106 protein-coding genes and 2 tRNA genes (1 of these 108 running past the window's edge) are annotated in these 114,022 nt (G+C 62.4%); 41 read left to right on the forward strand and 67 right to left on the reverse strand.

Features of this window, described 5'->3' with window-relative positions; translation table 11 throughout:
• The 6 genes from J8I29_RS06450 to J8I29_RS06475 form a co-directional block, all read left to right on the forward strand.
• A protein-coding gene (locus J8I29_RS06450; protein ID WP_209431015.1) for a helix-turn-helix transcriptional regulator crosses the window boundary here: on the forward strand, positions 1-480 show its 3' portion. The gene continues 228 nt to the left of window position 1, outside the view; 480 of the gene's 708 nt are visible here — the last part of the coding sequence; its start codon lies off the left edge, out of view; its stop codon occupies positions 478-480.
• Between the two features lie 119 nt (positions 481-599).
• Complete coding sequence (locus J8I29_RS06455) at positions 600-1,343, forward strand: FadR/GntR family transcriptional regulator (protein WP_209431016.1); 744 nt, start codon at positions 600-602, stop codon at positions 1,341-1,343.
• Positions 1,344-1,365: 22 nt separating this feature from the next.
• Positions 1,366-2,550 (forward strand): extracellular solute-binding protein, encoded by a 1,185-nt coding sequence (locus tag J8I29_RS06460; protein WP_209431017.1) that lies wholly within the window; start codon positions 1,366-1,368, stop codon positions 2,548-2,550.
• Between the two features lie 115 nt (positions 2,551-2,665).
• Complete coding sequence (locus J8I29_RS06465) at positions 2,666-3,727, forward strand: ABC transporter ATP-binding protein (RefSeq protein WP_209431018.1); 1,062 nt, start codon at positions 2,666-2,668, stop codon at positions 3,725-3,727.
• A complete protein-coding gene (locus tag J8I29_RS06470) occupies positions 3,724-4,605 on the forward strand; it encodes a sugar ABC transporter permease (protein WP_105864647.1) in 882 nt (293 codons plus the stop codon). Before J8I29_RS06465 ends, J8I29_RS06470 begins: the two co-directional genes overlap by 4 nt.
• A 5-nt stretch (positions 4,606-4,610) precedes the next feature.
• Positions 4,611-5,459, forward strand: coding sequence for an ABC transporter permease subunit (locus tag J8I29_RS06475; protein ID WP_209431019.1), 849 nt, complete (start codon positions 4,611-4,613; stop codon positions 5,457-5,459).
• Positions 5,460-5,469: 10 nt separating this feature from the next.
• Here the strand turns inward: J8I29_RS06475 and J8I29_RS06480 are convergent, their stop codons facing one another.
• Both J8I29_RS06480 and tpiA read right to left on the reverse strand, forming a co-directional pair.
• Positions 5,470-5,937: a GNAT family N-acetyltransferase gene (locus J8I29_RS06480; RefSeq protein WP_209431020.1), complete on the reverse strand. Its 468-nt coding sequence runs from the start codon at positions 5,935-5,937 to the stop codon at positions 5,470-5,472.
• Positions 5,937-6,698 carry a triose-phosphate isomerase gene (gene tpiA, locus J8I29_RS06485; RefSeq protein ID WP_209431021.1) on the reverse strand — a complete coding sequence of 254 codons (762 nt, stop codon included), beginning with the start codon at positions 6,696-6,698 and terminating at the stop codon, positions 5,937-5,939. Before tpiA ends, J8I29_RS06480 begins: the two co-directional genes overlap by 1 nt.
• Positions 6,699-7,061: 363 nt before the next feature.
• Here tpiA and J8I29_RS06490 point away from each other — a divergent pair, with 363 nt between their 5' ends.
• The 3 genes from J8I29_RS06490 to J8I29_RS06500 are packed head-to-tail and all read left to right on the forward strand — an operon-like array spanning position 7,062 to position 11,009.
• Positions 7,062-8,957 (forward strand): peptidylprolyl isomerase, encoded by a 1,896-nt coding sequence (locus tag J8I29_RS06490; protein WP_280869957.1) that lies wholly within the window; start codon positions 7,062-7,064, stop codon positions 8,955-8,957.
• 9 nt (positions 8,958-8,966) lie between these two features.
• Positions 8,967-10,478, forward strand: coding sequence for an anthranilate synthase component I (gene trpE / locus J8I29_RS06495; RefSeq protein ID WP_209431023.1), 1,512 nt, complete (start codon positions 8,967-8,969; stop codon positions 10,476-10,478).
• An 18-nt stretch (positions 10,479-10,496) separates the two neighbouring features.
• The gene (locus tag J8I29_RS06500) at positions 10,497-11,009 is read left to right on the forward strand and encodes a hypothetical protein (protein WP_209431024.1); all 513 of its coding nucleotides are present in this window, start codon (positions 10,497-10,499) and stop codon (positions 11,007-11,009) included.
• Between the two features lie 13 nt (positions 11,010-11,022).
• On the opposite strand, the gene J8I29_RS06505 is transcribed toward J8I29_RS06500, so the two are convergent.
• Positions 11,023-12,180 (reverse strand): ionic transporter, encoded by a 1,158-nt coding sequence (locus J8I29_RS06505; protein WP_209431025.1) that lies wholly within the window; start codon positions 12,178-12,180, stop codon positions 11,023-11,025.
• A 282-nt stretch (positions 12,181-12,462) separates the two neighbouring features.
• On the opposite strand from J8I29_RS06505, the gene J8I29_RS06510 reads away from it, so the two are divergent.
• The 6 genes from J8I29_RS06510 to lexA all read left to right on the forward strand — a co-directional run bounded on the left by J8I29_RS06510 (position 12,463) and on the right by lexA (position 17,441).
• The gene (locus J8I29_RS06510; protein ID WP_209431293.1) at positions 12,463-13,089 is read left to right on the forward strand and encodes an aminodeoxychorismate/anthranilate synthase component II; all 627 of its coding nucleotides are present in this window, start codon (positions 12,463-12,465) and stop codon (positions 13,087-13,089) included.
• Complete coding sequence (trpD, locus tag J8I29_RS06515) at positions 13,089-14,099, forward strand: anthranilate phosphoribosyltransferase (protein ID WP_105864656.1); 1,011 nt, start codon at positions 13,089-13,091, stop codon at positions 14,097-14,099. Before J8I29_RS06510 ends, trpD begins: the two co-directional genes overlap by 1 nt.
• Before the next feature lie 5 nt (positions 14,100-14,104).
• Entirely contained in the window at positions 14,105-14,908 is an 804-nt protein-coding gene (gene trpC / locus J8I29_RS06520; protein ID WP_105864657.1) for an indole-3-glycerol phosphate synthase TrpC, read from the forward strand.
• On the forward strand, positions 14,905-15,396 hold the full coding sequence (gene moaC, locus J8I29_RS06525; RefSeq protein WP_209431026.1) for a cyclic pyranopterin monophosphate synthase MoaC: 492 nt from the start codon (positions 14,905-14,907) through the stop codon (positions 15,394-15,396). Before trpC ends, moaC begins: the two co-directional genes overlap by 4 nt.
• Entirely contained in the window at positions 15,393-16,613 is a 1,221-nt protein-coding gene (gene glp / locus J8I29_RS06530; protein ID WP_209431027.1) for a gephyrin-like molybdotransferase Glp, read from the forward strand. The genes moaC and glp overlap by 4 nt, the downstream gene beginning before the upstream one ends.
• Positions 16,614-16,724: 111 nt before the next feature.
• Positions 16,725-17,441: a transcriptional repressor LexA gene (gene lexA, locus J8I29_RS06535; protein WP_105864660.1), complete on the forward strand. Its 717-nt coding sequence runs from the start codon at positions 16,725-16,727 to the stop codon at positions 17,439-17,441.
• A 76-nt stretch (positions 17,442-17,517) separates the two neighbouring features.
• Here lexA and J8I29_RS06540 read toward each other — a convergent pair whose 3' ends face one another.
• On the reverse strand, positions 17,518-19,740 hold the full coding sequence (locus J8I29_RS06540) for a ComEC/Rec2 family competence protein (RefSeq protein ID WP_209431028.1): 2,223 nt from the start codon (positions 19,738-19,740) through the stop codon (positions 17,518-17,520).
• A 224-nt stretch (positions 19,741-19,964) separates the two neighbouring features.
• Here J8I29_RS06540 and gltX point away from each other — a divergent pair, with 224 nt between their 5' ends.
• Complete coding sequence (gene gltX / locus J8I29_RS06545; RefSeq protein ID WP_105864662.1) at positions 19,965-21,395, forward strand: glutamate--tRNA ligase; 1,431 nt, start codon at positions 19,965-19,967, stop codon at positions 21,393-21,395.
• 304 nt (positions 21,396-21,699) lie between these two features.
• Positions 21,700-22,992: a citrate synthase gene (gltA, locus tag J8I29_RS06550; protein WP_105864663.1), complete on the forward strand. Its 1,293-nt coding sequence runs from the start codon at positions 21,700-21,702 to the stop codon at positions 22,990-22,992.
• A 75-nt stretch (positions 22,993-23,067) separates the two neighbouring features.
• Here the strand turns inward: gltA and lpxB are convergent, their stop codons facing one another.
• The 17 genes from lpxB to proS all read right to left on the reverse strand — a co-directional run bounded on the left by lpxB (position 23,068) and on the right by proS (position 44,872).
• The gene (gene lpxB, locus J8I29_RS06555; protein ID WP_209431029.1) at positions 23,068-24,237 is read right to left on the reverse strand and encodes a lipid-A-disaccharide synthase; all 1,170 of its coding nucleotides are present in this window, start codon (positions 24,235-24,237) and stop codon (positions 23,068-23,070) included.
• 5 nt (positions 24,238-24,242) lie between these two features.
• On the reverse strand, positions 24,243-25,133 hold the full coding sequence (lpxI, locus tag J8I29_RS06560) for a UDP-2,3-diacylglucosamine diphosphatase LpxI (protein WP_209431030.1): 891 nt from the start codon (positions 25,131-25,133) through the stop codon (positions 24,243-24,245).
• Positions 25,130-25,966, reverse strand: coding sequence for an acyl-ACP--UDP-N-acetylglucosamine O-acyltransferase (gene lpxA / locus J8I29_RS06565; RefSeq protein WP_209431031.1), 837 nt, complete (start codon positions 25,964-25,966; stop codon positions 25,130-25,132). Before lpxA ends, lpxI begins: the two co-directional genes overlap by 4 nt.
• Entirely contained in the window at positions 25,966-26,430 is a 465-nt protein-coding gene (gene fabZ, locus J8I29_RS06570; RefSeq protein WP_105864667.1) for a 3-hydroxyacyl-ACP dehydratase FabZ, read from the reverse strand. The genes lpxA and fabZ overlap by 1 nt, the downstream gene beginning before the upstream one ends.
• A gap of 223 nt (positions 26,431-26,653) precedes the next feature.
• Positions 26,654-27,730, reverse strand: a complete 1,077-nt coding sequence (gene lpxD, locus J8I29_RS06575) for a UDP-3-O-(3-hydroxymyristoyl)glucosamine N-acyltransferase (protein WP_209431032.1) — start codon at positions 27,728-27,730, stop codon at positions 26,654-26,656.
• A gap of 268 nt (positions 27,731-27,998) precedes the next feature.
• The gene (bamA, locus tag J8I29_RS06580) at positions 27,999-30,221 is read right to left on the reverse strand and encodes an outer membrane protein assembly factor BamA (protein ID WP_209431033.1); all 2,223 of its coding nucleotides are present in this window, start codon (positions 30,219-30,221) and stop codon (positions 27,999-28,001) included.
• A 173-nt stretch (positions 30,222-30,394) separates the two neighbouring features.
• Positions 30,395-31,519, reverse strand: a complete 1,125-nt coding sequence (locus tag J8I29_RS06585) for a M50 family metallopeptidase (RefSeq protein ID WP_209431034.1) — start codon at positions 31,517-31,519, stop codon at positions 30,395-30,397.
• 52 nt (positions 31,520-31,571) lie between these two features.
• Positions 31,572-32,396 carry a phosphatidate cytidylyltransferase gene (locus J8I29_RS06590; RefSeq protein ID WP_209431035.1) on the reverse strand — a complete coding sequence of 275 codons (825 nt, stop codon included), beginning with the start codon at positions 32,394-32,396 and terminating at the stop codon, positions 31,572-31,574.
• A gap of 106 nt (positions 32,397-32,502) precedes the next feature.
• Positions 32,503-33,273, reverse strand: a complete 771-nt coding sequence (locus J8I29_RS06595; RefSeq protein ID WP_105864672.1) for an isoprenyl transferase — start codon at positions 33,271-33,273, stop codon at positions 32,503-32,505.
• A gap of 133 nt (positions 33,274-33,406) precedes the next feature.
• Positions 33,407-33,967, reverse strand: a complete 561-nt coding sequence (gene frr / locus J8I29_RS06600; RefSeq protein ID WP_105864673.1) for a ribosome recycling factor — start codon at positions 33,965-33,967, stop codon at positions 33,407-33,409.
• Between the two features lie 108 nt (positions 33,968-34,075).
• Positions 34,076-34,792, reverse strand: a complete 717-nt coding sequence (pyrH, locus tag J8I29_RS06605) for a UMP kinase (protein WP_105864674.1) — start codon at positions 34,790-34,792, stop codon at positions 34,076-34,078.
• 117 nt (positions 34,793-34,909) lie between these two features.
• Positions 34,910-35,839 carry a translation elongation factor Ts gene (gene tsf / locus J8I29_RS06610; RefSeq protein WP_105864675.1) on the reverse strand — a complete coding sequence of 310 codons (930 nt, stop codon included), beginning with the start codon at positions 35,837-35,839 and terminating at the stop codon, positions 34,910-34,912.
• 152 nt (positions 35,840-35,991) lie between these two features.
• Positions 35,992-37,002 (reverse strand): 30S ribosomal protein S2, encoded by a 1,011-nt coding sequence (locus tag J8I29_RS06615; protein WP_105864676.1) that lies wholly within the window; start codon positions 37,000-37,002, stop codon positions 35,992-35,994.
• 275 nt (positions 37,003-37,277) lie between these two features.
• Positions 37,278-40,745: a DNA polymerase III subunit alpha gene (dnaE, locus tag J8I29_RS06620; RefSeq protein WP_209431036.1), complete on the reverse strand. Its 3,468-nt coding sequence runs from the start codon at positions 40,743-40,745 to the stop codon at positions 37,278-37,280.
• A 544-nt stretch (positions 40,746-41,289) separates the two neighbouring features.
• Entirely contained in the window at positions 41,290-41,985 is a 696-nt protein-coding gene (locus J8I29_RS06625) for an ABC transporter ATP-binding protein (RefSeq protein ID WP_209431037.1), read from the reverse strand.
• A 3-nt stretch (positions 41,986-41,988) separates the two neighbouring features.
• Positions 41,989-43,284 carry a lipoprotein-releasing ABC transporter permease subunit gene (locus tag J8I29_RS06630; protein ID WP_105864679.1) on the reverse strand — a complete coding sequence of 432 codons (1,296 nt, stop codon included), beginning with the start codon at positions 43,282-43,284 and terminating at the stop codon, positions 41,989-41,991.
• A gap of 268 nt (positions 43,285-43,552) precedes the next feature.
• Positions 43,553-44,872, reverse strand: a complete 1,320-nt coding sequence (proS, locus tag J8I29_RS06635) for a proline--tRNA ligase (protein WP_209431038.1) — start codon at positions 44,870-44,872, stop codon at positions 43,553-43,555.
• 918 nt (positions 44,873-45,790) lie between these two features.
• On the opposite strand from proS, the gene cysG reads away from it, so the two are divergent.
• Both cysG and J8I29_RS06645 read left to right on the forward strand, forming a co-directional pair.
• Positions 45,791-47,218 carry a siroheme synthase CysG gene (gene cysG, locus J8I29_RS06640; protein WP_209431039.1) on the forward strand — a complete coding sequence of 476 codons (1,428 nt, stop codon included), beginning with the start codon at positions 45,791-45,793 and terminating at the stop codon, positions 47,216-47,218.
• A 111-nt stretch (positions 47,219-47,329) separates the two neighbouring features.
• Complete coding sequence (locus J8I29_RS06645) at positions 47,330-47,665, forward strand: hypothetical protein (RefSeq protein WP_209431040.1); 336 nt, start codon at positions 47,330-47,332, stop codon at positions 47,663-47,665.
• Between the two features lie 130 nt (positions 47,666-47,795).
• Here the strand turns inward: J8I29_RS06645 and J8I29_RS06650 are convergent, their stop codons facing one another.
• The 5 genes from J8I29_RS06650 to J8I29_RS06670 form a co-directional block, all read right to left on the reverse strand.
• Complete coding sequence (locus tag J8I29_RS06650) at positions 47,796-48,182, reverse strand: hypothetical protein (protein ID WP_209431041.1); 387 nt, start codon at positions 48,180-48,182, stop codon at positions 47,796-47,798.
• A 336-nt stretch (positions 48,183-48,518) separates the two neighbouring features.
• Positions 48,519-49,622, reverse strand: coding sequence for a site-specific integrase (locus tag J8I29_RS06655; RefSeq protein ID WP_209431042.1), 1,104 nt, complete (start codon positions 49,620-49,622; stop codon positions 48,519-48,521).
• 211 nt (positions 49,623-49,833) lie between these two features.
• Positions 49,834-50,790, reverse strand: a complete 957-nt coding sequence (locus J8I29_RS06660) for a DUF3102 domain-containing protein (RefSeq protein WP_209431043.1) — start codon at positions 50,788-50,790, stop codon at positions 49,834-49,836.
• 263 nt (positions 50,791-51,053) lie between these two features.
• Positions 51,054-51,128: transfer RNA gene (locus J8I29_RS06665), tRNA-Arg, on the reverse strand.
• Between the two features lie 7 nt (positions 51,129-51,135).
• Entirely contained in the window at positions 51,136-51,294 is a 159-nt protein-coding gene (locus tag J8I29_RS06670) for a hypothetical protein (RefSeq protein ID WP_209431044.1), read from the reverse strand.
• A 504-nt stretch (positions 51,295-51,798) separates the two neighbouring features.
• Between J8I29_RS06670 and J8I29_RS06675 the strand changes: the two genes are divergently transcribed.
• Positions 51,799-54,147, forward strand: a complete 2,349-nt coding sequence (locus tag J8I29_RS06675; RefSeq protein WP_209431045.1) for a hypothetical protein — start codon at positions 51,799-51,801, stop codon at positions 54,145-54,147.
• 382 nt (positions 54,148-54,529) lie between these two features.
• Here J8I29_RS06675 and J8I29_RS06680 read toward each other — a convergent pair whose 3' ends face one another.
• From J8I29_RS06680 to J8I29_RS06690, 3 genes are all read right to left on the reverse strand, one after another.
• On the reverse strand, positions 54,530-54,790 hold the full coding sequence (locus tag J8I29_RS06680) for a hypothetical protein (protein WP_209431046.1): 261 nt from the start codon (positions 54,788-54,790) through the stop codon (positions 54,530-54,532).
• A gap of 231 nt (positions 54,791-55,021) precedes the next feature.
• Complete coding sequence (locus J8I29_RS30255) at positions 55,022-55,747, reverse strand: glyoxalase superfamily protein (RefSeq protein ID WP_209431047.1); 726 nt, start codon at positions 55,745-55,747, stop codon at positions 55,022-55,024.
• A 314-nt stretch (positions 55,748-56,061) separates the two neighbouring features.
• Entirely contained in the window at positions 56,062-57,210 is a 1,149-nt protein-coding gene (locus J8I29_RS06690) for a RelA/SpoT domain-containing protein (RefSeq protein ID WP_209431048.1), read from the reverse strand.
• Positions 57,211-57,364: 154 nt separating this feature from the next.
• Between J8I29_RS06690 and J8I29_RS06695 the strand changes: the two genes are divergently transcribed.
• Positions 57,365-57,820 (forward strand): hypothetical protein, encoded by a 456-nt coding sequence (locus tag J8I29_RS06695; protein WP_209431049.1) that lies wholly within the window; start codon positions 57,365-57,367, stop codon positions 57,818-57,820.
• 407 nt (positions 57,821-58,227) lie between these two features.
• Here J8I29_RS06695 and J8I29_RS06700 read toward each other — a convergent pair whose 3' ends face one another.
• The 9 genes from J8I29_RS06700 to J8I29_RS06740 all read right to left on the reverse strand — a co-directional run bounded on the left by J8I29_RS06700 (position 58,228) and on the right by J8I29_RS06740 (position 65,728).
• Positions 58,228-60,324: a phage tail tip lysozyme gene (locus J8I29_RS06700; RefSeq protein ID WP_209431050.1), complete on the reverse strand. Its 2,097-nt coding sequence runs from the start codon at positions 60,322-60,324 to the stop codon at positions 58,228-58,230.
• 3 nt (positions 60,325-60,327) lie between these two features.
• Entirely contained in the window at positions 60,328-61,080 is a 753-nt protein-coding gene (locus tag J8I29_RS06705; protein WP_209431051.1) for a head maturation protease, ClpP-related, read from the reverse strand.
• Complete coding sequence (locus tag J8I29_RS06710) at positions 61,077-61,883, reverse strand: hypothetical protein (RefSeq protein WP_209431052.1); 807 nt, start codon at positions 61,881-61,883, stop codon at positions 61,077-61,079. Before J8I29_RS06710 ends, J8I29_RS06705 begins: the two co-directional genes overlap by 4 nt.
• Positions 61,880-62,050, reverse strand: coding sequence for a hypothetical protein (locus J8I29_RS06715; RefSeq protein WP_209431053.1), 171 nt, complete (start codon positions 62,048-62,050; stop codon positions 61,880-61,882). Before J8I29_RS06715 ends, J8I29_RS06710 begins: the two co-directional genes overlap by 4 nt.
• Entirely contained in the window at positions 62,047-62,571 is a 525-nt protein-coding gene (locus J8I29_RS06720; protein ID WP_209431054.1) for a hypothetical protein, read from the reverse strand. Before J8I29_RS06720 ends, J8I29_RS06715 begins: the two co-directional genes overlap by 4 nt.
• 125 nt (positions 62,572-62,696) lie before the next feature.
• The gene (locus J8I29_RS06725) at positions 62,697-63,563 is read right to left on the reverse strand and encodes a hypothetical protein (RefSeq protein ID WP_209431055.1); all 867 of its coding nucleotides are present in this window, start codon (positions 63,561-63,563) and stop codon (positions 62,697-62,699) included.
• Positions 63,564-63,596: 33 nt separating this feature from the next.
• Complete coding sequence (locus J8I29_RS06730; RefSeq protein WP_209431056.1) at positions 63,597-63,773, reverse strand: hypothetical protein; 177 nt, start codon at positions 63,771-63,773, stop codon at positions 63,597-63,599.
• A gap of 83 nt (positions 63,774-63,856) precedes the next feature.
• Entirely contained in the window at positions 63,857-64,885 is a 1,029-nt protein-coding gene (locus J8I29_RS06735; protein WP_209431057.1) for a hypothetical protein, read from the reverse strand.
• A 543-nt stretch (positions 64,886-65,428) separates the two neighbouring features.
• On the reverse strand, positions 65,429-65,728 hold the full coding sequence (locus J8I29_RS06740) for a hypothetical protein (protein WP_209431058.1): 300 nt from the start codon (positions 65,726-65,728) through the stop codon (positions 65,429-65,431).
• A 368-nt stretch (positions 65,729-66,096) separates the two neighbouring features.
• Between J8I29_RS06740 and J8I29_RS06745 the strand changes: the two genes are divergently transcribed.
• Positions 66,097-66,738 (forward strand): DUF4145 domain-containing protein, encoded by a 642-nt coding sequence (locus tag J8I29_RS06745; protein WP_209431059.1) that lies wholly within the window; start codon positions 66,097-66,099, stop codon positions 66,736-66,738.
• A 22-nt stretch (positions 66,739-66,760) separates the two neighbouring features.
• Here J8I29_RS06745 and J8I29_RS06750 read toward each other — a convergent pair whose 3' ends face one another.
• On the reverse strand, positions 66,761-67,360 hold the full coding sequence (locus tag J8I29_RS06750; protein ID WP_209431060.1) for a hypothetical protein: 600 nt from the start codon (positions 67,358-67,360) through the stop codon (positions 66,761-66,763).
• Positions 67,350-67,553: a hypothetical protein gene (locus tag J8I29_RS06755; RefSeq protein ID WP_209431061.1), complete on the reverse strand. Its 204-nt coding sequence runs from the start codon at positions 67,551-67,553 to the stop codon at positions 67,350-67,352. The genes J8I29_RS06750 and J8I29_RS06755 overlap by 11 nt, the downstream gene beginning before the upstream one ends.
• A 105-nt stretch (positions 67,554-67,658) precedes the next feature.
• On the opposite strand from J8I29_RS06755, the gene J8I29_RS06760 reads away from it, so the two are divergent.
• Positions 67,659-68,036, forward strand: coding sequence for a cell envelope integrity protein TolA (locus tag J8I29_RS06760; protein WP_209431062.1), 378 nt, complete (start codon positions 67,659-67,661; stop codon positions 68,034-68,036).
• 197 nt (positions 68,037-68,233) lie between these two features.
• Here the strand turns inward: J8I29_RS06760 and J8I29_RS06765 are convergent, their stop codons facing one another.
• Positions 68,234-69,790: an AAA family ATPase gene (locus J8I29_RS06765; RefSeq protein WP_209431063.1), complete on the reverse strand. Its 1,557-nt coding sequence runs from the start codon at positions 69,788-69,790 to the stop codon at positions 68,234-68,236.
• A complete protein-coding gene (locus J8I29_RS30260) occupies positions 69,780-69,908 on the reverse strand; it encodes a hypothetical protein (protein ID WP_280869970.1) in 129 nt (42 codons plus the stop codon). The genes J8I29_RS06765 and J8I29_RS30260 overlap by 11 nt, the downstream gene beginning before the upstream one ends.
• A gap of 373 nt (positions 69,909-70,281) precedes the next feature.
• Between J8I29_RS30260 and J8I29_RS06770 the strand changes: the two genes are divergently transcribed.
• Positions 70,282-70,359: transfer RNA gene (locus J8I29_RS06770), tRNA-Pro, on the forward strand.
• A 21-nt stretch (positions 70,360-70,380) separates the two neighbouring features.
• Here the strand turns inward: J8I29_RS06770 and J8I29_RS06775 are convergent.
• On the reverse strand, positions 70,381-70,656 hold the full coding sequence (locus tag J8I29_RS06775) for a hypothetical protein (RefSeq protein ID WP_209431064.1): 276 nt from the start codon (positions 70,654-70,656) through the stop codon (positions 70,381-70,383).
• A gap of 32 nt (positions 70,657-70,688) precedes the next feature.
• Here J8I29_RS06775 and J8I29_RS06780 point away from each other — a divergent pair, with 32 nt between their 5' ends.
• Positions 70,689-71,105, forward strand: coding sequence for a hypothetical protein (locus J8I29_RS06780; protein WP_105864683.1), 417 nt, complete (start codon positions 70,689-70,691; stop codon positions 71,103-71,105).
• A 506-nt stretch (positions 71,106-71,611) separates the two neighbouring features.
• Here the strand turns inward: J8I29_RS06780 and J8I29_RS06785 are convergent.
• Both J8I29_RS06785 and J8I29_RS06790 read right to left on the reverse strand, forming a co-directional pair.
• A complete protein-coding gene (locus tag J8I29_RS06785) occupies positions 71,612-71,791 on the reverse strand; it encodes a hypothetical protein (protein ID WP_209431065.1) in 180 nt (59 codons plus the stop codon).
• Between the two features lie 240 nt (positions 71,792-72,031).
• Positions 72,032-72,244: a cold-shock protein gene (locus tag J8I29_RS06790; RefSeq protein WP_105864685.1), complete on the reverse strand. Its 213-nt coding sequence runs from the start codon at positions 72,242-72,244 to the stop codon at positions 72,032-72,034.
• Between the two features lie 533 nt (positions 72,245-72,777).
• Between J8I29_RS06790 and J8I29_RS06795 the strand changes: the two genes are divergently transcribed.
• Together J8I29_RS06795 and J8I29_RS06800 are read left to right on the forward strand one after the other, a co-directional pair.
• Entirely contained in the window at positions 72,778-73,707 is a 930-nt protein-coding gene (locus tag J8I29_RS06795; RefSeq protein ID WP_105864686.1) for a glycosyltransferase family 2 protein, read from the forward strand.
• Positions 73,691-74,137 carry a GtrA family protein gene (locus J8I29_RS06800; RefSeq protein WP_209431066.1) on the forward strand — a complete coding sequence of 149 codons (447 nt, stop codon included), beginning with the start codon at positions 73,691-73,693 and terminating at the stop codon, positions 74,135-74,137. The genes J8I29_RS06795 and J8I29_RS06800 overlap by 17 nt, the downstream gene beginning before the upstream one ends.
• An 84-nt stretch (positions 74,138-74,221) precedes the next feature.
• Here J8I29_RS06800 and bamE read toward each other — a convergent pair whose 3' ends face one another.
• Positions 74,222-74,656, reverse strand: a complete 435-nt coding sequence (gene bamE / locus J8I29_RS06805) for an outer membrane protein assembly factor BamE (RefSeq protein ID WP_245196754.1) — start codon at positions 74,654-74,656, stop codon at positions 74,222-74,224.
• A 260-nt stretch (positions 74,657-74,916) separates the two neighbouring features.
• On the opposite strand from bamE, the gene J8I29_RS06810 reads away from it, so the two are divergent.
• From J8I29_RS06810 to aat, 7 genes are all read left to right on the forward strand, one after another.
• Positions 74,917-75,462, forward strand: coding sequence for a ubiquinol-cytochrome C chaperone family protein (locus J8I29_RS06810; RefSeq protein WP_209431068.1), 546 nt, complete (start codon positions 74,917-74,919; stop codon positions 75,460-75,462).
• Positions 75,459-75,989 (forward strand): DUF177 domain-containing protein, encoded by a 531-nt coding sequence (locus J8I29_RS06815; RefSeq protein WP_105864690.1) that lies wholly within the window; start codon positions 75,459-75,461, stop codon positions 75,987-75,989. The genes J8I29_RS06810 and J8I29_RS06815 overlap by 4 nt, the downstream gene beginning before the upstream one ends.
• Before the next feature lie 316 nt (positions 75,990-76,305).
• Positions 76,306-77,070, forward strand: coding sequence for a DsbA family protein (locus J8I29_RS06820; protein ID WP_209431069.1), 765 nt, complete (start codon positions 76,306-76,308; stop codon positions 77,068-77,070).
• Positions 77,071-77,216: 146 nt separating this feature from the next.
• Entirely contained in the window at positions 77,217-77,660 is a 444-nt protein-coding gene (gene aroQ, locus J8I29_RS06825) for a type II 3-dehydroquinate dehydratase (RefSeq protein WP_068296342.1), read from the forward strand.
• 40 nt (positions 77,661-77,700) lie between these two features.
• The gene (gene accB, locus J8I29_RS06830; protein WP_105864721.1) at positions 77,701-78,171 is read left to right on the forward strand and encodes an acetyl-CoA carboxylase biotin carboxyl carrier protein; all 471 of its coding nucleotides are present in this window, start codon (positions 77,701-77,703) and stop codon (positions 78,169-78,171) included.
• A gap of 5 nt (positions 78,172-78,176) precedes the next feature.
• Complete coding sequence (gene accC, locus J8I29_RS06835; RefSeq protein WP_105864692.1) at positions 78,177-79,535, forward strand: acetyl-CoA carboxylase biotin carboxylase subunit; 1,359 nt, start codon at positions 78,177-78,179, stop codon at positions 79,533-79,535.
• Between the two features lie 10 nt (positions 79,536-79,545).
• Positions 79,546-80,214, forward strand: coding sequence for a leucyl/phenylalanyl-tRNA--protein transferase (gene aat, locus J8I29_RS06840; RefSeq protein WP_105864693.1), 669 nt, complete (start codon positions 79,546-79,548; stop codon positions 80,212-80,214).
• Between the two features lie 128 nt (positions 80,215-80,342).
• On the opposite strand, the gene J8I29_RS06845 is transcribed toward aat, so the two are convergent.
• The 4 genes from J8I29_RS06845 to J8I29_RS06860 form a co-directional block, all read right to left on the reverse strand.
• Positions 80,343-80,882 (reverse strand): DUF2155 domain-containing protein, encoded by a 540-nt coding sequence (locus tag J8I29_RS06845; protein WP_105865205.1) that lies wholly within the window; start codon positions 80,880-80,882, stop codon positions 80,343-80,345.
• A 151-nt stretch (positions 80,883-81,033) separates the two neighbouring features.
• Entirely contained in the window at positions 81,034-81,441 is a 408-nt protein-coding gene (locus J8I29_RS06850; RefSeq protein ID WP_209431070.1) for an NADH:ubiquinone oxidoreductase subunit NDUFA12, read from the reverse strand.
• Positions 81,442-81,557: 116 nt separating this feature from the next.
• On the reverse strand, positions 81,558-82,493 hold the full coding sequence (locus J8I29_RS06855) for a nucleoside hydrolase (RefSeq protein WP_209431071.1): 936 nt from the start codon (positions 82,491-82,493) through the stop codon (positions 81,558-81,560).
• 78 nt (positions 82,494-82,571) lie between these two features.
• Complete coding sequence (locus tag J8I29_RS06860) at positions 82,572-83,078, reverse strand: DUF1003 domain-containing protein (protein ID WP_105865056.1); 507 nt, start codon at positions 83,076-83,078, stop codon at positions 82,572-82,574.
• 141 nt (positions 83,079-83,219) lie between these two features.
• On the opposite strand from J8I29_RS06860, the gene J8I29_RS06865 reads away from it, so the two are divergent.
• Together J8I29_RS06865 and J8I29_RS06870 are read left to right on the forward strand one after the other, a co-directional pair.
• Positions 83,220-84,503, forward strand: a complete 1,284-nt coding sequence (locus tag J8I29_RS06865; protein WP_209431072.1) for an NAD(P)/FAD-dependent oxidoreductase — start codon at positions 83,220-83,222, stop codon at positions 84,501-84,503.
• A gap of 494 nt (positions 84,504-84,997) precedes the next feature.
• On the forward strand, positions 84,998-88,759 hold the full coding sequence (locus J8I29_RS06870; protein WP_209431073.1) for a vitamin B12-dependent ribonucleotide reductase: 3,762 nt from the start codon (positions 84,998-85,000) through the stop codon (positions 88,757-88,759).
• Positions 88,760-88,941: 182 nt separating this feature from the next.
• Here the strand turns inward: J8I29_RS06870 and J8I29_RS06875 are convergent, their stop codons facing one another.
• Together J8I29_RS06875 and J8I29_RS06880 are read right to left on the reverse strand one after the other, a co-directional pair.
• Positions 88,942-89,964: an LLM class flavin-dependent oxidoreductase gene (locus J8I29_RS06875; protein WP_209431074.1), complete on the reverse strand. Its 1,023-nt coding sequence runs from the start codon at positions 89,962-89,964 to the stop codon at positions 88,942-88,944.
• Positions 89,965-90,152: 188 nt separating this feature from the next.
• On the reverse strand, positions 90,153-90,806 hold the full coding sequence (locus tag J8I29_RS06880; RefSeq protein ID WP_209431075.1) for a glutathione S-transferase family protein: 654 nt from the start codon (positions 90,804-90,806) through the stop codon (positions 90,153-90,155).
• A 662-nt stretch (positions 90,807-91,468) separates the two neighbouring features.
• Between J8I29_RS06880 and J8I29_RS06885 the strand changes: the two genes are divergently transcribed.
• The gene (locus J8I29_RS06885; RefSeq protein WP_280869977.1) at positions 91,469-91,813 is read left to right on the forward strand and encodes an SMR family transporter; all 345 of its coding nucleotides are present in this window, start codon (positions 91,469-91,471) and stop codon (positions 91,811-91,813) included.
• 6 nt (positions 91,814-91,819) lie between these two features.
• Here the strand turns inward: J8I29_RS06885 and J8I29_RS06890 are convergent, their stop codons facing one another.
• The 12 genes from J8I29_RS06890 to J8I29_RS06945 all read right to left on the reverse strand — a co-directional run bounded on the left by J8I29_RS06890 (position 91,820) and on the right by J8I29_RS06945 (position 106,478).
• Positions 91,820-92,638, reverse strand: coding sequence for an enoyl-CoA hydratase (locus tag J8I29_RS06890; RefSeq protein ID WP_209431076.1), 819 nt, complete (start codon positions 92,636-92,638; stop codon positions 91,820-91,822).
• A 68-nt stretch (positions 92,639-92,706) separates the two neighbouring features.
• Positions 92,707-93,405 carry a class I SAM-dependent methyltransferase gene (locus J8I29_RS06895; protein ID WP_209431077.1) on the reverse strand — a complete coding sequence of 233 codons (699 nt, stop codon included), beginning with the start codon at positions 93,403-93,405 and terminating at the stop codon, positions 92,707-92,709.
• Between the two features lie 447 nt (positions 93,406-93,852).
• Positions 93,853-94,197: a RidA family protein gene (locus J8I29_RS06900; protein WP_105865065.1), complete on the reverse strand. Its 345-nt coding sequence runs from the start codon at positions 94,195-94,197 to the stop codon at positions 93,853-93,855.
• A gap of 50 nt (positions 94,198-94,247) precedes the next feature.
• On the reverse strand, positions 94,248-96,032 hold the full coding sequence (locus J8I29_RS06905) for an alanine racemase (RefSeq protein WP_209431078.1): 1,785 nt from the start codon (positions 96,030-96,032) through the stop codon (positions 94,248-94,250).
• 4 nt (positions 96,033-96,036) lie between these two features.
• Positions 96,037-97,284, reverse strand: coding sequence for a D-amino acid dehydrogenase (locus J8I29_RS06910; RefSeq protein ID WP_209431079.1), 1,248 nt, complete (start codon positions 97,282-97,284; stop codon positions 96,037-96,039).
• A gap of 92 nt (positions 97,285-97,376) precedes the next feature.
• On the reverse strand, positions 97,377-98,393 hold the full coding sequence (locus tag J8I29_RS06915; protein WP_209431080.1) for a C45 family peptidase: 1,017 nt from the start codon (positions 98,391-98,393) through the stop codon (positions 97,377-97,379).
• A gap of 8 nt (positions 98,394-98,401) precedes the next feature.
• Positions 98,402-99,856 (reverse strand): biotin carboxylase, encoded by a 1,455-nt coding sequence (locus J8I29_RS06920; RefSeq protein ID WP_209431081.1) that lies wholly within the window; start codon positions 99,854-99,856, stop codon positions 98,402-98,404.
• A 90-nt stretch (positions 99,857-99,946) separates the two neighbouring features.
• Positions 99,947-101,392 (reverse strand): aldehyde dehydrogenase family protein, encoded by a 1,446-nt coding sequence (locus J8I29_RS06925; RefSeq protein WP_209431082.1) that lies wholly within the window; start codon positions 101,390-101,392, stop codon positions 99,947-99,949.
• Positions 101,393-101,400: 8 nt separating this feature from the next.
• Entirely contained in the window at positions 101,401-103,023 is a 1,623-nt protein-coding gene (locus J8I29_RS06930) for a 5-guanidino-2-oxopentanoate decarboxylase (RefSeq protein ID WP_209431083.1), read from the reverse strand.
• Between the two features lie 22 nt (positions 103,024-103,045).
• Entirely contained in the window at positions 103,046-103,999 is a 954-nt protein-coding gene (gene speB, locus J8I29_RS06935) for an agmatinase (RefSeq protein WP_105865072.1), read from the reverse strand.
• 104 nt (positions 104,000-104,103) lie between these two features.
• Positions 104,104-104,985, reverse strand: coding sequence for a universal stress protein (locus J8I29_RS06940; protein WP_209431084.1), 882 nt, complete (start codon positions 104,983-104,985; stop codon positions 104,104-104,106).
• Entirely contained in the window at positions 104,982-106,478 is a 1,497-nt protein-coding gene (locus tag J8I29_RS06945) for an amino acid permease (RefSeq protein ID WP_209431085.1), read from the reverse strand. Before J8I29_RS06945 ends, J8I29_RS06940 begins: the two co-directional genes overlap by 4 nt.
• Before the next feature lie 258 nt (positions 106,479-106,736).
• Here J8I29_RS06945 and J8I29_RS06950 point away from each other — a divergent pair, with 258 nt between their 5' ends.
• A complete protein-coding gene (locus tag J8I29_RS06950) occupies positions 106,737-107,294 on the forward strand; it encodes an Lrp/AsnC family transcriptional regulator (RefSeq protein WP_105865075.1) in 558 nt (185 codons plus the stop codon).
• Positions 107,295-107,315: 21 nt separating this feature from the next.
• Positions 107,316-108,233 (forward strand): carbon-nitrogen hydrolase family protein, encoded by a 918-nt coding sequence (locus J8I29_RS06955; protein WP_209431086.1) that lies wholly within the window; start codon positions 107,316-107,318, stop codon positions 108,231-108,233.
• A 5-nt stretch (positions 108,234-108,238) separates the two neighbouring features.
• Here J8I29_RS06955 and J8I29_RS06960 read toward each other — a convergent pair whose 3' ends face one another.
• Positions 108,239-109,075: an aldo/keto reductase gene (locus J8I29_RS06960; RefSeq protein WP_209431087.1), complete on the reverse strand. Its 837-nt coding sequence runs from the start codon at positions 109,073-109,075 to the stop codon at positions 108,239-108,241.
• Between the two features lie 508 nt (positions 109,076-109,583).
• Between J8I29_RS06960 and J8I29_RS06965 the strand changes: the two genes are divergently transcribed.
• Complete coding sequence (locus J8I29_RS06965; protein WP_105865077.1) at positions 109,584-109,892, forward strand: hypothetical protein; 309 nt, start codon at positions 109,584-109,586, stop codon at positions 109,890-109,892.
• A 175-nt stretch (positions 109,893-110,067) separates the two neighbouring features.
• Positions 110,068-110,823, forward strand: a complete 756-nt coding sequence (locus J8I29_RS06970; protein WP_105865078.1) for a 2OG-Fe(II) oxygenase — start codon at positions 110,068-110,070, stop codon at positions 110,821-110,823.
• Between the two features lie 46 nt (positions 110,824-110,869).
• Here J8I29_RS06970 and J8I29_RS06975 read toward each other — a convergent pair whose 3' ends face one another.
• Entirely contained in the window at positions 110,870-112,216 is a 1,347-nt protein-coding gene (locus J8I29_RS06975) for a polysaccharide biosynthesis/export family protein (protein ID WP_209431088.1), read from the reverse strand.
• Positions 112,217-112,306: 90 nt separating this feature from the next.
• The gene (locus J8I29_RS06980; RefSeq protein WP_209431295.1) at positions 112,307-113,410 is read right to left on the reverse strand and encodes a glycosyltransferase; all 1,104 of its coding nucleotides are present in this window, start codon (positions 113,408-113,410) and stop codon (positions 112,307-112,309) included.
• Between the last annotated feature and the right edge of the window lie 612 nt (positions 113,411-114,022).

Consider the following 114,022-nt stretch of genomic DNA (forward strand, 5'->3'; position numbering starts at 1 on the left):
GGCCATGTCGCCGAGGCGCTGGAGCGCCTGTCCGTGCTCGCACCGGACCAGCCGGTGCGGCGCAAGGCGATCAGCGGCAAAGCGCGCGAACTGCGCTATTGCCGGTGTTGCTATGACCATCTGGCCGGACAGGTCGGCGTCGCCGTGACACAGGGCTTGGTCGAGCATGGCTATCTCGTCCCGGCCGCCGACAAGCAGTTTCGCGTCACCGCCAGCGGCCACGCCTGGTTCAACTCGATCGGCCTCGATGTTGCGGCGCTGAAGCCCACCGCACGGGGGCTTGCGCGCCAATGCCTGGATTGGACCGAGCGCAGCCATCACCTCGCGGGCCCTCTCGGCGTGCATCTGCTGAGCACGATGTGCAAGCTGGGATGGCTGCGCCGCAGCAAGGACTCGCGGGCGGTTCAGGTCACCCCCAAGGGCTGGATCGAACTCAGGCGGCAGCTCGGCATCGATCCCGTTTCGACTCTGGCGGCGTAAGGCTGCTGAGCGCAGATGACAGGCCGTTGCAGGCCATGTGGTCAGGCCACCTAGCCACTTGAATGTTGCGCTGTCGGTGATAGGCTCGAAGCGAGCAGAATGACCGGCGAGACAGGACCATGCCGTTTCAGGCCGTGGCGTCGCAGAGATTGTTCCAGCAGGTTGCCGAGCAGGTCGTCGGGCTCATCCGCTCGGGCGAATTGCCCCCGGGCACGCGCCTTCCCGCCGAACGGGACCTGGCCAGAAAGCTGGGCGTCAGCCGGCCGGTGGTGCGCGAGGCGATGATCGCCCTGGAAATCTCCGGCTTCGTCGAAGTGAAGACGGGTACGGGCAGCTATGTCTCCGACGGCTCATCGCGGGCCGGCGAACTCGGCGATGCCGGCCCGAGCGCCTTCGACCTGCTCGCGGCCCGCCGCATCATCGAGGGCGAGATTGCGGCCGCCGCCGCCGAAATGGCCAAGCCGGCGGACATCGAGCGTCTCGACCAGGCTCTTGCCTGGTACCGGCAGGAATCTCTCAAGGGCGAAGATTCCTTCGAAGCCGACCGAGCCTTCCATCTGGGTATCGCCGAGGCCACCGGCAATCCGGTGCTCGCCCGGACGATGGAACTTCTGTGGGGCGACATGCGCGGGCGCATCTTCGACCGGCTGGGCGAATTGACCAAGAACTCCACCAAGCTGCGCACCAACATGGCCGATCACCAGGCCATTCGCGATGCCGTCGCCGGAGGTGACGGTCATGGCGCGCGCCAGGCCATGCAGGCCCATATCGCCAATGTCGAAACCTATTTCATGATGGATGCCGCGGAAGACGGCACGACAACACAGACGAGGAACGCCACCGGCGGTACGGCCCGCCGCTGAAAATCAAGAATGGGAGGATATCATGACTGCTCGGATAACCCGCCGCCAGGCACTCGGCGCCGGCATCGGTTTTGCGGCCCTCGGCGTTGCCGGTGCCAGGGCGGAAACCCCGGCCCTGCCGAAGGCGCCCATCACGCTCAATGTCGTCGACGTCGCCGGCAATCTTGCCCTGACGCAGAAGGCCATCCAGAACTACGCCAAGGCGAAGCCGGAGCTGGTGTCGAAGATCAGCTTCACCAAGGCGCCGGCGCCGGATCTTCCCGGCAAGCTCAAGGCCCAGCAGGATGCCGGCCGGGTCGACATCGATCTCGTCCTCACCGGCACGGACGCGCTGTCCGCGGGCCTCGACCAGAAGATCTGGGTACCGCTCCTGCCGGATCTCGCTTCGGCGCTGCCGAAGCTCGACGACGTCCTGCTCGCACCGGCCGCCCGCATGCAGGGGCTGGCGAATGGGGCCGGTGTCGTCGTCTCCTATTATCCCTCCGGGCCGCTGCTCGAATATGCCCCCGAACGCGTCTCGCAGCCGCCGAACACGGCCGAGGAACTGCTCGCCTATGCCAAGGTCAATCCGAACCGCTTCATCTATGCCCGCCCGGCCAATTCCGGGCCGGGGCGCACCTTCCTGATGGGCCTGCCCTACATCCTCGGCGACAAGGATCCGAAAGATCCCGTCAATGGCTGGGAGAAGACCTGGGCCTATCTGAAGGAACTGGGGGAAGCCATCGAATATTATCCCACCGGCACGGGCGCAACCATGAAGGAGTTCGGCGAGGGTTCGCGCGACATGACCGTGTCCACCACCGGCTGGGACATCAATCCGCGCGTGCTCGGCGTGGTGCCCAAGACTGCCGCGATCTCGACGCTGAAGGGCTTTCACTGGGTTACCGACGCCCATTACGCCTGCATTCCCAAGGGCCTCGCTCCGGAGAAGATCGCGGTGCTGCTCGATCTCATCAGCTTCATGCTGAAGCCGGAGCAGCAGGCCTACACCTATGACGAAGGCTATTTCTATCCGGGGCCGGCCGTGAAGAACGTCACGCTCTCCATGGCGCCCGAGGAGAGCCAGGCTGCCATCGCTGAATTCGGCAGGCCGGAATATGAAAAGCTGATTGCCGACATTCCCACCGAACTGCCGCTCGATCCGGCCAAGATGGTGGTGGCCTTCAACATGTGGGACAAGCAGATCGGCGCCGCCAAGACCAAATGAGACGCGAACCGGGAAAGGCCCGGTTTCGTGCGTCGCGGGGAAGGTCCAGGACCCTCGTCAGGGATCCGGGCTCGCCTCCCCCGCTTTCACCATTGTGGGCATGGCGGCAGGTTCGATGTCAGCACTGAGCAATTTCAGCCATTTGAAGCTCGACCGGGTCGGGCGCGATTTCGGGGTCATGAACGCCCTGAAGGACCTGTCCTTCACGGTTCAGCGCGGCGAATTCATCGCCCTGCTCGGCCCCTCCGGTTGCGGCAAGTCGACCGCCCTCAACTGCATTGCCGGCCTGTTGCCAACCACGCGCGGCTCGATCTGGCTCGACGACCGGCGTATCGATACGCTCGGCCCCGAAGACCGCGGCTTCGGCATGGTATTCCAGAACTACGCCCTGTTTCCGCATATGAGCGTCAGGGACAATGTCGGTTTCGGCCTGCGCATGCGCAGCGTGCCGCGCGAACAGGCCTCCGCGCGCATCGGTGAGGCGCTGGCGACGGTCAGGCTCACCGACCAGGCCGCCAAGCTGCCCGGCCAGTTGTCGGGCGGACAGCAGCAGAGGGTCGCCATTGCCCGCGCCATCGCGGTCGAGCCGCCCCTGGTCCTGATGGACGAGCCGCTTTCCAATCTCGACGCCAAGCTCCGCCTGGAGATGCGCCAGGAAATCCGTCGCATCCATGCCGGCCTCGGCTCGATCACCCTCTATGTCACCCACGACCAGGACGAAGCGCTTTCGCTGGCCGACCGCATCATCGTGCTGCGCGACGGCGAGATCCGCCAGATCGGCACGCCCGAGGAACTCTATCAACGGCCGGCGACGCTGGACGTCGCCGAATTCATGGGGTTCCGCAACCGCCTGCCGGGCAAGGTCATTGCCTCGTCGAACGACGGCGTAACGCTGGAGATCGCCGGCGAACGGCTCGAGGGGGTCGCCCGCGAGGTGCTGGCCAGCCCGAGCGCGGTCGCGGCGATCCGTCCGGACGATCTGATTGCCGGGGAACAGGGCATCCCCGCCGTTGTCGAGATCTGCGAATATCGCGGCCACGCCTTCTTCGGAGCGGCCAGGGGACCGACGGGCAACGAACTCTTCTTCAGGGCGCGGCAGCGCATGCGGCCGGGCGAAAAGGTGCATCTGAAGGCCGATCCGGCCCGAGTCCTCGTCTTCAACGAGGTAGCGCGATGAGCGCCCCCTCCGCCCCCGGCCTGAAGACACGCCTCGCCGCGCGCGGCATCGACGGCGTGACGCTGCTCGCCCTGCCGGCCGTGCTGTTCCTGCTGGCCCTGTTCATCTACCCCTTCTTCTATGGGCTGTGGCTGTCGTTCCAGCCCAAGGACGGCTCGACCTTCGGCAATTATGTCGCCTTCTTCAGCGACCCCGCCCTCTACGGCACCATCGCCACCACCCTGTGGATCGCGGTGCCGGCCACTTTGTTCAACCTGCTCGCCGCCATACCGGTGGCCTTCAGGGTGCGTCTGCTCGACAACCAGCGGCTGCTCACCACTATCCTGGTGCTGCCGATCACGCTTGGGACCGTGCTGGTGGCCGAGGGCCTGCTCAACTATCTCGGGCCGCAGGGCTGGTTCAACCGGGCGCTGATCCTCATGGGTATCGGCCCGGTCAAGCTGGTTCACAATTATTGGGGCGTGTTCCTGTCGCTGGTGATCACCGGCTTTCCCTTCACCTTCCTGTTGACGCTCTCCTATGTCACCGGCATCGATCCGGCTCTGGAGAATGCCGCGGCAACCCTGGGCGCCAGGCCAGCCGCCCGCTTTCGCCACATCTTCCTGCCGCTGTTGCTGCCCGGCCTTGCGGTGACCTTCTGCCTGAGCTTCGTGCAGGCTTTCTCTGTCTATCCATCGGCCGTGATGCTCGGCGCCCCGGCAGGCCCCACCCGGGTCATCACCATTCCGGCCTACCAGGCAGCCACCGAGCTCTATGATTATTCGATGGCCTCGGCGATCGCCATGATCATGGGCGCGATCCTGCTGGTCGTCATCGCCATCGTGCTCGGCCTGCGCTCCCTGGTCTATCGCGGGCCGGCCGGCGGCGGGAAGGGTTAGGAATCATGGTCGGCCGGATTTCCCGCCCGCTTTCAGAACGCCTGTGGTCCACGGCGGTGTGGGCCCTGACCATCTTCTTCGTCCTCAATCTCCTCGCCGTCATCGCCGCGGTGGTCGTCAGTTCCTTCTCGACACGCTGGCTCGGCACCTGGCTGCCGCAGGGCTGGACTGGCCGCTGGTACAATTCGGCCTGGGAGGAGTTCCAGCTCGGGGGTGTGCTCCTCGTCACCTTCCAGGTCGTCTTCGGCGTGGTGCTCCTGTCGGCCGTGATCGGCATTCCCGCCGCCTATGCCCTGGCGCGCCGGGACTTTCCCGGCAAGAAACTGGTGACATTGCTGTTCCTGCTGCCCTTGCTGGTGCCGCCCGTCACCTATGGCATTCCGCTGACGACGGTTCTCTACAAGGCCGGGCTGGGCAGTACGCTCGCCGGCGTGATCATCGCCAACCTCGTGCCTGCCCTGCCCTTCGTCATCCTGGTGATGATTCCCTTCGTCGAACAGATCGATCCACGCCTGGAGGCAGCGGCTCGGGTTTTCGGCGCCCGCACCGGTTCGGTATTCCGGCATGTGCTGATTCCGCTGCTGCTGCCCGGGGCGCTCGCTGCCCTCCTCCTGGTGCTGGTGCGCACCATCGCGATGTTCGAGCTGACCTTCCTGATCGCCGGCTCCGACAGCCAGACGCTGGTCGTCTCGCTCTATGCCGCGGTCACGGCGTCCGGCGTCAGGGCGCCCCAATCGGTGGATGCCATGGCCGTCATCTACATGCTGAGCACGCTGGTCTGGCTGGTCATCGCCCTTCGCTTCATCAATCCGACGCAGATGGTGACGCGGGTGAAGAAGGCCCCTGCCCGCTGATCCGCCGGGCCTACAGCTTCTTGACCAGTCTCAAGGTTTCGGTGGCAAAGCCGTTCTTTTCATAGAAAAGCCGGCCGCGATGATTGCTGGCAAAGACATCGAGGGATAGGGCAGCATAGCCCTGCTCCCGCGCCCAGTCCTCGGCGGAGGCGAGCAACCGCTTCGCCACGCCCGTGCCTTCGGCCGCCTCGGTGACGGCCAGAAGCGCCACATAGCCGATCGTCCGGCCGGTTATGCCGTCGGCCCCCGGAAGGGCATGCAGGAAACCAAGCCCGATACCGGCGCTATCCTCGGCGATCAGGCTGAGGCTGCCTGCCGCCGGATTCCTGAGATTGACGGCGGAAAAGGCGTCTTGGAACGCCTGGATTTCGGCCGGTTCATGCAAGCCGGTCTCGATGACCGCCGCAAGGCGGCGGCCGAGACCGAGCATGAAGCTCAGATCCTTCTCGCCCTCCGCCTTGCGGATGCGGATATCCATCAACGATAGGCGGAGGCGATGCCGAGAAAATCCTCGGCCTTGAGCGAGGCGCCGCCCACCAAGGCCCCATCGACATTGTCGACGCCCATCAGTTCGGCCGCATTGCTGGGCTTGACCGAGCCGCCATAGAGAATGCGCACACCATTGCCTTCTTCGCCGAGCGCTTCCGCCAGGCGGGCACGGATGAAATCATGCACCTGCTTCACGTCCGCCGCCGTGGGTGTCAGGCCGGTGCCGATCGCCCAGACGGGCTCGTAGGCGATCACGGTGTTGGCAGCATTGGCTTCGGCCGGCAGGGAACCCGCGAGCTGGCTGCCCACCACGTCGAGGGTCTTGCCCGATTCGCGTTCCGCGCGGGTCTCTCCGATGCAGACGATGGCGACGAGGCCGGCGCGCAATGCCGCCTCGGCCTTGGCCTTGACCGTCGCGTCGTTCTCGCCGTGATCGGTGCGACGCTCGGAATGGCCGACGATGACGTAGGTCGCGCCGGCATCCTTCAGCATCTCTGCGGAGATGTCGCCGGTATGCGCGCCCGAGGGCTTGGCATGGCAATCCTGCGCCCCGATCTTGATGTGCTGGCCCGCGGCCTGCGCGGCAAAGCGGGAGACCAGCGTGAAGGGCGGACAGACGAGAACCTCCGCACTGCCGGCTTCCCCGGCCGCGACACCCGTCGCAATGGCATCGAGCTCGGTAACCCCCTTGGTGAGGCCGTTCATCTTCCAATTGCCAGCGACGAGCGGGCGCGGCCGGTTTGCTGTCATCTTGCTGATCCTCTTTCTGTCAAACAGGATTGCCGAGGCTGCTCGGCGGGGCGGGCTCGGAAATCCTGTCGCCTGTCGAGACCTGCGCCGGGAGGCTCTGCCTGGGCCGCCCCGATACGCGGACTTTGCCTGGCGTGCTTAGCAACCTCGTCCCCATGGAGCAAGGCGTGGGTGGCGCAAGAAACCCACAGCCGTGCCATTGCGACGCCACGTGCTCGTCCCTATGATGCGCCGCTTTTCATGTGCCGCCCCTCATGGGATCGTTCATGCGGCCCCGAAGAAGCGTAGAAACGATGCGGGATTTCCCGGGCTTTCCGACAGGGGCCTGGAGAATCCTTTTGCCTTGATGGAACCAAGACACCGATGCTGAGCTCATTCCGTGAAGTTATGACCAAGGGGCCTGCCAAGATCCTCACGGCGGGGGTCATGTTGCTCCTGAGCGGCAGCTTCGCCTTATGGGGTGTCGAGGGCTGGCTGCAGGGGCGCAGCAATTCCGATGTCGCCACGGTGGGTGGTTCCACGATTTCCGCCAATACCTTTAGCGAGGCCTATCGCGCGCGCACCCTGCAGATCACCCGCGCCACCGGCAAGGCGGTCACCCCCGACATCGCCCGGGCCTTCGGCCTCGACAAGCAGGTTCTCAATGGCCTGATCTCGGAAAAGGCCATGGAGGTGCAGGCCGCCAAGCTTGGGCTCGGCCTCGACCAGCAAACCACGGTCCAAACGGTGATGAACGATCCGGACTTCCAGGTCACCGCACCCGGCAAGCCGCCCGTTTTCGATGCCAATGCTTTCCGCCAAATGCTCGAAAACAACGGCATGAACGAAGAGATGTTCTTCACCCGCCAGCGTGAGGTCTATATCCGGGGCCAGATCGACCAGGGCCTGACGGCCGGCGGCCCGGTCCCCCAGGCTCTGCTGCAGGCTGCCGCCCGTTACGAGCAGGAAAAGCGCAATACGTCCTATTTCGTGTTGCCGCAGAGCAGCGTAGGTGACATTGCTCCGCCCGACACTGCCGCATTGCAGACCTATTACGACGAGAACAAGGGCGCCTTCCGCACCAAGGAACTGCGCAGCCTGAGCTACATACTGGTGACGCCGGCCGAGCTGAGCGGCCGTGCCACCGTGACCGATGCCGATGTCCAGGCAGCCTTCGAGAAGAACAAGGCGGGTTCGGCAGCGCTGGAACAGCGCACGGTCGAGCAGATCGCCTTCCCCTCGCCGGATGAGGCCAAGGCCGCCGCCGCCCGCATCGCTTCGGGTCAGATCACCTTCGAGGGCCTGGTCTCCGAGCGCAAGCTCAAGCCCGAAGACATCGATCTGGGCACCGTGTCCAAGCGCCAGCTCAGCGACCAGAAGATCGCCGACGCCGCCTTCGCCCTGAAGGAAGGCGCGACGTCGGACGCCGTGCAGGGCAATCTGGCCAACGTCATCGTCAAGGTCACCAAGATTGTCGATGCCAAGACCGTCCTGCGCGGGGAACTGGAGCGCCAACGGGCATCGGAGGCCGCCAAGAATCTGCGTGACGCCATCGAAGACGAGCGCATGGGCGGCGCCCCGCTCAAGGACATCGCCGCCAAGCTCAAGCTCAAGGCCGTGACGCTGCCGCCGGTCGACGCCCAGGGCCGTGACGCCGAGGGCAAGCCCGTTGCCGTTCCGCTCGCCACCCAGGTTCTTCCCGCGCTCTTCACCGCCGAGCCCGGCTCCGATCCCGAAGCCGTCGACGGCCGCGACGAAGGCCTGATGTGGTTTTCGCTTGACACCGTAGTCCCCGCCCGCGACCGCACGCTTGACGAGGCCAAGAACGAGGTGATCGCCGCCTGGACCGCCGATCAGAAAGTCGCCAAGCTCAAGGAGAAGGCCGACCAGCTCGTGACGCAGCTGCAAGGCGGCAAGTCGCTCGACGAGGTTGCCAAGGGACTGAATCTGCAGGTCACGCCGGCGTGGGACCTGACACGCAACGGCCAAGGCCAGCCGGTGCCCCCGGCTGTCGTCACCGCCGTGTTCGCCACCCCCCTCAAGGGCTTCGGCACGGCGCTGGCCGCCAACGGCACCGATCGAATCATCTTCCACGTCGAAGACAACGTGATCCCCGAACTCGATGCCAAGGCTCCGCAGACCGAGGCGCTGTCGAAGCAGCTCGCGACCGGCATCAGCCAGGATCTGATGACGGAATATGTCAAGAAGGTCGAAGACCAGCTCGGCGTGGCCATCAACCAGACCAATGTCGACCGTGTCGTCGGCACCGGCAGCCTCTGAGTCGCCAGCATGCTTCTCGAACCTTCCTTCGAAGCCTTCTCGGCCGCCTATGCGGCCGGCAAGGCGCAGATCCTGACGCTGACGCTGGTGGGCGACCTGGAGACGCCCGTCTCCGCCTTCATGAAGCTGGCGGGCGACAGGCCCAACGCCTTCCTGCTGGAATCGGTGGAAGGCGGCGCCACGCGCGGGCGCTATTCCATGATCGGTTTGGAGCCGGACCTGATCTGGCGCTGCCAGAACGGCCAGGCCTCGATCAACCGCCATTTACCTGGCGAAGGCTTCGAGGCGCTGGACGGGCATCCGCTCGACACGCTGCGCGCCCTGATCGCGGAAAGCCGGATCGAGCTGCCCGAGGGTGCACCGCCCATGGCGGCTGGCCTGTTCGGCTATCTCGGCTACGACATGGTGCGGCTGGTGGAGGAACTGCCCGCCGCCAAGCCGGATCCCATCGGCATTCCCGACGCGATCTTGATGCGCCCGACGGTGATGGTGGTGTTCGACGCCGTGCGCGACGCCATCACGGCCGTGACGCCGGTGCGGCCGCAGGCGGACGTCACCGCCAGGCAGGCTTATCTGCGCGCGGAACAGCGGCTGATGACCATCGTCGACGGCCTGGACCGCCCGACGCCCAAGCTTGCCGAGACCCTCGATCTCGACGCCCTGCACGCCCAGCAGGTCTCCAACACCGCCGAGGCCGACTATCTGGCCATGGTTGCCCGTGCCAAGGAGTACATCAAGGCCGGCGATATTTTCCAGGTCGTGCTGTCGCAGCGCTTCAGCGCGCCGTTCCAACTGCCGCCCTTCTCGCTCTATCGCGCCTTGCGCCGCATCAACCCGGCTCCGTTCCTGGTCTACCTGCAGCTCGACGGCTTTTCCGTGGTCTGCTCCAGCCCGGAAATCCTGGTCCGGCTGCGCGACGGCAAGGTCACGGTCCGGCCCATCGCCGGCACGCGCCCGCGCGGCAAGACCAAGGCCGAGGACGACGCGCTGGCCGAATCGCTGCTCAACGATCCCAAGGAACTGGCCGAGCACCTCATGCTGCTCGATCTCGGGCGCAATGATGTCGGCCATGTCTCGGCAGTCGGCAGCGTGAGCGTGACCGACCGCTTCTTCATCGAGCGCTACAGCCATGTGATGCACATCGTCTCGAATGTCGAGGGCAGCATCGGCCCGGGCCACGATGCGCTCGACGCCCTGGCTGCGGGCTTTCCGGCAGGCACGGTCTCGGGCGCGCCCAAGGTCCGCGCCATGCAGATCATCGACGAACTCGAGAAGGACAAGCGCGGCCTCTACGCTGGCGCCATCGGCTATTTCGGCGCAGACGGCCAGATGGACACCTGCATCGTGCTGCGCACGGCGCTGGTGAAGGACGGTACCATGCATGTCCAGTCCGGCGCCGGTATCGTCTATGACAGCGTACCCGCCAGCGAACATGCCGAATGCGTCAACAAGGCCAAGGCCCTGTTCCGGGCCGCCGAAGAAGCCGTGCGTTTCGCCGGCCAGCCCGGCCGGGGCCAGTAAGGCTGGCGGGCCGCATTCATGGCTAGATGGCCCGGCGCCCGTCGATCGGCCCTGCTCACCTTTGCGGCCGCCTATGTCGTGCTCTTCGCCGACTTCTATCTCTATTTCTATCCGGGCGGCCTTCAAGCCATCGCCCTGATGCTGGCGATCGCGCTGCCGGCCATGGGCGCGGCCTATGGCATCTTCTTCTTCCATTGGCTGTACGAGAGCGAGCGCTCTGTCCCCTATGCCGATTACGGCTTCGGTATCTGGCTGATCTCGTCTCTCGCCTCGCTGATCTACATGGCCGTCTTCGCCGGCCTGGGGGCGCTCCTGCCCTATGGCCTGGAGAGGCTGGAATTGGTCGGGAACACCGTACAGATGATCGCCTCGCGCATGACCTTGGCGTCGGACTATTTCGAGCCCATCGTGGGGCGCAATCTCGCGCTCTTCGTGCTGCTCGAAGTGTTTGCCTGCGCCTATGGCAAGAAGGAAGGCATGCGGCTTCGCGCGTCCCGCCCGGACGCGGGTCCGGAGCGGTCCGGCCCTTGATCCGAAGCAGGCCTCAAGGCGCGACGATCAGGAGGACATAGGCAACAAAAATCACCAGATGCGCGAGGCCCGTCAGAAGCGTGGTACGTCCCGTGCCGAAACTCACCACACCCATGGCGAGGGCAAGAAGGAGCAAGATCGTATCGCCCGCATTGAGGCCGAGGGTCAACGGGCGGCCTGTGATGAGGCTCGCTGCCGCGACCGCGGGAATAGTCAGCCCTATGGTTGCACAAGCCGAGCCCAGGGCGATGTTCAGCCCCCTTTGAAGTTCGTTCTTGAGAGATGCCTTTATGGCGGAGATCGCCTCGGGCAACAGGGTGACGAGCGCAATCCCCGCGCCGACGATCGCGTCGGACTGCGTGACTCCGAGATAAGTGAGCCCATCCTCCACACCGGCCGCTACCTGTTCCGTCAACAGAACGATGCCTCCCAATCCCAAGAACAGCAGGACAAGATGCGTGGGCAGGGAGTTGACGGTGGCAGGATGTTCGCCCTGCACTTCCTCCAATGCGCGAACCTCTGAAAAATCCTCCTTCTGGCCATAGCTTTGCGCGAAAACGAAGCTGCCATAGAGCAAGATCGAAAGCACGCCGACGAAAACAAGCTGTATGGATGAAAACGTGCCTGGCGCGGTCGACAGGGTGTAGTTGGGCAGAACCATCGTCAGGACGGTGATCGCGACCAGAACGGAGAGAAAGGCGCTCGTTCCCTGCCTCCTGATATCCTGCCGGCTATGGCGCCAACCGCCCACCGTCAGGGCTATCCCGACGATGCCGCAACAAACGATCATTACGGTGGAAAAGACCGACTCGCGCGCCAGGGTTGGATTATTGCCGCCGTGAAGCATCATTGAAACGATGATCGATACTTCAATGGTCGTTACCGCAAAGGTTAAAACGAGCGTGCCATAAGGTTGACCGACAAGGAGTGCTATCGATTCGGCATGATGCAAGGCCGCAAATACGGTCACCAAGACAAGACCGATCGAAATGGAATTCAAAAGAATGACAACCGCAATATCGCCTTGCCCGATTGCCAGCACATTGGACTGAAGGGCCAGGGCGATCAAAAAACAGACGACAGGCAGAACCCGTGTCCATGAAGTTGTCTGGCGTAGGAATGTATCGAACACGAGCGGCACCGAAGTTGTGCCATGCAACAGAGCAGGCATGAACACATATCACATCGAAAGGATTTCGGAAGGTAAGCGCCTACGCGGAATCTTTCGGCGTAGCGCCGGCCCGCCGAGGCTGGTGCCTATGCGGCGAAGGCAGCACCGCCGAGATGGCCGACCTTGAACGTGAGGGAGCAAGGCCTGCTTGCGGCCGCCCGCAGCTTCCAACCCGCCGGCGCCCGATGGATCGCCACCCCCGGAAGCGCTTGACCCGCTGCCTCCACACGCCTAGTCGTGATGGCTTCAAAGGAGGCTAGAGCCGTGACGACAGACCGTTCCATGACCGTGACGCTGATCGACAATTATGACAGCTTCACCTGGAACCTCTGGCATTATCTCGGCCAGCTGGGTTGCACCGTCACGGTCCATCGCAACGACAAGGTCAGCGCCGATGAGGTGATCGCCGCGGCACCCGATGCGATCGTGCTCTCGCCTGGCCCCTGTACGCCGACGGAAGCCGGTATTTGCTGCGAATTGATCGAGAAAGCCAAGGACCGGATCCCGCTGTTCGGCGTCTGCCTAGGCCACCAGGCCATCGGCCAGGTCTTCGGCGGCGACATCGTGCGCCTTGCCATTCCCATGCATGGCAAGATTTCCTCGATCGACCACCGCGGACGCGGTGTCTTTCGGGGGCTGAACGGTCCGTTCATGGGCACGCGCTATCACTCGCTCGTGGTCAAGCGCGATAGCCTGCCGACCGATCTCGAAGTGACTGCCGAGACGGACGACGGCGTCATCATGGGTCTGCAGCACAAGAGTGCGCCGCTGCATGGCGTGCAGTTCCATCCGGAATCGATCATGTCGGACCACGGCCACCGTATCCTCCAGAACTTCCTGGAACTGGCAGAGGAATGGAACGCCAAGAACAGAGTGCAGGAAAACCGGAACGAAAGCGAGCATGCGTGATGGACGGTTTCAAGCCCTATATCGGCAAGGCCGCCGCCGGCTCGCTCACCCGCGAAGAAGCGGCCGAGGCCTTCGACCTTCTCCTGTCCGGCCAGGCCACTCCTTCCCAGATCGGCGGTTTCCTGATGGCTCTGCGGGTGCGCGGGGAAACGCCGGATGAAATGGCCGGCGCCGTCTCGGCCATGCGTGCCAAGATGCTGACGGTGGAGGCCCCCGAGGATGCCGTCGACATCGTCGGTACGGGCGGCGATGCCTCGGGCTCCTACAATGTCTCGACAGCCGCCTCCCTGATCGTGGCCGGCGCAGGCGTGAAGGTCGCCAAGCACGGCAATCGTGCCCTCTCCTCCAAGTCGGGCGCCGCCGACGTCCTGACCGCGCTCGGCGTCAACATCGAGCTGAAACCCGAAGGCATCGCCCGCTGCATCACGCTGGCAGGCGTCGGCTTCATGTTCGCGCCGGCCCATCACGGCGCCATGAGGCATGTCGGCCCCACCCGCGTCGAGCTCGGCACGCGCACGATCTTCAACCTGCTCGGCCCCCTGTCCAATCCCGCCGGCGTCAAGCGGCAATTGCTCGGCGTCTATGCCCGCCAATGGCTGCAGCCCATGGTGGAGGTGCTCAAGACCCTGGGATCGACGCGCATCATCGCCGTGCATGGCAGCGACGGGCTCGACGAAATCACCACCACCGGCCCGACCGAGATCGTTTCCCTGGAGAACGGCGTGATCAGTCATGGCATCATCACGCCCGAGGAGGTCGGCCTGCGGGTAGCGACCCCGGATGATCTCAAAGGCGGTGACGCCGCCCACAACGCGCTCGCGCTGCGGGCCGTGCTCGAAGGCGAAAAGACGCCCTACCGCGACATTGCCCTCCTGAATGCCGGAGCCGCCCTGCTCGTCGCCGGGCGGGTGCCGAGCCTGGCGGACGGGGTGGCGCTCGCCCGCGAATCCGTCGATAAGGGCAAGGCCCTAGCAACGCTCAACCGTTTGGTTGAAATTTCCAACGCGTGAGTGCCATGGCCACCATTCTCGAAAAGATCGAAGCCTATAAGCGCCGCGAGATCGAAGCGGCGAAGGCGGCACGTCCCTTGCCGGACTTGATCAGGCTGGCGGAACGGGCCAGCCCAGTACGCGGTTTTCAGAAGGCTCTCCAGGCCAAGCTCGACGCCGGCCATACCGCCTTGATCGCCGAGATCAAGAAGGCGAGCCCCTCCAAGGGCCTGATCCGTGCCGATTTCGACCCGCCGGCGCTTGCCCGCGCCTATGAGGCCGGCGGAGCGGCCTGTCTTTCCGTGCTGACCGACGAGCCCTCCTTCCAGGGACACCCCGACTTCCTCGCCGCGGCGCGTGCGGCGGTGTCGCTGCCCGCCTTGCGCAAGGACTTCCTCTATGATCCCTACCAGGTGGTGGAAGCCAGGGCCTGGGGTGCCGACTGCATCCTGGTGATCATGGCCAGCGTCACCGATGCTGAAGCCCGGTCCCTGATCGCCGCCGCCAGGGACTGGTCCCTCGACGTCTTGTGCGAGATCCACAATCACGACGAACTCGAGCGGTCCCTCACGCTCGATGTCGGCATGATCGGCATCAACAACCGCGATCTCAACGACTTCGTCACCCGCCTGGAGACAACGGAGACGCTGGCGCCGCTGGTGCCCAGCGATCGCCTTCTGGTCGGAGAAAGCGGCATCTTCACGCCCGGCGACGTCCAGCGCCTGCAGAAGGCGGGCGTCAACACGTTCCTGGTCGGCGAGAGCCTGATGCGCCAGCCCGACGTCACCGCGGCCACCCGCACCCTGCTCGCCCTGGACGACGCGGCATGAATGCCGCCGCCCTCACGCATCTCGATGCCTCCGGCGAGGCCAACATGGTCGACGTCTCGCAAAAGGCCGTGACCAGCCGCACCGCGGTCGCCGAAGGGCGCGTGCTGATGCGGCCTGAGACGCTCGAACTGGTACTGTCGGGCGATGCCAAGAAAGGTGATGTCCGCGCTACTGCCCGCATCGCCGGCATCATGGCCGCGAAGAAAACCCATGAACTCATCCCGCTCTGCCATCCGCTGCTTCTCAGCAAGGTCGCCGTGGAAATCGAGCCCGATACCGCGCTGCCCGGCCTGACCGTGCGCGCGACGGCCAAGGTCGCCGGCCAGACCGGCGTGGAGATGGAAGCGCTGACCGCTGTTTCCGTCGCCTGCCTGACCATTTACGACATGGTCAAGGCCGTCGATCGGGGCATGCGCATCGAGGCGATCAGGCTCGTAGAGAAGTCCGGCGGCAAATCCGGCGATTGGCATGCGGAGGAAAGTGCATGAGCCTGCTTCCCGTCGCGGACGCGCTGGCCAAGGTGGTTGCCGGTGTCACCCCGCTCAGCGTCGAAACCGTAGCGCTCCACGCAACGCGCGGGCGCGTCCTTGCTGCCGCCATCACCGCTCTGAGAACGCAGCCCGGCTTCAACGCCTCGGCTATGGACGGCTATGCCGTGCGAGCGGATGACGCCAGGCAGGGGGCCAGCCTCGAATTGATCGGAGAGTCCGCCGCCGGGCATGGCTATGCCGGGCGCGTCGGCGAAAACCAGGCCGTTCGCATCTTCACGGGCGCTCCTGTTCCCGACGGCGCGGACACCGTGGTGATCCAGGAGCAGACCCGCCGCGACGGCAATCGCGTCATCCTGGAGGCCACGGCCAAGCCGGGCCAGCATATCCGGGCCCGCGGCCTGGATTTTGCCGAGGGCCGCGAGGCCTTGAGGCCCGGGACCGTCATCGGCCCGCGCGACATCGCCCTCGCCGCGGCCATGAACCATCCCGGCCTGCCCGTCCACCGCCGCCCTAAGGTCGCCATCCTTGCCACCGGCGATGAGCTGGTGCTGCCCGGACAGGCCATCGGCGAGAATCAGATCGTCGCCTCCAACAATTTCGCCATCCGCGCCCTCGTCGAGGCCGAAGGCGGCGAGGTGCTCGACCTCGGCATCGCCAGCGATGATTTTCCTGCCCTGGAAGCCGCCATCAAAAGGGCCTGTAGCGAAAAGGCCGACGTGCTCGTCACCATCGGTGGCGCATCCGTCGGCGATCACGACCTGATCCAGACCGCCCTGACCCGCGAAGGCATGCAGCTCGGCTTCTGGAAGATCGCCATGCGGCCGGGCAAGCCGTTGCTGCACGGGCGGCTCGGCCCCATGCATATCCTCGGACTGCCGGGCAATCCGGTCTCCTCGGTCGTTTGCGGTGTCCTTTTCCTGGTGCCCCTGCTGCGCACGCTGCTCGGCCGGTCCGATGCCGGTCCGCCACGCCGCCGGGCCGTCTTCGCCAGCTCCTGGCCGGCCAACGATGTCCGCGAAGACTATATTCGTGCTCGCTTCATGCTTGACGATACGTCAGACATCCTCAAGGTAGAGCCGCTGGCATTGCAGGATTCGTCGCTGGTCAGCGTCATGCAGCATGCCGACTGCCTCGTGATCCGGCCGCCCTTTGCACCGGAAGCAAAAGCGGGCGAAAGCTGCGAGATCATCGATCTTCGCGCAGCGGGCTATTGACCACGTCTTAACCTGAACTTCATTGTTGCAGAACACAGTAGGAACATGTAGCACTGTTCTTGTTTTGTTTACACCTTCACCGTGATTCGCGGCCGCCACGACGGGATAGCCATGCTGACCAAGAAACAACATGAATTGCTTCGGTTCATTCATGAGCGCCTGAAGGAACAGGGCGTGCCTCCCTCCTTCGACGAAATGAAGGAGGCGCTGGACCTCAGGTCCAAGTCCGGCATTCACCGCCTGATCATGGCGCTGGAGGAGCGCGGCTTCATTCGGCGCCTGCCCAACCGCGCCCGTGCGCTGGAAGTGGTCCGCATGCCCGAATCCGCCGTTCCCGGCGGCCTGTCATTGGCCACCTCTCAGCGCGGCTTCCGCCCCAATGTGATCGAAGGCAACCTCGGCAAGGTCCGCCCCGTCAGGCCCGAAATGGACGACGAGGTCGGTCGGCCTGTCCTCGTTCCCGTGATGGGGCGTATCGCGGCCGGCACGCCGGTTTCCGCCATCCAGTCCAAGAGCCACACCATCAGCGTCACGCCGGAAATGCTGTCTTCCGGCGATCATTTCGCCCTGGAGGTGCGCGGCGATTCCATGATCGAGGCCGGTATCTTCGACAATGATACCGTGCTCATCCGCCGCCAGGACCACGCCGATACCGGCGATATCGTCGTGGCGCTGATCGACGATGAGGAAGCCACGCTCAAGCGCCTGCGCAAGCGCGGTGCCTCCATCGCGCTGGAAGCCGCCAACCCGGCCTATGAAACGCGTATCTTCGGGCCTGACCGGGTGCAGATCCAGGGCAAGCTGGTCGGCTTGTTCCGTCGCTATTGAGAGAGGCTGACATCCGGACTTGCCGGCGATGAGCGCGCTTCGCGCGATCACGAGCCGCAGCATGGGCGAAATCGCGTCAATTATCGGTTTCCGGGGCGATGCTATCGAGGGGAGAATCTCCCACCGGGGCTTGCAGCGCCGGTTGAGGCGGGGACTTCGGCGGTGGGGTCACCCGGCCCGGTGCCCAGGGACGGGATGCTTGCGGATCGCGGGCCATGACGAGCCGCCAGCGCGGACCGATGTCACCGCTCGGCGGCGGCTCCGCATAAAGCGCGATCGAGCCGGCCGATCGGATCAAATCGCGATCCATCACAATCCCTGTGGCGGCACAGCGTGAGCCGATCGGAATCGGTCCTGCCAGGACGCTGACGCGTCCGCAGTCTTCCTCGGCGGCGTTGCTGGTCTTGTCGAGCATGAAGACCCCGCCTCCTTCGACGGGGGCTGAACACCCTTCGCTGTCGCATAGGCGCTGTGACGCCAGGCTCGGATCCTCCGGCTTGCGCCGATCGCCCATGGCGAGCAGCCATTGCTGAACCGTGAAGGCATCCGATCGCTGCGCCAGCATGGTCAGCCGATCACCCTGGCGGACGAGGGCCGCATAGCCGTTTGCACCGAACAAGGCCACCGGCAGTGGCGCCGTTGCGGCCAGGGCAACGCCTCCGCCAAGCGGCACCAGGGCCAGCAAAGCCAGGCGCGTGCGCAGGATGGTCAGCAGCACCAGCGCCAGCGCGAAAAGGCCGAGGGCAGCGGCGGAAAATTGCGGCAGCACGAGGTCGGAGCCAGGCCAGGTGGCCACCGAACGAGCCACCTGCATGAACAGGCCGACTGCCCAGCCCATCGCCTGCCAGAGCGGAGCGCCATAACCGAACGGCTCGGCAACCAGCGCCAGCATGGCCAGCGGCATGATCAGGAAGGAGACGATCGGCGTTGCGACGAGGTTGGAGGCCAGCGACTGCAGGGTGAGGCGGTGAAAATGAAAAGCCGAGAACGGCGCCGTGGCGAGCGAGGCGACGATCGTCGTCAGCATCATGGCAAGAACCACGGTCACCGCGCCGCCGATGGCCCTTTCCCACGCCATTGCGGATTTCTCCCGCTTGCGCCGGCTCCATTGCTCATGCGCGATCACCAGCATCGCAACCGCCGCGAAGGACATCTGGAAGCTCGGCCCCAGAAGTTGCTCCGGCGTGGTCACCAGCACGAAGCTCGCGGCCAGAGCAACGTTGCGCCGGGTGATGGCATTCCGCCCCAGGGCGACGGCCAGCAGCACGATGGACGTCATCAGGAAGGAGCGGACCGTCGCGACCTCGGCACCGGAAAACAGCGTATAGGCAGCGGCCGGCAGCAGCGAGAGCAGCGCTGCGAGTTCCTTCGTGCCCCGATAGAGCACGATACGGCGGGACAAGGCCAGCACAGCGCGGATGAGCCCGAACAGCCCGCCCGCAAACAACGCCATATGGAGGCCGGAGATCGAAACGACGTGATAGAGACCGGAAGCGCGCAGCGCATCATTGGCGTCGCCGGGTATCTGGCCGCGCTTGCCGGTAACCTGGGAAGCGGCAATGGCGCCGTTCTCGCCCTGTATCGTCTCGACGATGCGCCGGGTCAGATCGTTGCGCTGCCGGTCGATCCAGATATTCAAGGCCTCCGCCCAGCTTGCCTCGACCGGACTGGCCGCGGGCGAAATCTTTCCCGCCGCGAAACCGACCCCGCCAATGCCGTCGAAGAAAGCATCGCGTGCAAAGTCATAGCCGCCGGGCAAGGCCGGTGGCGGCGGCGGTCGCATGACGGCCTTGAGGCTGATGCTGTCGCCGGCCTGGATTTCGCTGCCCTTGCGGACCGTGAGCCGGATGCGGCCGGGCATGGCGGCAGGTTCCAGTTTCTCCACCGAGACCGGCCTGATGACGATGCGGGCACTGCCGCCCAGCCGAGGCTCCACCGAAAGGACGAGACCGGTGACGGTTCCCGCCATCGAGCGCGAAAGTTGCGGCGCGGCAACGCTCAGCGTGCGCAGCTTGGCGGCGCAAAAGCCGGCCCCCGCGGCCGTCAGACAGATCAGGCCGACATGCAGCCACCAGCGTCCCCGCACGCCATAGGCAAGACAGGCTGCACCCACGGTAAGAAACATGGGAACAACAAGACCAGGCTCTTCCGGTGCTGCGAAATAGGCAATCACACCCAGGCCGAGAAAAACCGGAACGACGAGAGCAAGCTCGAAGGCGGCCATCTCCGCCGCAAGCCCGGCTGCCAGCCAGGACAACAGCCGCTGCAGGCCCTGCCCGAACAAGATGCCGCCGGGCAACGCCAATCCCGGCTGCCCCGGCCTTCTCCCGAGAACCCCAACCCGCGCGCGGCCTCGATCATTCCCAGGCAAAGGTGCCCCCGCCGCTACCGCCCGATGAAACCCTGTGCTAAAGCCCCAAGCTTATTGATGTGAACCGGGTTAGCCAAGGGCTTCCATTTTTACGCCTCTATGCTCCTCAGCTCTGGCTTCGCTCTCCCAGCCTTTTGGAATTGCCAACTTCGATGTCCACTCCTGTCGTTACCCGCTTTGCTCCCTCCCCCACGGGCTTCCTCCATATCGGCGGCGGCCGCACGGCGCTGTTCAATTGGCTCTATGCCAGGGCCAAGGGCGGCAAGATGCTGCTGCGTATCGAGGACACCGATCGCGAGCGCTCGACCGATGCCGCCATCGCCGCCATTCTGGACGGGCTTGCCTGGCTTGGCCTCGACTGGGATGGAGACCCGATCTTCCAGTTCGCCCGCGCGGCCCGCCACCGCGAGGTCGCCGAATCCATGCTCGCCCAGGGCAAGGCCTATTATTGCTACGCCACGCAGCAGGAGCTCGAGGAGATGCGCGAGCTCGCCCGCAAGGAAGGGCGGCCGCCACGCTATGACGGTCGCTGGCGCGACCGCGACCCTGCGACGGCCCCCAAGGACGTCAAGCCGGTCATCCGCCTTCGTGCGCCGACCGAAGGCGAGACCGTTATCCACGACGACGTACAGGGCACCGTGCGCTGGGCCAACAAGGACCTCGACGACTTAGTGCTGCTGCGCTCGGACGGTACGCCGACCTACATGCTCGCCGTGGTGGTCGACGACCATGACATGGGCATCACTCACATCATTCGCGGCGACGATCATCTCACCAATGCCGCCCGCCAGAAGCAGATCTATGAAGCCATGGGGTGGGAGGTGCCGCACATGGCGCATATCCCGCTGATCCACGGCCCCGACGGCGCCAAGCTCTCCAAGCGCCATGGCGCCCTCGGCGTCGATGCCTATCGCGCCATGGGTTATCTGCCGGCGGCCATGCGCAACTATCTGGTGCGCCTGTCTTGGAGCCACGGCGACCAGGAAGTGTTCACCACCAAGGAGATGATCGAGCATTTCGATACGGGCGCGATCGGCAAATCGGCCGCACGCTTCGATTTCAAGAAGCTCGAAAATCTCAACGGTCTCTATATGCGCAACTCGACGGACGAGGAATTGCTCGCCGCCATCGACCAGTTGCTGCCACATATCCCGGATGGCCCGGGGCTCGCTGCCCAGCTTGCTGCCGACAATGGCGCCAAGCGTTCCCAGTTGCTCGCCGCCATGCCGGGCCTCAAGGAGCGGGCCAAGACGCTGGTGGAACTGCTGGACGGCGCCAATTTCCTATTCGTCGCGCGGCCTCTGCCTTTGGACGACAAGGCCAAGGCCATGCTCAGCGAGGAAGCGCGGGCGACCATCGCCATGCTGGTGCCGCGTTTCGAGGCTCTGAGCGAGTGGAATGCCACGGCAACCGAGGCTACGGTACGGGCGGCCGCCGAGGAAACCGGCGCCAAGCTCGGCTCACTCGCCCAGCCGCTGCGTGCCGCCCTCACCGGCCGTACGACCTCCCCGCCCGTCTTCGACGTGCTGGCCGTTCTCGGCCGGGAGGAGAGCTTGGCCCGCCTCAGGGACCAGGCTGGCTGAGACCAAGCGCCGCATGATCAACGTTGCCTATCCGGCGGATTTCGCGCAATAGGTGTCGTTTTCGCAGCTTTGACGCGAAAGTTTTGAAAAGCTTTCGCGTCCAGGTAGCCCGATCACCGGAAGCCCGCGAACGGGGGATTGAGCCCAAGGCCGAACCGTCGGTTCACCTCTTCGTCATTCTTGCGGCATTGCAGCAAATGGTCTACCCAACAGCGACGGATCGGCGATACGTAGGCCTTACTTGAGCCGGGGGGCTCCTTTCTGGCCAGGGCGTGACCGCGTATTTCCGTACAAGGAGGATTGCATGAGCGGTAACACGGCGACTCTGACTATTGGTGACAAGGCAATCGAATTGCCGACCAAGAGCGGCTCCGTTGGTCCGACGGTTGTTGATATTGCGCCCCTTTATAAGCATACGGGCATGTTTACCTACGATCCGGGCTTCACCTCGACGGCGAGCTGTGAATCTCAGATCACCTATATCGATGGCGATGAGGGCGTGCTGCTCTATCGCGGCTACCCGATCGAGCAACTCGCCGAGCATGGCGACTTCCTCGAGACCTGCTATCTGCTGCTCTATGGCGAGTTGCCGACGGCCGCTCAGAAGGCGGACTTCGACTACCGCGTCACGCGCCACACCATGGTGCATGAGCAGATGGCCCGCTTCTTCCAGGGCTTCCGGCGTGACGCTCATCCGATGGCGGTGATGGTCGCCTCGGTCGGTGCCCTCTCGGCCTTCTATCACGACTCCACCGACATCTCCGACCCTCATCAGCGCATGATCTCGTCGATGCGGCTGATCGCCAAGATGCCGACCCTGGCTGCGATGGCTTACAAATACACCATCGGCCAGCCTTTCGTGTATCCGCAGAACAATCTGGACTATCCGTCCAACTTCCTGCGCATGTGCTTTTCGGTTCCCTGCGAGGACTACAAGCCCAACCCGATCCTGGCACGCGCTCTCGATCGCATCTTCATCCTGCACGCCGATCACGAGCAGAACGCCTCGACCTCGACAGTCCGTCTCGCCGGCTCCTCGGGCGCCAATCCCTTCGCCTGCATCGCGGCCGGCATCGCCTGCTTGTGGGGACCCGCGCATGGCGGCGCGAACGAGGCTGCGCTCAAGATGCTGCAGGAAATCGGCACCGTCGACCGCATCCCGCAATACATCGCCAAGGCCAAGGACAAGAACGATCCGTTCCGCCTGATGGGCTTCGGCCACCGCGTCTACAAGAACTACGATCCGCGCGCCAAGATCATGCAGCGCACGACGCATGAAGTGCTCAACGAGCTCGGCCACAAGGACGACCCGCTGCTCGAGGTCGCGCTGGAACTCGAGCGCATCGCCCTGCACGACGAGTACTTCATCGAGAAGAAGCTCTATCCGAACATCGATTTCTATTCGGGCATCACGCTCAAGGCGATGGGCTTCCCGACCTCGATGTTCACCGTGCTGTTCGCGCTCGCCCGTACGGTTGGCTGGATCGCTCAGTGGAAGGAGATGATCGAGGATCCTTCCCAGAAGATCGGCCGCCCGCGCCAGCTCTACACCGGCGCAGCTCGCCGCGATTATGTTTCGCCGGCCCAGCGCCGCTGAATAGCAAAGGGCGGATCCTCGGATCCGCCCTTCTCATTGCAGTCGCTGCGCTTCCAGCCGACGCGCCCGCCCCTCTCACCTCGCCTTGGCGGCAATGGTCTCCAGCACGATGCTGGCTGCTCGTTGCGAGGGTGTCTCTCCCACGACCTGCATGCGCTGATCGATCTCGCTGAAGGCCTGCATCTGGGCGCGCCGTTCGTCCGTATCCCCAAGCAATCCCGCCATCAGACTGGCCAAGCGATCCGGCACGACCTCTTCCTGAAAGAGTTCGGGCACGGCCGGTCGATCGAGAATCAGATTGGGCAGCAGAAAGAAGCGCCCCTTCACCAGACGCCGGGCCAGGAAGGCCTCCCAGGCGGGAAAACGGTAGGTGCCGATCATCGGCACCTGCGCCAGGGCCAGTTCGAGCGTCACCGTACCCGATGCCGCCAGCGCAGCCCGCGCCCGGCGGAAGGCCGCATATTTCTCATCCGCATCGGTGATGATGCGCGGCTTCGTAGCCCAGCTGGCCGTCACCTGCCGCAGGCGCTCGGCATGGCGCGGTACCGTTGGCAACACCGCATCGAAAGGCCCTCTCCTGGCCGACAACAGCTCGATCGTCCGGCCGAAATCGTCGGTGAGCAGCCCCACTTCGCTCGAACGGCTGCCGGGGAGCACCAACAGCAACGGCCGTGCCCCCTGCCGGATCGCCTCCTCCTCGGCGTTGGGCCGCAATTCATCGAGGCGCTCCATCAAGGGGTGGCCGACATAGGAACAGGGCGGACCATTCAACCGGCAATAGGCTTCGGGCTCGAAGGGCAACAAAGCGAGCACATGGTCGACATAGGCCCGCATCGACACGGCCCGGCCCGGGCGCCAGGCCCAGACGCTGGGCGAAACATAGTTGACGATCGGCAGGTGCGGCAGACGCCGGCGCACGCGCTTGGCGACGGCGTGGGTGAAATCCGGACTGTCGATGATCACCATGCCATCGGGAGGGTCGGCGACGATGGCGTCGATCACCTGCCAGGCTCGCCGGTAGATCGTGGGAAAACGTCCGATCACTGCCGCAAAACCCATCACCGCAATGTCGTCGAGAGGAAACAGGCTTTCCATACCCTCCCGCGTCATGGCGGGGCCGGCCGTGCCCTTGAACACCACGGGCCTACCGGCCTGCGCCCGCAAGGCCTGCATCAGCTTGAAGCCGAGCTGGTCACCGGAATGTTCGCCGACGACGATGGCGATCTTCAAAGGCCGATCCGTCATCATCATCATACCCCGACAAGGAACAGGTTGGCCGCGTCGGCCGCCGCGATGGTGGCATCCCGCTCCAGCACGAGAACATTGCCCGCCTCGATGGCGATGCCTGCAAGGCCGGCTTTCCTGGCGAGGCGTACCGTGCGCGGTCCGATTCCCGGCAGGTCGGCCCTGAAATCCTGTTCCGGCTTGGCCGCCTTCACCAGCACCCCGCCATCCTGCTCGGCCACGGGCGGGCGCCCATGGCGCAGCAGGCGGCCGAACAGGCCAGGCCGGCGCAACAGGGCAACGCGCCTTATCATGTTATCCGTGCCTTCGGCGGCTTCGACGGCCAGCACACGCTTTTGCGCGACGATCACCCCTTGGCCGATGTCGTCCGCCCCCATGGCGGCAAGAGCACGCCGTCCGATCGCGATCCCTTCAAGTTCGGCCGGACTGGGTGATAAATGGCCGAGCGTTCCCACAGGCGCCATCAATGACGGCGCCACGTCACGAACGCCGACGACCGCATAGCCGTGCTTCTCCAGGAACGCGATCACGCCCCGCAGGAGATTGTCGTCCCCGCCTTCGAGCACGTTGCGGATTTCTTCGAGGTGCCGAACGGCCTGGATGCCGGAGCGCACCATGCCGAGCCCCGGCCGATGCACCGCGCCGGCCAGAATCACCCGGTCTGCACCGGCCCGCGACAGTTCCTGCAGAACCCCCTTCGGATCGATCAGGCTGACGGGATATTGGGCGTAGCTGGCAAAATCGGCGTCGGCAAAGCCCTTCAGGGGCAGGATCGCGACCGCTTCCCCTCGCCCCGCCGCCTCTGCCGCAATCTCAGCCGGCAAACGCCCTGCCCCGGCAATGATCGCCAAAGCGGGCTTGGCCATCACCGTTCCGGCAGCAGGCGGCGCGCTCACGCCTCGCTGCCTGCGAGATCGCGCGCCGACGCATCACGCGGCGTCACCAGGGCACGCTCGCCGCCGGCGCGCACGAAATCGACAATCTCCATCACCGCCGTCTGATCGGCGAAAGTCTCGGCGACTTTCTCCACCCGCTCCTTCAGCGTCCCGCCGGAGGAAAACAGCATGCGATAGGCATGACGCAGGGCATGGATCTGCTCCCGGCCAAAGCCGCGGCGTTTCAGGCCGATGATGTTGAGACCGGCCAAGCTGGCCCGATCACCCAGGGCCATGCCGAAGGGGATCAGATCGTTCTCGACGCCGGACAGGCCGCCGACGAAAGCGTGTGCGCCGACGCGCGCGAACTGGATCACCGCCGCGGCGCCCCCCAGAATGGCATAGTCGCCGACCGAGACATGACCGGCCAGCAGGACGCCATTGGAGAGAATGATGTTGTTGCCGAGCCTGCAATCATGCCCGACATGGGAATTGGCCAGAAAGGCGCAGCGGTCGCCGACCACGGTATGCATGCCGCCGCCGCTGGTGCCGGGATTCATCGTCACCCCTTCACGGATCAGGCAATCACTGCCGATGGTGAGATCCGAGGGTTCGCCGGCATATTTGAGATCCTGAGGCTGATGCCCCAGCGAGGCGAAGGGAAACACCTTGGTGCGCGCACCGATGCTGGTACGCCCGGCGACGACGACATGCGAATGCAAAGTGACACCGTCAGCCAATGCCACCTCCGGCCCGACCACGCAGAACGGGCCGATGCTGACGCCCTCGCCAAGCTTCGCCCCCGCCTCGACGATGGCGGTGGGATGAATGGTCTGTTGAGCCCCCCCCGCCATTATTCAGTAACCAGCATGGCGGAAACCACGGCCTCGGCAACCGTGACGCCGTCGACCTTGGCTTCCCCCTTGTACCACCACATGTTGCGGCGGTTCTTCAGCTTGGTCAGGTGCAGACGCATCTGATCGCCCGGCGTGACCGGCTTGCGGAAACGGCATTCGTCGATGGTCATGAAATAAACGACCTTGGGCCTGGCCTTGCCTTCCGTGCTGAGCACGCAGATTGCACCGGCCGTCTGGGCCATCGCTTCGATCACCAGCACGCCCGGCATCACAGGCTGCTCGGGGAAGTGGCCAGTGAAATGCGGCTCGTTGAAGGTGACGTTCTTGATGCCGACGGCGGAATTGTCGCCGTCGATCTCGACGATGCGGTCCACGAGCAGGAAGGGATAGCGATGCGGCAGCAGCGTCAAGAGCTTGCCGATATCTGCAGTTTCCAGCGTTCCAGGGGTTGCTTCACTCATATATGTCTCATTTCCTGAACCGGCCCGGCCTTCGGCCAGGCGCTAAAGCCAAACTCGATATCGCCTTCAAGAGCGTTTTCCGACCCGACCGGTTTGGAAAACGCGTCTGTCCCCCAGAAATCAAGAGCAAAACGCGTTCATCGCTTTTTGCCCCCAACGCTTCGTTCCGGGGCCAATCCAACGGATTGGTCTTCCCCCGGCCCCCGTGAAATGGCAAGGCGCCTCAGGCGCTGGATCCCCCATCCGTTCCCTGCCCCGACCGAACCCGCGACGATTTGACCAGCTTCTTGAGCAAGGCCAGCTCGCGGGCATAATCTCCCAGAGGCTGGGCGGGGGTGCCGCCCATGCGCGCGCCCGGAGGCACATCGTCCTTGACGTTGGCGGCGCCGGCGATCTGGGCACCCATGCCGATACGGATATGGCCAACCGTCGCGGAGGCGCCGCCCATCACCACGAAATCCTCCAGGACCGTCGAGCCGGAGATTCCGACCTTGGACACCAGTACACAATGCCGGCCGACCATGACGTTGTGGGCGATCTGCACCTGATTGTCGATCTTGGTACCTTCGCCGATGATGGTATCGCGATTGGCGCCACGGTCGATGGTTGTGCAGGCGCCGATTTCGACATCGTCCTGTACTACGACGCGACCAACCTGCGGCACCTTGAGATGGCCGCGCGGCCCCATCGAAAAGCCGAAGCCGTCCTGGCCAAGGCAAGCCCCGGCATGGATGATGACGCGATTACCGATCAGGGAGTGCTGGATCACCGCATTGGGGCTGATCGAGCAGTCGCGCCCGATCCGGACATCCGGGCCGATCACAGCATTGGCGCCGACGATGGTGCCGGCCCCGATTTCCGCTCGCGGTCCGATGACGGCCCCAGGATCGACTGTCACACCGATCTCCAGTCTCGCCTCGGGATGCACGACGGCCCCCGGCGAAATACCCTTGGCCCCGAAGAAGGATTGCGGGCGCGCCGCATCCGGGAACAGGGCCATGCCGATCTGGGCAAAGGCGCGATAGGGCTCGCGGGCCACCAGCAGGGGCGCATTCTTCGGAGCGCGATCGACGAATTTAGGCGAGATCAGGATGACCGCTGCCTTGGATGTTTCCAGCATCGGCAGATAATGCGGATTCTCAAGGAAGCTCAGATCGCCTTCCCCGGCATGATCGAGCGGCGCCACCCGTTCGACCGACAGGTCCAGCGACAGGCCGGGCACCGGCTCGGCTCCGGTGAGTTCGACGATATCGGCAACGGTGAGGCGGTTGCGCGCGTGAAAGAATACCGGATCCGTCATCAAGTCCACGCTACGGTCAGCCCCTCCAAATCCGGTTTCGAGTGGCTGCTCCGAAACCGGTGATCTTTGCCATCATGAATAAACCAGTCCCTTTGCAAAAGCGTTACCGGCCTGGACATTCATCCGCCAGCCCATACACGATGAAGGGGGCGCGATGCAAAACACCGAATATTTCCGTTCATTGCGGCATCCGACAAGTGCCGCCCCTGTGAACAAAAAACCGGCCGGCCCCAAGGGGACCGGCCGGCCAAAACGTCAGGTCAGATCATCAATAGTTGACGATCGTACCGAAGCGGAAGGCCTGCGTATCGTCATGCTTCGCCTTGGTCAGGACATAGGCATAGTCGAAGCGCAACGGGCCGAGCGGGGAGGCCCACAGCAAGCTGGCGCCGACGGAAGAACGGATCTTGTGTTCGTCGACGAGATTGAAGGTCACCTGCGTCGGATCGTCTGGGTTTCCGTATTTCGCGTACTTCTTACCGCCATAGCCGAATACCGTTCCGGCATCCGCAAAGACAGCGCCACGCAGGCCCACTTCACGCGGCAGTCCGAAGATCGGGAACTGCAGTTCCACCGTACCGCCGAAATAGGTGGTGCCGCCAAGGCCGTTGCCCTTCGAGCCGCCAGCGATATCACGCGGACCAATACCGCCCGGGGCAAAGCCGCGTACCAGATCGGGTCCGGGGCTATACTGATCGACGATCGCCAGTTTGTCCTTGCCGAAGCCGTGCATATAGCCACCCTGACCGCGGACCATCAAAGTGAGGTCGTCAGTCAACGAGTAGTAGTAGCGACCATCGATCGACTGCTTGATGAACTTGGCATCACCACCAAGGCCGGCGACATCCTGCTTGAACTGGACATACATACCGGAGCTGGGCTGCTTGAGATCGTCAAGCGTGTTGTAGGTCAGCGTATAGCCGGCCATCGAGACCAGGCGACGTCCTTCCTGGGCCAATTCCTTGATAGCGACCGAGGCTTCACCATTGTCAAAATCGTTGTCGGTGTAGCGGCCATCCGGGATAGTCACCTTCTCCGAATAGATCGTGTAGTTCACGCCAACCGTGAAGTTCTCGGTGATCGGGAAGGCAGCGCGCAGCGTACCACCGGTGGTCTGGTCCTTGTAGTAGCTGTAGTCGCTGTCATCGGTGGTCTTGGAGAAGATGTCGAAGCCTGCAGCGATGCGCTGCCCGAGGAAATAGGGCTCAGTGAAGGACAGGCTGTAGCCCTGCGTGCGCTGGCCATACTGCACCGAGGCCTTCACATACTGGCCACGGCCGAGGAAGTTGCGCTCGGTGAGCGAAACTTCGCCGAGGAAGCCGTCCGAGGTGGAATAGCCGCCGCCCAGCGAGAATTCGCCGGTGGACTGGTCTTCGACATCGACGTTGACAATCACGCGATCGGGCTCCGAGCCCGGCTCGTTGGTGACGCGGATGTTCTTGAAGTAGCCCAGGTTGCGCAGGCGACGGGTCGCACGCTCGATCAGGGCCTTGTTGTAGGGGTCGCCTTCGCCGATATCGAATTCGCGGCGGATCACATAGTCACGGGTGCGGGTGTTGCCGCGGATGTTGATGCGCTCGATATAGACCTTCGCGCCCTCTTCCACGACATAGTTGACGCTGATGACGTTGCCGCCGGCATCGCGCACCGCGCGAGGACGGACCTGGGCGAAGGGATGGCCGGACGCGGCCAGCTTGACCGTCATGTCCTCGACGGTCTTGTCGACGTCCTCGCCGCGATATGTCCAGTTGTTCCAGGATTGGACATCACCCTCGAGATCGGCGGGATTGACGTCGGAAATGCTGGATTCGACCTGCGAGGGCCCGAATTTGTAGTACTGGCCCTCGTCGACCGTGACAGTCAGGACATAGGCATCCTGCTTTTCGTTCAGTGACGGCACGATCGAGACGACGCGGAAATCGGGGTAGCCATGGTTGACGTAGAACTGGCGCAGGCGCTCCTCATCGCCGGCGAGGCGATCCGGATCATAGGTGTCCGTGGTGCGCAGCCAGCCCAGATAGCCGCTCTCGACAGTGGCCATCTGCCGCTTCAGGCGCCAGGCTGAGAAATTGTTGTTGCCGACGAAGTTGATCGACTCAATGCCAACCTTCGAGCCTTCAGCCACGGTGAAAACGAGGTCGACACGATTGTTCGGCAGAGGGACTTCACGATAGGTGATCTGCACCGTCGAGCGGCCGGTCCGGTTATAGGCCTCACGCATGCGATCGATATCGGCGCTGAGGGTGGCCTGGTTCACCGGGCTGCCGGGCTTGGTCTCCATGATCGAAGACAGCTGATCCGCCGTGACTTTCTTATTCTTCTCGAACACGATGCGGTTGACGATCGGCGCCGAGCGCGACGCGACATGCTTCCTCGGAGCGGCTTCAGCCGTGCCCACCAAAGGAGATGCCACGAAGGCCCCGAACAACGACGGAACCGCGACGGCCGCGAGGGCAACGCCCAGCTTCAACTTGTACATTGCTGTTGCCATCGGGTCTAAATCCCACTCTTTTTACCAAACCAAGTCGAGTTCAACGCCAAACCTCGCCAGCCCGCATTGCGCTCATTGGAAATGCTTCTACAGGGTTTCCGGACACATGCAAACCGACCCCCGGCCGCCACCCGTCCTTTTTTGGGAGACCGTTGCGAATCCGCCACGCCCTCTCAGCCACCCGACAATTGCTGTGACAGATCATGGCCCAACACCAAAACGGTGATTGTAATTATCAACATGAGCCCGATGCCGAAGGACAACTCCTGCGCGCGCGCTCCTACCGGCCTGCCCCGGATCGCCTCGATGGCGTAGAAGACCAGATGACCGCCATCTAGAACCGGTATCGGCAACAGATTGATGAAGCCGACGGAAATCGACAGTCCCGCAGTCAGCAGGATCAGGCCGGCAAACCCGATGGTTTCAGTGATCGTCTTGGAAGCTACCGCAATGCCGACAATGCCGGTCACCTGCTTGGGATCGCCGCGCCCGGCAAAAAGATCGTAGATAAATTTCGCTGATGCACCAATACCTTGGCCGGTTTCCTTGGTGCCCTGCCACAGGGCAGAGACAGGATCCAGGCGCGACATGCCGCCAGGGCCGATACCGATGATCGCCCGCGAAACGGTCTTGCCATCCGGCGTGGAGAATGTCCGCGTTTCCGGCGTGACGCTGACGTCGAAACTCTCCTGCCTCCGCTCGATGGTAAGCTTCACGGGGCGTCCCGGCTCGGCCGAAATCAGATCGGGGAGCTGGTCGAACAGGGTGACCTTGGTGCCGTTGACCTCGACGATCCGGTCACCCTTGCGCAGGCCGGCTTTCGCTGCCGGTCCGTCAGCCTTGATCGGCCCGATAATCGCGTCAGAATTCGGGTAACCATAAATCGAGAATGCGGCCGCAAAGACGAAAGCTGCCAGGATGAAATTGGCCAAAGGACCGGCCGCGACGATGGCAATGCGCTGCCAGACCGGTTTGTGGAACAGGCTGACCGCCCGCTCCTCCGGCGTCATCAGCTGGTTGCGCTCCTCGTCGGGCAGAGAAGCGGCATTGGCGTCGCCGAAGAAGCGCACATAGCCGCCGAGCGGAATTGCCGCGATGCGCCAATGGGTCCCGTGCCGGTCGTCATAGCCGAACAATTCCGGCCCGAAACCGATCGAGAAGGTCACGACCTTCACGCCGCACCAGCGCCCGACCAGAAAATGCCCAAGCTCGTGAAAGAAGATCAGGATGGAGATGATCACGATGAACGGCACGAAGCCGAGCGCACCGAGACCGAAACTATCCAGAAGACCCATCATCCGTTCCCCTCACGCACCAGAAAGCCAGGCCAGGCCGGCCCTGCCTGTGGCACTACCACACTATGAAGCCCTGGGCCGGATGCAGGCCGGCATGCACGAGCCCGATCAGCAAGGCGGCCAATGCCGCCGCCAGGAAGCCGTCGAGCCTGTCCATGACGCCGCCATGACCCGGGATCAGATGGCTCGCATCCTTGGCATCAAAACGACGCTTCAAGGCGGATTCAAGGAGATCACCGCCCTGGGAGATCGCCGCCAGTGCCGCGCCTACGGGAACCAACAGGAAGGAACCGCCAACCACGCCAGCAGCCAGAGCGGCGAACAGTGTGCCGCCGATGAAACCCGACCAGGTCTTCTTCGGGCTGACCCTCGGCCAGAGCTTGGGCCCTCCCAGAGTGCGGCCGGTAAAATAGGCCATTACATCCGAGCCCCAGACAATGGCGAACAGCACGAAAATGGCGCGCATGCCATGAGGCTCGTCCAATCTCAGTGCGATAACCGGCAGGACCACGCAAGCCGCATAGGGTAGAGCGGCCGCGGCCAGCAAGGGCTGCGGCATCCCGCGAACCCGGGCCAGGCCACCCATCGCTGCCGTCCCGCCGACAACTGTCAGCAAGGCAGCGCTCCCCTGCCCGCTCAGGACGAGCAGGGTCGATGCCGCAAGCAGGCAGACCCCAAGCGCGGCAGCCGGCCCGTCGCGGCGGCCGGCGGCGATCAGGAACAGCCATTCGCACAAAACGGCGGCGGCGGCGAGAAACCAGAACAATGCGAAAAGGGGACCGCCCCACCAGGCCGTGGCCAGCGCCAGCCCGGCCATCACCAGGGCGGAAGCGATGCGGATGGAAAGATCGGACCAATTGGCCCTGGACGCATCCGCCATGTCAGAGACCGTGGGCGGATGATCCCGCCCCCCGCAACCGGCTGGCCGGTCCTCGGCACAAAACTGCTCTCACATCATCCCCCACATGCACGCCGACAACACGGTCCTACCCGGAATTGGCCTGACGGGGCGGATCGGTCTCGCCGAGCCCACCGAAACGACGATCACGTGCGTGATATTCGGCCAGCGCGGTCTCCAGGGCACGCCGATCGAAATCCGGCCAGAGCAAGGGAATGAAGACGAACTCGGCATAGGCCGCCTGCCAAAGCAGGAAATTGGAAAGTCTCTGTTCGCCCGAGGTCCGGATTACCAGATCCGGGTCCGGAATATCATGCGTGTGAAGATTGGCGGCGACGGCTTCGGCCGTGATGTCCTGCGGCTTGAGCGTCCCTTCGGCAACCTTCTGGGCGAGGCGACGAGCCGCGGCGACGATCTCCTGCCGAGCGCCATAATTGAACGCCACCACGAGTGTCAGCCCGGTATTGGCCGCGGTGAGATTCTCGACCTCACTCAGGAGTTCGGCAAGCTCGGCGTCGAGCCCTTCCCGCTCGCCGATGATGCGCACCCGCACATTGTTGGCATGCAGGTCCGCCAAGTCGTTGCGCACGAAGCGCTTCACCAATCCCATGAGATAGTCGACTTCGGTGCGGGGCCTCGACCAGTTCTCTGAGGAGAAGGAATAGAGCGTGAGATAGCGTATGCCCAGTTCCGCGGCGGCGCGGACGGTCCGCCTGAGTGCTTCGACGCCCCGGCGATGCCCTTCGAAACGGGGCATCAGGCGCTTGGAAGCCCAGCGACCATTGCCATCCATGATAATGGCGACATGAGCCGGCGGGGCCGCCACGGTTGCATCGTCGATTTCGTCCCTGCCAAACATTGGTGCCTCGAAGCTTCTCCGCCGAACCGGCTGGCACGAATTCTATCGAACGATCATCGGATAGACAGTGGATAATTGGTGTCGAATTGGGGAAGTAGAATAGTCCTTGCGGATAATCTGCAGCCCTCTTCCGTCACACCTGCATGATTTCCTTCTCCTTGGAGGCGAGCGTCTTATCGATTTCGGCGATCATCGCATCGGTCGCCTTCTGCACCTGGTCGGCCAGACGCTTTTCTTCGTCCTCGCCGATCGCGCCGTCCTTTTCCGTCTTTTTCAGGATATCCAGGCCGTCACGGCGGACATGCCGCACCGCCACGCGCGCCGATTCTGCGTATTTATGCGCGACCTTGACCAGTTCCTTGCGGCGATCCTGCGTCATCTCGGGAATACGCAGCCGGATCACCTGTCCTTCGGTCTGGGGATTGAGACCGAGATTGGAGTTCATGATCGCCTTCTCTACGGCGCCGACCATACCGCGATCCCAGACCTGCACGCTGATGAGGCGCGGCTCCGGAACCGAAATGGTGGCGACCTGGGACAGCTGCATACTGGCGCCATAGGCATCGACATGCACAGGTTCGAGCAGCGAAGAAGAGGCCCGGCCGGTACGCAACCCGCCCAGTTCGTGTTTCAGCGCGTTCAGGGCGCCTTCCATGCGGCGCTTGACCTCGGCGATATCGAATGACGCAGTCATGTTCCTGCCCTCGAATTTCTGTACTGGAAACGGCGAAAGCGTTTTCTAGAAAACGCTTCAAAACAAAGAACCAGAACGTTTTCTGATCCAGTTGGATCAAAAAACGTCCTATGGAGTGACCAGGGTGCAACGTCCTTCCCCGCGCAGCACGGCCGCCAGGGATCCGGGTTGTTGAATCGAAAAAACAATTATCGGCAAGCGTGCCTCGCGGGCAAGCGCAAACGCCGCCGTATCCATGATCTTGAGGTCCTTGCGGATGACTTCGTCATGGGTGATGTGATCATAGCGGGTCGCAGCCGGGTCTTTCTTGGGATCGGCGGAATAGATGCCATCGACCTGCGTGCCCTTCATCAGGACATTGCATTCCAATTCTGCTGCGCGCAAGGCGCCGCCGGTATCGGTGGTGAAGAAGGGATTGCCGGTGCCGCCAGCCAGTAGCACGACGCGATCCTTGGCGAGGTGCTCCATCGCCTGCTGGCGCGTATAGGTCTCGACCACCGAGGGCATGGCGACGCCCGACATGGCGCGGGCGGACTGGCCGAGCGAGGCGAGCTGGGCTTCGAGCGCGATGACGTTCATCGCGGTGGCGAGCATGCCCATTGAGTCAGCCGCGGGCCGCGACAAGCCCATGCCTGCGATCTGGGAGCCGCGGAAGATGTTGCCGCCGCCCACCACCACGGCGACTTCCACGCCAAGCTTGACCGCCTCGATGACATCCTCGGCGATGCGGCGCACCGTGGCCCGGTCGATGCCGAAGGCCTCGCCTCCCATCAGGGCCTCGCCGGAAAGCTTCACCAGGACGCGTTTATAGGGAAGTACCGCCATGATTGCTCTCCGATTCGCTGGCCACTTATACAACAGGCGGCCCTAAGCCGCCTGTTGTCGATCTCGATCATCCACATGGCCGAAATACGGCCAGCGGCAACTCCTGGAACGGGAGCCTCAGGCGGCGTGGCCCGCCTGAGCGGCAACCTCGGCCGCAAAGTCGCTTTCCTGCTTCTCGATACCCTCGCCCAGAGCGTAGCGGATGAAGCCAGCCACCTTGATCGGGCCGCCAGCCGCCCCTTCGCTCTCCTTGATGGCCTGGCCGACCGACTTGGAGGGATCGAAGATGAAGGGCTGCTCCAGCAGGGTCACTTCCTTGAAGTAGGTCTTGATGCCGCTCTCGACGATCTTGGCGATCGCGGCTTCCGGCTTGCCCTGCTCGCGATATTTCTCGGCGAGAATGGTCTTCTCACGCTCGACGGTCGCGGCATCGACACCGGCGGCATCGACGGCAACGGGATTCGAGGAAGCGACATGCATGGCGATCTGACGGCCGAGCTCAGCCAGCTTCTCGGCATTGCCGGCGGATTCGAGCGCAACGATCACGCCGATGCGGCCCTTGTTGGCAACGACCGGGTTGTGAACATAGGTCGCCAGTGCGCCCTGCCCGACCGAGACGATCTTGGCGCGGCGCAGCGACATGTTTTCGCCGATCTTGGCGACCGTCGCGGAGATCTTCTCCTCGACCGTGCCGCCACCCGGGAAGGCAGCCGCCTTCAGGGCCTCGACATCCTCGCCGGTGTTCAGGGCGACTTCGGCAATGCCGGAGACCAGATCCTGGAACTCGGGGTTGCGGGCCACGAAGTCCGTCTCGGAATTGACCTCGACGGCGACGCCCTTGTTGCCTTCGACCAGCAGGGCGACGAGCCCTTCGGCGGCGACACGACCGGCCTTCTTGGCGGCCTTCGACAGGCCCTTCTTGCGCAGCCAGTCAACAGCGGCTTCCAGATCGCCGGCGGTCTCGGTGAGCGCTGCCTTGCAATCCATCATGCCCGCGCCGGTCTGTTCGCGCAGCTCTTTCACCATGGCGGCGGTAATGTTCGACATCGCAGGATACCTCTTTGGGAAACCGGAACAGGTCCGGTGATGGGAAGCGGCCCGGCGCTTACCACTCCAACATCACAATTGGAAGGCAAGCTACCGGGCCGTATTCAGGGATAGATAGGGAGCCTGCAACGAAATTGCAGGCCTTGGATGTATCAGGCGCCGGCAACCAGATTGCGGGCCAGTTCCACCCAGCCGTCGCGATCGATACGGCCGTTGAGCTTGAGCTCGGCATCGACCTTGGCAACGTCTTCCGGGGTCATGGCAGCAACCTGCCAATAATGCCAGATGCCACCCTCGTTGAGCTTCTTCTCGAGCTGCGGGCCGACGCCGGTCAGCTTGGTCAGATCGTCGGGAGCGCCGCGCGGAGCAGCCAGGAGCTCGAAGAACTCGCCCGAAGCAGCCTCTTCCGAAGCCGGCAGTTCTTCGACCAGCGGAGCTTCCTCGGCGCCGATGTCGATACCCAGCTCGCCATGGGCGCGGGAGATACCGTCAAGAGCGGCGCGGGCAACCAGATCGCAATAGAGCGACAGGGCACGGCCGGCATCGTCATTGGCCGGAATCGGGAAGGTGATGCCGTCCGGATCGGAATTCGAATCGAGAACCGCGGCCACCGGGATGTTGAGCCGGCGGGCTTCCTTGATCGCGATGTCTTCCTTGTTGGTATCGATGATGAAGATCAGGTCGGGGGTGCCGCCCATATCCTTGATACCGCCGAGGGCGCGCTCGAGCTTGTCGCGCTCGCGGGTAAGGTCGAGACGCTCCTTCTTGGTGTAGCCCTGCTGGGCGCCACCGGAAAGCAGTTCGTCGAGCTTGCGCAGGCGCTGGATCGAGTTGGAGATGGTCTTCCAGTTGGTCAGCGTGCCGCCGAGCCAACGCGAATTGACATAGTACTGGGCCGAACGGCGGGCCGCATCGGCAACCGCGTCCTGGGCCTGGCGCTTGGTACCGACGAACAGCACGCGGCCGCCACGGGCAACCGTGTCCGACACCGCCTGCAGGGCGCGATGGAGAGCGGGAACCGTCTGGGCGAGGTCGATGATGTGGATGCCGTTACGCACGCCGAAGAGATAAGGCCCCATCTTGGGGTTCCAGCGGTGCGACTGATGGCCGAAATGGGCTCCAGCCTCGAGCAGCTGGCGCATGGAAAAATCTGGCAGTGCCATAGAGTTGTAACTCCGGTTTGATAAGGCCTCCGCGGACATCTACCGTGCCTGCCTTGCCGCGCCATTGCGGGCAAAACAAAACACGGCACCGGAGCGGCAGGGCCGCTTCGTCCGCGTGTGGAATGGCGCGCTCTATAAGGGGGCGCGGGCGATTAGGCAAGCCCCGAGGTGGGAAGAATTCGAAATGGAGGATCGATCTCCGGCCCGGCTCCCTTCTTCCGCGGTGAGCGTGACGCTTCCAGGAGGTCGATCCGGAGACCGGCCCTCCACGTGGCCTACATCTGCGTAACAGTCGCCACGCCCGGAATCGCCTTGATCGCGCCGGCAATCTGTGGCGTCACCAGGAACTTGCCGGGCAGTTTCAACTCGACCTCACGCATGCCGCCTTCAAGCTGCAGAATCAGGAAGACCTCTCCCTCTCCGCGCTGGCCCAGCCGCTTGGCGACGGATTCGAGCGCCTGCTCGCCTTGCAGGAAGACCTTGATACCGCGTTGGGTCTTGGCGGTGGCGTTATCGAGTTTTTCCGCCGTCACGATACGGATGCGGACATCGTCGCCTTCATGAGCCGCCTGCACGCCGATCAGCACGGCCGTGCCCGGCTCGAGCAGGTCACGATATTGCGCCAGGCCTTCCGAGAACAGCACGGCCTCGAACTGCCCCGAGGCATCGGAAAGCATGATCACGCCCATCTTGGAACCGGTTCGGGTCTTGCGCTCGGAGCGCGACAGCACCGTCGCCGCCAGGCGCCCCGCCGTGGCTCCCTGCTTCACCTTCTGGGTGAACTGCGCCCAGGACGGCACCTGCAGGCGCTCCAGGGCGGTGGCATAGGCATCCAGAGGATGGCCCGAAAGGAAAAAACCGATCGCGTCGAATTCGCGCTGCAGACGGTCGGCGGGCTCCCAGGGCTCGACGACCGTCCCCTTGAGCGGTTCCGGGGTCGACGCGGAACCAAACATATCGGCCTGTCCGTCGCTCTTTTCGGCGTGGGAGCGCTGTGCCTGCGCCATGATGGCATCGATGGAGGCGGTGACGCGTGCCCGGTCACGGTCGAATTCGTCGAAGGCCCCCGCCGCCGCCAGGTTTTCGAGAATGCGCTTGTTGATGGCCTTGGGATCGATGCGCCGGGCGAAATCGCCGAGATCGAAGAAGGGCTGGTCTCCGCGGATCTCGACCAGGCGCTCCATCGCCGCCAGGCCGACGCCCTTGACCGCGCCGAGCGCATAGCGGATCGCGCCGTCATGGACCTCGAAGTCCGGTCCCGAACGGTTGATGGAGGGCGGCTCGACCTTGATGCCGAGCCGCCGCGCCTCCAGACGGAATTCGGCGAGCTTGTCAGTGTTCGACATATCCAGCGACATCGAGGCCGCCATGAACTCGACCGGATAATTGGCCTTGAGATAGGCGGTCTGGTAGGAAACCAGCGCGTAGGCGGCCGCATGGCTCTTGTTGAAGCCGTAATCGGCGAATTTGGCGAGGTAATCGAAGATCTCGTCGGCCTTGGCCTTCTGAATGCCCCGCTCGACGGCTCCCTCCACGAAACGCACACGTTGGGCGTCCATCTCCGCCTTGATCTTCTTGCCCATGGCGCGGCGCAGCATATCGGCCTCGCCCAGCGTATAGCCGGAGAGGATCTGTGCGATCTGCATCACCTGTTCCTGGTAGATGATGACGCCATAAGTCTCTTCCAGGGCCGGCTTGAGCTGGTCGAGCATGTAGTCCGGCTCTTCCAGCCCCTTCTTGCGCGCGTTGTAGACGGGGATGTTGGCCATCGGGCCCGGGCGGTAAAGCGCCACCAGCGCGATGATGTCCTCGAAACGGTCGGCGTTCATGTCGAGCAACGCCTTGCGCATGCCCGCACTTTCCACCTGGAACACACCAACCGTCTCGCCACGGCCGAGCATCTCATAGCTCTTCTTGTCGTCGAGCGGCAGGGCGGCAAGATCGAGCGTGATGCCGCGCTGCTTGAGGAACATCAAAGCGCGCTCAAGCACGGTGAGTGTCTTGAGTCCGAGGAAGTCGAACTTCACCAGCCCCGCCTGCTCTACCCATTTCATGTTGAACTGGGTCGCCGGCATCGGCATCGAGGTCTTGGGATCGTGATAGAGCGGCACCAGCTCCACCAGCGGACGATCCCCGATCACCACGCCGGCGGCGTGGGTCGAGGCGTGGCGATAGAGCCCTTCCAGCTTCTGGGCAATGCTGAGCAAACGCTCGACGGTCGGATCGTCCTTGGCCGATTCGCGCAGCTTCGGTTCATCCTCGATCGCCTTGGCCAGAGTGACCGGATTGGCCGGGTTCTGCGGCACCAGCTTGCACAGCTTGTCGACCTGGCCATATCCCATCTCCAGCGTGCGCCCGACGTCGCGTAGCACGCCGCGCGCCTGCAAGGAGCCGAAGGTGATGATCTGGGCGACGCGATCCTCGCCGTATTTCTCCTGCACATAGCGGATGACCTCGTCGCGCCGCTCCTGGCAGAAATCGATGTCGAAGTCCGGCATCGAGATACGTTCGGGATTGAGGAAGCGCTCGAACAGCAGGCTGAAGCGCAGCGGATCGAGATCGGTGATGGTGAGGGCATAGGCCACCAGCGAACCCGCGCCGGATCCGCGCCCCGGCCCGACCGGGATCCCCTTTGCCTTGGCGTGCTTGATGAAGTCCGACACGATCAGGAAGTAGCCGGGGAACTTCATGCGCTCGATGATCGAAAGCTCGAATTCGAGCCGTTTGGCGTAGCTGTCTTCGCTATGGCCGGGAGCCGGCCCATGCGCGGCAAGCCTGGCCCTGAGGCCTTCTTCGGCTTGGCGGCGCAATTCGACGGCCTCGTCGACGGGCGCGCCCGTTTCGTCGAGGCCCGTGGAAAAGCGCGGCAAGATCGGCTTCCGCGTGCGCACGCGGAAAGCACAGCGTCTGGCGATCTCAACTGTATTCTCAATGGCTTCTGGAATATCCTTGAACAAGGATATCATTTCCGCCCGGCTCTTGAAGTAATGGTTCGGCGTCATTCGCCGCCGGTCCGTATCGGCGAGAATGCGGCCTTCGGCGATGGCGAGCAGCGCATCATGCGGTTCGCTGTCGGCACGCGCGGCGAAATAGACTTCATTGGTCGCCACCAGCGGCACGTCGGCGGCGTAGGCAAGCTCCAGAAGCGGCGCTTCGACCTGCTGCTCCTCTGCGCTGTCGTGGCGCTGTACCTCGACATAGAGACGATCGGCGAACATCGCCTGCAAGCGCTGCAGCCGGGTACGCGCAAGGTCGTCGAGCCCCTCGCGCAAGGCCATGTCCAACGGACCGGCGGGACCACCGGTCAGCGCGATCAACCCCTCCTGGAACTCGGCCAGGCGCCCGATCGAGACATGGGCCTCCTCGCCGCTGGCAGGGTCCATGTAGCAATGGGAGGACAAGGCCATCAGATGGCGGTAGCCCACTTCGCTCTGGGCCAGCAGGATCATGCGCGGCAAACGCCGCTGATGCAGGGGCCGGCGGTCCGAAGCATCCTCGCGGTCGGCAAAATTGATCGCCAGCGAGATGCCCATGATAGGCTGGATGCCGCTGCCCGCGAGCTTTTCGGAAAACTCCAGAGCCCCGAACAGATTGTTGGTATCCGTCAATGCAAGGGCCGGCATGCCGTCGGCCTTGGCGAGATCGGCGAGCTTGGGGACCTTCATAGCCCCCTCGAGCAGGGAATAAGCCGAGCGGACGTTCAAATGCACGAAGCCCGGACCGTTCACCTTACTCTCCGCCATGACACCTCCGCTCTGCGCTGGCGGGCGGCGCGACTCGCCACCTGCCCTTCTCCATGGTCTATGGCAATCCGGCCGGCCGCCAAAGCTGACTCTGCACCCGGACCGCCGATGGCCACACCAGCGTCACATCCCGGCCATCTCCCCTTGTTGAGAGCCTGTGGACAAGTGTGGACAAATCTGGCTTAAACACCGCTCAGGAAGCTCGTCCACATGGCGAGCATGACCAGGAACAGGCTCATCGAAGCGATGGCGGCGAAATCTTCGGCGAAACGCGTAAGCATGATGTTCTCCTCTCTTCGATAGAGACATCTTGTTCACGTTTTGTTCCGAGTCAAGCGCAGCGTCGCCGAACCGCCATCTTATGTCTCTCTTATGTTCCCCCCGGCATGACGCAGGCGACCTCTGCCCGGAAGGCAGAGGCGCTGCATTTCCCATTTCGATCAAGGACTTGGGGGAAACCAAAGCCCTGCCCGGCTTTGGCCTCTGCGGCGTTTACCATAGTATGAAGCAGCCCCCGGGCGCCGGGGGCATGGTGCCACAATCGTCAGTCGAGCTCGACGATGTGACCGTCGCGCAGGGTCACGCGGCGATCCATGCGCGCCGCCAGATCGAGATTGTGGGTGGCGATCAGGGCCGCCAAGCCTGACGCTCGCACCAGCGCGGTCAGCGTCCCGAAAACGTGATCCGAGGTGCCCGGGTCGAGATTGCCGGTCGGCTCATCGGCCAGGATGAGATGCGGCGCATTGGCGACCGCACGGGCGATGGCGACCCGCTGTTGCTCGCCGCCCGACAATTCGTTCGGCCGATGGCCGAAGCGCTGGCCGAGGCCAAGGAAGGTCAGCAGTTCCTCGCCCCGCTGGCGCGCCTCGCGGCGTGACAGGCCGCGGATCATCTGCGGCAGGATCACATTTTCCAGCGCCGAGAACTCCGGCTGGAGATGATGGAACTGGTAGACGAAACCAATCGAATTGCGGCGCAGGCGAGTGCGGCCCGCATCGTTCAACTCGGCGGTCGAATAGCCGGAGATCAGCACGTCTCCGCCGTCCGGCCGCTCGAGCAGGCCGGCTGTATGGAGCAATGTCGACTTGCCCGCCCCTGAGGGCGCGATCAATGCCACCGACTGCCCCGGCATCACTGCAAGGTCTATGCCACGCAGAATGCGCAGTTCCGTTGGGCCCTGCTGGTAGCTGCGTTCGACCCCTCGCAGTTCGAGGGCCGGAATTTCACCCGACATGCTCATGGCTCAACCTCCCCTCAACGCTTCGACCGGGTCGAGCTTGGCCGCCCGCCAGGCGGGGTAGAGCGTGGCCAGGAAGCACAGGATCAAGGTGGTCACCACCACCACTGTCACTTCCGTCGGATCCGTCTTGGCAGGCAGGCGCGAGAGGAAATAGATCTCGGACGCGAACAATTGCGTATTGGACAGCCAGGAAATGAACTCCTGGATGTTCTCGATATAGCGGCACACCAACAGCCCGAGCAGCAGGCCGAATATGGTGCCGAGCAGGCCGATCGCCATGCCGGTGATGAAGAAGATGCGCAGCATCGCTCCGCGTGTCGCGCCCATGGTGCGCATGATGGCGATGTCGGTCTGCTTGGACTGCACCAGCATCACCATGCTCGAGACCACGCCCAGTGCGGCCATGATCACCAGGATCAGCAGGATCATGAACATCACGTTGCGCTCGACCTGGAGCGCCGTGAAGAAAGCCGAATTGCGCTGGCGCCAATCGACGATCGAGACCGGCCGCCCGGCCCCCGCCTTGATCGCCTCGCTCTCCGACTGCACATGATCGGGGTTCTCGATATAGACCTCGATCGCCGTCGCATCGCCGTCACGGTTGAAATAGGCCTGCGATTCCTGCAGCGGCATGATCACGAAGCCGCTGTCGATATCGGACATGCCGACCTCGAAGGTGGCGACCACCGGATAGACTTTCATGCGCGGCGTGGTGCCGAAGGCGGTCTGGTCTCCCTTCGGCGAGATCAGGGTGATGCCATCGCCGATCTGCAGGCCCAGCGAGGATGCAAGCCGGGCACCGATCACCACGCCCTGCCCCTGGTCGAAATTGTCCAGCGTGCCGTCCTTGATGTTGTTGGCAAGCCCCGGCAGGCGCTTGAGATCCTCAAGCTTCATGCCGCGCACCAAGGCTCCGCTCGCCGAGAAGGGCGAAGACACCAGCACCTGTCCTTCCACGAAGGGGACAGCCAGGGTCACGCCGGGCACCTTGGCGATACGACTGGTGACCGCGTCGTAATCGGTCAGCGGCGTCTCATAGGGAGAGACAACGATATGGCCATTGAAGCCGAGGATCTTGGACTGCAGTTCCACCCGAAAGCCGTTCATCACCGACATCACGATGATAAGGGCGGCGACGCCGATGAGGAAGCTTAGAAAGGACAGGACGGCGATCAGCGAGGCCACGCCGCCCTTGCGGTGCGGCATCAGATAGCGCAACGCCACCATCCACTCGAAGGCGGAGAAAGGCGGCGTTCCGGTCGGTTCCGACGATGTCGTGGCTGAAGCAGACGCGTTCATGGCATTCCAGGTGGGGCGCGAGGCCCCTTACTCCGCGAGAATCGCGGCGTTTGCACGGCAAAAATTCAGCGATGCCCAGCTTTGCCACGGCTTTTTGACGCTCCAACCGAGGCACCTTCGACGAAGCGACACAATGATCTTTTTAATTAGTCCCTATAATTCAAATAGATACGAGAAACTCCTGATCAATCACAAAAATGCCGCGAGCGCAAGCCCGCGGCATCGATGATATTCCTTCCCCGGCCGAGGTGGGGCCAGGCCAGTCGAGTCAGCCCACCAGCACGAGCGCATCCGACGGCGTCAGCAACTGGCGTTCGCCGGTGCGGCGGTTCTTCACTTCGACCTTGCCCTCCGCCAAGCTCTTGGGACCGACGATGATCTGCCAGGGCAGGCCGATCAGATCCATCTTGGCGAATTTGCCGCCAGGCCTTTCATCGGTGTCGTCGAGCAGCACGTCGATCCCCTTGGCGCCAAGCTGGAGATAGAGATCGCCGCAGGCCGCATCCACCGCACTGTCGCCCGGCTTGAGGTTGATCAGGCCGACCTTGAACGGCGCGATCGCTTCAGGCCAGATGATGCCGGCTTCGTCATGGCTGGCCTCGATGGCCGCGCCGGCGACACGGGTCGGACCGATGCCGTAGGAGCCGCCGTGCACGGGAATGAGGGAACCGTCCGGCCCGGCCACGAGGGCCTTCATCGGCGTGGAATATTTCGTGCCGAAATAGAAGATATGCCCGACCTCGATACCGCGCGCCGAAACCTGCTTGTCGGCCGGCAGGGCGTCGAAGGCCGCCTTGTCGTGCTTCTCCTCGGTTGCCGCATAGAGTGAGGTCCACTGGTCGACGATCGCTTGCAGCCCGGCCTTGTCGTCGAAATCCGTGCCAGCCGAAGGCGGCGCCATCGACAGATAGTCGCGATGGCAGAACACTTCGCTCTCGCCCGTCGACGCCAGAATGATGAATTCATGGCTGAGATTGCCGCCGATCGGGCCGGTATCGGCTACCATCGGAATGGCCGTCAGGCCAAGCCGCGCGAAGGTGCGCAGATAGGCCACGAACATCTTGTTGTAGGAATGCTGCGCGCCGGCCTGGTCGAGATCGAAGGAATAGGCGTCCTTCATCAGGAACTCTCGGCCGCGCATCAGGCCGAAGCGGGGGCGGATCTCATCCCGGAACTTCCACTGGATATGGTAGAGGTTGAGCGGCAAGTCCTTGTAGCTGCGTACATAGGCACGGAAGATCTCGGTGATCATCTCCTCATTGGTCGGCCCATAGAGCATCTCCCGCTCCTGGCGATCCTTGATGCGCAACATCTCCTTGCCGTAGTCGTCATAGCGCCCGCTTTCGCGCCATAGATCGGCCGATTGGACGGTCGGCATCAGCAACTCGATGGCGCCAGCGCGATTCTGCTCTTCGCGAATGATCGCATTGATCTTGTTCACCACGCGCAGGCCGAGCGGCAGCAATGCATAGATTCCAGCCGCTTCCTGACGGATCATGCCCGCGCGCAGCATCAGACGATGGGAAACAATTTCTGCTTCCTTCGGCGTCTCACGCAGAATAGGCAGGAAATAACGGCTCAAACGCATAGGACAGACCTTCTCCAAACTGCCGGCGAACCTTAGCTGCGCCGGGTAACACATGTGGCGAAATCGCGATTCAGGATAAAAAGGCGCGCCTGATCGAAACCGCCGCACGCCTGTCCGGCAAATCGCTTGCGATCGCCAGTTCGTGGCAGCTTGACCCGATCCCTCGCAAAAACACAAGGGTAGGACCAGCAAAACCGCTATTATTTGGCAATTTATGGGCTCCGCGCGGCAAGCGTGATGAGACCTGCCTGCTCATCACCTTGCGCATGAACGGCGCAGCCTAGCGAAACGACGCGCACAAATTTTAAGCAAAGATATTAATTTTGTGCCGATTGCTGCACAAAGACGTGACAAGCAAAAAAACTTCGTCTAGCGTCCCTCCCGTCAACGACAGGGCATCCGAGCTCAGCGATGAGTAGAAGGAAGTCAGGGTCCAAGTCTTGGGAGGAAGCCCGCAGGCGCCGCCGGTGAATGAACCGTTGTCGAGCAGCCGTCCTGACACTTCAAACAGCACAAAGATGCGTGAAGGAAGTCTCAGGAAGATGGGTTAGGACGAGGTCTAGAATGAGGCGAGGCTCGCGAGAGCCTCGCCTTTTTTCGCTGATGTTTGCGTAACGGCATGTTGCATCATGCGGGCTCGTCATGACAATGGCATGACAATGTCGGATCGGCTGAACCTGCGTCGCAACGGCGACAGCGTCGCCGGTTAGAATCGGGTTTTCCCGTAGCAATTCCTCCGGCGCGGACCGCGGACTCGCCCGGAAGGAACCTGCCGCATCCCAACGCCGCTTCGCATTGTCTGCCCGACCGATTTACTTTAGCCTCTGCTGGCTGTGTGACGTGCGGCAAAACTGAGGCGAAGGCCGGCAGTTATCGGCGCCTCCCAGACCTGTATTGAGCACGTTGAGCCTGTGATCGATGAGCCGTAATCCTGTCTCGCAACCCGCGCGCATCGCGCCGCTGGCGGTATTGCCGGTATTCTATCGCCTGACCGGCAAACCCGTACTGGTCATCGGCGCGACCCAGGCCGCTTTGTGGAAGGCCGAGCTTCTGGCCTCGACCGGCGCCGAAGTCCGTATCGCGGCGCCTGAGGCGAGCGACGCCCTGGCGCAATTATGCGCCCGCGAGGACGTGGCTGTCCGCCACCTCGCCCGCTCCTGGCATGAGGCCGACCTCGACGGCATCACCCTGGTCATCGCCGATGTCGAAGACGACGAGCAGGCCGCCCATCTTGCCGCCGCCACACGCCGGGCCGGAACGCCGGTGAACATCGTCGACCGGCCGGCCTTCTGCGATTTTCAGTTCGGCGCGGTGGTGAACCGCTCGCCCCTGGTGGTGGGCATTTCGACCGACGGCGCCGTTCCCGTCTTCGCGCAGGCGATCCGCAGCCGAATCGAGATGCTGCTGCCGACGGGCTTTCAGAAATGGGCGGAGGCCGCGCGCAACTGGCGCCCTCTGGTGCAGGCGCGGGACCTCTCCCTTCAGGCCCGCAGAGCGATCTGGGAGCGTTTCGTCAATGCTGCCTTCCGCCACCCCGATCGCGTGCCGGGCGAAACCGAACGCGCCGGCCTTGTGGCCGCGATCGAGCAGCAGGAAAGAAACCCGGCCGAGGGCAGCGTCGCCCTTGTCGGCGCAGGCCCGGGAGATCCCGAACTGCTGACCTTGAAGGCGGTGCGCGCCCTGCAGTCGGCAGACGTCGTCCTGCATGACGACCTCGTCTCGCAGGAAGTGCTCGACTTCGCGCGCCGCGAGGCCGAGCGCATCATCACCGGCAAACGTGGACATCGCCCCTCCTGCAAGCAGGACGACATCAACGCGCTCATGGTTTCACTGGCCCGCGACGGCAAGCGCGTGGTGCGGCTGAAAGGTGGCGACCCCCTGATATTCGGACGGGCCGGCGAGGAAATCGCCGCCTGTCGCGCGGCCGGCGTCGCCGTCGAGGTCATTCCCGGCATCACAGCGGCTTCCGGAGCTGCCGCGAGCCTGGAGGTCTCCCTTACCCATCGAGACCATGCCAGGCGCCTGCAATACATCACCGCCCATGCCAAGAACGGCAAGCTGCCGGACGATCTCGATTGGAAGGCACTGGCCGACCCTGCCGCCACCACCGCCATCTATATGGGCAAGCTTGTCGTCGCCGAGGTCGCCACGCGCCTGCTCGAAGCCGGCATGGCCGCCGATACACCGGCCGTCATCGTGGAATATGCCACCCATGCCCGCGAGCGCCGCTTCCACACCACGGTCGGCGAAATGGCCGCTGTTTTTACCGCCAACCAGCTGGACGGCCCCTGCATCATCCTGTTCGGGCAGGCCATGTCCGAGGCAAGGCCGGATGGAGCACGCTGAACGGCTGCCTTCTGCGCGGTACAGCTTCCGTTAAGGAAAGATTTGCGACCATCGCGCCATGGTGGATTGCAGATTCGCGCCCGCCGGGCGCCTGAACGACAGGAGTTTTTCATGAAGAAATTGATTCTCGCGGCCGCCCTGGCCACGATCGGTTTTGCCGGCCTTTCCACCGGCGCCTCGGCCATGCCCGCCGTTCCGGCCATCGGCGCAGATGCCGGCATTGCCGAGACCGTAGTCTATGGTTGCGGGCGGGGCTATGTCCCCAATCGCTGGGGCCGCTGCGTGCCCAACCGCCCTGCTCCCGGCTACCGTCCCGGCCGCTTCTTCCCGGCCACTCCCGGTTATCGCCGCGGGCCGGTGCCGGCCAATCGCAGCGGCTACGGCCGGCCCTGCCCTCCCGGCACGCGTCTGGGCCCGCGCGGCGGCTATTGCCACCCCGTCTACTGATCGGCATGAGGTTTCACCGCCTCGCCAAGCCGGCAAGGTCGATCCTTGCCGGTTTTTTGCTGTCGCCGGGGACGTTCGCCTCAAAGGCCAGCACCTGCATATTTTCGCGGTTTGGCCAGTTGAACCGGGATCACCAGTCCGACACGCAGCGGCCGTACAGTCCCGGATACCTGCCGGGCGGGCAGCGGCGCGGAAGGGCCCAATAGCGCGGGCCGTCGTAATAGCCAGGCCCGTCGAAGTAGCCCGGACTGTCGTAATAATAGCGACGCACATAATATCTCGGTGCCTCGGCATACCCGTCGTCGTAACGCGGTCCCCGATAGCCCCGGCTGTTGGGGACACAGCGTCCATAGCTGCGGTAGTAATTGCGCGGGCAGCCATCCGCCACCGTTTGCAGCAGTGGATTTTCTGCGCCGGCTGCAGGCGCCAATGGCATGGCTGAAGCAGGCGCCGCAGCAAGGCCTGCTGAAGCAAGGCCCATGGCCGCAGCACAGGCAGCAATAATCCATTGTCTCATCACACGCTCCTCGAGCCAATCCAGCGCGGTATAACGCCGAGCAGGAAACGTTCGTTCCACGCGGCGGCGATCCCCTCTTCCAGTGTATGGCGGCAACCGGGGCATTCATAGACAGGCGGGAATTCTTCCTCATATTTCTGGTTCGGCGCACCTCGCCTGCCCGCCCCGTGCATTTCGTGTCTCTCATATGACGAGAAACTGAAATCGGGGCTTGCGCATCAGAGCGAAAAACCCTATTCAGCCCACGCTCAATGAGCGTCGGAGCGTAGCGCAGCCCGGTTAGCGCACTAGTCTGGGGGGCAAAGAGCCCAACAGAAAATCACGCCCAGAAATCAATTACTTAGCACCTCCCTTTCGCTTGGTTCGGGATTTTGTCCGGGATTCCGCGGCGCCATCCATCGCGGCGCGCACGTCGTCGTCGAGTGCGTGGGCGTACTTCGCCGTGGTGCTGATGTCGGAGTGACGAAGCAGGCGCTGCACCACCTTCAAGTTGCTTGCGCGCAGGAGGTTGGTTGCGGCGGTGTGGCGATTATCGTGAAACCGGTAGTCCAAGATTGCAGCATCAAGCTTGGCTCTCCGCCATTCGGATTTCAGGCCCTCACGAGTCATCGGGTATCGCTCACCCTTCGTGTGGCCCATGACGCGCCGCTGGGCCACATAGGTGAACACGAATTCCTCATGATGCCCCTGCATTGGGAAGAGCAGTTCGCGAAGGGCCGTCGATATCGGAATGGTGGCGACCACCCTACCCTTGCCGAGCACGGTGATTTTCTTTGTGCCCCAATCAATGTCTTTCCACTTTAGGCCAGGAAATTCCTTGCCAGGCACGATCTCGCACATGCGACAGCCAGATAGCAGCGCGAAGAGAATAACCGGATGATAGTCCTCTCTCACTGCCTCAAAGAGGCGAACCTCTTCTGACCCTGACAGGACCCGTACCCGTTCCTTGGGTTCCTTGAGCTTGTGGCGCTTCCAATCAATGCGCGCCACCGTCTGTCCCCACATGTCGCGGGCGCGGTTCAGTATCTTCTGAAGCTGTTCCGTCATGCTACGGTTGACGGTGGCCGGCGCGACGCCCTGCCCTCGCCGGATTGCAACTAGCTTCGCCACCGTGTTGTTGTCGATTCGGGCGATGAGCGTATGGGAGCCGATCTCCCGATCCAGCCATTCGATCGCCCATTTGCAGTTCTTAGCGCCATCGCCCTTCAGGTACTGGCCATGCTCGATGTAATAGCGAGCACCAGCTACGGCGAAGGTCATGGGCGCGTTTTGGACGGCTAATGCCGCCTTGGCTTCTGCTCGCCGTTTGTCCTTCTCGTCCCGTTCGAACCGCTCAGCATCACGCTTTGCAGTGCAGCCTGTAGACCCGGTGAACCGAACTCCACGGATTTGGAAATCGTAGTGATAGTAGGGGCTCTTGCGGGGCTGATAGACTGACATGGCACTTCGTACCTTCGGCGGCTGTCCTTGAATGTTTCGAGGTCGGCAGGATCTATCATACGCCTCAGGCGCACCCGGCCAGTCCCCACTATGATGCAGGCGAGTTCACCGGCTTTGATATGCCGGTGAAGAGTTCTAACGCAGATGCCAAGCGCCTCTGCGGCCTGCGGCAGGTCCAAAAGACCGCCGGGGTTATCATTCGCTGCGTGCATCAGGCGGGCTCCTGATGCACTGGCTTGTGGTCGCGCTGGATGAACAGAGGCGGCTCCCATTCCGATGATGGGGCAGGGGCCGGGTTATGCAAGACGGTAGTGGCCGGTGCTGGCTTGGCGTTCTCCACGGTCTGCTTAAGGGTAGCACGTAGATCAGCGGCACCGGCCACCTTGGCAGGAGAAGCAACGGCAGGGGCCGGGCGCTTTTTGTGGAACTCGACCTTCTGTTCCGGTGTCAGGGCGTCGTATGCGGCGAGCGCACATTCAAGGTGATTGTCTGACAAAGGCGCGACTTGCGCCTTTAGATCGGCAACTTCCTTCTTTAGGCGCTCTACGGCCGCCTCCGCGAACATGCGCTTGCCGTTCTCGTCATTGGCGCGCTTTGCAGCAATGTTTGCGCGTGACTCCTGCGCCTTCAGCTTAGAGCGCAGGTCAGCCGTGAAGTCCTTGCGACCTCCGGCCCGCAGTGCAGCGTTCTCTTCCCGAAGGGCCACTAACTGCTTAACCGCGCTCGCGGCGTCATCTTGCGTGAATTTGTACCCCGTCTGCTTGGGCGCCTTGGATGGCGCCTTCATCGACTCGATTTCTTTTGCAGTCGGGCGCTCGCCCTTGGACACTCGCTCAATAACTGCAGCGCGAACATCCGGTGAGGTAGAAGGAGCCGCCAGTGCCCGAAGGGCATATTGTGACAGCTGTTCCAAATCCGTCCGATTGGTCGGATTTGAATCGATCATGTCCGCGATGCTCATGAGACGTTGGGCTGTTCGCTCGGACATCCCGAATTCGGCATCGATCCACTTCAGGAAGTGGCCATGACCAAGCGCGGCCTTCTGCTCGCGGAGATCACGGCCGGTTTCAATGAAGGCTGTATTGATGCGGTCCCGGATGCGGTCGGCGGCCTGTCGAGCGGCCTCGGCAACGGCGGGAGCCATGTCGTTGTATATGCTGATCTGCATATTCTATTGCCCCGAAAATTAGACGCAAAAATCCGCGCCGTGCCGTCGTTACGGCATGGTTCGAAAACTGTCTGACATCCTGCTTACCGTCGGGGCTGGCCTCTCGTGGGGCAGCTCCACGCGGTGATAGGACTCGATCGGTGAGAGATCAAATTACGTGGCTGCAATGTTGCTGACATGTGTGTGAGCACCCCTGCCTGGCCGAGCAGCAAACAGGTCGGAAAATTTGCCGACCTTGCCAGCAGTGGGCGGCATGGAGATGGTGGCAGCCACGCCCGGAATCGAACCGGGATCGACAGCTTAGAAGGCTGTTGCTCTCTCCGTTGAGCTACGTGGCCGTTGCGGTCACTTGCCGGCTGCAATATCCTGACAGGCCGATGCGAGGTGGGCGAACAGCTTGGCCGGATCGGGGTGACTGTCCCACATGAGCGCGATGTATGAGAACATCTTGGCGAGTTCGTCCCAGGTGGGAGGCGCGGGTTCGTTAACCTTATTCTGGGGCATTGCTTGTCTCCCGTCGTCAATTTCGATACTCTAGGTATTATTCGATTCCTGAGGAATCGTCAATACCTGAGGTATTAAATTGTTAATCAGCGAGCAAGTTCGCGCCGCGAGGGCGCTTATCAGATGGGAGCAGGCAGATCTTGCGAACGCCTCCGGCGTGTCACTCCCCTCAATCAAGAGACTTGAAACACAGCCAGGCCCGCTCGCTGCTCAGCCCCGCACCATCGCCGCCATCCGCAGCGCCCTTGAATCGGCAGGCGTTATCTTCGTTGACGAAAATGGCGAAGGGCCTGGGGTGAGGCTCAGAAAAGAGCGGCCGGCTTAGGCACCTACTGCCCAAATCCTGTGAATTTCGACATTTCCTAAAGGAAATCCGCTCGCAAATCGGATATCGAGCGGTCTCGGCCTAATCAGTCGCGTCTACGACTACACTTCCGATACCACCACCACGAAGGAGCCCACCATGACCGCTCAAATAAGAGCAAAGTTACGAAATGGGACTCCATGTCTGAGATATACACACCCTTCGAATTCTCACAAAAAATTTCAAACTACTGCCGAATAAAAATATTCCCTCGGTTCGAGGCTAACGATTACGACAAAATCAAATCCTACCTGCTGGATTTAATCGGCGGGAGAAAATCGCTACCCCTCAAAAACGGTCATCTCGACTGGCCGGGGATTTCACGCGCTTGCGGCGTGAAGCGGGAACACCTGGCAGAGGGCCGCATTGCTGTACGCCCAGCGCTTGAAGCAATTCAGCGCACGTTGCCGCTATTGGATCGAGGCGAGAACCTTAATCCGGCTGCGGCAAAGGCTAAGGCGGGTCGCCAAAAGGGGGCGCGACCGGTTTCTACAGGCGCATACCGATTGACAGCAGGCACGTCTGCCCTCCCCTTGCGCAGGCCGGTGGAGCGCAAGAAGACCGGCATACCGCCTAAGCCTGTTGTGGAGTTCCCGAAGGCGCTCACTGACTCCTGGGAAGATCCTGCGTCCTTCCACGAGGCACTGACCCTGCACGTCCAGCGTCACGGGGAAACATACTGGCACCTGCATCGTGCCGTTGTGGACGCTGACGAAAAGACCGATCGCAAGACCATTGAGAGCTGGATGAAGGGAACCAAGATTCCCCGAAGTGTCGACAGCATGGAGATCCTGTCGCGGATCGAGCGACGCTACCAGTTGCCAGAAGGCTACTTCAAGGGAAAGCTGCCCAATCAATCCCGCGCTTCGACTGGCTTCTCGCTTGATGACATATCCCCTGCGGAGCGCCGTCGCATGGCCTGGCACTTACCAGACGAATTCAACTTCCTGCCCTTCGATAAACAGGAAGAGATCGTTGAATGGGTGAGACGCGTAATTATCAGTGGTGCCACTGATTATCGACGGTTCCAAGCCGCAGCGATGAAGCAGCGATATGCGATCCGATTCCCTGGGATCATTTATGGGCGTTCCGGTGGATTTGGCCTCGGTGAGTCCGATTCCGATTCTGAGACGAGCGGGCCGCCAGATGTCGACCCCGAGCTTTTTTCCGGTGTCGTCGACGCTCCCCCTCGCCTACGAATGGAAATGGCGGAGCTGATAAGCTTCAAAACATCGACGCTGACGGCGTTCGGGTTACAGCGCAACGGCGTGTGGGGCGAAGAGACTGCATCCCAGAAGCTTGAACACCTAGGCCTTATGTTGGGCGCCTTGGCCGCCTCTCCCAATGGCGAGATTCGAGGGCTCGGTATCCCACACTCGCATCTGACTTTGGCACTACTGGCCTTCCCTGGCGTCTGGGACTGGTACCTGCAATGGCGAGAGCGTCGCCGTGGGTTCTACACCTCATGGGAAGTCGACATGCTGCGCATCGCTCTGGCACTGACCCGCGAGGAAACGGGGTGGCTCAGGCAGCACGGTCAGCTTGTGCACCGGGTGCGGCCGGTCGCTGGGCTGGTCAGTGCCGAGGAAATCGAGCGGGCGAAAACCGATTGGCACCGGGCTTGTGACGCGTTCTACAAACACGCAACGGCTCGCGTGCGGGAGATTGATAGGGTCGCCCGAGTCCATAGAGATCCGTTCGAACCGATCATGCCGATTCTAGAGGCGCCGAGCCCCGTCGGGGAATACCGCAAGATCACCGACGAGATCCTGCGACGCATTCCCGATGAACGGCGATATCCTCGCGCTGCGGCGGAGGCCGTCCGATCGTTCCTACTACTCCGACTGGGGCTACATCTCGGCTTGCGCCAGAAAAACCTCCGGCAGCTCATGCTGTGCCCTCGTGGCCAGGCCCCACGAACAGAGCGGCAACTGGAAGACATGAAGCGCGGTGAACTCCGCTGGAGCGAACGAGACAGCGGCTGGGAAGTGTTGATTCCGGCAGTCGCGTTCAAGAATTCCAATTCCTCATATTTCGGGAACAAGCCCTTTCGCCTGATACTGCCGAACGTCGTCGACCTTTACGACCAGATCGAGGCCTATATCAGCCGCCATCGGCGCGTCTTGCTTAGAGGCGTAGCTGATCCCGGCACATTTTTCGTGAAGACGGTGAAGCTCACCAGCGGTGATGCCTCGTATGATCAGAACACGTTCTATGAGGCATGGCGCCTGACGATCCAGCGCTATGGCGTCTACAACCCGTATACGGGACGCGGCGCAATCAAAGGGCTCCTACCTCACGGCCCGCACAATGTGCGCGACGTACTGGCAACCCACATCCTGAAGCAGACAGGTTCCTACGAGCAGGCCAGCTACGCCATTCAGGACACACCGGACATGGTCGCGCAGCACTATGGGCGCTTCCTGCCCCAGGATAAGGCCGCGCTGGCGGCGAAGATCCTGAATCAGGTTTGGAGGGATGACGGTTAGGAAGAAGCTATAAAAAATAACCCGGCGCGGACGGCCGGGTACTTAGTTACATGACAATGAGCGCGCCCGTCAGAAGGGGGACCGCCGGCAGGCGCGCTAAACCATCGGACAGACTGTCATGTGCTGCAACCCGATGACCTTGGCAGGACAGGGATTGTGGAAGGACGACAAAAAAGGACTATCGGTTCCCCGAGACAAGGCGCAGTCCGACCGCGCAAACCTCAAGGAGCCGGACCGCGCCCACCGATCGACGATGGGGTCTTAAGTTCCCCAACTGTCGGACCGGATACAGCAACACGCCTTCGCGATCAGGATGTTCATTCCCCAAACCGAAGGTCTATCAGCAACAAGGAACGTAACTGGTCCTCCGAACCGCTGTCACTTAGAATTCAACCCAAACGCCACTACGCCAATAGCCACGCCCTTCATGTTCGCGCCAGCGGTAATGCTCACTCTCTTTCCAGCGCCAATCATCGGGGTGGACCATGAGCTTGAATTCCGGTTTGTACTCGTAGGTTTCCCTCACGTGCCAACAATCGCCGTCTTCGTTACAAACGACGCGAGCGGAGGCGCCAGTTACGAATAGCCCCATCACGCCAGCACTGATCAAGGCCGCCAAGGAGATCTTTCGATACGTCGCCATAGGAACCTCCATCTGTCTATCGAGACGGCCTACCAAACTACCGGGCTCGATTCAGGTTCCATATCAGCAAACTGTCTGATGTTCTGAGCCGCGCCCCTGATGCGCCTTCTGATATGCTGCAGGCCAGGCGGGTTATGGAGAGCTATCGGGCACTAGCTGCGCGATAGGGACGACGGCTATGGTGGTGCGGGCCGGTGCAGTAGAAGGATTGCCCCCTGGCCGTGCTTTGTATCAAGCAGCCTCTGGACCCGAACGCTTTGAGAAGTCGAGATTGATCGGCTTTGACCTATCCGGTCTTGCCGTAGCAGTCACCGCAGTGTCATCGCCAACTTCTGTTAGATCGAAGGTGCGGGCCCATGCGCTGCCCGTCCCGCGCAAATAGAAGCCGAAATGGATGCTTTCGGCGTCCTCCGGCACGTCGAGAACGATGTGGCGTTCCGACCAATCGGTTGTGCCATGAAGCGCCCCATTGACGCTCCGAGTTTCCATATTATCGAAGCGGAGCGAGTCCTTCCGCGTTCCATCAATGCGCATCCACATAGTGGCGGCACCGTTCACATCTTCAGCCTTAAGCAAAGCTGTAAGCATGACACGCTTACCACGATAAGCATCAGCCACGATGCTTTGCATCAAAGTTCCGAACGCGTTCGCCTTGTCCGCAAAGTCCGAGGCGTCCGCCGAATATTTAAATCGAATGAGAGCGGCCTGTTCGACATCATCGATACCCATGTCGTAGGCATCGGCTCGCGATCCGGATATAGACCAGCCTTCAGGTAGTCGAAGTGCGCCACTATTTGACCGTCGGTCGATCATTGCCGCCAGCGTGTTCCAGTCGGAAACCCCGAACTGGCGGGCGACGAGCTCAAGGCAGTCGCTGTGAAGAAGATGGATGCTTCGTTCGCTCAAACCCTGCCGAAGGGTTTTCGCCATAGTCTTTGCATCGCGGAATGTGCGCATGGTCCGAACCTTCGTAGGGACGAACTTAAAGGTCAGTGCTCGCGTTGCTGACAGGTTCGTCCGCAAAGGTCAGACGATCTATCGAAATCGTGCATTCACCAGACCCGAAGGGCGCGAGCGGCAGGCTGCACTTGCCTATGTACACCCTACTTTGTGAGGAGTAGATCAGCAAGGCGTATGTGCATGCCGCTTCGTTTCTGAGCTCAAAGAAAAACCCGGCGGTACGCTACGCGCCGGGGCTTTGCCTTGCAATTTGAGCCTTCCTGAAAATCTCCAGCGAGATGCTACTGATAAATAGCCATTGTCAAATTTTCCTACGAAAGCCTTTTCCATTTGCGGAACCAGCTCATGTCAGGATTTTCCCTCGGTCTTGCCGGGGCCAGAGGTTGCATTTTGAGTGTGAATTCGTCTTCGTTAAAACCATATATAGATTTCGCCAACACGTTTCTAAATAATTTTGTATCTCCAAAATAATTGGGGTAAGCTTCCTGAAGATATTCAATTTTATCTGCCTGAACAAGGACAACGTTATTTAACTCAGATCCGGCGGCATTGTCATTCGCTTCGGCTTCTCCATAAGATTTTAAAGCTTCCTTTGGCCCAAAATACGGGCTTACAGAAACAGTTTTATCTAAATTATCGAATGTAATTAAATAGTAATCCGGCCTATCTCCAGCTTTGATTGCGACGGAAGTCCATTCAACGGCGCTTCGAATATTATTGAGTGTGTTGAGGGCTTGTAGTTCCGAATCTAATTCCCTCAACCGCTTACGGCGCTGTAGGGTGGATAGACCTGAATTTTGATATGGCGCTCCTTCAATTGTAGCAAATTCCTCTGATGCAAGCCTGAAAAGTTCCAGCCACCCATCGTGGCCGACACTGCCTTTCAGATACTCGCCCCGAAACATTCCAACGCCTTCAACCGCAGTAGCCCATGCATGTTGGAGTCTAGTTCGCACCTGAATTTCAATGCGTCGCCCAGTGAAGATATCTGCGTCGCCTCTCCCAACAAAGTTGAACATAAGGTGATGGCATCTATACCCATCAGCCTTAGGAGATCCAATGTAGTTACTATCCTTACGATATTGATGCCTTGAATGTGCCTTTAATTTATTTACGATAACATCAATATCTTGCATTGTATTCACGATAACTCTGCAGCCACCTATATCTTGAAATTGATGCAACTTCACGGGAGATCTCTGCAATTTCCCTCGGATCGCTTGCATGCGTTTAAGGCGGGCTGAAGTAATGCCATCGATATTGCTATGCATCATATAGGCAATAAGTTGATGGCGGATACTACGCATCGGGTAAGCGTGTGCTTCTCGCCAATTATTTGCTATTGCGTAAGCGCGAAGCAGGTCTTCCCTATTTTCTTCAAGCGAAAGCTTCTGAGCGATGATTTTGCCAGCCCAGTTAACTTCGGCGTTTGTAAAGTCAAATGTCGGATAGTCAGCCACTGGATGCCACCTGAGATTTATGCTCTTGTAGCATAGCCGACTCTTAATGCCACTCAAGGCGGCGCGCTTGTCAGATGTCATTTTTCGAGAACTTCCATCTAAGGGGAAGGGAAAGGAAGGCACTCGGCTAGATCGCGCCAGACCGCGAGGAACCATGCCGAATACTCGACTCGCCAACCCGATAAACAAGACGCTAGTTTTTGGCATTGTTCCCGAAACGAAGTGCAGGGGTACAGCCATCCCGGGAGGGGAAATATATCTAACGCGCGGCAAGCATGTCGGGCCAAACAAAGGCTTTGGGGCAAAGCATATATGGGCTGAGCACGAAAAAGAGATAAGGGCGGCCGGCTTCGATAGAGAAGAATTGGTGCCCGATTATGTCGCTCAGATAGTTTGTGAAGGCACACCTATTCATTTTGAAGGCGGCCATATCCAATTGCGTTTAATCGCGGTGCGCGGAAAATCAGGTACCGCGATACTTGAATGGCGGACGCCTCGTGGAGAGGCGTTCTGGGCGGTTGTCACCGCCTTTTCGGCCAATAAAAAGCACGGCACCCGAGTGGGAACCGTGCTTAAACACGTCGTGCTCGCAGTAGCAGCGCCACCTTAGCTCAAGGGGTCGGGGGCCAACTTAATGTCCTGCAATAGACCCCCTACAAGGCCTACCATCCAAATGAGCGGGTCAATATGTAGGTGAAACCGGCTCAAAATGCTCTTTATGGGCACATGATATATTTATGCCAAAGACTTCAGATGTCAACCCTTGAGCCTGTATCCTTGCCTTCGTTAGCTCAGCGATTGTCAACTTAGGTTGCTCCGTTCTTGCTATCAAGTGCACCCCTGCATATCAGCCCCGGCGAGTGTGGAACTGCCGGGGCTTCGCTCTTAATAGCACTAGTACGAAAGAGGCGATTGCTCCGGGCGGCGCCGCGCCGTAGCCTCCTTACGCTTCCCACCTAAGAAGCCGGAGGCCCGGATGACAGCCTCAGCAACCGTCCGCCCGGGTCTCCTTCTCCCTCAGATGTCCATCAGTCCGACTGACTTGCCACGGTTTAGCTTCGTCTCACCGAAGACCGGGGAGCCGTTGGTTTTCATGTCAACCGGCTGGTCTTTGCTGTGCACGTGGATATCAACGCGCCCATTGGCGCCGTCTTTGCCGGCAGCCTGGGCGTCAGACTTAGCCTTGGTCTTGCTGGCCGACGGTCTGTTTGCAACATCACGACTGCCGATGTCCTTCGGAAGCCCCTTCAGGAAACCAAGCCGTTCGCGATAGGACTTGGGCTTGTTCGCGGGCCTCTCATAGTCGTTAACGAGCGCCGCCAGCTTTTCCTCGGTCGATGAATTGGGATCTGTCAGGATCTTCCACGACTTCGGATATTTCCGCTTCATCTCGTCCAAGCCAGCCTTCGTCTGGTCGGCGACGGACATCTGATAAGGGAACAGTCCATATTTGTCTTTAATCGCCTTGGCCCGGTCGCCGTGCCACTGGACGATGCCTTGCGCCCGGCCGCCGTCTCCGGTTCGGTTGGCGGGGTCCGCCAGAGATTCGCCAGACGTGTTCGCGACCCACGCTAGCGCAGCTTCATGGCTCAGTCCTTCGGCACGTGCCGCCGCATAGGCCTCGCGCTGGTTCTTTGCCAGATTCCCGCGAGCAACAGCGACCTTAACTCCGGCTGACCCATAGCTGAGGCTGCCGCCTCTGCCGCCGCCGCCCATTAGAATTCCACCCTCGCCAGGGTGATAGGCAGCGTTCGTCAGGCCACCACCCGCACCATCGCCACCACCCTGCAACGAAGCCGCAAAGTCCTGCATGCCCTTCGTCACACCGGCTGCGATAGTCGCCACGGCCATGCTGTTGGTTGCGCTGGCAATGCCCGCCGCGGCCATGCGAGCGCCTGGGCGGTATGCCATCTTGTGGACGTTGCCGTCTTCGTCGCCCGTTGCTGGTGGCAATGCCTTCAGCAGTGGCGAGTTGTACAGTGGGTTACGATCTTCGTCGCCGCGCTCACCAGGCTTCTTGCCGGCGAGAGGGTCGTCTGTGACCAGGGCTTTGGCGTGATCCTCAACCCACTTCGTCACAGCCATGTCGGCCTTGTGAAAGGCATCGGCTACGCTGTCGGCGCCAGACTTGAACTTGTTCAACTCGTCGAAGAACGTCTTGAAAGCCTCGATCGCCGTATTGATTGCGACTCCGTCGGCTTTCCAGTCGTGTTCGCGCAGGGCCTTGCCGACGCTGTCAAAGAACCCCTGCACATCGCCCATGTGCTCGTTGCCGAGCTTATTAAGCGCTTCCGCAAGCTCTGTGATATGCGGGGCCAGCGCCCCGCCAACAGCGTTCGTCAGCTTCTCGATCGAGGCCGAGATCTTGCTGCTGGCATCCAAGAATTTCTCGGCGTTCTTCTCGTCCTGCGAGGTTTGTCCGCCGATTGACGCCCGTGCCGCTTTGCGGCGCTGATTAAGGTCCTCGATACCGTTGGCGCCGAAGGGGGAGTACTCCTCAGTTCCGAAAATCAACCGCGACAGCACGCGGCGCTGCTCGGCTGTTTTCTGCCTGTTCAGGATACCGAGGCCACGCTCGGTGTAGTCATTGGCATCTTTGGCACCCTTCAACTCGTTCGCGATCGATTGTCCGCCACCACGAAGGTTCGCGATATCGGCGTAGTTGCCCTGGCCCCGTTTGAGGGCGGCATAGTTCTGGGCACCGAAGACCAGGCCGCCCTGAACGACTGATTCATCGATACCCAGACCAGCAGCGACGGCCTTTAGCTCCTTGAGCTTCTGACCAGCAATGCCGGTCTCTTGCGTGAACTTACGAATGTCGACCGTGTTTTTCGCGAAACTCTGGACACTAGCTCCCAGCGCCGCCATTGCGCTCGCAGCGGACAAAGCGCCGATGCTAAGACCGGGCAGCCCGAGACCGCTTGCCAAGCCGTTACCCGCCGAACGGATGGCGCCGGTGGCGGCCTCTATCTGTTTACGAAGGCCCACAAAGTGTTTCTCGATAGCGGCCAAGCCGGGCGTTGCCTTGAAATCACGCAGACGCCGCTGCAGATCTTGAAGGGGCCTACTGAATTTGTCGCTGACGGACGCTGGTAGAACAAGCTCCTCGGCCATCAGCTACCTCTTCATCTTGGCAATGGCGGCATCCCAGCCGCTGCCAGCCGCGCCGCCACGCTCGGCCTTGATGCTGTCGATAGCTTTTTCCCAACTGGCGTTGACGGCCCGGTCACGCTGGAGATTGATCGTGCGCTTACCAGTGGCGAGAGCAACGGCCAGATCCCAGCTATGGCTTCGATCACGCCGCGCCGCCTTGATCGCCGCACGGTGCTTCCGCGGAAGGCCCGACATGTTCGGTGCGTCGCCGGCACCGCTTGCCAAGAAGTCAGCATAGCCGAGCTTCACGGCCTCGTCGGCGGACATAAGCCGGTCCTCATCCATCAGCGCTTTCACGGCGGCAGCCGACTGGCCGGAACGGGCGGCGTAGATCTTGGCGTAGGAGTCGGACATGCGTTGAAGGTCGCCGGCCGCAGTCGCTAGGTCGTCGGCACTGCCGCTTGCCTGGGTCCAGGGCTGGTGAATCAGCATGAACGCATTCGGCGAGATCTCGATTGTGTCGGCCGCCATGGCAATCAACGAGGCTGCGCTAGCGGCAATGCCCTCGATGCGTGCCGTAATGCGCGCGCGGGAGGCCTTGAGCATGGAATAGATCGCCATGGCCTCGAAAACGTCGCCACCTGGCGAGTTGATGCGCAGCAAAAAGGCGCTGGGATCCCCCAGCGCCTTCAACGATGCGTCAAACTGTTTGGCAGTCATGCCCTGGCCGGTTTCGGGATCGACTCCGATCGGGTCGAAAATGCAAAGTTCGTTCATGCCGCGTCTCTGTGGGGGATGTGCTCGACAAGCACGGGTCGCTCAGTCGTGGGCTTGGGAACGTAGGCAGCTGGCAGCACAAGATTATCGAAGCCAATGGCGTGAATAGCTGTCCTGGCCTCTCGATATTCGCGCCGGGTGAAGCGGCCGCGAGAAACAGCGCTGCCGCCGCCACCGGAACGCGGAAAATAGCCTGTTCCGTCCGGCTGCTGGCTCACCGTCTTCTGATATTCATCGGGCAGCGGATCGGACGAGCCGGGGCGACGCCACAAATCGACGGTCTTCTCGTTCAGGATCTCGCGTGGCTGAGCCGGAATGGAACGCAGTTCGCTTGAGCCGGCAATACGGGCTGCACCGGCCGGCAGATCGGCATTCGCTGCTCGCACTACACCGTCGATATCAGCGATCTTGGCAATGACATCACGCACGGCCTGGGCTGCCTTGGCGTACGCTTCGATCAGGCCGGGCAGCTCGTCGGCCTTGGCCTGGGCCGCCTTGTGGGTGCGCTTCCTGCCGCCCTCGGCCTCTGATTCAACGGCAGCCTGGTGCTTGTCGCGGAGCGCCACAATGGCAGCCTCGCCGTCGGCTACATCGTCACGAGTCGAGGTCAGATCCGAGCGATAGGAAAGACGGTCAGCCTCACTGGCCAGGGCCATTTCGGAGCGCTTGGCCTCCAACTCGGCAAGCCGCGTGCGTGCAGCAGCAGTCTCGGCTTCGGTTTGGGCAAGAAGTTCGGCGAGCTTGGCCGAGTCCGGCGCTTTCTTGGCCCGGAAAGCCTCGGAAATAACGTTGAGGATTTTCACCGCTTGGCCTCCTGCCCGAGAGAAAGAATGTACTTTGCTGCATCGAGCATCTTGCGCTTCTCGGCCGGTTTAGCCTGGGCGTACGCCACGGTGGCGGCGCTGACGGCGACGAGCGCGAGAATGTCGTCATCGCTGACAATGTCAGTGTTGGTGGGTGTGTCGGTCATGTGGTTCTCCGGCGCCGACGGCGGCGCTTACGGGTGGGGACTTCAGGTGGGTTGCGGAGGGCAGCGACAAGGGCCGTCCACGTATTGCCGTCGATCACTGCGAACCGCTGGAGGGCGCTTGGACGGTCAATGTCTGGGCCAACGAAAACAGCGTCGGCCAAGTTGCCATTATCCTGGCGATATCGGATTGCGGCCGCCGGCTCGTCCGACATGACGCGGAGTTCAATCAGGTCTTCAGGACGATCGAGAAATCTGGCCAGCTGTTCAGATAGCGTCGTACCGTCAGACGCGACCAAGGAGCCATATTCCAAGGCAAGTCCGGGGCGGCCGGCGGCGCGATACCCAATACAAACGGCGAGGATCAGCGATATGATTTCATGCGGGAACTGTTCTCTTGGAACGCCGCGACTTGGGGCGATGATGCCCTCGCCAGTGAGGCGATTGCGCCAGTGACTGGAGGAAACACCCGGAAGGCGCAGGGCATGATCTATCGCCGCGACCACTTCGGGTGCGGTTGGCATGTAATACCTTTCACTTGATAGGAAGAAGTGGAGCGTAAAAAGAAAACGGCGCCCCGAAGGACGCCGTTGCGAAGTTCTGCGAAGGTGAAGAGCCGAAGAACCCTTCAGGCATTCGGGCGCAAACCCTACTTTGTGTCACATAGAATTTTCAGGGATTCGACGACTAGGTTTTTACCACGAGCGGCAGCACGCCAGTCATCTGGGCCACGACCGTTCCCAATGCGCCAAGTCTCGCAGCCGGTAGCGGCATCAAGTAGGGCCTCGGCCATATCCGGACCCAAACGACGCCGCAGAATGCGAATGCGCTCCTGGGCGGCCTCGCGCTGCTGCCAGAGCATAGTAGGACAATGCTCGTGGGCGACATAGGTTGAGTTCTCGTTCGAGGCGGTCTTCCCGGCCAGGAACGAAAGGCCCTTCCACGGAGTAGCAGCGCCCCGATAGTCGTCGAGATTGACGATGTCAGCCGTTTTCACAGCTCCATTTTTCTTGTTGGCGCCCTTCGGTTTTCGCGTCCAGTCCTGCCCGCGCCGGTCGAAAGGGATAACACGACATTTGTCGTCGAAGCGGATTTTGCCCACCTGCACGAGCTGAGTAATTTCTTCCTTCTTCTGGCGCCGCTTTACCAGAACGATGCCAGTCTTTCGGTTGGTCTTTTGCCGGCGCTGTTCTTGGGCCTCCTGAACAACCACAATGCTGGGTCGCGTCGGAGTGCAGCTGTCTCCGGTGGCGACACGCAGCACGGCCGGAACATCATCATTCGCAGGCGCGCCGCCTGGCCACTGGTTGATAAACAATTCGGGATTCGGTGCATCAGCGTGCCATGCCTCAACGAGCCCCTCGGGAGACCTGCCCATGTCACGCTCGGCTTCCCACCCCCACTGCCCGGCCGAAGGGTCGGATTGGGTCCATGGCATCGGAGTTGCGGCGCTCACAAGGCCGTCCAATTCGCGCAGGATGACAGCTGCGGCCCGGTTTAATTCGGGAGTGGGCATCAATCGGCCACGAATGGCTTCATCCAGGGTCGGTCACAGGTGGCGAGTTCGCTCGCTGTTATCATTGGCGTGGTCCAGCAACCACAACTGGTAACGGTGGTCTTCGCCAGTTGGCTCAATAAAGTGCGGTGCCGTCTTCAGCATGCAGAAACCCTCGCAAAAAAGTTCCCCGCCGGGTAATCCGGTCAGAGTCGTCTCAGTCGTTTCCATGGAGCGTTCCGCACTATATATAGTATGACTCTATCCGTACGGAGTCAAGATTTAGTGCCAAGAAAATCTGCGATCCGATCACGTTAACCTGTCAACATGTACCAATTGTCCTGCAGAAGCTGATTGCATTTCACGCCTTCAAAAACGGTTTCCCAGGCGATTGCGAATTCACTTCGTATCTTGTGATTGATGGCGGCAACGTTTTGAGGAGACATACCATACGTTGTCCCGAACAGCCGACGCAATTTTCCATTAGACGATGATGTTACATCAAGAACAGAGAGGTTTTGCGGTGCATATGAAAAGCCAAGAGACACAATATGATCTGCCTGAGATATTAGACCTCTAATTTCACTCTTGAAATTTTCATCTGTTATTTGCTCTGTGAAGGTTCTTATCTGCTTCGCTATTTCTAACAACGCCGGACCAGATACACTGGCCCCGTAAATAGCTGCTTGGCTGTTTCCCTTTTGCCAGGGGAGCCGCCCACACTGGCCATAGACGTGAACTATCGGAATCCTTTTCACTATATTTTGTGAAGATTCAATATCAATATTATAGTAATTGGCGAGCCAGTGAGATATGTAATATTCAAGGCAACGATCATAATTGAATGTTATTATTGAAATATTTGAAATTGATTGCTCTATATTTTCTTTATTTACGCCCTCTGTCATCATTTGGCACAGTGTATTGTGCCATGTATTCGCTGTGGGTGGTATCACCTGATTTGGCTCCGGGGCCTTATAAAATATGCTGGAATTATTTTCGCTTTTTAAAATTGAGTGAGCGATACCTAGTTTACCCATTAAGACAATATTGTTGTCACTTTGGTGGGCCTCTAGATAGTTATCAATCGATAGGGACTGTGGCATGGCAGTGTGTATAATTCTGCCCGATGCTGCCAACCTATTTGCATCCCCGGATCGATTTGTACGATCAATATGCAGTATTGACTCTGAAATTGTTGACGAGCCGCCTACAAGATCGAAGTGATTGTATCTAAGATTTACAGCATCGGCGATTCTACTTTTGAGTTCGGATCCCATTGGCAACCCAAAATCGACGCTCGCGCCGGCTCCGACGATAAATAGAGTGTTCTTCCGTATCATTTGCTTTCAACTCACCGCCTCACAATGGCGATAGTTTAAGCAAACCGGCAGCAAACAAAAGAAAATCAGAGCGTCATACACAGATTATAGCTGCGCATTGGCTACGCTACTATAGGTGCTCTTAACCTGGCGCTTGGGGATGAGCACCACAACAAATCGTAAAAGATGGGCCGGCATTCCTTATCACCACTTCTTCGACGCTGGGCAGAAGCGATCGTTAGCTACAATCACAGTCTACTGCCTGCCCCGCGTCCCACCACCCGCCCGAATGCGAAGCTCCACGATCAGCCCAAGCACTCGAAACGCCGCGTCCATCTGGTCAAGCTTCGACGCATGACCGAGCCGGAACAGGCGGTCAACTGACTCGCGGTGCCAGCCCAGCCGGCGGGCGTGTTCCACACAAGTGTGGAGTTGCACGCGCCAATCGCGCCGGCTAAGCCAACGGTGCTCTTAGTCAGGCCGGGGGATAAGACCTGGCGAGGGAAAAAGCTGGGGCTCCAAAAGGAGCAGAGGGGTTGCCTCCGCCCTCCCAGCACCATTCGGTCAGGCCGCCTTGGGCAGATACCGCCCGCGCGTTTCCTTGCCGGCATTCTGCTCCAGAAGGTCAGCGTCCCTGTCCATGCCACGTTGGCGTAGCACCTGTACCAGAGCGGCGCGGTACTTTGCGGGAGCATGATGCTTAGAGATTAGTTCCTCCCGGCGATGCAGGAAGTATGCGGCCGTCATCGCATCGAAGTCGAATTTCCCGCGCGGGTAGTTCGGCAAGACGCCTTCTGCGATCAGCTGACTGATCCACCTGGACGACACGCCGCAGGCGGCCGCGATGTCCGTAAGAGTAGCCATAGTATATCCTTTCAAATGGCTTGCGGAGCCCGCTGGCTGGCTCCTTTATTTTGATGTAGTTGGATAGTGCAAATCTCGACTTGGCCACCAGCGGGCCGCGAGAATGGGGGGCTGCGCGCAGAGTTGCGGTGGCCTTACATGTTCAAGCGATTGAAATTCTTTGTCTATTCGCTGAACATGATGAAGAAGTCAGTTTTTCAGGGGTTGCACCTACGGATAGATCGAGGTGGGGCGATACCTTCCTATGGCCAGCGGAGGAAGAACCTACCGATTTTTGGAAGATGGCGCCGATAACAAAAAAGATAACTTGCTTTTTTATGTCAATGCGCCAAGCATTGAAATAAACTAGCTCGAAAAGATAGATTCACATGGCGCTGATAGTAACCACCTGCCCACATTGTCTTTCTGAGAAAATGACAATGAATTGTATTGGTGGTCGTGGCATCGGATCGATGGTTGCGAATTTACTTTTCGAATGCGGCGGCTGTCGATTACCTGTCGCAGCGCAAGCGATCGACCATGGTCAGCGAGCCAACAACATAGCTGGGTTGAATTTAAACTTGTCTGATGAGAAGCATGTGCAGATTGCTGTTTGGCCGCAATTGACTATGTCTTCTGCCCCTAAACATGTGCCTCCTCGCGTGGCAGCAGTTTACATTTCAGCTCTTAATTCCACTCGCAAAGCCTCCGATGCGGATGAGGGCGCGCGGCACGTTGCAGGTCTAGCACTTGGTAAAGCGCTTGAGATGGGTCTGAGAGCTTACGATCCTACTGTGAAGGGCATGTTGGCAGCCCGCATCACTGCGTTAGCGAAACAAGGGAAGCTGCCAGGCGACCTTGCAGACTGGTGCCAGCAGCTACGAGCCATTCGAAACGAGGCTACACACGAGGATGACGCGTTGAGCATGGAGGATCTCGATAACTTCGCGAAAGCGATCGAGACCATCTTCATGCATCTTTTCACCATGCCGGGGATGCTGCTCGAACTGCAGGGGAAGCAAGTTCCCTGACTCAAGCGAGCCCGACGCCGCGTTACTTCCTGATAGCGGTGCGCATCGCCTCCAACATGAGCCGGGGCGCCCGCTGCTGCATTTCCCTGGTCATTACCTCGTTGAAGGTCTGGCGGAACGGAACGCGCTTCGGCACGGCAACCGACGGCTTCAACACGTACATGAGCTTCAGCCGCTTCTTGCTGCCCTTGCCGATCACGGCATAGACCGCATCGCCGCGCCGAAAGGCCTGCTTCAGATTGCGCGGCCGCTGGCTGGGCACGATACCGCGCGCACCACGCCGCTGCCCTGCCACAGGCACTGCAAGCCGTCCCTGGCCGGTGTGTGTGCCACCGTCGGCAAGGCCCTTGAGCAGCGTCCGGCCGCCAGCACGTTCGTCACTAATCGTGACGGTTAGGTTGTGCTTGGTTGCCTTCTCGACGCCCAACGCCCAGCCGAGGAAACGACTGTTCTTTGACTCCACCCGGCCCGGCCAATCGTCAATCAAGGTCGAGCGAGCGACGAAGGCGCTTTCATTGAGGGCGCGCGACAGAGCGAAGGGCAGCTGTTGCTCGGCGACTTTGAGCCTATCGGCCATCTTCTGAAAGGCTGAGAAATCGAATTTGAGGAATTCATCGCTCATCTGCGGGCGCCTCGTCGTCATCGAGCGAAACGCCTGCAACGGCGTAGACATGATCGGGAACGAGCAGGCCGCTGGCGTCGTGCCGCATGATTACGAAGCGCGGCGGGAGGCTGTCGGGATCGATGCCGACAACGTGGCAGGGTGCGCCATCCTGCAACTGGGCAGGAAAGTGCGTGATGGGAATGGTGGTCATTGGATTATCCTTGTGTTGGTAGAGCGCAGAGGGATTGCGGGAGCAATGTCCCCGTGCGCTATTGGGCGTTGCGGCAGATCATGCCGCCGCTTGAGGGGGATCGGGATGAAGACTTTTCTGGCTGCGGGGCTCGCCTTGCTGGTCGTGAGCGGTGCCAGTGCTCAGGAAAGCCGGCAAGCAAGTCCAAAGCTGACACTGGCACAGCAAATGAAGTTGCAGACGATTATCAATCGCCAGGTGCAGCCCTGCCTGAACATGCGAGGCGAGAAATCATTCGCAAAGGTCCGGATACAGATGAACCGGGACGGCTCGCTCGCAGGCCTGCCTGTTTCCGTTTCCGGGTCCGACTATGAAGCGATGAATGCTCTCGTTCGAGCCGTTGCACTATGCATCACGCCGGAACACCCCTTGCGGTTTGATCCAGCGCTGTACGAGCATTGGCGCACCTTCAGTTATACCGCGCGGGGTGGCGACCCGGAGTGATGAGGTGGGGTGGTAGTCATTGGATTGGCTCCTGAATCGATGATGACGCGCTGGTTGGCTCGTCTGGTTTCTTTTGAGTTCCGAGGGGGACAACCCCGGACCTCAAGTCCGGGGTTCGAAGTCCCCTTCGAACTCGAAGGGGGTATAAGGGGGTGTGCGAAGCACATAGTTCGAAGCAGTTCGAAGGCAGTTCGAACCTAGTTCGAAGGTGAGTTCGAACCCCCGCCTCGGTGAATCATTGAGGTAGGCAGCACGCGGCTATAGCGACGTGAAGGAGGCCCTTCTTCGATGATCTGAATGGCTCCGCCATCGAGAAGTCGCTGCATGACGGCGACGAGCCGTTTCTGATTCAGGCCCTTGGCGTCAGGATGCTTCGATATCATGCGAGGAGCGTAGGACGGGCTTGGCTTGGGACTGAGGCTTTGCCCCTGGCGTGTCATCTTCTCAAGCACACTGAGAAACACCTCTTCAGCGTGCTTCTCGACGAGTGCGGCACCGGCCGGCGCGGAGCCATCGTCAGGTACAAATCGGCCCGCGTCCCACCGCAGCGAAATGGTACCTTCCGGGGCGCCATAGTTGCTTTTCTTGGTAGAGAGCCGCCTGGCGCACCGATCTGGTTCGCCCCCATCCTCGGCCGGTGCGAAGTCCAAATAGAGACGACTACGCACACTGTTATTCCACGCCGTGCTGCCGGACAAACCGGAACCCGACTGCATACCGGCCACCGACGGATGCGAGAGCAGTAGTACGGCGCAGTCATAATCCTGCGCGAAGCCGCGAAGCATGCCGACGAACTGCCGCACCTGCGCGCGATCTATCTCGTTACCGCCGAATAGGTCGGCCGACGTGTCGAGAATCAAGATGTCCGGCACAATCTGCGCAGCACGCTTCAGGACGTTGTTCCAGACTTCAGTTGGCAGTTGCTTGCTACTGCCAGGTGGCTGCTGCGTGAGGATCGCATCCCTGCCGGCCATTGGAAGAAGGCCAAAGCGGTCGCCAAGATCTGCAAGAGTCCGGCCGGCGCCACGACAAATGTCAACGAGCCGCCGGTGAAACTCATCGGCTTCATCCTCGGCGCCGAGATAGAGAACACGGCCGGATGACGGTGTCAGCCCAGCCGTCCCCATGCCCATTGCTGATGCTGCTCCTAGCTGCAACGCCAGGAGCGACTTGCCAACACCGCCGTCTCCAGACAGGAGCGTCACTGTCCGGCTCGGGATCAGGTCGGGCAACCACCATTCTCGCTCCGGCACAGGCATGTCGTCCCATGACGAAGGGAAGACCATGGGGACCTGGCTGGCATTGCGCTGTCGAAGCAGGTGCTCGATTTCATTGAACTTCTGCTGCGGCTTCGGTGGCGGATTGATCGCCCGCCTGGCCAGCTTGAGTGCTGAGTGCACCGCCGTATCAACAACGTGCTCGGGGCCATCGATCTGGCGTACGCTGGGCTCACCCTTGGCGTCCATGGTGATTAGCACCTCGGCGCCACCGTGGCCGAAATCCCACGCATGTAGCCCCCAGCGGTGAACCTCTGGGCCAGGGTATCTAGCATCGTCCGGCACGCGGACAAGGTCGGCCTTGGTCGCCGTGGTGATATCGTCAGCTATGACAACACGGTGCGGATAGCCGAGACGGTCGAATTGGCTGGCGATATCGAAATATCGGGATTCGAGCGCCTCAACGGCAGGGTCGCGGTCTTCGTAGACGGGGCGGGTGTCGGGCTCGTAAGCAGTTTCTTCGGCCTCACGCTGCATTCGCGGTATCCTCGACCGAGGCGAGGCTGTCGAGCACGTGCCGGGCGCGTGCGATCAGTTCGTCTTTTTCGCCCCCTGCCCGCATGGTGGCGTAGGCCGTGGCGCTAGCGCGGGGCAACCGAATGTCCCAGGTCCCATCAGGGTACTGGGCGAGCCATGCACGATGGAATGCGATCGGCCCGAGTCGGAAATCGATAAGTGCCCGGCCGTGCCATGCGCGCCGGCCGTCGGCTTCGGGTGGAAGGTCCGTCGCAGTGACGGAAATCAGGTGTACATTCATAGACAGATCCTTGCCGCACGAGCGGCGTTGTCCCCGCCGTCGGCGACGCGGGGCGTATATCGATGAGAACGCTTCCCGAACGTGGTTCGGGACTTTTCCGGGATTCTGTGTCCCGGACTGTGCACGTCGTGTCTTTTATGTTCCGAGAAACTGAAATCGGGGCTTGCGCATCAGAGCGAAAAACCCTATTCAGCCCACGCTCAATGAGCGTCGGAGCGTAGCGCAGCCCGGTTAGCGCACTAGTCTGGGGGACTAGGGGTCGGAGGTTCAAATCCTCTCGCTCCGACCATTTTTCTGAACATTTTGACTGTCAGCCCTTCTTCGCCGGTAGCGGAGAAGCGCCGGTTCGCACCGTCCGCATTTTTGTCAGCAAAGCGGCCAGCCCTGTCAGGTTCCCGGTGTTGAAAGTCATTGCGCAGGATTTCATCTGCTTGAGCACCTCAATGCCGTGGATACATACCAGCGCAGCCAGACGGTTCTGACGGATTCCTTCGACGTCTGATCTTGATATTTGTCCGGCAGCTTCGATCTCGTCGACAAGAACAAAAAGAGAACAAAATGCTGGACAGTCGCTCTCCCGGCGCATAAGGTCCTGCACTCAAACCGAAGGTAATCGACATGCTTGACGGTTATTTCGATGGCACGCGCATGCAGGCTGCCCGGCCAGAGGAAGTCGCGGAGATCGCCCGACTGGTCGAGAAGGCAGGCGGCAGCGGCGCGGCCCTGCTGATGCTCTACCGCTATGTTCGCCAGGCCCAGACCTCGCTGATCAACCGCGACAGGCTGATCGAGGAATTGAAGCGCCAATCCGACCGGCTCGAAGACGAAGATCTTCACGAAAGAGTGGATGGCGATGTCCGGGGCGTGTCGATCGAGTGGATCGTCAGCCGCGAGTTGAAGCGGACCGATGGCAATGCCGTTACGGCATTGCGCCGGGCCATTCGGCGCAATGTCCGGCTGGACGACGAACTGGACCGTCTGGCCGGCCTGCTGGAGGCGGCAGGCAATCCTCTCCGCCTTTCCGGCAAGCCATGAGCGCGAGCGCGGCGACTTCGGAGTCTTTCCTGCGTCGCGGTACCGAGCTTGCACGGCTCGGCGTCGACGAGACGATCGCCGCTTGCGGCGGTGATGCACGTGCCGCCGTTGGGGCCTTGGTCGCGACGATCGCTCACCTCCGGGCCGACTCGCCGAGCGGGAGGATATCATCACGACGCTGGCAGCCCGCGTGTCCCGCGGCTACACGCGCGGTCTTGACGGCGGGAAGCCGCTCCATCCGAGTGATAACGCGCTTTGCAAGCCGGGGAAGGAAGAACGCGAGTCGCCGCATGCCGGCTGTGAGCCCAATCGAGGATGAGAGCCTGCAGGCGATTCTTCACAAAAACACGTAGGGCCGCCGCTTCCATACGGCGCGACTGTCACCAACACGGCAATGATACCGTCGGCCAGGTTTGCGTCGCGATCATCTAGTCATACGAAGACCAAGCCTGTCCGGCCCGCCCGATGGCGGGAATCGCGGTGACGGCATCACAATGCGCCGGCGTTCAGCACCAGACGATGTCGCAGCCGATCTTCGGATCAAGGCTATGCTTGCCGGGAGCGGCGGTCTGTCTCGCCTGCATCGCGGTCTTAGCCGGCAAACGCCAATCAATCACCGTATCGATAATCAAAATTGCGATCACCAGGACAACCAGAAAACCCGTGATCATTTCACTCAGATCCATGACGAACCTCCATCGGCCGGCTTTAATCCGGCCATGAGGGACTCAGCCCTTGGCTTGAACGTCCGAATTCTGCGCTTGTTCCTACTATCCTTCAAGTTTAAATCGCCGTCGACCGCCGAAACTCAGCGCCATCTTGCGGCGCACACATGTTGCTGCATCGCAAACAAAAGAAAAGCCGGCTGCTGGCGCGCCGGCTTTTCCTGAAAATCTGACGGTATACCGAAAGACTCTGCGGTTCGCTTAGGCCGCGGCCTTGAGCTGGTCAGCGGCCAACTTGCCCGAGCGCCGATCCTGGACCAGTTCATAGCTGATCTTCTGGCCTTCGCGCAGCTCATACAGGCCGGCCCGCTCAACCGCGCTGATGTGGACGAACACGTCCTTGGAGCCATCGTCGGGCTGAATGAAACCGTAGCCCTTCTGGGCGTTGAACCACTTTACGGTACCTGTGCTCATCGTGAGCTATTCCTTCAACGTAGTGAGAGCCAAAGCCCGCAACGAAGCGGACCCAGCGAGTGTCGAATTTTGGTGAGATCTCGTCAGCACGCATCCAATGACGCGAGGCCAAGTCGTTCGGCCGAAAATCGATGGTGACAGGCTGCCCGATTGAATCCGGGCGGTCAAGACAAACCTGCGACAAAATGTACGTTTTTGCTATCTGCGCCGCTTTCTTGAAACGCCAATAACAATATAGTGCCAATTCAATCGGAATCTTCCGAGCAGAACATCGAAGCGGCAGTTCCGCAGCACATGCCTGATCCTATTCTTACGGATTCACTACGCTTCAAATCACTTTCCTGCCGTATAATCCTCTGACTTTTCGCTGGAAGAGCAGTCAAACGGATTCACCGGGGGGCGCTGAGGCCATATCCTTACTCCGGCCAGCATGAGCAAATGGCCTTAACCATGACACAGGCCGGTTGGCGCCCCAGTCCGGCTTGCGGCTATAAGGACCGGAGCGGGAAGACAGGCGAAGGACCGAAGAAACGATGGAGGGGACGGAGCCGGCGATTGCGATTTTGGTGCCCTGCTACAATGAGGCGGCGGCCATCCAGGCCGTGATCCAGGGGTTTCGCACGCAGTTGCCGTCAGCCGCCATCTATGTCTACGACAACAATTCCACCGACGATACTGCACGCCTGGCGAAGGAAGCCGGTGCCGTGGTGCGTCGCGAGGCCCGCCAGGGCAAGGGACATGTGATCCGCCGCATGTTCGCGGATATCGAAGCCGACATCTACATCATGGTCGACGGCGACAATACCTATGATCCGAGCAGCGCTCCGGCCCTGGTCGCGGCCCTGCGCGCCGGGCCTCTCGATCTCGTCAACGGCGTGAGGGTGGCCGATGGCGAGACAGCCTATCGTCCCGGACACCGTTTCGGCAACCGGATGCTCACCCGCCTGGTGACCCGCTTTTTTGGCTCATCCTCGCGTGACATGCTGTCGGGCTACAAGGCGATGTCCCGGCGCTTCGTCAAGACGTTCCCCGCCCTTTCGACCGGCTTCGAGATCGAAACCGAACTGCTCGTGCATGCCCTCGAAATGTCGCTTCCGCTCGGAGAGATCGAAACCTTCTACCGGGAGCGACCGGCAGGCTCACAGAGCAAGCTGCGCACCGTGCAGGACGGCATGCGCATCCTCAAGCTCATCGCCAAGCTGGTGAAAGAAGAACGGCCACTGCTCTTCTTCAGCCTGGTGGCCGGTATCCTCGCCTTGCTGTCGCTCGCCGCCGCGACCCCCGTCGTGCTGGAATATCTCGAACTCGGCTCGGTCAAGCGCCTGCCCACGGCCGTGCTTGCCACCGGCCTGATGCTCTCGGCCATCATCGCCTTCTTTTCCGGCATGATCCTGGATACGGTCACGCGCGGGCGAAGGGAGCTCAAGCGGCTGCATTATTTGCGTTATGCCCCTGTCCGCTGACCCCGCCTCGGGCTGGTCCGTGCGCCGGCGGCTATGCTGCTTTGCCTTGGCCGGTTTCGTCGGCTTCGCCTTCGATGCCGGCATCCTGACTCTCCTGGCCAATTTCGGTCTCGATGCACGCTTGGCGCGCCTGGCTTCCTTTGCCTGCGCCATGGTGGTGACCTGGCTGATCAACCGCTCGCTGACCTTCGGCGACCGCGCCGGCACCAACATCGCGGCCGAGTTCCTGCGCTATCTGTCCGCCAGTGTGCTGTCCGCTCTGGTCAATCTCGGCGCCTTCATGGCGCTGGTCACTCTGGGCGGGCCTTTCGCACGCTGGCCAGTGCTAGCAGTGGGAATTGCCGTCGCACTGTCGATGACCCTGAATTTCTGGAGCTATTTCAAGATGGTCTTCACGCCGGAGACCCGGGAGCCGGGCGGGACGCCCTAAGGCCGGCGCCCCCATCTAACCTCACGCGACTGAGGCAAAGAAGCACCCGGGACCCAGGCGCTTCCTGCTTTGCCGCCGAACCTTTTATCGGCCGAAGCCCGGAATACCGGCGGTCATGCCGCGTGCGAGCTGCGTGACGAAATTGAGGTCGCCGCCAGCCGTCGGCGTCGTACGGGTGATCGAATCGAACACGACGCCGTCCTTCAGGCCGTAATTGGCGACGCGCGACACCCGGCCATTGGTGAAGTAGACGGCCAATACGTTGCGGTCGGTCACGTGCGGAGACAGAAAGGCCACAGGGCGGGACGTGGTCTGGGAGACATAGTACCAGGCCTGGCCGTCGAGCGTGGATTGGGTCGAAGGCGTGCCGAGCGCCTCGAGCACCTGGGCCTGGGACGTACCGGGCTTGATTGCCGACAAGGTACTCTCGGTCACCACGATGCCGTGCACATTGGTCTCGCCGATCGAGCCGCAGCTTTGCAGCAGCCCTGCCAGGGAGATCACGACAGCGGCCGCCAACGCGGGAGACCGAAAACGGGGGGGCAACACAACTACACTCACTTTGGCCTCCATCGGGCACACAGGCTCGTTCGCCACATCGTCGCGTGGGTTCTGGCGTAACCCGCTCGCGCGTGAAATTCAACCTTGGCGCTCAGGAAGCATCCACTTATATGGAGCATCCGCTATAGAGTGCGGTCTTCGACCGGATCGTGCCGGACTGCCGGCACGGTGCCGGCGCCGGGAACCCCGGTCGACTATCCCTGCCGGTGAAGGAGCTCATGTTCGGCCTGTTTCGCAATAGAGCGCGCGACGCGCAGATTGCCCGTCTCTACGACCAGATCCTGGCCCAGAGCCGCGACCCCGCGCTGTTCATCGAGGGACGCGTTCCCGATACGGTGGAAGGGCGCACGGACATGATGCTGCTGCATCTGTTCCTGCTCATGCACCGGCTCAACGACGAGCAGGGCGAGATCCGCGAGATCGCCCAGGGCGTGTGCGACCGCTTCTTCGCCGAGCTCGACCGCGCCATGCGGGAAATGGGCGTGGGCGACCTCGCCGTGCCCAAGAAGATGCGCAAGATCGCCGACATCTATACCGGATGCTCGTCCTCCTATGGCAACGCCTTGCACAAGCCGGATGACGAGGAACTCACGCAGGTTCTTCTGCGCAACGTCTACGCCCGCGACGAGGCGAGACTGCCACAGGCACGGGCCCTCGCCGGCTATGTCCGGCGCGCCTCCAACGCCCTTGGCGATGCATCGCTGGCGAGCCTTGCCAGCGGCTCCCTGCCCTTCCCCACCCCAGCCCTAGGTGAGAGCGCATGACCACCCAAACGCCCCATTTCTCGCGTCCGGTCCATCTGCGCGAGATTCCGGCCACCGGCCGCCACTTCGTCATCGACACGAACGAGGACGAGCGCCGCGCCGTCGCCCGGCAGCTCGGCCTTCCCAGTGTCGCCGCCCTGACGGCCAAGCTTCATGTCACCCCCTTCCGCAAGGACGGGCTGGCGGTCGATGGCAGCATTCATGCCCTGATAACCCAGATTTGCGTCGTCACGGCCGAACCGTTCGAGAGCGAGATCGAGGCTCCGGTCGACATCCGCTTCTCGCCCGATGGGCAGGATCCCAATGCCGAGTTCGATCTGGCCGAATTGAACGATCCGGAAGCCGAGGACCCGCCGGACCTGCTGGTGGGCGATGCCATCGATCTGGGAGCCATCGTCAGCGAGTTCCTCGCGCTGGCGCTCGATCCCTATCCGCGCAAGCCGGGGGTCACCTTCGAGGGCGGCGAGGACGAGGCGAGCCTTTCTCCCTTTGCCGCACTCGACAGGTTGAAGGGCAAGGATTCCTGACAGCCGACTGCGTCCTCTTGAAACGCGTTTGCCAGTCGATCTCGCGTCGAAACGTCTTTGCGAAGCCAGCCGCGCCCTGCAATTGGCGAAAACCAGGCAAATGCCTTTGATCGAACACGATTGTGTGAGATCGCACGTCCTGGAACCGCGATTCATTGATCGGTTACGGGCCTGGACCTATCCACGTCCCAAAGCTTTTTGTGGTTTGAGCCACAGACCTCAAATCGCAAGGACGCGCCGAACCAAAGAGTGAGAGCCGAATGCGTTTCTTCCAAACGCGTTTTGCTCTTGGGATTCCTGCCTTTTGGAGAAGTATATGTCGTTGAAGCGTCTGATGGCCGGGGTTGCGCTCGGCACTGGCTTGCTCGCATCCGGCCAGCCCGCCCTCGCTACCGAACCGCTCGACAAGCCTGCGGTCGAAGCGATCGTCAAGAATTACCTGATGGAGCACCCGGAGGTCATCGTCGACGCCATCAACGCCATGCAGGCCAAGCAGGAAGCGGCAACGGCCGAGCGCCAGAAGAAGTTGCTCTCCGACAGCATGGACACCATTCTCAACGGGCCGCAGAACGCGGTCCTGGGTAATCCCCAGGGCGACATCACCCTGGTCGAGTTCTTCGACTACAATTGCGGCTACTGCAAGCGCGGCCTGGCCGACATGGTCAAGCTGCTCGAAACCGACAAGAAGCTCAAAGTGGTGCTGCGCGACTATCCGATCCTGAGCGAAGGCTCCAAGGAGGCCGCCGTGGTCGCCCTTGCCGTCAAGAAGCAGCTGCAGGGCGACAAGTTCCTGGCGTTCCACCAAGTCCTGCTGGGTACGCGCGGCGCCGTGGGCAAGGACCGCGCTCTGCAGGTCGCGCAGGATTCCGGTGTCGACATGGCCAAGCTCCAGGCCGACATGAAGGATCCAGCCCTGCTGAAGGGGCTCGCCAGCACGATGCAGCTCGGCGAAGCCTTGGGCATCAACGGCACGCCGTCTTATGTGCTCGGCAGCGAGATCACGCCCGGCGCCGTGGGTTACGATGCCCTCAAATCCAAAATCGATTCGCTGCGCAAATGCGGCCAGACCGCCTGCGGCTGAACCGGACGGCCCCTTCTAGGGCAAAGCAGGCGGTTTTTCACGACCGGCTTTGCCTTCCTGGATCGAGCGCCCTATAAGGGGCGTTCGCAGCAAAAGGCCCGTTGCAGCACGCTTCGGGCTTTCAATTTATGGTCCTGATGGCAAGCATGGCGCTCGTCTACATTCTCAACGGTCCCAATCTCAACATGCTGGGTGTGCGCGAGACCTCCGTCTACGGCACGCTCGACCTCAACGGCATCGAGAAGCTGGCCCGGGCGCGCGCCGAGCAATTGGGCCTTACCATCGAATTCCGGCAGACCAACCATGAAGGCGTGCTGCTCGACTGGGTGCACGAGGCCTATCACAAGGGGGCGGTCGGGTTGATCATCAATCCCGGCGCGCTCACCCATACCTCGATCGCTCTGCACGATGCGATCAAGGCCGTTAGCCTGCCGGTAATCGAACTGCATCTATCCAACGTGTTCGCGCGTGAAAGCTTCCGGCACCATTCCTGGGTCTCGCCGGCTGCCAAGGGCGTGATCTGCGGATTTGGCCCCAAGGGCTATGAACTTGCCCTCGAAGCGCTGGCTTCGAGCGTATCGGCTCAATGAATGACGGGGCCTCGGCCCCTCGGAAACGCAAGGCATGACGATGTCGCGAACCAAATCGGGGATCGACCCCGAGATTATCCGGGAACTCGCCAATCTCCTCACGGAAACGGATCTCACCGAAATCGAGGTGCAGCAGGCCGATCTGCGCATCCGGGTGGCGCGGCAGATCAATGTGACGGCGACCGTGCCGGTCAGCGCGCCGGCCGTCGCCGTGGCAGCTCCGGCCGCTGCCGCTGCCGCTGCAGCCGCCCCCGCGGCTGCCGACCCGGCCAATCATCCCGGCGTGCTGAAATCGCCGATGGTGGGCACCGCCTATCTCGGCGCGGCACCCGGCGCCAAGGCCTTCGTCGAGATCGGCAGCAAGGTCAACCAGGGCGACCGCGTGCTGATCGTCGAGGCGATGAAGACCTTCAACGACATCATCGCGCCGCGTTCGGGAACGGTGACCGCCCTGTTCATCGAGGACAAGCAGCCGGTCGAATATGGCCAGCCGCTGATGATCATCGAGTGACATGAATGTTTGACAAGATCCTGATCGCGAACCGCGGCGAGATCGCCTTGCGCGTGCTGCGCGCCTGCAAGGAGCTCGGCATCAAGACGGTGGCTGTCCATTCCACCGCCGATGCCGATGCCATGCATGTGAAGCTGGCAGACGAAAGCGTCTGCATCGGGCCCCCGCCGGCCCGCGAAAGCTATCTCAACATTCCCGCTCTGATCGCGGCTTGCGAGATCACCGGCGCCGAGGCCGTGCATCCGGGCTATGGCTTCCTGTCGGAAAACGCCCGCTTCGCCGACATTCTCGAGCAGCACAACATCGCCTTCATCGGCCCCAAGGCCGAGCATATCCGCATGATGGGCGACAAGATCGAGGCCAAGCGTACCGCCAAGCGCCTCGGCATTCCCTGCGTGCCCGGCTCGGACGGCGGCGTCACCAATGACGCCGATGCCGCCCGCATCGCCGACGAGATCGGCTATCCCGTGCTGGTCAAGGCGGCTGCCGGCGGCGGTGGCCGCGGCATGAAGGTGGCTCTGACGGCCGAAGATCTGCCCGATGCGCTCGCCACCGCGCGAGCGGAGGCGCTTGCGGCCTTTGGCGACGATGCGGTCTACCTGGAGAAATATCTGCAGAAGCCCCGCCATATCGAATTGCAGGTCCTCGGCGATGGCCAGGGTCATGCCATCCATCTGGGCGAACGCGACTGTTCGCTGCAGCGCCGCCACCAGAAGGTGTGGGAGGAAGGCCCTTCGCCTGCCCTCAATGCCGCCCAGCGCAACAAGATCGGCGACATCGTCGCCAAGGCGATGATTGAGCTCGGCTATGTCGGCGCCGGCACCATCGAGTTCCTCTATGAGAATGGCGAGTTCTATTTCATCGAGATGAACACGCGCATCCAGGTGGAACATCCGGTCACCGAGATGATCACCGGCATCGATCTGGTCAACGAGCAGATCAAGATTGCCGCGGGCTCCCCGCTGTCGATCAAGCAGTCGGACGTGCAGATCGAAGGCCATGCCATCGAATGCCGCATCAACGCCGAGAATGCCGCGACCTTCCGGCCCTCGCCCGGCACGATCAGCTATTTCCACCCGCCGGGCGGGCTGGGCGTGCGTGTCGATTCGGCCGTCTACCAAGGCTACAAGATCCCGCCCTATTACGATTCGCTGATCGGCAAGCTGATCGTGCACGGCCGCACCCGCACCGAATGCCTGATGCGCCTGCGCCGGGCCATCGACGAGTTCGTGGTCGACGGCGTGGAGACCACCCTGCCGCTGTTCCGCACCCTGGTGCGCAATGCGGACATCCAGAACGGTCTCTACGACATTCACTGGCTCGAGAAATTTCTCGAGGCCGGCGGCATGAGCGATAGCGCCTAGGCCTTTCGCCATGTCTGGCGCCGAGCTCAATCTGGAGATCACGCCGCAGGTCCTGCTCAAGGCCTATGCGTGCGGTATCTTCCCGATGGCCGAAAGCGCCGACGATCCCGGCCTTTACTGGGTCGAGCCGGAATTTCGCGGCATCATCCCGCTCGACGGGGTGATCGTCTCCCACCGTCTTGCACGAACGATCCGCTCCGACCGCTTCGAGATCGTGGTGGACCGCGACTTCGACGCAGTGATCGACGGCTGCGCCCAAGCCGGGCCGGGACGTCGTACCACCTGGATCAATGCCTCGATTCGCCGGCTATACGGCGAATTGTTCCGATTGGGCCATTGCCACACGGTCGAGGCCTATCGCAACGGCCGGCTGGTGGGTGGCCTCTATGGCGTCGACCTCGGCGGCGCCTTCTTCGGCGAAAGCATGTTCCACCGTGAGAGCGACGCCTCCAAGGTTGCCCTCGTCCATCTGGTCGCCCGGCTGCGTCGCGGCGGCTACCAGTTGCTGGATACCCAATTCGTCACCGACCATCTCACCAGTCTCGGCGCAATCGAATTGCCGCGTTCCCTCTATCACCGCTTGCTCGACGACGCCGTGGCCGCGGATGGCGATTTTCTCGCCTGGCCAAAGGAAGAATCCAGGAGCGGCACCGAAATTCTGGCTGCCCTTGCCGATTGAGCCAGCCGCCCGGAAAGGCTGGCCAGACCCCGCCAATAGGCGATCGCGGGCATGGGGCACATCGATGCTGGGGAAGCCGGCCACTATCGCGATAGATTGCCGGCCCTAAGTCCGCCAAGGCTGTCCGCTCAGTCCTGTGGCGCGTTGGGATCCACCGGCTGGTCGAAGAAATCGGTGCTGCCGTCGCCGGTTTCTGGCGGCAGAGCGGCATCCGGATCAGGCGCCGCCGCCTGTCCCTTCTTGCCCTTGGCAGGCTTGGTATCCGGCTGCGCCGTCACGACGGGCGGAGGCGGTGGATCGCTGGTCTTGCCGCCCTTGCAGTCCTTGAGCCAGACATCGTAGACGGGATGCTCGACACCATTGAGGCCCGGGCTGGAGGCAAACATCCAGCCATTGAACAGGCGCTCGACCTTCTTGCTGAGGGTGAGTTCGTCGATCTCGACGAAACTCGTGGTTTGCGGATCCTCATTGGCCGAGCGGCTGTAGCACACGCGCGGAGTCACGCTGAGCGCCCCGAACTTCACCGTCTGTCCAACCGGTGCCTCGAAGGTACTGATTTCGCCGGAGATCTTGTCGAGGCCGGTGAACACCGCGGTGGGATTGGCGATGCGTTCGGCCCGGGCGGCGGAACTGTCCAGGATCAAGCCGAGGCAGGCCGCGCTTGCCATGGCAAGGCAACGCGAGCGGCCGATCGGGGGAAGGAAGGCAAGCGGACGCAAAAGCAAAGGGATCCGTGTCTGGACGAGTCGAGAAGCGATAGCGCGCCATCGGGGCGAAAAGACGGCCACAGACATGGCCACACCCCAGCCATATGGTGCGTCAGTCCCCGGGCGACCAGGCCTGGTAATCGCCGGTCGCGGCCTGGCGGTGGCCATGGGAAAGCATCGAACCCTTGGGGTGATAGGCGTTCACCGTGCCGGTCTGATTCGGGCGATGCGGCTTTTGCCATTCGCGCGGCTTGTATTCGGTCTCGCTCGGCGGGGTGTCGATCTGATGGTGCATCCAGCCCCACCAGCCCGGCGGAATCGCCGTGGCCTCGGCATAGCCGTTATACTGCACCCAGCGACGCTGCACGCCGATGGTCGGATCCACGGCGCCGCCCTTGGTGCGGTAGTAGACATTGCCGAACTCGTCCTCGCCCACGCGCTCGCCCTTCCGCGAGGTCCAGAAGCGGGTTCCGATCGTGGAGCCGTTCCACCACGTGAAGATCTGCAGAAGCGTTTTCATCGAGGGCTGCCGTTTCGTATTCCGTTGCAAGTCTTATGGCCAAGCGCGGCGGCGATGTCCACCGTTGCGCAACGTGTCATCAGCGATTTCTGACGCAAACGGCACGTCGGCAGGCTCTACAGCCGCGCAATCGCCCGCGCGATCAGGTCGAAATAGCCCTCGGCGTCGATGCCGCCCAGGACGAAGGCATTCTTCGGACGGTCGGTGACGCCCCACCAGTCGATCACCGTCATGCCCTGGGTGAGCTGAGATTCCGTCTCGATCTCGACATTGCAGGAACGGCCGGTGAAGAGCCCAGGCTCGAGCAGCCAGGCGATCACGCAGGGATCATGCAGCGGCCCGCCTTCCGAGCCGTATTTCTGGACGTCGAAACGCTCGAAGAAATCGAGCCAACCGACCGCGGCTTCGGACACTTTCGAACCGATCTTCCGGATCCTGTCGACGCGCGGGCGCGTGGTGAGCGCCTTGTGCGTCACGTCGAGGGGCGCCATGGTGATCGAAACGCCAGCAGCGAAAACCGCTTTGGCGGCATGGGGATCGACGAAAATGTTGAACTCGGCTGCCGGCGTCATGTTGCCGCCCTCGAAGCAGCCGCCGCCCATCAGCACGATCTCCTTGATGCGCGGGGCGATGCGCGGCTCGCGCAGCAGCGCCAGCGCGATGTTGGTGAGAGGGCCGAGCGGGCAGAGCGTGATGGTGCCCGAGGGGCGCGTCATCAGGGTCTCGACGATGAAGTCGACGCCATGGCGCGGGCTGAGCGGCATGGTGGGCTCGGGCAGGTCCGCCCCGTCGAGGCCGGTCTTGCCATGCACATGTTCGGCGGTGACCAGCGGGCGCAGCAGCGGCCGGTCCGCCCCGGCGCAGACCGTGATGTCGCGCCGCCCCGCAAGTTCGCAAACGACGCGAGCGTTGCGGCTCGTCAGGGCCAGCGGCACATTGCCCGCCACCGTGGTGATGCCCAGCACCTCGAGCTCGGGACTTCCAAGCGCCAGCAGCAGCGCCAGGGCGTCGTCCTGGCCGGGATCGGTGTCGATGATGATGGAACGGGGCATGGCAGACTCGGTAGCGATAGGGAGGGCCGGACCATGGACCGGCGACGGCCGGCGTGCAAGGCAGCGAAGACACGGGTCTCAGGCCGGCGGCGCCCCGCCCGCTGCATCGAGCTTCTCCTCCAGTCGCTTGACCAATTGCATCAGCTCCGCGACCTGGGTCTCGCGCAGGAGGTCGATCTTCTCATGCAGCAATTCGATCTCCAGTTCCGCCTTGGTGTTGACGTCGTAGTCATGCGTTGCGGCGGCCCGGTCGATGGCGGCCTGCCGGTTCTGGCTCATCATGATGAAGGGCGCGGCATAGGCGGCCTGGAACGACAGCGCCAGGTTGAGCAGGATGAAGGGATAGGGATCCCAATGCTGCATGAACGCGACGACATTCAGCACCACCCAGGCCGCCAGTACGGCCGACTGCACGATGATGAAAGGCCAGCTTCCCATTGTGGCGGCGACGGCATCGGCGATGCGGGCGCCGAGGGGCAAGCCGGCCGGAGCCGACCGCCGCTGCGCACGCCGCTCCTGGCGCAATCGATGCAGGAGCGTGCGCTCCTCGTCATGGAGCTGATGGGCTTTGGCGGTGAGGCTCATCTTCCCGTTCTTTCCGACTCTGCTTGCGGGAAGGCGATGCTACAAGCTTCTGTGCGCGGACGCAGGATCCTGTCGCGCTTAATCCCATGCGATGGCGTGGGATTAAGCGCGATCTGAAACCATGGAGCAGGAGGCTATATCATGGCGGGAGAATCCCACCGCATCGTGGTGGTCGGGGCCGGCTTCGGCGGGCTGGAGGCCATCCATCATCTCAAGGGTGCAGCGGTCGAGATCACGCTGGTCGACCGGCGCAACCACCATATCTTCCAACCCCTGCTCTATCAGGTCGCCACCGCCTCTTTGTCCACCTCCGAGATCGCCTGGCCGATTCGCCATCTCATGCGCGGGCGACCGGAGGTGACCACGCTGCTCGGCGAAGTCACCGGCGTCGACGCAACCGCGCGCCGGGTGCGCCTGAAGGACGGCGCGCAACTCGCCTACGACACGCTGATTCTGGCGACAGGCGCGCGCCATGCCTATTTCGGCCATGACGAATGGGAGCCCCACGCCCCCGGCCTGAAGGCGATCGAGGACGCCACCACCATTCGCCGACGCATTCTCATCGCCTTCGAGAAGGCGGAACGCGAGACCGACCCCGCGATGCAGGATGCCCTACTCACTTTCGTGATCGTCGGCGCTGGGCCGACCGGCGTGGAACTCGCCGGCACCATCGCCGAGCTGGCACGCGACACGCTGGCTCCCGATTTTCGGCGGATCGACACCCACAAGGCTCGGGTCGTGCTGGTGGAAGCCGGGCCTCGCGTACTGGCAGGTTATCCCGATGACCTGTCCGACTACACGAAACAATCGCTGGAAAGCCTTGGCGTCGAGGTCGTTCTCGGCGCTGCGGTCACCGAATGCACGGCCGACGGTGTCATCTATGGCGGCAAGCTGCTGCCGGCTCGCACCATCGTCTGGGCCGCCGGCGTACGCGCCTCCCCCGCCGCCGAATGGCTCGGCGTCCCGGCGGACCGCAACGGCCGAATCATCGTCGAGCCGGGTCTGACCGTTCCCGGTCATCCCGAGATCTTCGCTATCGGCGACACCGTCAGCCTTGCCGGTCCTGACGGGAAGCCGGTCCCCGGCATCGCGCCGGCCGCCAAGCAGGCCGGTGTCTATGTCGCCCGCGTGATTCGGGCCCGCCTGGCGGGCAACCCTGCCCCGCCCCCTTTCCGCTACAAGCATCAGGGCAGCTTGGCGCAGATCGGCAAGAAGCGCGCGGTGATCGACTTCGGCTGGATCAAGCTGCGCGGCGCGCTCGCCTGGTGGATCTGGGGCATCGCCCACATCTATTTCCTGATCAGCGTGCGCTCCCGCCTCAGCGTCGCGCTGAACTGGCTGTGGATCCACACGCGCAATCAGCGGAGCGCCCGCCTGATCACCCAGGGCGGAGACGGGGACGAATCGCGCGCCCGAAGCGGGTGAAGGAACGAGGCGCCCCGATTCGTCCTTCATGCCCTCCCACGCTTGCCCTTACGGCAAGCCTTCGGCGATCTCTCCACAAGGGCTTGTGTGCCATTTTGGATCAACCGCCGGGGATGGTAAATGAAACATGACCGGAACATGGCAATTCAAAGACAGGTTGAAGGCGGCAATTTCGCCAGAGATTCCGGAACCTTGAGGGCTATGGCTCAAGCTTGTCCCCGATTTCCACAGCTTCTACTATATGTAGATAGGCACTCATTTTGCCGGCACTAAATCTTGACGCCCATCCCCATGAGTCCTACCTATTGAGTCACAGTCGGAAACGTCGGCGGCGGGGGTGACCTCGCGGGATTGCGGGGCAGGAGCCCGGCATTCGAACGTTGGCAGGGCCATGTACTCACCGACGAGTAAACAGGATGTCAGACAGATTTCGAACCGAGCCGTAACGATGGCACGGCGCGGATTTTTGCGTCTAATTTTCGGGGCAGAACGCAATGCGGATTGAACGGCTTTACACCAAGAAGGGGCAGTCCCCCTACGCGTCCATCGCGTTCCGGACGGCGACGAGCGAGATCCGGAACCCGGATGGCTCGATCGTCTTCCGGCTGGAGGGCATCGCCGTGCCGGAGGCCTGGAGCCAGGTCGCCGCCGACATCCTGGCGCAGAAATATTTCCGCAAGGCGGGCGTGCCCGCCCGCACCAGGCGCGTGGAAGAAAACGCCGTGCCGTCCTGGCTCTGGCGCACCATCCCCGACAAGAAGGCTCTGGCCGCCCTCCCCGAGGCCGAGCGCTATGTTGGCGAGACGGATTCGCGCCAGGTCTTCGACCGCCTCGCCGGCACCTGGACGTATTGGGGCTGGAAAGGCGGCTATTTCGACAGCGAAGACGATGCCCAGGCCTTCTTCGACGAGCATCGCTACATGCTCGCCATGCAGATGGTCGCGCCCAATTCGCCGCAATGGTTCAACACCGGCCTGCATTGGGCCTATGGCATCGACGGCCCCGGCCAGGGCCATTTCTATGTCGACTACAAGACCGGCAAGCTGACCTCCTCGACCTCGGCCTACGAGCATCCCCAGCCGCATGCCTGCTTCATCCAATCGGTTGCCGACGACCTCGTCAACGAGGGCGGCATCATGGATCTGTGGGTGCGCGAGGCGCGCCTGTTCAAATATGGCTCGGGCACCGGCTCCAACTTCTCGGCCCTGCGCAGCGAGGGTGAAAAGCTCTCGGGCGGCGGGCGCTCTTCCGGCCTGATGTCCTTCCTCAAGATCGGCGACCGCGCCGCCGGCGCCATCAAGTCGGGCGGCACCACGCGCCGCGCCGCCAAGATGGTGGTGGTCGATGCCGACCATCCCGATATCGAGACCTATATCGACTGGAAGGTTCGCGAGGAGCAGAAGGTCGCTGCGCTCGTCACCGGCTCCAAGATCGTGCAGAAGCACCTGAAGGCGGTGATGCGCGCCTGCGTGCAATGCGAAGGCCCGGGCGAGGACTGCTTCGACCCCGAGCGCAACCCTGCCCTCAAGCGCGAGATCAAGGCGGCCCGCCGCGCCCTGGTGTCGGACAACTACATCAAGCGCGTCATCCAGTTCGCCAAGCAGGGCTACAAGGACATCGCCTTCGACACCTACGACACCGACTGGGATTCGGAAGCCTATCTCACGGTATCCGGCCAGAACTCCAACAATTCGGTACGCGTGGACGATGCCTTCCTCAACGCGGTCGAGAAGGATGGCGACTGGGAGCTGAAGGCACGCATCACCGGCAAGACGGTGAAGACGCTGAAGGCACGCGACCTGTGGGAGAAGATCGGACACGCCGCCTGGGCCTCCGCCGATCCGGGAATCCAGTTCCACACCACCATCAATGACTGGCACACCTGCTCGGTTTCGGGGCCGATCCGCGCCTCCAATCCGTGCTCGGAATACATGTTCCTCGACGACACGGCCTGCAATCTCGCCTCGCTGAACCTGCTGCAGTTCCGCAACGCTGACGGCAGTTTCAACCTGGCCTCCTACGAGCATGCCGTTCGCCTGTGGACGATCGTGCTCGAAATCTCGGTGATGATGGCGCAGTTCCCGTCCAAGGCGATCGCGGAACTGTCCTATCGCTACCGCACGCTGGGCCTGGGCTATGCCAATATCGGCGGCCTGCTGATGACCTCCGGCATCCCCTATGATTCCGATGCCGGCCGCGCGCTCGGCGGCGCCTTCTCGGCGATCATGACCGGCGTCGCCTATGCAACCTCGGCCGAGATGGCCAAGGAGCTTGGCCCCTTCCCCGGTTTCGAGCCGAACCGCGAAGCGATGCTGCGCGTCATCCGCAACCATCGTCGCGCCGCCCATGGCGAGAGCACCGGCTATGAGGCGTTGTCCACCACGCCGGTCGCCCTCGACCTCGCCTCCCTCGCCGCTCTCGGCGACAATGGCAAGGCCATCGCCGAACATGCCAAGGCCGCCTGGGACAACGCCCTCGAGCTCGGCGAAGCCCATGGCTACCGCAACGCCCAGGCGACGGTGATCGCGCCCACCGGCACGATCGGCCTCGTCATGGATTGCGACACCACCGGTATCGAGCCCGATTTCGCTCTGGTGAAGTTCAAGAAGCTGGCCGGCGGCGGCTACTTCAAGATCATCAACCGCGCCGTTCCCGCGGCCCTGCGCACCCTCGGTTATTCGGAAGCCGACATCGCCGAGATCGAGGCCTATGCCGTCGGCCATGCCTCGCTGCGTCAGGCTCCGGCCATCAATCACACCTCGCTGGCCGCCAAGGGCTTCACCGAGGAGAAGCTCGCCGTGGTCGAGAAGGCCCTCGCCTCGGCCTTCGACATCAAGTTCGTGTTCAACAAGTGGACGCTGGGCGAGGACTTCATCACCGGTGCGCTCGGCGTCCCGGCCGAGAAGCTCAACGAGCCGTCCTTCGACCTCCTCGTCCATCTCGGCTTCGCCAAGGCGGATATCGAGAAGGCCAACATCCATGTCTGCGGCGCCATGACCCTGGAAGGCGCCCCGCATCTGAAGGCCGAGCACCTGCCGGTGTTCGACTGCGCCAATCCCTGCGGACGCCTTGGCAAGCGCTTCCTCTCGGTCGAAAGCCACATCCGTATGATGGCGGCGGCGCAGCCCTTCATTTCGGGCGCGATCTCCAAGACCATCAACATGCCCAACGATGCGACGGTGGAGGACTGCAAGGCTTCCTATATGCTGTCCTGGCGCCTGGCGCTGAAGGCCAACGCCCTCTATCGCGACGGCTCCAAGCTTTCCCAGCCGCTGAACTCGCAGCTTCTGGCCGACGAGGACGAGGCCGATGCGGTGGAAGAGCATCTCGAGCGCCCCGTGCCCGCCCGGGCGGCCCAGGTCGCCGAGAAGATCGTCGAGCGCATCATCGAGCGGGTGGAAGTGGCGCGCGAGCGCGAGAAGATGCCCGATCGCCGCAAGGGCTACACCCAGAAGGCGGTGGTGGGCGGCCACAAGATCTATCTGCGCACCGGCGAATATGACGACGGTCGCCTCGGCGAGATCTTCATCGACATGCACAAGGAAGGCGCCTCCTTCCGCGCGATGATGAACAATTTCGCCATCGCCATCTCGCTCGGCCTGCAATATGGCGTGCCGCTGGAGGAATATGTCGAAGCCTTCACCTTCACGCGCTTCGAGCCCTCGGGCTTCGTGCAGGGCAACGACTCGATCAAGAACGCCACCTCCATTCTGGACTACGTGTTCCGCGAGCTCGCCATCTCCTATATCGGCCGCTACGACCTCGCCCATGTCGTGCCGGACGAGGACGGCCATGCCACGCTCGGCCGCGGCGACGGCGAGAGCAAGGCCCCGGCCCAGCCGGTGACCGTGCCGGTCTCGCGCGGCCTGGTGCGCTCCAAGACCGAACGCTTCGTGGTGATGCCGGGTGGAGCGACCGCTGCCTCGAATACGCTCGCCCCTGTTACCAGCGATACCCGCGGCGCCATCACCGCTTTGTCGAGCGCCGTAAACACCGGTCTCAGCCGCGGCGTCGTGGCTGGCCCGGGTGCCCAGACCGTCGGTGCCACGGCACTGAAGGAGGAGCCCGCGCTCGACGCCCTTGCCTGGGAAGCCCCGGCAACGCCTGCGGTCAAGCCGGCGTCGGAGCGGCGCAAGGAAGCCAAGCTGCGCGGCTATGAAGGCGAGGCCTGCCCCGAATGCGCCAACTTCACGCTGGTGCGCAACGGCACCTGCCTGAAGTGCGATACCTGCGGCGGCACGACCGGCTGCAGCTGAGGATAGACCGAGAAAGTCCCAAGGTGCGATGGATGTCCTTGAACATCCATCGCCGCGGACGAAGATGGCGTAATTTCAAAGCCTTGAAAAACTCGGATGATGCACCCGCCAAACCTGTTTGGCGGGTGCATTTTCTTAAGGCAACGCCCGATCGTGGCTCTTGCAGCCGCCGATCGGCCTGCTTATCGCCAACCGAGCGCGGGCGCGATCTCGGTCAAGATCGTCTCGATGACATGGGCATTGTAGGCGACGCCGAGCTGGTTGGGGACGGTGAGAAGCAACGTATCGGCCTCGGCGATCGCCTCATCCTGCTTGAGCTGTTCGATGAGCACGTCAGGCTCGGCGGCATAGCTGCGCCCGAAGATCGCGCGCGTCCGCTCGTCGATGAAGCCGATCTGGTCCTCTCCATCGCCTCCCCGCCCGAAATACAGCCGGTCCTCGTCATTCACCAACGCGAAGATGCTCCGGCTGACGGAGACCCTGGGCTCGCGCGCATGGCCGGCCTCTTTCCACGCCGCCCGATAGGCGCGGATCTGCTTGGCCTGCTGGATATGAAAGGCCTCGCCCGTCTCGTCGTTCTTCAGCGTCGAACTTTGCAGGTTCATCCCGAGCCTAGCGGCCCAGACCGCGGTTGCATCCGACGAAGCCCCCCACCAGATCCGCTCGCGCAGGCCCTCGGCATGCGGCTCCAGACGCAGCAGGCCGGGTGGATTGGGAAACATCGGCCGCGGATTGGGCTGGGCGAACCCTTCTCCACGCAACAGGTTCAGGAAGACCTCGGCATGCTGGCGGCCCATGTCGGCGTCGCTCTTGCCCTCCGCCGGCTGGTAGCCGAAATAGCGCCAGCCATCGATCACCTGCTCGGGCGAGCCACGGCTGATGCCAAGCTGCAGGCGCCCTCCCGCGATGAGATCGGCGGAACCGGCGTCCTCGACCATGTAGAACGGGTTTTCGTAGCGCATATCGATCACGGCCGTGCCGATCTCGATACGCTTGGTCCTGGCTCCCACGGCCGCCAACAAAGGGAAAGGCGAGGCAAGCTGGCGCGCAAAGTGATGGACGCGAAAATAGGCGCCATCCGCACCCAGTTCCTCTGCCGCGACGGCCAGATCGATCGACTGCAGCAGCGTATCGGCGGCAGATCGCGTTTGCGATTGGGCCGATGGTGTCCAGTGCCCGAACGAAAGAAAACCGATTTTCTTCATGCCAAATGTCTGCCTGCTGTTTCCCAATCTGGCCGGCAACGGGAAACGGTGCCGGCGCCTTCCAGATATAGGGAGTGACGTGGCATTCCAGCAGCCCCCTGAACGGCGTGATCGGCTCGGAGTCTGGAACGGCAATGGGTCTCATCGGAAGGCCGGCCTCGCTCCCCGGCCTGCTTTCGCTTTGCCCCTTAACGCTCCCATCCTTGCGTAAACGGGAAACGCTCCGCCCAGATCGCCGTCAGCCGAGGATCGGCATCCACGCGACGGACGATCTCCGCCAGGCCGGGCGCAACCTCATAGAAACGCCGTCGCCCGGGCGACCAGCGCGACGCCGTTGCCACATAGAGATCGAGAACCGATAAATTCTCGCCGAGGAAATAGTGGCCCGGACGCAACTGCGCGCCCATCAATTCCCAGCAGCGAGCGATGCGGTCGAACAGGCGAGCCTTGACGGTCGCGTGGTGGCCGGCATGTTCGATGATGCGAGAAGGGTTGTCGGCGACCCAATAGAGGGCATAGATGGCCGAAGAGACGAACGTCATCCAACGCAGGAATGTCGGCCGCGCCGGCTCGCTCAAAGCCGGTGCCAACCGCGCCTCGGGATAGCTATCGGCCAACCAGATCAGGATCGCAGCGCTCTCGCTCATCACTTCGCCCGTCGGCAGTGCCAAAGCCGGCACCTGTCGCATGGGATTGATGTCGGCGAGTTTGTTTTCCTCCTGCTGTCCCTCCCAGGGAGCGCATTCCTCCACGCGATACGGCAATTTCAGAAGGCTAAGGGTCGCCTCGATCGGAACGGAGCCCGAGCCTGCCGCTCCATAGACAACAAATGCCTCGTTCACCGTTTTCTCCTTGATACACCGCAGCCAGAAGCCGGCAACATGCCCGCCCGGCCCGAATCAAGGCCGAGGGATTCGCCGACTCCTGCGTGCCCTCGTTGCGGGGATTCGACAACATCTCGGCGGCCAACCCGGCGATATTCCAGGTTTCAAGCCCAAACAAGGGCGTTTCGGCCCCATTTCTGCCCCTTCGACCTCGGGCTCTTTACATCCCCTGCCATCGCCGCCATCTTGAAGATGTTCGCAACCCACGAAAGGAGGTGATCCAGTGTCTAACCTTACGAAGATCCTGGAAATTTGCGCTGGCTCAGCCAAGGCGGCCTCCGCCGCTTGACGTTCCAGCTACCAAAGATCTGGATCATCCCCGGATGAGAGGTGAGCGCTTCGGTGCTCCCCTCATCCGCCAAGAACCGGCCGGCGCGCGAAGCAATTCGCGCGCCGGTGCCGTTTAAGCGCTTGGCCGTTGCCATTTTCTGACGATCGACAGGCGAGATCGCCGGCATATTGCCGGAAACGGCACTGCCTCCCCGGACGCATGGTCGCAGAATGGTTCCCCGGCAGAGCCGCTCCTTTACAGAAGAAGGCGCCTTGGCTATCGCAGATCTGGCCGCCCTGCCCGGCTTTCCAACGCTGCATCGGCGACGCGCCTTTCCGAGGACCTCCCATTGAGCTCAGCCGTGATGACCTACGCCGCTTTGGTGATTGCGGTGATCCTCGAAATCATAGCCACTTCACTCCTCAAGGCCTCGGACCAATTCACCCGGCTTTGGCCGACGGTGATGATGGGCCTGTGCTACATGGCCGCCTTCTATTTCCTCTCCTACACGCTGCGGACCATGCCGGTCGGCATCGCTTATGCGCTATGGAGCGGCATCGGCATCGTGCTGATCTCGGTGATCGGCTTCGTCGTCTTCAACCAATCGCTCGATCTGCCGGCCATCATCGGCATCGGCCTGATTCTCGCCGGCGTGGTGATCATCAACCTGATGTCGAAATCGATCAGCCACTGATCGGCGTCAGGCGCCCCAGCGCGCGGGCCGCTTCTCCAGGAAGGCCTCGACGCCCTCACGGGCGTCCTCCTCCATCATGTTGCGGGCCATCACCTCGCCGGCAAAAGCATAGGCCTCGTTCAATGCCATCTGGCGCTGGCGGTAGAACATCTGTTTGCCATAGCGCACCGCTGTGGGGCTCTTGGCCAGGATGTCGGCCGTCTTGGCCGCAATGGCGGAATCGAGCTCGCTTTCGGCCACCGCCTGGTTGATCAGGCCCCAATCCGCCGCCGTCTCGGCATCGATAAAACGGCCGGTGACCAGCATGTCGAAGGCGCGCTTGGTCGAGACGTTGCGTGACAGAGCCACCGCCGGCGTGGAGCAGAACAGCCCCACATTGATGCCCGAGACGGCAAAGCGTGCCGCATGCGAGGCGATGGCGAGGTCGCAACTTGCCACCAGCTGACAGCCGGCTGCCGTGGCAATGCCATGCACGCGGGCGATCACCGGTACCGGCAGCGCCTGGATTGCCTGCATCACCCGGCTGCATTGCGCGAACAGAGCCTGATAATAATCGAGCTGGCGGTTGGCGTGCATCTGACGCAGGTCATGCCCGGCGCAGAAGGCCTTGCCATTGGCGGCCAGCACCACGCAACGCACCGTCCTGTCACCGGCGATCGCGTCGAGCGCCTCCTGCAAGGCCGCAAGCATCCCCTCGGAGAGGGCGTTGAACTGTTGCGGCCGATTGAGCGTGAGCGTGGTCACGCCAGCCTTGTCCTGACGCAGCAGGATCGGTTCGGAGGGATGCTCCAACGGCGTGTTCTGGATCGAGACGGCGACAGTCATGGCAACACTCCGCACAGATCGCCAGTCTACGCGCCCGGCCCGCACCTTCGCAATGTCAGACTGGTTTTTCAGGCCGGTTTGCGGATGCGCAGAACGGTGAACAGGCGGGCGGGAGCGACCTCACGCCGCTCGAGCAACTGCGCCTCGGGGCGGCTGGCCAGCCAGTCGGTGATCACCGCATAGGGGAAATGGGGTCGCCAGCCGAGCCAGCCGCCCGCGCCGATCAGGGCTTTCTCCGCCCGCACGCGCCAGCCGCCTTCAGCCGAAAAATGATTGAGGATGATCATCTCGCCGCCCGGCCGGGTTACCCGCCACATCTCCTCCAGGACCTGCCGGGGCGAAGGCGCCACGCTGAGAAGGTAGGGCGCCAGCACCACGTCGAAACGGCCCTCCTGGAACTCCAGGGCCTGCGCATCCATCACCCGGAGGGCCTTGACCTGGCCGAGCCCCTTGCGCTTGACCCGTTCGCGGGCCATATCGAGCATGGGCCGGGCGAGATCGATGCCGACGATGCGCAGATTATCCGGCATCAGGGCAAGTTCGAGCCCCGTGCCGACGCCCGCGACCAGCACCTCGCCCTTGTTGCCGGCGGCCTGGGCGACGGCCCGCGCCGCCGCCAGGCGCCCGGGATGGAACGGCCAGTCGAAAAAGAGATCGTAGAAGCGAGCCCAGCGGTAATAGGTGCGCGCATAGGACGGCTCCGCCGCCGTATTGCTTTCTCTCCCAGCCCATTCCATCGGGAAAAGCCCTTTCACCTTGCCGATCACGGCACCATCCGGTCCTGCCGAAAGGAGCTTGTGATCTCTGGCGCAAAACACGCTTCCTTGAAAACGACGCCTTGCCGCCCCCTTGTTCAACGCCTTGCCGATTAAGCCAATCGCAGGACGCTTTCGCGGGTGATGGCCGGTTCAACCGGCGCCCGCCTCCCGAGCCGAATGCCGATTTCCGGGGCATCCGAAGATATGGCCCTGCTCAACGGCATGGCACTTGGTCTGTTTACGCCTCTTTCTTTTCAAAATATGTCATGGAGAGTCAAGGATTCGAATGCCTGCCTTCGGCGCGATGTCGCGGCCGGGCGCAATATTAGGGACAACTCGTAGGAGCATCTGCGGTTCCCGGGAACCGCAGACACCGCAGCGTCCTCTCCCGGTTCAGCGGGGGAGGCTTCGGCAATCCGGCAAGCGCGTTGATCCGTTTCAAACCGGGAGGCTGTTTCAAACCACGGCGCTGACCTGGATTTCGACCAGCAGTCCCGGAGCGGCCAGCCGCGCTTCCACGGTGGCACGCACCGGCAAGTTGTCCTTGTCGATCCATTGGTCCCAGACTTCGTTCATCTGGTCGAAATGGGCGATGTCCCGCAGCCAGATGCTGGCGCTGATCAAGTTGGACTTGGAGGTGCCGGCTTCGGCCAGCAGCGCATCGATCTGGGCGAGGATATCGCGGGTCTGGCCAATCGTATCGGCTGCCTCGTCGCGGCCGGTGATACCGGCCGTGGTGATGATGCCATTGACGATGACGGCCTCGCAGAACCGCTTGCCGGGATGGAGACGCTTGATCATGGAATTACTCCTGTTGGGTGATGGAATGGATTCGTCGTCCTTTGTCGACTTCACAAGATCGTCTTGCCGAAGGCGGAGAGGATGAAATTGGCGCATTCGGCGCCGATGGTTGCCGGCAATCCGCCATCGATGCCCGAGACGCTGAGGGAGCGCAGCCTGCCGCTGAGCGCCGCCATCTCCATGGCCGAATGGGTCTCCCGCACGGTGATGCCGCCGATGCCGCCGCTCCAGTCCGACATGTCGGTGGCGGTCGGCGAATAGCAAAGATGGAAACCGCGCGTGCCGGCGCAGGCGATGGCGATCGCCTCGCGCATGGCGTGGCGCAGGCCCACCGCGTCGATCTCCGCCATGGTGTAGATGCGCATGCGCGAAGCCTTCAGCGCCTCGGCCTCGGCCGGATCCGCCTCGCGCAGGCCAAGAAGAACCACATTTTCTGCCGCGATATGGGGCGGCAGACGGGAGAGCAGTCGGCGCAAAACGGCGTTTTCGGCGGGCGTCCCCTCGCCGTCATCCGGCATCATCGTCGCCTCGGAATCGATCCAGATCAGTCCCAGCGCATCGTAACGGCGTCCCGCCGCCTCCACGAACGGCATGATACCCGCGCGCCGGGCACCGGTGGACAGCACGACCGACGCTTCCGCACCCGCCGGCTCGAAGCCCAGGCGTTCGATGCGCTCCGCGACATGATGGGTGGCCAGCAGAGCGCGCCCAGCCTCGTCCGTCTCGATCACATAGCTTCTGGTCAGGCCCTGTTCCATCACGTCCCGCATCGGAACCTTCTCCACATATTCCGACGTCATCACCGTCAGCAATGCCCCGTAATTCAGCCGGAAGCTGACATCCTCGCCGACGGCGAGCGGCGGATCGGCATCGGTGAGGTCGAGCACCAGATGGTCGCTGGAAGCCCCCAGAACGCGCACGCCGGCTCGTATCGGCGTCAGTCCTTCGGCGATGACGTCCTCGCGCCCGATATTGGCAATGCCCCGGAGGCGATCGCCCTCGTCGATGAAGACGGGCACATTGCCGAAAGCGTCGATGCCGGATTTGCCGATCGGCATGGAGGGCTTCACCTTCACTTCCAACAGTTCGCCCGTCAGCTCGAAGGCATCGCGGTCGAGGGCCTCCCAGGGTTGCTCCAGGAAGGTGTCGCGTCCGCCCTGCAGGATGGCCTCGCCGATCCTGAGATTGTTGACCCCCGCCGGCATGCCGCCGGCGAGCAGCAGGGGCAGCGAAGAGGAATTGCCGCCCGAAACCCAGTCGAGGTTCCGCCCGGTCACGCTCTCGACCTTGTAGGCATGGGCGACGAGCTGGTCGAGATTCTCCCTGGTGGGAATGATGGCGCCGAAACAGGTGAGATTGGTGCCGACACCGGCGATGCGCACACCGGGCAGCTCCATCACCGCCTCGACGGTGGGGATCAGGTCGCTCGGCCAGATCCCTTCCCGGAGATCGCCGAGGTCCACCATCAGGATGACGTCATGCACCCGCCCCAGCCGCTCGGCCACGCGCGAGATCTCCCGCATCAGCTGAAGCTCGGACTGCAGGCTGATGTCCACCGTGCGCACCAGTTCCTCCACCCGCGACAAGGGTGGGCTGCGCAGCAACATGATGGGGCAGTCGATGCCGGCATCACGCAGCCGGCGGATGTTCTCGAAGCGCGACTCGGCGATGCCGGCAACACCGCCGCGCAGCATTGCCCGCGCCACCTGCGGCATGCCGCAGGTACCCTTGGTCACCCCGAAGGGGGTGATGCCCGATCGGGCGCAGGTCTCGACGATGGTGCGGGCATTGTGTTCGATCCGGGAAAGATCGATGGAAATCTGGGGATCCGGCATCGCGTCAATTCCGGTAGAGCAGGCCTGTCGTGTCGATCTCCGGGCGGCGTCCGGCGACCAGGTCCGCGGTGAGCTTTCCCGAGCCGCAGGCCATGGTCCAGCCGACATGGCCGTGGCCGGTGTCGAGATAGAGATTGGCGTAGCGCGCCCGTCCATGCACCGGCACCGAGCCCGGCATCATCGGCCTGAGACCGGCCCAGAGCACGGCCTTGCTCTCATCGACGGCCCCGGGAAACAGGTCATGCGCCGTCCTGAACATGGCGGCGAAATCGGCAGGCCTGTGCGTGCGGTCATAGCCGGCGAACTCCGCCGTCGAGGCGATGCGCAGGCGATTGCCGAGGCGGGAATAGGCGATCAGCCTGTCCTCGTCGACCCCGCCCATGGTCGGCCCCTTGTCGTCGTCGACCGGGATGGTGGCGGTATAGCCCTTCACCGGATAGACGGGCACATCGATGCCGATCTTGCGGGCGAGCAGCGAACTCTCCGGGCCGAGCGACACCACGACGGCATCGCAGGCGACCGGCCCCTGGTCGGTCAGCACGGCCTTCACCCTATCGCCCTCGATATCGAGGCCGGTCACGGTGGTCTTGAAGCGGAATTGCACGCCATGGCGCTCGCGAGCGAGTTCGGCAAGGCCGCGGGCGAACAGGCTGGAATCACCGGTCTGGTCCATCGGCGAATGGACGCCGCCGGCGATCTGGTGCTTGACGGCGGCAAGCCCCGGTTCCAGTTCCACCAGGCGCTCGCGATCGACGACCTCGATTTTCAGGCCGCGCTCGGCAATATAGCCCATATGCTTGGCGCCGGCATCGAGACTCTGCTGCGAACGGTAGAAATAGAGGATGCCCTTGCGCTTGTCGTCATAGGCAAGGCCGGTCTCCTCCTGCAGCGCGTTGATGCATTGGCGCGCATAGAAGGCCAGCCTGAGCTTCACCTCGGTGTTGGCATTGGCACGGGCCTGCGTGCATTGCAGGAGGAAGCGCCAGGTCCAGGCCAGGAAATGCGGATCGAGATTGAAGCGGACCTTGATGCCCATGTCGGGCTTGTAGAGGGACTTGATGAAGGTCACGAGCGCGGCCGGGGAAGCCCAGGCGGTGGAGTCGCCCGGCGATACCAGCCCGGCATTGCTCTGGCTGGTGCCGCAGGCAATATCGGCATGCCGCTCGATCAGCGTGACCGCATGGCCGTCCCTGGCAAGATACCAGGCCGCAGCCGTGCCGACGACGCCGCCCCCTAGAACGACAACTTTCATTGCGCCCTCCCCAAACGGAATTTTATTCCGTATTTTCAATTTATTATCGGCCTCGGCTGATCTTCTTTCCCATCATCGAGGACCGAGGACGCTCAGCTTACCGCCCCATGTTTGAAGGTCGGGGCGAAACCATCGGAATCGCCGTCATTGAACCGGATGAAGCGCGCCTCTTCCCGGAACTCCGCGCAGGATTGACGCCAGATCACGCCGGGCCAGACCAGTTCGACCGAGGCCTCCTGCGGCCGATAGAGCGCCGTGTAGAGCGTACCGTAGCCCCTGCCGTAGGAGGTCTGATGGACGGGCGGACGCAGGAAGCCCGCCAGGACGCTCTCGGTATTCTGATGGGCTGCCAGCGCCTTCTCCAGCGCCGCCTCCCTCTCCACCGATTTGGTGGTCTGGGCATGGCGCGCCCATTCCACGCCGTGCTGATGGTTGGTGCTGACGAGCTTTGCCGCCACCTCGGCCGGACGGTCGGGGTTGACATAGACGGTGGCGTGCCGGCCCGCGCGATCGACCATCGCCACCGAATAGGACATGTGCACCGGGATGCGCCGCAACATCTCGATCGCCTCGGCCGTGTTAGAGGCGAATTCCAGCACATAGCGCAGCACGATCGGAATGCCGAAGCCGGCCCCCGCGGCTGTCCGCCCGCCGAAGGAAAGCGAGACGGCGAGGCCATCCTCGTTGATGCCGTCGAGCACGCCCCACAGGCAATCGACCACGGCCACCACCCGCTTGCCGTTGAGGCGGGTGGCGAGCCACGACCCCTCCAGGAGACGCGGGCTGTAGTCGTAGTTGCGGATCAGGGCGGGCTCGGGACCGGTGATGATCGCCTGGGAGCAGCCGCCGACATAGACCGGCGGGCACCACATCGACAGGAAGCGCGCCTCCAGATCGCCATCGCCGGCCGCCGAGACGATCGCCTCATAGGCCGGCAGAAGTTCCGGCATATGGGCACGCATCGCCTTCAGGCTCGCCAGATAGGTCGGGCGCGCCCTGATGCCGTCCCGCATGAACCAACGGCTATAGGCATGCCAATGTCGGTCGAACAGCCGGCGCCATTTGGCACCGGGCCGGTCCTCTTCCACGGCTTCGAACAGGAGATCCATGATCGCGCTTACAGGATCTTGAACGAGCCGGCGGACGGCGTGTCGTCGCGCTGGACTTCCGTTAGCGGCTTGGTGGCGTAGAGCCGCTTGATGCCCTTGATCCAGTTGAGCGCCCGCTCGTTCAGGTCGAACTCGTCGTTCATCACCCGGCCTCGCGTGATCAGGATGCCGAGATCGGCACCCTCATAGCGATAGTCGCCGGGCCCCGTGATGCGCAGGAAAAAGGCTTCCTGTTCGTTCTCGATGGCCTGGCGGTGATAGTCGAAGCGGTCATAGGACACGCTCCCATCGGGCGCCATGTGATAGATGCCCGATGAGGGGGCGTGGGTAACGATATCGACGATGTCGTCGGTCGCCTTGATCACCACCTGCGACCAGGAATCGATGAATTCCTTCTGGGCCCAGCGATTGTTCAGTTCCTCGACATCGATCTTGTACTTGATGCCGGAGAATTCCATCAGGTGGAACAGGAAGAGCGGCGCATCGGCATAGGCGAAGGCGGCGTGATTGGTCATCGAACTGGCGCCGCAGATGCGCGGGTTGAGCTCGCCCAGATAGACTTCGTTGTCCTTGACGTCGATCAGGAAGTCGAGGTCGAAATAACCGCGATACCCTTCCTTCACCAGCTGGTTGCCGAAGCGATAGGCCATGTCGCGCGCCTTGGCGCGGATAGTCTCGGAAAAGGCGCCAGGAAAGATCTCGTTGCCGCACCAGCCGCCCTTATAGGGCGTCAGCTCGGGCTGGCCGACGACTTCGGTGAGCAGCGGACCGACCAGCGTGCCGGATTTGGTGGCGCAGGCCTCCATGGTGGCGCCGCGGCACTTGATCCGCTTCATGATCTTGACCTCGTCCTCGGCCGAGATCTCCTTGGCGTATTTGTTGTAGTCGTCCTCGCTGGCGATGAAGAAGGTGGTGTGCCCGCTGTCGCCGAAAGCGGTCTGCACCACGAGATCGGCGCCGATGCCGGCCTTCTTGGCGGCGGCCAGCAGTTCCTCATAGCTCTTGGCGCCGGCCAGCGTGTTGGGGACGGACGGCACCTTGGCCTTGTTGCCGATGCGCACCGTCTCCATCTTGTTGTCGCAGCGCTGGCGCAGCAACGCCTTGGGGAACCATACCTCGATGCCGAGATCGTTGCAGATCTCCTCGGTCGTCTCGTCGAACATCAGGAAGGTCGCAACCGCACGCCCGCCGCGGCGCTTGATGTAATCGATCACTTCCTTGTGCTGGAGAAGATAGTTGTTGATGTCCTCGATACTTTCGAATTCAGCGTGGGGAATCTCGCTGGGAACGAAGACATTGGGGTGGCGTCCGTCGAAGCAATCGATATAGCTGATGAATTTGAAGTTCCTTACCCATTCATCAATGCCGATCAGGTTGAAATTCGTTGCCGATATGAAATAGATCGGCTGCTCGTTGCGATGCATGACAACGCGCAGATCGGCAACATTACGAATGGTCTTCATTGCGAACCCCTTATGCTTTCCTGATCTTATCTTGTGCTTCTTCTTATGCTTTTTCTTGGGCATACGGTCAGACCCTAGCAAACCCGCTCGCTATCGTGTCAAGCGCGTCGTGACGTGCTTGACCTCGAGATAGGACGACATCCCCCAGGGGCCGAGCTCGCGGCCGTTGCCGCTGGCCTTGAAGCCGCCCCAGGAGGTCTGGACGAAGATCGCCTGCGGGCTGTTGATCCAGACATGGCCGGCTTCCAGCGCATCGGCGACGCGATTGGCCTTGTCCCCATCCTCGCTGACGACGGTGGCCACCAGGCCGAAATCGCTGTCATTGGCGAGTTCGATCGCCTCGGCTTCAGTCTCGAAGCTGCGCACGCATAGCACGGGACCGAAGATCTCCTCGCGCCAGAGCGGGCTGTCGGCTGGGACGTCCCCGAAGATGGTGGGCTCGACGAACCACCCCTGGTCCAACCCGGCCGGCTTGCCGCCGCCGGTCAGCAGCTTGAGCCCATCGGCCTTGCCGCGCCCGATATAGGACAGCACCTTGTCGTGCTGGGGCTTCATGGTGATCGGGCCGATCTGGGTATCCTCGTCAAGCGGATCGCCCGGTCTGAGGGCACGCGCCGCGGCCACTACCGCCTCGACCAGCCTGGGAGCAATCGAGCGCTCGACCAGGAGGCGCGAGGTCGCCGAGCACATCTGGCCGGCGTTGAAGAAGATGCCGCCGAGAATGCATTCCACCGCCTGGTCGAAATCGGCATCGCCGAAGACCACGATCGGCGACTTGCCGCCAAGTTCCAGGCTGACCGATTTGGTACCGGGGGCACCGGCCGCCATCACCCGCGCGCCCACTGCATTGGAACCGGTGAAGGAAATCTTCGCTACATCCGGATGCACCGTCATCGGCGCCCCGACCCGCTCACCGGTGCCGGTCACGATGTTGAGCACGCCGGGCGGCAGGCCGATCTCGGCGGCGATGACACCAAGCTCCAGCTCGACCACGGGCGTGATTTCGGATGGTTTCAGCACGACGGTACAGCCAGCCGCCAGCGCCGGCGCCACCTTCCAGGAGGTGGTCACCAGCGGGAAGTTCCAGGGCACGATCAGGCTGGCGACACCCGCCGGCTCGCGGCGCAGACGCGCCCCGAAGGCCGCATCCGGCACCGGCACGGTCCGATCCTGGCTGGCTTCGAGATCGGCCGCCAGTTCGGCGTAATAGGCGAAGGACGCGGCCGCATCCGCCATGTCGATCCGGGCTTCGCCGAGCGGCTTGCCATTGTTGCGTGAGGAGATGCGGGCAAGCTCCTCCGCCCTTTCGGTCAGCCTGTCAGCGATCGCCTTGAGATGACGCCCCCGTTCACGGCCTCCGGCGGCTCGCCAGGCCGGAAACGCCGCCTTCGCTGCCTCGACGGCCTTGGCGACATCGGCAGGACCGCCCGCCGCGACCTGGTGATAGGCAACGCCTCGATAGGGATCGAAGACCGCAATTTGCCCCGGTTCCAGGGGATCCTGCCAGCGACCGTCGATGAAGAGCTGGTGCTGCATGACGGCCCTCATTGCGCCAATGCGGATGCCAACGACGAGCCCGCCCGGATCTCGATTACGGTGGGCACGTCGCGCGTGGCGGAGGCGGCAAGCTCCTGCGTCAATTCCTCGATGGTGCCAGGCAGCGCCGCCGCGCAGCCGAGCGCGCGGGACAGGCCGACAAAGTCCGGCGTGAAGATGTCGACACCGATCTGCGGGATATCCCTGTCCGCCATGAAGGCCTTGATTTCGCCATAGGAGGTGTTGTTCCAGATGATCACGGCGGTAGCGATCCTGGCTTCGACGGCGCTCGCCAGTTCCTGCAAGGAGAATTGCAGGCCGCCATCGCCGATCAGGCAGACGGACGGGCGGTCCGGCGCGCCGAGCTTGGCGCCGAAGGCCGCGGGAAGACCATAGCCGAGCGTGCCATAGCCGGTTGAGGAGTTGAAAAAGGATCGGGGCTGGGGTGCCTGGTAGAACTGGTTGACGGCATAGACCGGCTCTGTCTGGTCGCCGGCCACAACCGCGTCCGGCAGGGTCTTCGTCACGATCTCCATCAACCTGCCGTGCACGCGGCAGGCAGGCCACAGGCCGGCCTCGACCTTGGCTCGCACGGCCTTGGCGCGTGCCTCGCCCTCACCCGCCGGGCGTCCCTCGCCGAGAGCGGCCGAAAGGGCGCAGGCCACCAGCTTGGCATCGGCCGCGATCGGCAGGTCACAGCGCAAGCCGGCCGCGAGTTGGAGCGGATCGATGTCGATGCGGATCAGCGGCCCGCCGAATGTCAGCGGTTTGGGCTCGGGATACATTTCCGTCTCGCCGAACTCGGTACCGATGGCGAGGATGGCATCGCTGGCCGCCAGTTCCTCCAGCAGCGGCTCCATGCCGAGATTGCCGTTGAGGGCGAGCGGGTGGCCGGGTTTCAGGATACCGCGGCCATTGATGGTGGTGAAGACAGGTGCATCGAGCTTGCCGGCGATGGCGGTGATCTCGGCCGCCGCATCGGCCGCGCCGCCCCCCGCCACGATGAGCGGGCGTCTGGCGCTCTTGAGGATGGACGCGGCCTTTTCGATGTCGGCCGCGCCCGCGGAGGCCTTGGCCGGCAGCGGCCAGGCCTGTGTCGGCAGGTGGCCGGCCGGCGCCACGATGACATCGAGCGGAATTTCGATATGTACCGGACGCGGGCGCTGGGAATTGAATACGGTGAAGGCGCGCGCCATCACCTCGGGCAGCTGATCGGGATCGAGCAGCGTATGGCTGAAGGCACTAACCCCGGCCACCAGATTGCGCTGGGAGGGCAGTTCGTGCAGCCGCCCCTGCCCCATCGCCAGCTGCTCCCGCGCGTTCACCGCCGAGATGACCAGCATCGGTACCGAATCCGCATAGGCCTGGCCCATGGCAGTGGCGATGTTGGTCATGCCCGGGCCGGTGACGATGAAACACACGCCAGGCTTGCCCGTCACTCGGGCATAGCCGTCGGCCATGAAGCCGGCGCCCTGCTCATGGCGCGGCGTGACATGACGGATCTCCGTGGCCGGCAGGCCGCGATAGAGTTCCACCGTATGCACGCCGGGAATGCCGAAGATCAGGTCGACGCCATAGGATTCCAGCAGCCTGACCAGATATTCGCCGGTGGTGAGGGACGAGCCTGACATGTGATGCACCGCTTCTTGAGGTCTATCGCCGCTGCACGCCCGGGAGCACGCAGAGCATTTCGAACAGGAGATTGGCCGCGGTGATCGCGGTGTTTCCGGCCGGATCGTAGGGCGGCGACACTTCGACGAGATCGCAGCCGACCAGGTTGAGGCCCCAGCAGCCGCGGATGATCTCGAGCGCCTGGATAGTGGTGAGGCCGCCGATTTCCGGCGTGCCGGTACCGGGGGCGATGCTGGGATCGAGGCTGTCGATATCGTAGGTCAGATAAACGGGTCCGCTGCCGACCTGGGCGCGAACTTCCTCCATCAGCGGCGTCAGCGACTTGTGCCAGCACTCTTCGGCCTGCACCACGCGGAAGCCCTGCTCGCGCGGCCAGTCGAAATCGTCGGCGGCATAGCCGGTGCCGCGCACGCCGATCTGCACGCAGCGCTTGGTGTCGAGCACGCCTGCCTCCACCGCCCGGCGGAAGGGCGTGCCATGGGCGATCGGCTCCCCGAACATATGTTCGTTGATATCGGCATGGGCATCGACATGGATCAGGCCGACGGGTCCGTATTTCTCGGCCATGGCGCGCAGGATCGGATAGCTCAGCGTGTGGTCACCGCCCAGCGTCAGCGGCCGGCAGCCATTCCTGATGATCTCGCGATAGGCGTCGGTGATGATGTCGACGCATTTGGGCAGGTTGAAGGTATCGATGGCGACGTCGCCGATATCGGCGACCTGCAGGCTGTCGAACGGGGCGGCACGGGTCGCCATGTTGTAGGGGCGGATCATGCAGGATTCGGTGCGGATCTGGCGTGGCCCGAAGCGGGTTCCCGGCCGGTTCGAGGTGCCGATATCCATGGGAATGCCGACGAAGCAGGCGTCCAGCCCCTCCGTGGTCGGCTGCGTCGGCAGCCGCATCATGGTAGCGGGACCGCCGAAACGCGGCATCTCGTTTCCGCCGAGCGGCTGGTTGAAGGATTTGGCCGTCATGATTTCCTCCGATGGAGCCGGCGCTCACTCCTGCGCGACCGCCCACCCCTGAACTTCGAGTAAACTGGGCCCCGAGGACCCAGTTTTTGGTAGCCGGTAATGCCCTACTCGTCCACGCGCGGCAGGATGAGGCAGGGTACCGGCGAGTTATGCGCGATCTTGCTGGAGTTGGAGCCGAGGAAGACTCGCATCAGAGGCCCCAGGCTGCTCGAGCCCACCACCAGCAATTCGGCATTCGCCCAGAGCAGCGAATCGAAAGCGGCCTTCCAGTTCTTGCCGTCGCCGATCTCCCCGGAGATCTCGACAGGCCCGTCCCAATGATCGAGGACGGCGGCCTGCGCAGCGCTTGCCTGTTCGCGCAGGGTGTTGGAGACGATGTTCTCGGCGTCATAGCCTGCGCCGGTCGGATACATCTGCTTGTCGCGCACCACCAAAGTCACCAGGCGCAGGGGAACGCCGAGCAATTGGGCAAGATCGGCACTACGCCTGGCCAGCCCCGGCGAAGAGGCACTGCCGGCAAAGGCGCAGCTCAGCCGCCGCACCTGCGTCCTCGCATCGGCTGAATAGCCCCGTGGCGCCACGGCGACGGGCAGATGAGCCGAGCGCAGCACATCCGTGGTGACATGCCCCTCCCCGAAACGGCCGAGTGGGGCGGCACGGGTCGAGCCCAGCACCAGGCAGTCGGCACCGATTTCGGAGGCCACCTGCAGCAGTCCTTCACGGGCGGACGCGGCGGAGACGATGACGAATTCGGCCTGGACATCGGGAGGCAGGCTCGCCTCGGCCTTCTCCTGCGCCTTGGTGGCGTGCTGGTGCAGGAAATTGCCATACTCGCCATCGACACGCGCCGGCGACGGCGGGCCCCAGGTATCGGGCGTGACGGTGCACACGACCAGGGAGGCGCCGCAGGAGCGCGACAGCACCGCGCCGAGGGCGAGCGCCTCGCGCCCGCCCTGGTCGGCGGAAAGGCCAACGAGATATTTCATTGGGCTGCCTCACCGACGGCATTGTCAGGGATCTCCAGCCGCGAATGGCGGGCCGAATAGGTGAAGTAAAGCAGCGCCGCGATCGCGATCCACACGCCGGTAATGGCAAAGACGATGCCGCTCAGCCGCAGGATGAGATAGACGCAGGCGATGATCGAGAGGATCGGCAGCACCGGTCCGAACGGAACCCGGTAGCCGCGCTGCATGTCGGGCTGGGTATAACGCAGGATGAGCACGCCGGCAGAGACCACGGTGAAGGCCACCAGCGTGCCCATGCTGGTGAGATCCCACAGCAGCCCGGCCGGAACGAAGGCGGCGATCAGAGCCACGAAGACCGAGACGATGATGGTGCAGGCAACCGGCGTCATGGTGCGCGGGTTCACGTCATGGAAGATGGCCGGCAGCATGCCGTCGCGGGACACCGCGAATAGAATGCGCGACTGGCCGTAAAGCACGATCAGCGTCACCGAGAAGATCGAGATCACTGCGCCGGCCGCAAGGAGATTGGCAGGCCAGGCCGCGCCGGTGATGTTCTGGAGGATGGTGGCGAGGCCCGCTTCCTGCCCGTCGAACTGGCTGGCCGGCTGCACGCCGAGAGCGGCAACGGCGACGAGGACATAGAAGGAGGTGACGATCACCAGGGCCGCAATGATGGCGAGCGGCAGGTTCCGCTTGGGATTAACCACTTCCTCGCCGGCCGTCGACACTGCATCGAGGCCCACGAAGGTGAAGAAGATCGACGCGGCAGCCGCTTGCACGCCGTTAAATCCTTTCTCCCCGAAGAAGGGCGTGAAATTGGCAGCGTTGAAGGCGCTGCCGGCAATCACGATGAACAGCGTCAGCACCGCCAGCTTGATCAGCACCATGATGGCGTTGGTGCGGGCCGATTCCTTGGAGCCGCGCAGCAGCAAGAGGCAGCACAGCGCCACCAGGATCACGGCCGGCAGGTTGATCAGGCCGGAGCCGTCGGCGAAAAACGCCATGGCAAAGGGGTTGTCGCTGTCAGGAAGCGTGATCGGCCCCTTGATCATCCAGCCGGGCAGCACGATGCCCGTCAGATTGCTCAGGAGCTTCTCGACATATTCGGCCCAGCCGACCGCCACCGCGGCGGCAGAGATGCCATATTCGAGCACCAGGCAGGCGGCCACGAAGAAGGCGACGCCCTCGCCCAGCGTGGCGTAGGCGTAGGAATAGGAAGAGCCGGAGACCGGGATCATCGAGCTCATCTCGGCATAGCACAGCGCCGACAGCCCCGCTGCAACGGCAGCGATGACGAAGGAGATCACCACTGCCGGCCCTGCGACGGGTACCTGCTCGCTCAGCACGAAGAAGATGCCGGTACCAATCGTGGCACCCACACCGAACATGGTGAGCTGGAACAAGGTGATGGAGCGGCCGAGATGGCCGTGGCCATCACCGCTGTCAGCGGTATCGGCGACCAGTCGACTGACCGGCTTCTTGCGGGTGAGCCGCTCGATGAGGGATGACGCCATGGTTTCACTTCCCCTGGATTGCCCTTGCGGGTGCCTTCTTATTGTGCGCCAGTGTAGCGTCGGACCCAGCAAAAGTGCTGCCAAATTTCCGTCACATTTCAACACTTGCTGCTGTCTGAGCATGGCTGCGCGCAAGTTTGTGCCGCCGGGAACCCCGGCCCCGTCTTGACGAGATCACCCGCAGGGTATCCTCATGCCGCCTAGAAAGGCGGGCCCGCTGGAGTCGCGGCGGGAGGTCGAGCGGCAGGGAGCGAAACAATGAAAGACGATGATGGCTCGATCCGGCTCGACCAGGTCGACCTGCGCATCCTGGCGCGCCTGCAAGCCGATGCCCGCGCCACCAACCAGGAACTTGCCGATGCGGTGGGCCTGTCGCCGAGCCCCTGCCTGCAGCGCGTCAAGCGTCTCGAAAAAGCCGGCGTAATTTCGAGCTACCACGCCAGCATCGACATCGCCAAAGTCTGCCGCCATGTCGACGTCATCGCCGCCGTGACCTTGAACAGCCATGGCCTCGACGATTTTCTCGCCTTCGAGAAGATGGTGATGGCCATGCGCTATGTGGTGGAATGCACCAAGGTGAGCGGTCCGATCGACTATCTGGTTCGCTTCGTCTGCCCCGATATCGGTTCCTATCAGATGCTGTCGGACGAATTGCTGAAGCTCGGCCCCAAGATCGGCAATCTGTCGAGCTATATCGTGCTGAAATCGACCAAGCCGTTCAAGGGCGTGGCCCTCGACGATCTCGTCGCTCCACAGCCCCGCTCCGTGCTCCGCTTGGATTCCGCCGCGAAAACCGCTACCCGGCAACTGGAGTGAGTCCATGAGAACCGGAAAAACATGTCAGGCATTCACCCCGAGGTGAACGACGCATCGGCCCCGCTTCCGCGGCGGGACAATTCCCGCTTCCTGATTGCCGGCATCCAGATGCCCGTGCCGGTCACCGGGCAGAACATCGCGGCGATGGCGGCCCAATTGGAAAAGGCGGTCGCGCTCTATCCCGGCGTCGACATGGTGGTGTTCAGCGAACTGGCCGCGCACGGGCCCCTGCACGCCTGTGCCGCCGCCGATCCTCGCGCGGACGAGGCCGTCTTCCAGGCGCTGGCTGCCAAGCATCGCATCTGGATCATTCCCGGCAGCGTTTTCGTGGAGCGTGAAGGCAAGACCTACAACCATGCGGTGGTGATCAATCCTGCCGGCGAAATCGTCGGCCGCTACGACAAGATGTTTCCCTTCATGCCGTTCGAGGCGGGTGTGACGGGCGGCAGCGAGTTCCTGGTCTTCGACGTGCCGGACGTCGGCCGTTTCGGCCTGTCGATCTGCTACGACATCTGGTTCCCGGAGACCACACGCACCCTGACCTCGGCGGGCGTCGAGGTGCTGATCCACCCGGTACTGACAGGCACGACCGATCGGCAGGCCGAACTGGCCATCGTCCAGGCTACCGCGGTGATGTTCTCCTGCTACGTCTTCGACGTGAACGGTCTGGATGGCGGCGGTGTCGGCCGCTCGCTCGTCGTCGATCCCACCGGCGTGGTGCTGCATCAATGCGGCCAGGCCACCGAGATCTTCCCGATCAACATCGACCTCGGGCTCGTCAGGCAGGTTCGCACCGAGGGAGCCAATGGTCTCGGGCAGGTGCTGAAATCGTTCCGCGACAAGAATGTCGTGCTGTCGACCTATGCCGACAATGGAAGCTCGGCCTATCTCGACAGCCTCGGTCCCCTGGTTCCTATGCGCAAGCGCAACTGGGCCTGAGCGGTTCAGAGCATCTCCAATCCCTGCTTGCGGCGCGGCGGCGAAAAGGCGGCGTCGAGGCTGCTGTGATCGGCATCGCTGAGCTTGATCGCCAGCGACCCCAGATTCTCCTTCACCCGTTCGGGATGACGGCTCTTGGGAATGGCAACGATTCCGGGCTTGTCGAGCACCCAGGCGAGCGCGATCTGCGCGGGGGTCGCCCCATGCTCGCGCGCTATCGCTTCCAGCACCCGGTTCCTGGCCAGCGCTCCCTGCTCGATGGGGGAATAGGCCATGATCGGCATGGAGCGTTCGCGGCAATGGCCGATCAGGTCGTACTCGATCCCGCGCCGCGTCAGGTTGTAGAGTACCTGGTTGGCCTGACAGTCCGGGCTGAGTGCTTCGACCTCCTGCATGTCATCCACGTCGAAATTGGAAACGCCCCAGCGCAGGATCTTGCCGGCCTGCTTCAGTTCGCCGAAGGCCGCGATCGTCTCCTCTAGCGGCACGGAGCTTCGCCAATGCAGGAGATAGAGGTCGAGGCGGTCCGTGCCCAGCCGCTTCAGGCTCTCCTCGCAGGCGCGAACCGCCTGGCGGCGGCCGGCATTCGAAGGCAGGACCTTGGAGACCAGATAGGTCTGATCGCGCCGTCCCGCGATCGCCTGTCCCACCACCTGTTCGGCACCGCCGCTGCCATACATCTCGGCGGTATCGATCAGGCCAATGCCGAGGTCGAGCCCTGCGCGCAAGGCGGTGACCTCCGCCGCAGCCTCACGCCTCTGCTCCCCCATCCCCCAGGTTCCAAGCCCGAATACGGGCATAGCGGAACCATCCGGCAGCCGGGTGGTGGGAATGTTCGTCATGGCGGACTCCTCGAATTGGCGCCGGGGACAGGACGATCCCCGACGCGGTGGCGATCCTATCGCCCGTTCCGCCGGATTTCGACCCCTGCTCCCGATCATGCGCATCACGCCGCCCCAAGAGAGGAAAATCGACACGGAATGCGGTGACCACCCCGGTGTCCGGCCCCGGTTTTACCGATTTCCCATACCTCTTTGCGGTAGATGGGGAAGAAAAAAGGAGTGAAGGAAAGGCCATGCCGGCGCCCGAAACCGGCGGGCCGTAAACGCCGCTAAACCACTCAAGGCCTCTCCTTACGTCATCTGGCACCGTGACGGCGGCATGACAGCTACGTCTCCTGGCCGCATGGTGGAATGGATTGCTACTTTCGATCGAGGAAAAAATCGATTTTCCTGCATCACCCTAAAAATACCCCGCAAATTTGCCGGTCTGCATTTTGAGATCGATTTCATTAAGTTGTCTCGGAGCAATCTACCTTCCACCCGAACGACCCCAGTGAGCTAGGCATCCATGAAAGAGCCGAAAGACCCGGCCATCGCAGCGGCACTCGAATATGAGTTCGCCACGCATGACGCGATAGCCAATCTCAGGGACCGCAGATCCCCGGCAAAGGTCAAGGCCTGCCTTCGCTGGGCCGATGCCCTGTTGCAGCTCGAAGCCCTACCCGAATCCGATCATCGCCGCGCCGGCGATTTCCTGGCCATGCGCGGCAAGATTCCGATCGAGGCCCGCAGGATCATCACCGATGCCATGGTGCGCCTGGATGCCGCTGCCATGGCGGCCGAGTGCCGCTTCGCCAAGACGCAGACCAAACACTGATCCCCGATACCGTCGAACCGTCTCTGAACGCACCGCGCGCTTGCCGCCCGCGGTGTCGTTTTATTTGACGGTACGCGATCGTGCGACAAGACAGGCAGCAGAGATCGGAATGTCGGGACGACCGGACCGGCCTAGAGTCGTCGTGAGCCCATCATGATGACGAAAGGACGAGCCCATGCCTGGCCATCCCCGCCCCCAACCCGTTTCCCCGCCTGCGCCTGCTTCTTCCGGTGGCGACCGGATCGCCGCCTATGACTGGGAAGGCCTGGCGCAGGAACTCGACGATTATGGCTGCGCCGTATTGGGCGGCCTGCTCTCGCCCGAGGAATGCCGGGGCATTGCCGATCTCTACGATCAGGAACGGCATTTCCGCAGCCACATCCATATGGCCAGGCATGGCTTTGGCCGAGGCGAATATCGTTACTTCGCCTATCCCTTACCAGCGCTGATTGGTGAGCTCAGAACCGCGCTCTATCCCCGCCTCGCCGCCACCGCCAATGCCTGGAACGAGCGCATGGGAATCCAAGAGGCCTATCCGGCGGCCCATGCCGATTTTCTGAAGGCCTGCCATGCGGCCGGCCAGAACCGGCCGACCCCATTGCTGCTGCAATATGGGCCCGGAGACTTCAACTGCCTCCATCAGGATCTCTATGGCGACCTGGCCTTCCCGATCCAGGTCGCCATTCTCCTTTCGCAGCCCGGCCGCGATTTCACCGGCGGGGAGTTCGTCCTCACCGAACAGCGGCCCCGCATGCAGAGCCGGGTCGAAGTCGTGCCCTTACGCCAGGGCGATGCCGTCGCCTTCGCCGTGCACAATCGGCCCGTCCAGGGCAGCAGGGGCTCCTATCGCGTCAATCTGCGCCACGGTGTAAGCCGTGTTCGCTCGGGACACAGGCACACTGTGGGCCTGATCTTTCACGACGCCCGATAAGACAGCACCGGGGAGACGAGAAGCGCCGCCTTCCCGCAGATGGCGATCAGGGTTGTGCCGAGGCGGAAGAGCGCGGCACGATTTCCTGGCCGTTGGGTGCAGCTCCCAAGCGCTCCACTCTCACTACGTCGCCGGGATAGACCGGATCGGCTTCGTTCGCCTCAATGGTCTGCGTCTTGTCCCCGACCCGCCGGATGATGGCAAAGGTCAGCTTGCTGTTGAGGTTGCCCATCTGGGAGACGACAGCCTGCGGCGCCTGCACCTCGGCGTTGTAAACGAGCCCCTGTGTCGTGGTCGTCTTTTCGGCATTCACGGAGATCTTGCCCCGTACATCGGAGATCTCGGTCAGAATGTCGTTGCGCCGCTTGTTGTGCAGGTCGACGACATCGCGTTCCGCCTTGGAGATGTCCTGCTGGGCACGCAAGATCAGCAGGTCGATATCGAGGCGATTGCTTTCGAATTGCGAGACGTTCTGATCCAGCGCCAATTTGCGCGAGGCGACGGCCAGGCCTTTGGACACCAAGCCGTTGACGTTATCCAGTTCTTCCTTGGCCAGTTCGAGCTGGCGCTGCAGCGACTGGCTCTTGGCCTTGAGGGATTCGATCTCCGAACCGAGCAGCTTCTTGGTCTGGTTGATCGCATCCTCCTGCGAGCGCAACGCCTGCTTGCGCGCTTCGAACAGGAGCTGCTCCTCCTTCATCATCTGGGCGACCTGCGGCGTATCGGCCTGGCTCATCAGGTCCTTGGGGAAGGTAATGGTATCGCTGCCCTGCAGCTCGGCATCGAGGCGCGCCTCGCGCGCCAGCAGCCCCAGCCTTTCCACCGCCAGGGTCCTGAGATCGCCGCGATTGACTAGGCTCTCCCGCTGGAAACTGAGGAGCCCGAAATCGGAGACGCGCAGCACGCCTCCCGCCGTGCTGACGGCCTGGAGCACGGTAAGGCCGGGCTTATAGGGATATTGTCCGGGCGTGGTCACCATGCCCAATATATAGAAGGGCCGGTAGGTCGACACTTCCACCGAGGCATCCGGCCGGTTGGAGAGCCCGATGCTGGCCTGCAGTTTCTCACCGATCAGGACAGACAGGTCGCCCGTGCTCTTGCCTGCCGCCGGCACCTCACCAATGAGCGGCAGGGAGACGTTGCCGGACGCGCCCACCACGAATTCGCCGGTCAACGCGGCCCATTCATGCACCTCGCTGGAGGAAGCCCGCCAGTCATAGACTCTGATCTTGAGCTTGTCCTCCGGACCGAGCAGATAGGGCTCCGCCAGCGCCGTCGTTGCGATACCCACCGTGGCGACTGCCGTGGTGAGCACGGCAATTGCCAGGCGACGCAGGCCGGAACGTCGTGACTTGCGGGAAAATGCGGCCCTGTGAAATGCTTCGAAACTCATGAGGCTCAATACCGTCCTTCAATGAACGGACCTTGCGGAAAGGCCCGATCCAGTCTGCTCTGAAATAACGCAGCGACGCTGTCACATCGACTATGCCTGCGCGCTCTTTTCATGCACGCGCCGATCGACATAAGCGCGCATCTTCTCGGTGAAGACTTCCTTGCCGAAGCCTGCCGCATGGGCCGTGATGGCCGAGGGATCGATATCCATCGCTTCCAGACGCTCGATGGCATCGATGATGGCTTCCACGCTCTGTGTCTGGAAGAACACCCCGGTCCTGTCGGCAATCACGGTTTCCGTCGCTCCTCCCCGCCCATAGGCGATCACGGGACGCCCGCTGGCCATCGCTTCCACCGGCACGATGCCGAAATCCTCCTCGCCAGGGAACACCAAGGCACGGCAGCGGGCATAATGGTGCTGCAACGCGCCGAAGGGTTGCGGTCCCAGGACCGAAACGGTCGGCCCAGCCATGGCCTTGACCTTGGCGAACATCTCGCCGCCGCCAATGATGACGAGTTTCTTGCGGGTTCGGTTGAATGCCTCCACCGCGAGATCCGGCCGCTTGTAGCGGACCAGCTCCCCCACCATCAGGTAGTAGTCTTCCAGTTCGGACGCCTCGACGGGACGGAATGCCATCGTATCGACGGGAGGGAATATGACATCTGAATCGCGTCGATAATAAGACTGGACGCGCCGGGCCACGGTTTTCGAATTCGATACGAAATGATCGACGCGTGACGCAGAGACCGCATCCCAATTGCGAATGTAATGCGCGATCGGCGGCATCATCATGCGCGTGAGGAAACCGCTGCGCTCGCGATAGTCATGGAACATGTTCCAGATGTAGCGCATGGGCGAGTGGCAATAACAGATATGAGTCGCATCGGCTGGCGGAACGATGCCTTTGGCCGGCCCGGACTCGCTGCTGATCACCAGGTCGTAGCCGCGGAGGTCGAGATTTTCGAGGGCCATCGGCATCAGGGGCAGGTAGGACTTATAGAGGCGATGGGCCGCGGGCAGGCGGTCGATAAAGGATGTCGACACCTTGTGCCGGCGGATCACAGGCGACACGGCATCGGCCCGATAGACATGGGTGAAGATGTCTGCCTGCGGGAAAAGCTCGCAGAGCGCCTCGATGACCTTTTCGCCGCCGCGCATGCCGACGAACCAGTAATGTACGATTGCAACTCGCATTGCACCAATTCTTCCTGCGGGGCCCAAGTCGAATGCCCGATTCAAAGCACAAATACAGTTTTCGTCGTCCGCTCCCAAGCATTCGGACGTACGACGAAGGGGGTAATACGCCCCATTCCGCCAGAGCACGAAACGCCCGGCAAACTGCGACGGGGGTGACCGCAAGCGTTGCGGATTAGCATGTGCCGGCGGGCCACGACGTGCGTTCTAGCACACATCCCGCCCGGGTGAGGTATTGGCCATTTTTCGCCCGAAACCCGCCAAATTCCTAGTGAGCCCCGCCATGATTGCGCTTTCGGTACTATCCATTCCCTCCCTTCGAAGGCCCACCCTATGGCGCAGATGCCTCCCCGGCGGCGCCGAAAGCATGGCAGTCCTATTCGAGAGTCTAAGATCGGCTAACACTACCCCTCCCCGGGGTAAGGAAAAATGCGGCCACGATGGGGAGAATTAAGCCAGCCAACCTTCCAAAGAGATAGACGTAACCCCTTTCCGTAACGCGGCTTCCGCCTACCCCTACCTCTTAAACCGTATGGAGTAATTCAAACTCTATCCTTTTTGTATAGGGGTATGCCGCCAACTCACCGCAACGGTAGGTACCAACCCCCCCAA

Origin of the sequence: Labrys sp. LIt4 (assembly GCF_017813775.1) — a bacterium.
Lineage (GTDB): Bacteria > Pseudomonadota > Alphaproteobacteria > Rhizobiales > Labraceae > Labrys > Labrys okinawensis_A.

Excerpts from the sequence above, each read along its gene's own strand:
- J8I29_RS06705 (WP_209431051.1), bottom strand. The coding sequence starts at position 61,080 with ATGAACGAACTTTGCATTTTCGACCCGATCGGAGTCGATCCCGAAACC.
- J8I29_RS06970 (WP_105865078.1), top strand. The coding sequence starts at position 110,068 with ATGCCTGGCCATCCCCGCCCCCAACCCGTTTCCCCGCCTGCGCCTGCT.
- J8I29_RS06810 (WP_209431068.1), top strand. The coding sequence starts at position 74,917 with ATGTTCGGCCTGTTTCGCAATAGAGCGCGCGACGCGCAGATTGCCCGT.
- J8I29_RS06645 (WP_209431040.1), top strand. The coding sequence starts at position 47,330 with ATGAAGAAATTGATTCTCGCGGCCGCCCTGGCCACGATCGGTTTTGCC.
- tpiA (WP_209431021.1), bottom strand. The coding sequence starts at position 6,698 with ATGACAGCAAACCGGCCGCGCCCGCTCGTCGCTGGCAATTGGAAGATG.
- lpxD (WP_209431032.1), bottom strand. The coding sequence starts at position 27,730 with ATGACGGATCCGGTATTCTTTCACGCGCGCAACCGCCTCACCGTTGCC.
- J8I29_RS06870 (WP_209431073.1), top strand. The coding sequence starts at position 84,998 with ATGCGGATTGAACGGCTTTACACCAAGAAGGGGCAGTCCCCCTACGCG.
- J8I29_RS06760 (WP_209431062.1), top strand. The coding sequence starts at position 67,659 with ATGAAGACTTTTCTGGCTGCGGGGCTCGCCTTGCTGGTCGTGAGCGGT.
- J8I29_RS06625 (WP_209431037.1), bottom strand. The coding sequence starts at position 41,985 with ATGAGCATGTCGGGTGAAATTCCGGCCCTCGAACTGCGAGGGGTCGAA.
- J8I29_RS06960 (WP_209431087.1), bottom strand. The coding sequence starts at position 109,075 with ATGACGAACATTCCCACCACCCGGCTGCCGGATGGTTCCGCTATGCCC.
- J8I29_RS06680 (WP_209431046.1), bottom strand. The coding sequence starts at position 54,790 with ATGGCGACGTATCGAAAGATCTCCTTGGCGGCCTTGATCAGTGCTGGC.
- J8I29_RS06755 (WP_209431061.1), bottom strand. The coding sequence starts at position 67,553 with ATGACCACCATTCCCATCACGCACTTTCCTGCCCAGTTGCAGGATGGC.
- J8I29_RS06465 (WP_209431018.1), top strand. The coding sequence starts at position 2,666 with ATGTCAGCACTGAGCAATTTCAGCCATTTGAAGCTCGACCGGGTCGGG.
- J8I29_RS06475 (WP_209431019.1), top strand. The coding sequence starts at position 4,611 with ATGGTCGGCCGGATTTCCCGCCCGCTTTCAGAACGCCTGTGGTCCACG.
- J8I29_RS06715 (WP_209431053.1), bottom strand. The coding sequence starts at position 62,050 with ATGACCGACACACCCACCAACACTGACATTGTCAGCGATGACGACATT.
- J8I29_RS06595 (WP_105864672.1), bottom strand. The coding sequence starts at position 33,273 with ATGTTTGGCAGGGACGAAATCGACGATGCAACCGTGGCGGCCCCGCCG.
- J8I29_RS06790 (WP_105864685.1), bottom strand. The coding sequence starts at position 72,244 with ATGAGCACAGGTACCGTAAAGTGGTTCAACGCCCAGAAGGGCTACGGT.
- J8I29_RS06460 (WP_209431017.1), top strand. The coding sequence starts at position 1,366 with ATGACTGCTCGGATAACCCGCCGCCAGGCACTCGGCGCCGGCATCGGT.
- trpC (WP_105864657.1), top strand. The coding sequence starts at position 14,105 with ATGGCCACCATTCTCGAAAAGATCGAAGCCTATAAGCGCCGCGAGATC.
- J8I29_RS06855 (WP_209431071.1), bottom strand. The coding sequence starts at position 82,493 with ATGCCCCGTTCCATCATCATCGACACCGATCCCGGCCAGGACGACGCC.
- gltX (WP_105864662.1), top strand. The coding sequence starts at position 19,965 with ATGTCCACTCCTGTCGTTACCCGCTTTGCTCCCTCCCCCACGGGCTTC.
- J8I29_RS06945 (WP_209431085.1), bottom strand. The coding sequence starts at position 106,478 with ATGGCGTCATCCCTCATCGAGCGGCTCACCCGCAAGAAGCCGGTCAGT.
- J8I29_RS06735 (WP_209431057.1), bottom strand. The coding sequence starts at position 64,885 with ATGATACGGAAGAACACTCTATTTATCGTCGGAGCCGGCGCGAGCGTC.
- bamA (WP_209431033.1), bottom strand. The coding sequence starts at position 30,221 with ATGGCAACAGCAATGTACAAGTTGAAGCTGGGCGTTGCCCTCGCGGCC.
- J8I29_RS06845 (WP_105865205.1), bottom strand. The coding sequence starts at position 80,882 with ATGGCAAGCGCGGCCTGCCTCGGCTTGATCCTGGACAGTTCCGCCGCC.
- J8I29_RS06740 (WP_209431058.1), bottom strand. The coding sequence starts at position 65,728 with ATGGCTACTCTTACGGACATCGCGGCCGCCTGCGGCGTGTCGTCCAGG.
- gltA (WP_105864663.1), top strand. The coding sequence starts at position 21,700 with ATGAGCGGTAACACGGCGACTCTGACTATTGGTGACAAGGCAATCGAA.
- J8I29_RS06780 (WP_105864683.1), top strand. The coding sequence starts at position 70,689 with ATGCTTGACGGTTATTTCGATGGCACGCGCATGCAGGCTGCCCGGCCA.
- J8I29_RS06775 (WP_209431064.1), bottom strand. The coding sequence starts at position 70,656 with ATGCGCCGGGAGAGCGACTGTCCAGCATTTTGTTCTCTTTTTGTTCTT.
- J8I29_RS06695 (WP_209431049.1), top strand. The coding sequence starts at position 57,365 with ATGCCGAATACTCGACTCGCCAACCCGATAAACAAGACGCTAGTTTTT.
- J8I29_RS06700 (WP_209431050.1), bottom strand. The coding sequence starts at position 60,324 with ATGGCCGAGGAGCTTGTTCTACCAGCGTCCGTCAGCGACAAATTCAGT.
- J8I29_RS06630 (WP_105864679.1), bottom strand. The coding sequence starts at position 43,284 with ATGAACGCGTCTGCTTCAGCCACGACATCGTCGGAACCGACCGGAACG.
- J8I29_RS06655 (WP_209431042.1), bottom strand. The coding sequence starts at position 49,622 with ATGTCAGTCTATCAGCCCCGCAAGAGCCCCTACTATCACTACGATTTC.
- J8I29_RS06815 (WP_105864690.1), top strand. The coding sequence starts at position 75,459 with ATGACCACCCAAACGCCCCATTTCTCGCGTCCGGTCCATCTGCGCGAG.
- pyrH (WP_105864674.1), bottom strand. The coding sequence starts at position 34,792 with ATGGCGGTACTTCCCTATAAACGCGTCCTGGTGAAGCTTTCCGGCGAG.
- J8I29_RS06455 (WP_209431016.1), top strand. The coding sequence starts at position 600 with ATGCCGTTTCAGGCCGTGGCGTCGCAGAGATTGTTCCAGCAGGTTGCC.
- trpE (WP_209431023.1), top strand. The coding sequence starts at position 8,967 with ATGCTTCTCGAACCTTCCTTCGAAGCCTTCTCGGCCGCCTATGCGGCC.
- J8I29_RS06615 (WP_105864676.1), bottom strand. The coding sequence starts at position 37,002 with ATGGCACTGCCAGATTTTTCCATGCGCCAGCTGCTCGAGGCTGGAGCC.
- proS (WP_209431038.1), bottom strand. The coding sequence starts at position 44,872 with ATGCGTTTGAGCCGTTATTTCCTGCCTATTCTGCGTGAGACGCCGAAG.
- lpxA (WP_209431031.1), bottom strand. The coding sequence starts at position 25,966 with ATGGCGGGGGGGGCTCAACAGACCATTCATCCCACCGCCATCGTCGAG.
- J8I29_RS06950 (WP_105865075.1), top strand. The coding sequence starts at position 106,737 with ATGAAAGACGATGATGGCTCGATCCGGCTCGACCAGGTCGACCTGCGC.
- J8I29_RS06490 (WP_280869957.1), top strand. The coding sequence starts at position 7,062 with ATGCTGAGCTCATTCCGTGAAGTTATGACCAAGGGGCCTGCCAAGATC.
- lexA (WP_105864660.1), top strand. The coding sequence starts at position 16,725 with ATGCTGACCAAGAAACAACATGAATTGCTTCGGTTCATTCATGAGCGC.
- lpxB (WP_209431029.1), bottom strand. The coding sequence starts at position 24,237 with ATGACGGATCGGCCTTTGAAGATCGCCATCGTCGTCGGCGAACATTCC.
- J8I29_RS06765 (WP_209431063.1), bottom strand. The coding sequence starts at position 69,790 with ATGCAGCGTGAGGCCGAAGAAACTGCTTACGAGCCCGACACCCGCCCC.
- J8I29_RS06725 (WP_209431055.1), bottom strand. The coding sequence starts at position 63,563 with ATGCCCACTCCCGAATTAAACCGGGCCGCAGCTGTCATCCTGCGCGAA.
- J8I29_RS06795 (WP_105864686.1), top strand. The coding sequence starts at position 72,778 with ATGGAGGGGACGGAGCCGGCGATTGCGATTTTGGTGCCCTGCTACAAT.
- accC (WP_105864692.1), top strand. The coding sequence starts at position 78,177 with ATGTTTGACAAGATCCTGATCGCGAACCGCGGCGAGATCGCCTTGCGC.
- J8I29_RS06650 (WP_209431041.1), bottom strand. The coding sequence starts at position 48,182 with ATGAGACAATGGATTATTGCTGCCTGTGCTGCGGCCATGGGCCTTGCT.
- J8I29_RS06975 (WP_209431088.1), bottom strand. The coding sequence starts at position 112,216 with ATGAGTTTCGAAGCATTTCACAGGGCCGCATTTTCCCGCAAGTCACGA.
- J8I29_RS30255 (WP_209431047.1), bottom strand. The coding sequence starts at position 55,747 with ATGCGCACATTCCGCGATGCAAAGACTATGGCGAAAACCCTTCGGCAG.
- J8I29_RS06925 (WP_209431082.1), bottom strand. The coding sequence starts at position 101,392 with ATGCAGCACCAGCTCTTCATCGACGGTCGCTGGCAGGATCCCCTGGAA.
- J8I29_RS06875 (WP_209431074.1), bottom strand. The coding sequence starts at position 89,964 with ATGAAGAAAATCGGTTTTCTTTCGTTCGGGCACTGGACACCATCGGCC.
- dnaE (WP_209431036.1), bottom strand. The coding sequence starts at position 40,745 with ATGGCGGAGAGTAAGGTGAACGGTCCGGGCTTCGTGCATTTGAACGTC.
- accB (WP_105864721.1), top strand. The coding sequence starts at position 77,701 with ATGTCGCGAACCAAATCGGGGATCGACCCCGAGATTATCCGGGAACTC.
- frr (WP_105864673.1), bottom strand. The coding sequence starts at position 33,967 with ATGACTGCGTCATTCGATATCGCCGAGGTCAAGCGCCGCATGGAAGGC.
- glp (WP_209431027.1), top strand. The coding sequence starts at position 15,393 with ATGAGCCTGCTTCCCGTCGCGGACGCGCTGGCCAAGGTGGTTGCCGGT.
- J8I29_RS06505 (WP_209431025.1), bottom strand. The coding sequence starts at position 12,180 with ATGCCTGCTCTGTTGCATGGCACAACTTCGGTGCCGCTCGTGTTCGAT.
- J8I29_RS06750 (WP_209431060.1), bottom strand. The coding sequence starts at position 67,360 with ATGAGCGATGAATTCCTCAAATTCGATTTCTCAGCCTTTCAGAAGATG.
- J8I29_RS06900 (WP_105865065.1), bottom strand. The coding sequence starts at position 94,197 with ATGATCAAGCGTCTCCATCCCGGCAAGCGGTTCTGCGAGGCCGTCATC.
- J8I29_RS06470 (WP_105864647.1), top strand. The coding sequence starts at position 3,724 with ATGAGCGCCCCCTCCGCCCCCGGCCTGAAGACACGCCTCGCCGCGCGC.
- cysG (WP_209431039.1), top strand. The coding sequence starts at position 45,791 with ATGAGCCGTAATCCTGTCTCGCAACCCGCGCGCATCGCGCCGCTGGCG.
- J8I29_RS06890 (WP_209431076.1), bottom strand. The coding sequence starts at position 92,638 with ATGACTGTCGCCGTCTCGATCCAGAACACGCCGTTGGAGCATCCCTCC.
- J8I29_RS06660 (WP_209431043.1), bottom strand. The coding sequence starts at position 50,790 with ATGCAGATCAGCATATACAACGACATGGCTCCCGCCGTTGCCGAGGCC.
- speB (WP_105865072.1), bottom strand. The coding sequence starts at position 103,999 with ATGACGGCCAAATCCTTCAACCAGCCGCTCGGCGGAAACGAGATGCCG.
- J8I29_RS06860 (WP_105865056.1), bottom strand. The coding sequence starts at position 83,078 with ATGAGCCTCACCGCCAAAGCCCATCAGCTCCATGACGAGGAGCGCACG.
- J8I29_RS06800 (WP_209431066.1), top strand. The coding sequence starts at position 73,691 with ATGCCCCTGTCCGCTGACCCCGCCTCGGGCTGGTCCGTGCGCCGGCGG.
- fabZ (WP_105864667.1), bottom strand. The coding sequence starts at position 26,430 with ATGAGTGAAGCAACCCCTGGAACGCTGGAAACTGCAGATATCGGCAAG.
- J8I29_RS06820 (WP_209431069.1), top strand. The coding sequence starts at position 76,306 with ATGTCGTTGAAGCGTCTGATGGCCGGGGTTGCGCTCGGCACTGGCTTG.
- J8I29_RS06940 (WP_209431084.1), bottom strand. The coding sequence starts at position 104,985 with ATGAAATATCTCGTTGGCCTTTCCGCCGACCAGGGCGGGCGCGAGGCG.
- J8I29_RS06510 (WP_209431293.1), top strand. The coding sequence starts at position 12,463 with ATGACCGTGACGCTGATCGACAATTATGACAGCTTCACCTGGAACCTC.
- J8I29_RS06745 (WP_209431059.1), top strand. The coding sequence starts at position 66,097 with ATGGCGCTGATAGTAACCACCTGCCCACATTGTCTTTCTGAGAAAATG.
- J8I29_RS06915 (WP_209431080.1), bottom strand. The coding sequence starts at position 98,393 with ATGGATCTCCTGTTCGAAGCCGTGGAAGAGGACCGGCCCGGTGCCAAA.
- J8I29_RS06480 (WP_209431020.1), bottom strand. The coding sequence starts at position 5,937 with ATGGATATCCGCATCCGCAAGGCGGAGGGCGAGAAGGATCTGAGCTTC.
- J8I29_RS06865 (WP_209431072.1), top strand. The coding sequence starts at position 83,220 with ATGGCGGGAGAATCCCACCGCATCGTGGTGGTCGGGGCCGGCTTCGGC.
- J8I29_RS06910 (WP_209431079.1), bottom strand. The coding sequence starts at position 97,284 with ATGAAAGTTGTCGTTCTAGGGGGCGGCGTCGTCGGCACGGCTGCGGCC.
- J8I29_RS06980 (WP_209431295.1), bottom strand. The coding sequence starts at position 113,410 with ATGCGAGTTGCAATCGTACATTACTGGTTCGTCGGCATGCGCGGCGGC.
- J8I29_RS06590 (WP_209431035.1), bottom strand. The coding sequence starts at position 32,396 with ATGGCGGATGCGTCCAGGGCCAATTGGTCCGATCTTTCCATCCGCATC.
- J8I29_RS06785 (WP_209431065.1), bottom strand. The coding sequence starts at position 71,791 with ATGGATCTGAGTGAAATGATCACGGGTTTTCTGGTTGTCCTGGTGATC.
- J8I29_RS06730 (WP_209431056.1), bottom strand. The coding sequence starts at position 63,773 with ATGGAAACGACTGAGACGACTCTGACCGGATTACCCGGCGGGGAACTT.
- J8I29_RS06675 (WP_209431045.1), top strand. The coding sequence starts at position 51,799 with ATGTCTGAGATATACACACCCTTCGAATTCTCACAAAAAATTTCAAAC.
- aat (WP_105864693.1), top strand. The coding sequence starts at position 79,546 with ATGTCTGGCGCCGAGCTCAATCTGGAGATCACGCCGCAGGTCCTGCTC.
- J8I29_RS06720 (WP_209431054.1), bottom strand. The coding sequence starts at position 62,571 with ATGCCAACCGCACCCGAAGTGGTCGCGGCGATAGATCATGCCCTGCGC.
- J8I29_RS06930 (WP_209431083.1), bottom strand. The coding sequence starts at position 103,023 with ATGTCAGGCTCGTCCCTCACCACCGGCGAATATCTGGTCAGGCTGCTG.
- tsf (WP_105864675.1), bottom strand. The coding sequence starts at position 35,839 with ATGTCGAACATTACCGCCGCCATGGTGAAAGAGCTGCGCGAACAGACC.
- J8I29_RS06585 (WP_209431034.1), bottom strand. The coding sequence starts at position 31,519 with ATGATGGGTCTTCTGGATAGTTTCGGTCTCGGTGCGCTCGGCTTCGTG.
- J8I29_RS06920 (WP_209431081.1), bottom strand. The coding sequence starts at position 99,856 with ATGAAGACCATTCGTAATGTTGCCGATCTGCGCGTTGTCATGCATCGC.
- J8I29_RS06850 (WP_209431070.1), bottom strand. The coding sequence starts at position 81,441 with ATGAAAACGCTTCTGCAGATCTTCACGTGGTGGAACGGCTCCACGATC.
- J8I29_RS06905 (WP_209431078.1), bottom strand. The coding sequence starts at position 96,032 with ATGCCGGATCCCCAGATTTCCATCGATCTTTCCCGGATCGAACACAAT.
- trpD (WP_105864656.1), top strand. The coding sequence starts at position 13,089 with ATGGACGGTTTCAAGCCCTATATCGGCAAGGCCGCCGCCGGCTCGCTC.
- J8I29_RS06670 (WP_209431044.1), bottom strand. The coding sequence starts at position 51,294 with ATGCCCCAGAATAAGGTTAACGAACCCGCGCCTCCCACCTGGGACGAA.
- J8I29_RS06965 (WP_105865077.1), top strand. The coding sequence starts at position 109,584 with ATGAAAGAGCCGAAAGACCCGGCCATCGCAGCGGCACTCGAATATGAG.
- J8I29_RS06955 (WP_209431086.1), top strand. The coding sequence starts at position 107,316 with ATGTCAGGCATTCACCCCGAGGTGAACGACGCATCGGCCCCGCTTCCG.
- moaC (WP_209431026.1), top strand. The coding sequence starts at position 14,905 with ATGAATGCCGCCGCCCTCACGCATCTCGATGCCTCCGGCGAGGCCAAC.
- J8I29_RS06500 (WP_209431024.1), top strand. The coding sequence starts at position 10,497 with ATGGCTAGATGGCCCGGCGCCCGTCGATCGGCCCTGCTCACCTTTGCG.
- aroQ (WP_068296342.1), top strand. The coding sequence starts at position 77,217 with ATGGCGCTCGTCTACATTCTCAACGGTCCCAATCTCAACATGCTGGGT.